Annotated in this window: 105 protein-coding genes and 7 tRNA genes (2 of these 112 running past the window's edge); 89 read left to right on the forward strand and 23 right to left on the reverse strand. The window is 72.6% G+C overall.

Annotated elements, in window-relative coordinates:
- On the reverse strand, positions 1–126 hold the 5' portion of the coding sequence (locus HZZ00_RS10205) for a 1-acyl-sn-glycerol-3-phosphate acyltransferase (protein WP_071828522.1). Its footprint begins 597 nt before the window's first position; 126 of the gene's 723 nt are visible here — the first part of the coding sequence; it begins with the start codon at positions 124–126; the stop codon falls past the left edge of the window.
- Positions 127–442: 316 nt separating this feature from the next.
- Here HZZ00_RS10205 and HZZ00_RS10210 point away from each other — a divergent pair, with 316 nt between their 5' ends.
- Both HZZ00_RS10210 and HZZ00_RS10215 read left to right on the forward strand, forming a co-directional pair.
- Complete coding sequence (locus HZZ00_RS10210) at positions 443–1,621, forward strand: glycerophosphodiester phosphodiesterase (protein ID WP_180331894.1); 1,179 nt, start codon at positions 443–445, stop codon at positions 1,619–1,621.
- Between the two features lie 145 nt (positions 1,622–1,766).
- A complete protein-coding gene (locus HZZ00_RS10215) occupies positions 1,767–2,264 on the forward strand; it encodes a GNAT family N-acetyltransferase (protein ID WP_180331895.1) in 498 nt (165 codons plus the stop codon).
- A 28-nt stretch (positions 2,265–2,292) separates the two neighbouring features.
- Here the strand turns inward: HZZ00_RS10215 and HZZ00_RS10220 are convergent, their stop codons facing one another.
- Together HZZ00_RS10220 and HZZ00_RS10225 are read right to left on the reverse strand one after the other, a co-directional pair.
- On the reverse strand, positions 2,293–2,712 hold the full coding sequence (locus HZZ00_RS10220; protein ID WP_180331896.1) for a hypothetical protein: 420 nt from the start codon (positions 2,710–2,712) through the stop codon (positions 2,293–2,295).
- 1 nt (position 2,713) lies between these two features.
- Positions 2,714–3,073, reverse strand: a complete 360-nt coding sequence (locus HZZ00_RS10225) for a hypothetical protein (protein ID WP_070030117.1) — start codon at positions 3,071–3,073, stop codon at positions 2,714–2,716.
- 70 nt (positions 3,074–3,143) lie between these two features.
- Here HZZ00_RS10225 and HZZ00_RS10230 point away from each other — a divergent pair, with 70 nt between their 5' ends.
- The 9 genes from HZZ00_RS10230 (at position 3,144) to HZZ00_RS10270 (ending at position 15,696) form a co-directional block, all read left to right on the forward strand.
- Entirely contained in the window at positions 3,144–3,788 is a 645-nt protein-coding gene (locus tag HZZ00_RS10230) for an HAD-IA family hydrolase (protein ID WP_180331897.1), read from the forward strand.
- 394 nt (positions 3,789–4,182) lie between these two features.
- Positions 4,183–5,217 carry a methionine ABC transporter ATP-binding protein gene (locus HZZ00_RS10235; RefSeq protein WP_180331898.1) on the forward strand — a complete coding sequence of 345 codons (1,035 nt, stop codon included), beginning with the start codon at positions 4,183–4,185 and terminating at the stop codon, positions 5,215–5,217.
- Positions 5,214–5,951, forward strand: coding sequence for a methionine ABC transporter permease (locus HZZ00_RS10240; RefSeq protein WP_180331899.1), 738 nt, complete (start codon positions 5,214–5,216; stop codon positions 5,949–5,951). The genes HZZ00_RS10235 and HZZ00_RS10240 overlap by 4 nt, the downstream gene beginning before the upstream one ends.
- Positions 5,952–6,027: 76 nt before the next feature.
- Complete coding sequence (locus tag HZZ00_RS10245) at positions 6,028–6,855, forward strand: MetQ/NlpA family ABC transporter substrate-binding protein (protein WP_180331900.1); 828 nt, start codon at positions 6,028–6,030, stop codon at positions 6,853–6,855.
- A gap of 172 nt (positions 6,856–7,027) precedes the next feature.
- The gene (locus tag HZZ00_RS10250; protein WP_180331901.1) at positions 7,028–7,666 is read left to right on the forward strand and encodes a GNAT family N-acetyltransferase; all 639 of its coding nucleotides are present in this window, start codon (positions 7,028–7,030) and stop codon (positions 7,664–7,666) included.
- 103 nt (positions 7,667–7,769) lie between these two features.
- Positions 7,770–8,993, forward strand: a complete 1,224-nt coding sequence (gene cbiE / locus HZZ00_RS10255; RefSeq protein ID WP_180331902.1) for a precorrin-6y C5,15-methyltransferase (decarboxylating) subunit CbiE — start codon at positions 7,770–7,772, stop codon at positions 8,991–8,993.
- Positions 8,994–9,374: 381 nt separating this feature from the next.
- Entirely contained in the window at positions 9,375–13,400 is a 4,026-nt protein-coding gene (gene cobT, locus HZZ00_RS10260) for a nicotinate-nucleotide--dimethylbenzimidazole phosphoribosyltransferase (RefSeq protein WP_180331903.1), read from the forward strand.
- Between the two features lie 157 nt (positions 13,401–13,557).
- Positions 13,558–14,790 (forward strand): uroporphyrinogen-III C-methyltransferase, encoded by a 1,233-nt coding sequence (gene cobA, locus HZZ00_RS10265; protein WP_180331904.1) that lies wholly within the window; start codon positions 13,558–13,560, stop codon positions 14,788–14,790.
- 87 nt (positions 14,791–14,877) lie between these two features.
- Complete coding sequence (locus HZZ00_RS10270) at positions 14,878–15,696, forward strand: RNA methyltransferase (RefSeq protein ID WP_180331905.1); 819 nt, start codon at positions 14,878–14,880, stop codon at positions 15,694–15,696.
- A gap of 22 nt (positions 15,697–15,718) precedes the next feature.
- Here the strand turns inward: HZZ00_RS10270 and HZZ00_RS10275 are convergent, their stop codons facing one another.
- A complete protein-coding gene (locus HZZ00_RS10275; protein WP_257585731.1) occupies positions 15,719–17,116 on the reverse strand; it encodes a serine/threonine-protein kinase in 1,398 nt (465 codons plus the stop codon).
- Positions 17,117–17,717: 601 nt separating this feature from the next.
- Here HZZ00_RS10275 and HZZ00_RS10280 point away from each other — a divergent pair.
- The 3 genes from HZZ00_RS10280 (at position 17,718) to HZZ00_RS10290 (ending at position 19,399) form a co-directional block, all read left to right on the forward strand.
- On the forward strand, positions 17,718–17,894 hold the full coding sequence (locus HZZ00_RS10280) for a hypothetical protein (protein ID WP_167381395.1): 177 nt from the start codon (positions 17,718–17,720) through the stop codon (positions 17,892–17,894).
- A gap of 215 nt (positions 17,895–18,109) precedes the next feature.
- Entirely contained in the window at positions 18,110–18,997 is an 888-nt protein-coding gene (locus HZZ00_RS10285; protein ID WP_180331906.1) for a phosphotransferase family protein, read from the forward strand.
- Between the two features lie 99 nt (positions 18,998–19,096).
- Positions 19,097–19,399: a zf-TFIIB domain-containing protein gene (locus HZZ00_RS10290; protein WP_180331907.1), complete on the forward strand. Its 303-nt coding sequence runs from the start codon at positions 19,097–19,099 to the stop codon at positions 19,397–19,399.
- A gap of 51 nt (positions 19,400–19,450) precedes the next feature.
- On the opposite strand, the gene HZZ00_RS10295 is transcribed toward HZZ00_RS10290, so the two are convergent.
- The 5 genes from HZZ00_RS10295 to HZZ00_RS10315 form a co-directional block, all read right to left on the reverse strand.
- Positions 19,451–19,522, reverse strand: a tRNA-Val gene (locus tag HZZ00_RS10295).
- Between the two features lie 29 nt (positions 19,523–19,551).
- Positions 19,552–19,623 (reverse strand) — tRNA-Val (locus HZZ00_RS10300).
- 52 nt (positions 19,624–19,675) lie between these two features.
- Positions 19,676–19,747 (reverse strand) — tRNA-Val (locus HZZ00_RS10305).
- Between the two features lies 1 nt (position 19,748).
- Positions 19,749–19,822: transfer RNA gene (locus HZZ00_RS10310), tRNA-Cys, on the reverse strand.
- A 38-nt stretch (positions 19,823–19,860) separates the two neighbouring features.
- Positions 19,861–19,933: transfer RNA gene (locus tag HZZ00_RS10315), tRNA-Gly, on the reverse strand.
- 178 nt (positions 19,934–20,111) lie between these two features.
- On the opposite strand from HZZ00_RS10315, the gene HZZ00_RS10320 reads away from it, so the two are divergent.
- The 3 genes from HZZ00_RS10320 to HZZ00_RS10330 are packed head-to-tail and all read left to right on the forward strand — an operon-like array spanning position 20,112 to position 22,865.
- A complete protein-coding gene (locus tag HZZ00_RS10320; protein WP_180331908.1) occupies positions 20,112–21,167 on the forward strand; it encodes a chorismate-binding protein in 1,056 nt (351 codons plus the stop codon).
- The gene (locus HZZ00_RS10325; protein WP_180333450.1) at positions 21,164–21,985 is read left to right on the forward strand and encodes an aminotransferase class IV; all 822 of its coding nucleotides are present in this window, start codon (positions 21,164–21,166) and stop codon (positions 21,983–21,985) included. Before HZZ00_RS10320 ends, HZZ00_RS10325 begins: the two co-directional genes overlap by 4 nt.
- A gap of 58 nt (positions 21,986–22,043) precedes the next feature.
- Positions 22,044–22,865: an N-acetyltransferase gene (locus tag HZZ00_RS10330; RefSeq protein WP_180331909.1), complete on the forward strand. Its 822-nt coding sequence runs from the start codon at positions 22,044–22,046 to the stop codon at positions 22,863–22,865.
- A gap of 64 nt (positions 22,866–22,929) precedes the next feature.
- Here the strand turns inward: HZZ00_RS10330 and HZZ00_RS10335 are convergent, their stop codons facing one another.
- On the reverse strand, positions 22,930–23,454 hold the full coding sequence (locus HZZ00_RS10335) for a DsbA family protein (RefSeq protein ID WP_180331910.1): 525 nt from the start codon (positions 23,452–23,454) through the stop codon (positions 22,930–22,932).
- A 212-nt stretch (positions 23,455–23,666) separates the two neighbouring features.
- On the opposite strand from HZZ00_RS10335, the gene HZZ00_RS10340 reads away from it, so the two are divergent.
- Positions 23,667–24,101 (forward strand): hypothetical protein, encoded by a 435-nt coding sequence (locus HZZ00_RS10340; RefSeq protein ID WP_180331911.1) that lies wholly within the window; start codon positions 23,667–23,669, stop codon positions 24,099–24,101.
- Positions 24,102–24,265: 164 nt separating this feature from the next.
- Positions 24,266–24,418, forward strand: coding sequence for a hypothetical protein (locus tag HZZ00_RS10345; RefSeq protein WP_167381394.1), 153 nt, complete (start codon positions 24,266–24,268; stop codon positions 24,416–24,418).
- 732 nt (positions 24,419–25,150) lie between these two features.
- Here HZZ00_RS10345 and HZZ00_RS10350 read toward each other — a convergent pair.
- Positions 25,151–25,720: a CGNR zinc finger domain-containing protein gene (locus HZZ00_RS10350; protein WP_070030096.1), complete on the reverse strand. Its 570-nt coding sequence runs from the start codon at positions 25,718–25,720 to the stop codon at positions 25,151–25,153.
- A gap of 287 nt (positions 25,721–26,007) precedes the next feature.
- Positions 26,008–26,421 (reverse strand): SsgA family sporulation/cell division regulator, encoded by a 414-nt coding sequence (locus HZZ00_RS10355; protein ID WP_004002642.1) that lies wholly within the window; start codon positions 26,419–26,421, stop codon positions 26,008–26,010.
- A 190-nt stretch (positions 26,422–26,611) separates the two neighbouring features.
- Between HZZ00_RS10355 and HZZ00_RS10360 the strand changes: the two genes are divergently transcribed.
- From HZZ00_RS10360 to HZZ00_RS10375, 4 genes are all read left to right on the forward strand, one after another.
- Positions 26,612–27,007, forward strand: coding sequence for a TIGR02611 family protein (locus HZZ00_RS10360; RefSeq protein ID WP_180331912.1), 396 nt, complete (start codon positions 26,612–26,614; stop codon positions 27,005–27,007).
- 83 nt (positions 27,008–27,090) lie between these two features.
- Positions 27,091–27,162: transfer RNA gene (locus tag HZZ00_RS10365), tRNA-Val, on the forward strand.
- A 214-nt stretch (positions 27,163–27,376) separates the two neighbouring features.
- Positions 27,377–27,823, forward strand: coding sequence for an SRPBCC family protein (locus tag HZZ00_RS10370; protein ID WP_180331913.1), 447 nt, complete (start codon positions 27,377–27,379; stop codon positions 27,821–27,823).
- 39 nt (positions 27,824–27,862) lie between these two features.
- Positions 27,863–27,934, forward strand: a tRNA-Val gene (locus tag HZZ00_RS10375).
- A 67-nt stretch (positions 27,935–28,001) separates the two neighbouring features.
- On the opposite strand, the gene HZZ00_RS10380 is transcribed toward HZZ00_RS10375, so the two are convergent.
- On the reverse strand, positions 28,002–28,727 hold the full coding sequence (locus tag HZZ00_RS10380) for a 3'-5' exonuclease (protein ID WP_074991827.1): 726 nt from the start codon (positions 28,725–28,727) through the stop codon (positions 28,002–28,004).
- Positions 28,728–28,896: 169 nt separating this feature from the next.
- Here HZZ00_RS10380 and HZZ00_RS10385 point away from each other — a divergent pair, with 169 nt between their 5' ends.
- The 4 genes from HZZ00_RS10385 to HZZ00_RS10400 all read left to right on the forward strand — a co-directional run bounded on the left by HZZ00_RS10385 (position 28,897) and on the right by HZZ00_RS10400 (position 33,396).
- A complete protein-coding gene (locus HZZ00_RS10385) occupies positions 28,897–29,463 on the forward strand; it encodes a DUF4365 domain-containing protein (RefSeq protein ID WP_180331914.1) in 567 nt (188 codons plus the stop codon).
- Positions 29,460–30,671 (forward strand): hypothetical protein, encoded by a 1,212-nt coding sequence (locus HZZ00_RS10390; RefSeq protein WP_180331915.1) that lies wholly within the window; start codon positions 29,460–29,462, stop codon positions 30,669–30,671. Before HZZ00_RS10385 ends, HZZ00_RS10390 begins: the two co-directional genes overlap by 4 nt.
- Before the next feature lie 113 nt (positions 30,672–30,784).
- A complete protein-coding gene (thrS, locus tag HZZ00_RS10395) occupies positions 30,785–32,761 on the forward strand; it encodes a threonine--tRNA ligase (RefSeq protein ID WP_070030091.1) in 1,977 nt (658 codons plus the stop codon).
- A gap of 74 nt (positions 32,762–32,835) precedes the next feature.
- On the forward strand, positions 32,836–33,396 hold the full coding sequence (locus HZZ00_RS10400) for an HIT domain-containing protein (RefSeq protein WP_180331916.1): 561 nt from the start codon (positions 32,836–32,838) through the stop codon (positions 33,394–33,396).
- A 75-nt stretch (positions 33,397–33,471) separates the two neighbouring features.
- Here HZZ00_RS10400 and HZZ00_RS10405 read toward each other — a convergent pair whose 3' ends face one another.
- On the reverse strand, positions 33,472–35,118 hold the full coding sequence (locus tag HZZ00_RS10405; RefSeq protein ID WP_180331917.1) for a hypothetical protein: 1,647 nt from the start codon (positions 35,116–35,118) through the stop codon (positions 33,472–33,474).
- A 187-nt stretch (positions 35,119–35,305) separates the two neighbouring features.
- Entirely contained in the window at positions 35,306–37,504 is a 2,199-nt protein-coding gene (locus HZZ00_RS10410; RefSeq protein WP_180331918.1) for an elongation factor G-like protein EF-G2, read from the reverse strand.
- A 216-nt stretch (positions 37,505–37,720) separates the two neighbouring features.
- Between HZZ00_RS10410 and pgsA the strand changes: the two genes are divergently transcribed.
- From pgsA to relA, 15 genes are all read left to right on the forward strand, one after another.
- Positions 37,721–38,440 carry a phosphatidylinositol phosphate synthase gene (gene pgsA / locus HZZ00_RS10415; protein ID WP_180333451.1) on the forward strand — a complete coding sequence of 240 codons (720 nt, stop codon included), beginning with the start codon at positions 37,721–37,723 and terminating at the stop codon, positions 38,438–38,440.
- Complete coding sequence (locus HZZ00_RS10420; RefSeq protein ID WP_180331919.1) at positions 38,437–39,345, forward strand: phosphatidylinositol mannoside acyltransferase; 909 nt, start codon at positions 38,437–38,439, stop codon at positions 39,343–39,345. Before pgsA ends, HZZ00_RS10420 begins: the two co-directional genes overlap by 4 nt.
- Positions 39,342–40,505: a glycosyltransferase family 4 protein gene (locus HZZ00_RS10425; protein WP_180331920.1), complete on the forward strand. Its 1,164-nt coding sequence runs from the start codon at positions 39,342–39,344 to the stop codon at positions 40,503–40,505. Before HZZ00_RS10420 ends, HZZ00_RS10425 begins: the two co-directional genes overlap by 4 nt.
- A 150-nt stretch (positions 40,506–40,655) precedes the next feature.
- Entirely contained in the window at positions 40,656–41,198 is a 543-nt protein-coding gene (locus HZZ00_RS10430; protein ID WP_180331921.1) for a hypothetical protein, read from the forward strand.
- Positions 41,199–41,380: 182 nt separating this feature from the next.
- Positions 41,381–42,229, forward strand: coding sequence for a pyridoxal 5'-phosphate synthase lyase subunit PdxS (pdxS, locus tag HZZ00_RS10435; RefSeq protein WP_233360374.1), 849 nt, complete (start codon positions 41,381–41,383; stop codon positions 42,227–42,229).
- A gap of 10 nt (positions 42,230–42,239) precedes the next feature.
- The gene (gene pdxT / locus HZZ00_RS10440) at positions 42,240–42,845 is read left to right on the forward strand and encodes a pyridoxal 5'-phosphate synthase glutaminase subunit PdxT (protein WP_180331922.1); all 606 of its coding nucleotides are present in this window, start codon (positions 42,240–42,242) and stop codon (positions 42,843–42,845) included.
- Positions 42,846–42,893: 48 nt separating this feature from the next.
- The gene (locus HZZ00_RS10445; RefSeq protein ID WP_070030082.1) at positions 42,894–43,646 is read left to right on the forward strand and encodes a YebC/PmpR family DNA-binding transcriptional regulator; all 753 of its coding nucleotides are present in this window, start codon (positions 42,894–42,896) and stop codon (positions 43,644–43,646) included.
- A 136-nt stretch (positions 43,647–43,782) separates the two neighbouring features.
- Positions 43,783–44,322, forward strand: coding sequence for a crossover junction endodeoxyribonuclease RuvC (gene ruvC, locus HZZ00_RS10450; protein ID WP_070030081.1), 540 nt, complete (start codon positions 43,783–43,785; stop codon positions 44,320–44,322).
- Complete coding sequence (gene ruvA, locus HZZ00_RS10455; RefSeq protein WP_180331923.1) at positions 44,319–44,927, forward strand: Holliday junction branch migration protein RuvA; 609 nt, start codon at positions 44,319–44,321, stop codon at positions 44,925–44,927. The genes ruvC and ruvA overlap by 4 nt, the downstream gene beginning before the upstream one ends.
- A 25-nt stretch (positions 44,928–44,952) precedes the next feature.
- Positions 44,953–46,020 (forward strand): Holliday junction branch migration DNA helicase RuvB, encoded by a 1,068-nt coding sequence (gene ruvB / locus HZZ00_RS10460; protein ID WP_146469050.1) that lies wholly within the window; start codon positions 44,953–44,955, stop codon positions 46,018–46,020.
- A 193-nt stretch (positions 46,021–46,213) separates the two neighbouring features.
- Positions 46,214–46,720, forward strand: a complete 507-nt coding sequence (gene yajC, locus HZZ00_RS10465) for a preprotein translocase subunit YajC (protein WP_180331924.1) — start codon at positions 46,214–46,216, stop codon at positions 46,718–46,720.
- 145 nt (positions 46,721–46,865) lie between these two features.
- Entirely contained in the window at positions 46,866–48,671 is a 1,806-nt protein-coding gene (gene secD, locus HZZ00_RS10470; protein ID WP_180331925.1) for a protein translocase subunit SecD, read from the forward strand.
- Between the two features lie 3 nt (positions 48,672–48,674).
- Positions 48,675–49,772, forward strand: coding sequence for a protein translocase subunit SecF (gene secF, locus HZZ00_RS10475; RefSeq protein ID WP_180331926.1), 1,098 nt, complete (start codon positions 48,675–48,677; stop codon positions 49,770–49,772).
- Positions 49,769–50,308: an adenine phosphoribosyltransferase gene (locus tag HZZ00_RS10480; protein ID WP_180331927.1), complete on the forward strand. Its 540-nt coding sequence runs from the start codon at positions 49,769–49,771 to the stop codon at positions 50,306–50,308. Before secF ends, HZZ00_RS10480 begins: the two co-directional genes overlap by 4 nt.
- A 253-nt stretch (positions 50,309–50,561) precedes the next feature.
- Positions 50,562–53,099: a GTP pyrophosphokinase gene (gene relA / locus HZZ00_RS10485; protein WP_180331928.1), complete on the forward strand. Its 2,538-nt coding sequence runs from the start codon at positions 50,562–50,564 to the stop codon at positions 53,097–53,099.
- 71 nt (positions 53,100–53,170) lie between these two features.
- Here relA and HZZ00_RS10490 read toward each other — a convergent pair whose 3' ends face one another.
- Positions 53,171–54,400: a DUF349 domain-containing protein gene (locus tag HZZ00_RS10490; RefSeq protein ID WP_180331929.1), complete on the reverse strand. Its 1,230-nt coding sequence runs from the start codon at positions 54,398–54,400 to the stop codon at positions 53,171–53,173.
- 144 nt (positions 54,401–54,544) lie between these two features.
- Entirely contained in the window at positions 54,545–55,369 is an 825-nt protein-coding gene (locus tag HZZ00_RS10495; RefSeq protein ID WP_180331930.1) for a peptidylprolyl isomerase, read from the reverse strand.
- Positions 55,370–55,549: 180 nt separating this feature from the next.
- On the opposite strand from HZZ00_RS10495, the gene HZZ00_RS10500 reads away from it, so the two are divergent.
- The 5 genes from HZZ00_RS10500 (at position 55,550) to rpsD (ending at position 61,064) form a co-directional block, all read left to right on the forward strand.
- The gene (locus HZZ00_RS10500; RefSeq protein ID WP_070030072.1) at positions 55,550–56,257 is read left to right on the forward strand and encodes an MBL fold metallo-hydrolase; all 708 of its coding nucleotides are present in this window, start codon (positions 55,550–55,552) and stop codon (positions 56,255–56,257) included.
- A gap of 13 nt (positions 56,258–56,270) precedes the next feature.
- Positions 56,271–57,533 carry a histidine--tRNA ligase gene (gene hisS / locus HZZ00_RS10505; protein WP_180331931.1) on the forward strand — a complete coding sequence of 421 codons (1,263 nt, stop codon included), beginning with the start codon at positions 56,271–56,273 and terminating at the stop codon, positions 57,531–57,533.
- A gap of 518 nt (positions 57,534–58,051) precedes the next feature.
- Positions 58,052–58,708, forward strand: coding sequence for a vitamin K epoxide reductase family protein (locus HZZ00_RS10510; RefSeq protein WP_180331932.1), 657 nt, complete (start codon positions 58,052–58,054; stop codon positions 58,706–58,708).
- A gap of 82 nt (positions 58,709–58,790) precedes the next feature.
- Entirely contained in the window at positions 58,791–60,146 is a 1,356-nt protein-coding gene (locus HZZ00_RS10515; protein ID WP_180331933.1) for a replication-associated recombination protein A, read from the forward strand.
- A gap of 303 nt (positions 60,147–60,449) precedes the next feature.
- Positions 60,450–61,064, forward strand: coding sequence for a 30S ribosomal protein S4 (gene rpsD / locus HZZ00_RS10520; protein WP_146469036.1), 615 nt, complete (start codon positions 60,450–60,452; stop codon positions 61,062–61,064).
- Between the two features lie 102 nt (positions 61,065–61,166).
- On the opposite strand, the gene HZZ00_RS10525 is transcribed toward rpsD, so the two are convergent.
- On the reverse strand, positions 61,167–63,332 hold the full coding sequence (locus HZZ00_RS10525; RefSeq protein WP_257585733.1) for an AAA family ATPase: 2,166 nt from the start codon (positions 63,330–63,332) through the stop codon (positions 61,167–61,169).
- Between the two features lie 161 nt (positions 63,333–63,493).
- Here HZZ00_RS10525 and HZZ00_RS10530 point away from each other — a divergent pair, with 161 nt between their 5' ends.
- The 13 genes from HZZ00_RS10530 (at position 63,494) to nusB (ending at position 76,442) form a co-directional block, all read left to right on the forward strand.
- Entirely contained in the window at positions 63,494–63,937 is a 444-nt protein-coding gene (locus HZZ00_RS10530) for a DUF948 domain-containing protein (RefSeq protein WP_070030067.1), read from the forward strand.
- A gap of 7 nt (positions 63,938–63,944) precedes the next feature.
- Positions 63,945–64,292, forward strand: a complete 348-nt coding sequence (locus tag HZZ00_RS10535) for a hypothetical protein (protein WP_180331934.1) — start codon at positions 63,945–63,947, stop codon at positions 64,290–64,292.
- On the forward strand, positions 64,292–66,964 hold the full coding sequence (gene alaS / locus HZZ00_RS10540) for an alanine--tRNA ligase (protein WP_180331935.1): 2,673 nt from the start codon (positions 64,292–64,294) through the stop codon (positions 66,962–66,964). The genes HZZ00_RS10535 and alaS overlap by 1 nt, the downstream gene beginning before the upstream one ends.
- Positions 66,965–66,989: 25 nt before the next feature.
- A complete protein-coding gene (gene ruvX / locus HZZ00_RS10545) occupies positions 66,990–67,454 on the forward strand; it encodes a Holliday junction resolvase RuvX (RefSeq protein ID WP_180331936.1) in 465 nt (154 codons plus the stop codon).
- A gap of 122 nt (positions 67,455–67,576) precedes the next feature.
- Complete coding sequence (gene mltG / locus HZZ00_RS10550; protein ID WP_257585734.1) at positions 67,577–69,250, forward strand: endolytic transglycosylase MltG; 1,674 nt, start codon at positions 67,577–67,579, stop codon at positions 69,248–69,250.
- Positions 69,231–70,070 carry a shikimate dehydrogenase gene (locus tag HZZ00_RS10555; protein ID WP_180331937.1) on the forward strand — a complete coding sequence of 280 codons (840 nt, stop codon included), beginning with the start codon at positions 69,231–69,233 and terminating at the stop codon, positions 70,068–70,070. The genes mltG and HZZ00_RS10555 overlap by 20 nt, the downstream gene beginning before the upstream one ends.
- Positions 70,071–70,234: 164 nt before the next feature.
- Positions 70,235–71,419 carry a chorismate synthase gene (gene aroC / locus HZZ00_RS10560; RefSeq protein ID WP_180331938.1) on the forward strand — a complete coding sequence of 395 codons (1,185 nt, stop codon included), beginning with the start codon at positions 70,235–70,237 and terminating at the stop codon, positions 71,417–71,419.
- On the forward strand, positions 71,416–71,931 hold the full coding sequence (locus HZZ00_RS10565; RefSeq protein WP_180331939.1) for a shikimate kinase: 516 nt from the start codon (positions 71,416–71,418) through the stop codon (positions 71,929–71,931). The genes aroC and HZZ00_RS10565 overlap by 4 nt, the downstream gene beginning before the upstream one ends.
- Positions 71,928–73,019 carry a 3-dehydroquinate synthase gene (gene aroB / locus HZZ00_RS10570; protein WP_070030059.1) on the forward strand — a complete coding sequence of 364 codons (1,092 nt, stop codon included), beginning with the start codon at positions 71,928–71,930 and terminating at the stop codon, positions 73,017–73,019. The genes HZZ00_RS10565 and aroB overlap by 4 nt, the downstream gene beginning before the upstream one ends.
- A 208-nt stretch (positions 73,020–73,227) precedes the next feature.
- Positions 73,228–74,193 (forward strand): Pro-rich N-terminal domain-containing protein, encoded by a 966-nt coding sequence (locus tag HZZ00_RS10575; protein WP_074991813.1) that lies wholly within the window; start codon positions 73,228–73,230, stop codon positions 74,191–74,193.
- A 97-nt stretch (positions 74,194–74,290) separates the two neighbouring features.
- Positions 74,291–75,400, forward strand: coding sequence for an aminopeptidase P family protein (locus HZZ00_RS10580; protein ID WP_074991812.1), 1,110 nt, complete (start codon positions 74,291–74,293; stop codon positions 75,398–75,400).
- A gap of 44 nt (positions 75,401–75,444) precedes the next feature.
- Positions 75,445–76,011: an elongation factor P gene (gene efp / locus HZZ00_RS10585; RefSeq protein ID WP_070030057.1), complete on the forward strand. Its 567-nt coding sequence runs from the start codon at positions 75,445–75,447 to the stop codon at positions 76,009–76,011.
- A 2-nt stretch (positions 76,012–76,013) separates the two neighbouring features.
- Positions 76,014–76,442 (forward strand): transcription antitermination factor NusB, encoded by a 429-nt coding sequence (gene nusB, locus HZZ00_RS10590; protein WP_046423695.1) that lies wholly within the window; start codon positions 76,014–76,016, stop codon positions 76,440–76,442.
- Between the two features lie 234 nt (positions 76,443–76,676).
- On the opposite strand, the gene bldD is transcribed toward nusB, so the two are convergent.
- Positions 76,677–77,180 (reverse strand): transcriptional regulator BldD, encoded by a 504-nt coding sequence (bldD, locus tag HZZ00_RS10595; protein WP_014671524.1) that lies wholly within the window; start codon positions 77,178–77,180, stop codon positions 76,677–76,679.
- Positions 77,181–77,432: 252 nt separating this feature from the next.
- Here bldD and pyrR point away from each other — a divergent pair, with 252 nt between their 5' ends.
- The 13 genes from pyrR (at position 77,433) to metK (ending at position 91,728) form a co-directional block, all read left to right on the forward strand.
- A complete protein-coding gene (gene pyrR / locus HZZ00_RS10600; RefSeq protein WP_180331940.1) occupies positions 77,433–78,005 on the forward strand; it encodes a bifunctional pyr operon transcriptional regulator/uracil phosphoribosyltransferase PyrR in 573 nt (190 codons plus the stop codon).
- A gap of 89 nt (positions 78,006–78,094) precedes the next feature.
- A complete protein-coding gene (locus tag HZZ00_RS10605) occupies positions 78,095–79,072 on the forward strand; it encodes an aspartate carbamoyltransferase catalytic subunit (RefSeq protein WP_180331941.1) in 978 nt (325 codons plus the stop codon).
- Positions 79,073–79,076: 4 nt separating this feature from the next.
- Entirely contained in the window at positions 79,077–80,363 is a 1,287-nt protein-coding gene (locus HZZ00_RS10610; RefSeq protein ID WP_180331942.1) for a dihydroorotase, read from the forward strand.
- Positions 80,360–80,920, forward strand: a complete 561-nt coding sequence (locus HZZ00_RS10615) for a hypothetical protein (protein ID WP_180331943.1) — start codon at positions 80,360–80,362, stop codon at positions 80,918–80,920. Before HZZ00_RS10610 ends, HZZ00_RS10615 begins: the two co-directional genes overlap by 4 nt.
- A complete protein-coding gene (gene carA / locus HZZ00_RS10620) occupies positions 80,917–82,059 on the forward strand; it encodes a glutamine-hydrolyzing carbamoyl-phosphate synthase small subunit (RefSeq protein ID WP_180331944.1) in 1,143 nt (380 codons plus the stop codon). Before HZZ00_RS10615 ends, carA begins: the two co-directional genes overlap by 4 nt.
- Positions 82,052–85,360, forward strand: a complete 3,309-nt coding sequence (gene carB, locus HZZ00_RS10625; protein ID WP_180331945.1) for a carbamoyl-phosphate synthase large subunit — start codon at positions 82,052–82,054, stop codon at positions 85,358–85,360. Before carA ends, carB begins: the two co-directional genes overlap by 8 nt.
- Before the next feature lie 84 nt (positions 85,361–85,444).
- Positions 85,445–86,551 carry a quinone-dependent dihydroorotate dehydrogenase gene (locus HZZ00_RS10630; protein WP_180331946.1) on the forward strand — a complete coding sequence of 369 codons (1,107 nt, stop codon included), beginning with the start codon at positions 85,445–85,447 and terminating at the stop codon, positions 86,549–86,551.
- Positions 86,548–87,393, forward strand: coding sequence for an orotidine-5'-phosphate decarboxylase (gene pyrF / locus HZZ00_RS10635; RefSeq protein ID WP_180331947.1), 846 nt, complete (start codon positions 86,548–86,550; stop codon positions 87,391–87,393). The genes HZZ00_RS10630 and pyrF overlap by 4 nt, the downstream gene beginning before the upstream one ends.
- Before the next feature lie 302 nt (positions 87,394–87,695).
- The gene (locus HZZ00_RS10640; protein ID WP_037651003.1) at positions 87,696–88,019 is read left to right on the forward strand and encodes an integration host factor; all 324 of its coding nucleotides are present in this window, start codon (positions 87,696–87,698) and stop codon (positions 88,017–88,019) included.
- Positions 88,020–88,080: 61 nt separating this feature from the next.
- Positions 88,081–88,638, forward strand: a complete 558-nt coding sequence (gene gmk, locus HZZ00_RS10645; protein ID WP_180331948.1) for a guanylate kinase — start codon at positions 88,081–88,083, stop codon at positions 88,636–88,638.
- A 53-nt stretch (positions 88,639–88,691) separates the two neighbouring features.
- On the forward strand, positions 88,692–88,964 hold the full coding sequence (rpoZ, locus tag HZZ00_RS10650; RefSeq protein ID WP_005319902.1) for a DNA-directed RNA polymerase subunit omega: 273 nt from the start codon (positions 88,692–88,694) through the stop codon (positions 88,962–88,964).
- Positions 88,965–89,066: 102 nt separating this feature from the next.
- The gene (gene coaBC, locus HZZ00_RS10655; RefSeq protein ID WP_180333453.1) at positions 89,067–90,269 is read left to right on the forward strand and encodes a bifunctional phosphopantothenoylcysteine decarboxylase/phosphopantothenate--cysteine ligase CoaBC; all 1,203 of its coding nucleotides are present in this window, start codon (positions 89,067–89,069) and stop codon (positions 90,267–90,269) included.
- Positions 90,270–90,519: 250 nt separating this feature from the next.
- Positions 90,520–91,728: a methionine adenosyltransferase gene (gene metK / locus HZZ00_RS10660; RefSeq protein WP_070030047.1), complete on the forward strand. Its 1,209-nt coding sequence runs from the start codon at positions 90,520–90,522 to the stop codon at positions 91,726–91,728.
- Positions 91,729–91,788: 60 nt separating this feature from the next.
- On the opposite strand, the gene HZZ00_RS10665 is transcribed toward metK, so the two are convergent.
- Positions 91,789–92,580 carry a S1 RNA-binding domain-containing protein gene (locus HZZ00_RS10665; protein ID WP_257585736.1) on the reverse strand — a complete coding sequence of 264 codons (792 nt, stop codon included), beginning with the start codon at positions 92,578–92,580 and terminating at the stop codon, positions 91,789–91,791.
- 92 nt (positions 92,581–92,672) lie between these two features.
- Here HZZ00_RS10665 and HZZ00_RS10670 point away from each other — a divergent pair, with 92 nt between their 5' ends.
- A complete protein-coding gene (locus tag HZZ00_RS10670) occupies positions 92,673–94,838 on the forward strand; it encodes a primosomal protein N' (RefSeq protein WP_180331949.1) in 2,166 nt (721 codons plus the stop codon).
- A gap of 111 nt (positions 94,839–94,949) precedes the next feature.
- Here the strand turns inward: HZZ00_RS10670 and HZZ00_RS10675 are convergent, their stop codons facing one another.
- The gene (locus HZZ00_RS10675; protein WP_180331950.1) at positions 94,950–95,573 is read right to left on the reverse strand and encodes a hypothetical protein; all 624 of its coding nucleotides are present in this window, start codon (positions 95,571–95,573) and stop codon (positions 94,950–94,952) included.
- 282 nt (positions 95,574–95,855) lie between these two features.
- Between HZZ00_RS10675 and fmt the strand changes: the two genes are divergently transcribed.
- The 6 genes from fmt to HZZ00_RS10705 all read left to right on the forward strand — a co-directional run bounded on the left by fmt (position 95,856) and on the right by HZZ00_RS10705 (position 101,317).
- Positions 95,856–96,788, forward strand: coding sequence for a methionyl-tRNA formyltransferase (gene fmt / locus HZZ00_RS10680; RefSeq protein ID WP_180331951.1), 933 nt, complete (start codon positions 95,856–95,858; stop codon positions 96,786–96,788).
- Between the two features lie 199 nt (positions 96,789–96,987).
- Positions 96,988–98,409 carry an RsmB/NOP family class I SAM-dependent RNA methyltransferase gene (locus tag HZZ00_RS10685; RefSeq protein WP_180331952.1) on the forward strand — a complete coding sequence of 474 codons (1,422 nt, stop codon included), beginning with the start codon at positions 96,988–96,990 and terminating at the stop codon, positions 98,407–98,409.
- Between the two features lie 173 nt (positions 98,410–98,582).
- Positions 98,583–99,269 (forward strand): ribulose-phosphate 3-epimerase, encoded by a 687-nt coding sequence (gene rpe / locus HZZ00_RS10690; protein WP_180331953.1) that lies wholly within the window; start codon positions 98,583–98,585, stop codon positions 99,267–99,269.
- 90 nt (positions 99,270–99,359) lie between these two features.
- Positions 99,360–100,403: a sugar-binding transcriptional regulator gene (locus HZZ00_RS10695; protein ID WP_070030040.1), complete on the forward strand. Its 1,044-nt coding sequence runs from the start codon at positions 99,360–99,362 to the stop codon at positions 100,401–100,403.
- A gap of 114 nt (positions 100,404–100,517) precedes the next feature.
- Entirely contained in the window at positions 100,518–101,000 is a 483-nt protein-coding gene (locus tag HZZ00_RS10700) for a ribonuclease domain-containing protein (protein ID WP_180331954.1), read from the forward strand.
- Positions 100,997–101,317 carry a barstar family protein gene (locus tag HZZ00_RS10705; RefSeq protein WP_070030039.1) on the forward strand — a complete coding sequence of 107 codons (321 nt, stop codon included), beginning with the start codon at positions 100,997–100,999 and terminating at the stop codon, positions 101,315–101,317. The genes HZZ00_RS10700 and HZZ00_RS10705 overlap by 4 nt, the downstream gene beginning before the upstream one ends.
- A gap of 59 nt (positions 101,318–101,376) precedes the next feature.
- Here HZZ00_RS10705 and HZZ00_RS10710 read toward each other — a convergent pair whose 3' ends face one another.
- Entirely contained in the window at positions 101,377–103,047 is a 1,671-nt protein-coding gene (locus tag HZZ00_RS10710; protein WP_180331955.1) for a translation initiation factor 2, read from the reverse strand.
- A gap of 263 nt (positions 103,048–103,310) precedes the next feature.
- Between HZZ00_RS10710 and HZZ00_RS10715 the strand changes: the two genes are divergently transcribed.
- The 3 genes from HZZ00_RS10715 (at position 103,311) to HZZ00_RS10725 (ending at position 107,047) form a co-directional block, all read left to right on the forward strand.
- Complete coding sequence (locus HZZ00_RS10715; RefSeq protein ID WP_180331956.1) at positions 103,311–104,753, forward strand: GuaB1 family IMP dehydrogenase-related protein; 1,443 nt, start codon at positions 103,311–103,313, stop codon at positions 104,751–104,753.
- Between the two features lie 322 nt (positions 104,754–105,075).
- On the forward strand, positions 105,076–106,563 hold the full coding sequence (locus HZZ00_RS10720) for an amino acid permease (protein ID WP_180331957.1): 1,488 nt from the start codon (positions 105,076–105,078) through the stop codon (positions 106,561–106,563).
- 31 nt (positions 106,564–106,594) lie between these two features.
- Positions 106,595–107,047, forward strand: a complete 453-nt coding sequence (locus HZZ00_RS10725) for an Lrp/AsnC family transcriptional regulator (protein WP_023552128.1) — start codon at positions 106,595–106,597, stop codon at positions 107,045–107,047.
- A gap of 13 nt (positions 107,048–107,060) precedes the next feature.
- On the opposite strand, the gene HZZ00_RS10730 is transcribed toward HZZ00_RS10725, so the two are convergent.
- On the reverse strand, positions 107,061–107,801 hold the full coding sequence (locus tag HZZ00_RS10730) for a GntR family transcriptional regulator (RefSeq protein WP_180331958.1): 741 nt from the start codon (positions 107,799–107,801) through the stop codon (positions 107,061–107,063).
- Positions 107,802–108,325: 524 nt separating this feature from the next.
- Here HZZ00_RS10730 and HZZ00_RS10735 point away from each other — a divergent pair.
- From HZZ00_RS10735 to HZZ00_RS10760, 6 genes are all read left to right on the forward strand, one after another.
- Positions 108,326–110,671: a nitrate- and nitrite sensing domain-containing protein gene (locus tag HZZ00_RS10735; RefSeq protein ID WP_180331959.1), complete on the forward strand. Its 2,346-nt coding sequence runs from the start codon at positions 108,326–108,328 to the stop codon at positions 110,669–110,671.
- Complete coding sequence (locus HZZ00_RS10740) at positions 110,661–111,098, forward strand: roadblock/LC7 domain-containing protein (RefSeq protein WP_180331960.1); 438 nt, start codon at positions 110,661–110,663, stop codon at positions 111,096–111,098. Before HZZ00_RS10735 ends, HZZ00_RS10740 begins: the two co-directional genes overlap by 11 nt.
- A 7-nt stretch (positions 111,099–111,105) precedes the next feature.
- A complete protein-coding gene (locus HZZ00_RS10745; protein ID WP_257585737.1) occupies positions 111,106–111,486 on the forward strand; it encodes a DUF742 domain-containing protein in 381 nt (126 codons plus the stop codon).
- A gap of 102 nt (positions 111,487–111,588) precedes the next feature.
- A complete protein-coding gene (locus tag HZZ00_RS10750) occupies positions 111,589–112,275 on the forward strand; it encodes a DUF4232 domain-containing protein (RefSeq protein WP_180331961.1) in 687 nt (228 codons plus the stop codon).
- A 245-nt stretch (positions 112,276–112,520) separates the two neighbouring features.
- On the forward strand, positions 112,521–113,309 hold the full coding sequence (locus HZZ00_RS10755; RefSeq protein ID WP_180331962.1) for a carbon-nitrogen hydrolase family protein: 789 nt from the start codon (positions 112,521–112,523) through the stop codon (positions 113,307–113,309).
- 57 nt (positions 113,310–113,366) lie between these two features.
- A protein-coding gene (locus tag HZZ00_RS10760) for an NAD(P)/FAD-dependent oxidoreductase (RefSeq protein WP_180331963.1) crosses the window boundary here: on the forward strand, positions 113,367–114,514 show its 5' portion. It continues 550 nt past the right edge of the window; 1,148 of the gene's 1,698 nt are visible here — the first part of the coding sequence; it begins with the start codon at positions 113,367–113,369; its stop codon lies off the right edge, out of view.

Genomic DNA, 114,514 nt, shown 5'->3' on the forward strand with positions numbered 1-114,514 from the left:
GCCCTCCACCTGGGGGCGGAACATCAGGCGCATGATCGGTCCGAGCACTGCCTTGATGAGGCGGAAGCGGGACAACGGGTCCTCCGATGCCGAGGGAGCGATATGAGTCTGTGCAGGTGAGGACATTACTCGCGGGTCCGGCGCGAACGCACATCGGGTACCGCCGGTTCACCGAGGTCTTACGAAGAGTTGACGCGGGTTTACCTGCGGTGACGCGCGGCAGACGGCGGGTAACGCCCTTGTGCCGATGTGACGGACATCGCTCGGCCGGACGCGCCGCGCGACGGACCGTCACCCCGGGCCGCCCACGGTCCACCCGCCGGCACCCCCGTGTTCGACCCGAAGCCGCCCTCCTGTCATGTTCCCGCCCCTACGATCGCTCGGACCGACGAGCGACACGACAGCGGGCGCAGCAGGCGCAGCAGACGGCAGGAGGCCGCCGATGGGGATCGACCGGACGAACGAGCAGCCGCGGCACGAGGGCACGGGGCGGCGGGCGCTGCTCGGCGCCGCGGTGCTGGGCGCGAGCGGGGCGGTCCTCGGACTGCCCGGGGCCGCGCGGGCGGCCGAGGTGCGGGCGGCGAAGCCCGCCGGGCGCGGACTGAAGGGCCTGCCGGTGCCGACGATCATCGGGCACCGGGGCGCCAGCGGCTACCGCCCCGAGCACACCTTCGGCTCCTACGAACTCGCCCTCGATTTCGGCGCCGACATCGTGGAGGCCGGCGACCTCTGTCCCACCAAGGACGGCCACCTCGTCTGCCGGCACGAGCCGGAGATCGGCGGCACCACCGATGTCGCGGACCACCCCGAGTTCGCCGGCCGCAAGACCACCAAGGTGCTCGACGGCGTGCCCACCACCGGCTGGTTCACCGAGGACTTCACCCTCGCCGAGCTGAAGACGCTCCGCGCGGTCGAGCGCATCCCGGCCAACCGGCCGCACAACACCCTCTACAACGGGCGCTGGGAGATCCCCACCTTCGAGGAGGTCCTCGCCTGGCAGGACGAGCAGACCCGCAAGCGCGGCAAGCAGGTGTGGATCTACCCCGAGACCAAGCACCCCACCTACTTCCGCAAGCTGGGCCTCGGCCTGGAGGAGCGGGTGGCCAAGCTGCTGCGCAAGCACGGCAAGGACGGCCGCAACTCCCCGGTGATCCTCCAGTCGTTCGAGCCCACCAGCATCGAGCGGCTCAACCGGCTGGTCGACAACCCGCTCGTGGTGCTGCTGTCCACGGCCGACAGCCGCCCCTGGGACTTCGTGGAGACGGGCGACCCGCGCACCGTCGCCGACCTGATCACCCCCAAGGGCCTGCGGGAGATAGCCGGTTACGCCCAGGGCATCGGCCCCACCCTCGACCTGGTGATCCCCAGGAAGGCGGACGGCACCCTCGCCGAGCCCTCCAGCCTGGTCGCCGACGCCCACCGCGTCGGGCTGATCCTGCACCCCTACACCATGCGCAACGAGAACCCCTTCCTGCCGGCCGAGTTCCGCAAGGGCGGCGCGGCCGACGGCTACGGCGACGCCTTCGGCGCCTTCAAGGCGTACTTCGAGACCGGCATCGACGGTGTCTTCACCGACAACGCCGACACCGGGATCCTCGCCCGCGCCGACTTCCTGAGCTGACCGGACGCCGGCCCCCCGCCGCCGACGGCGGGGGAGTTGGCTATCTCACAGGGCGACCGCGCACGACGGAGATTGCCTCGCGCCGAGGGCGGGGATAGGAGTGTGGGGGACGACCGGTGATCAGGTGAGCGGGAGGCATGCGCACATGGGCATGAGCGTGACCATCTCGGTGGCGACCGAACAGGACGCGGAGCAGATCTTCCGCCTCCAGTACCTCTGCTTCCAGAGCGAAGCGGCGCTCTACGGCAACTACCGCATCGACCCGCTCGTCGAGACCCTCGACGCCGTCCGCGAGGAGATCGCCTCGGACTGCGTCTTCGTCGCCCGGCTCGGCGACGAGGTGGTCGGCGCCGTACGCGGCAAGGTGACCGAGGACGGCGCCGCCGCCATCGCCCGGCTCTGCGTCCACCCGCGCCTCCAGGGGCACGGCATCGGCGCCCGGCTGCTGCGCGCCGCCGAGTCCGCCCTCGCCGGGGAGCGCGGCGCCACCCTCTTCCGGCTCCAGACCGGCCACCGCAGCGAGGGCAACCTCCGCCTCTACCGCCGGGTCGGCTACGAGGCGGTGGGCCGCGCCAAGGGCACGGACGGAGTGGACCTGATCATCCTGGAGAAGCCCGCGGCCACCTACGCGACCACGGCGTGAGCCGGCGTGAGCCGCGCTCCGGCGCGGCTCAGGCGGTGGCCCCGGGCCGCGCCTTGCGCAGCCAGTACATCGCGGACAGCGGAAGCAGCACGGGGATGAAGACGTACCCCATCCCGTAGTCGGACCAGACCGTGGCGTCGGGGAACGCCGAGCCGTCGACCACGGTCCACGTGCCCACCAGGAGCACGCCCGCCAGTTCCACGCCGCAGCACACCAGCGCCGCCCGCCGGGCGACCTCCCCGCCGCGCACGAGCGTGTACGTGATGAACGCGTACACCAGCCCGGCCACCGCGGACAACGAGTACGCCAGCGGCGCCCGTTGGAAGTCCGTCGAGATCTGGTAGACGGAACGCGACAGCGCGCCGACCACCATCACGCCGTAGAACCACACGAGCAGCATCCCCGGCCCGCTGATCAGCCGGGCCGGCTTCTCCTCGACGGTCGTCATCTCAGCTTCCCCAGATGTCATAGAGGCGGACCTGCAGTACGGCGAGCACCACACCGCCCGCCGCGGCCGTCACCGAACCCCAGCGGGTCCGCTCGGCCAGCGACATGAACCCCGCGGCCGGGACGCACGCGAACGCACCCAGCAGATACGCCACGAAGATCGCGGTGCCCTGCTCCGGCTTCTCGCCCCGCGCCAGCTGCACGATCCCGATCACCAGCTGCACCGCGGCCAGCACCGACACCGCGGCCATGCCGATGAGGTGCCAGTCCTTGGTGGGCTGGTCACGGTAGGCGGCCCAGCCGCACCAGGCGGCGAGCAGCAGCGCGGCGACCCCGGTCACCAGCGTCAGGACAGTGAGCATGCGGTTGACCTTATTACGGCGGAAACGGGCGATCGCCGCCGACCCCGCCGTACGCCGTAGGGTCGAGCGCATGACGATCCACGCACACGCCCTCCTGTTCGACAACGACGGCACCCTCGTCTCCTCGTACGACTCCGTCGTGCGCTGCTGGACCAGGTGGGCCGGCGAGTACGGGGTCACCGCCGAGCGGTTGCGGGGCGTGGAGCTGCACGGCCGTACCGCCGCGGAGATCATCGCCGACCTGCTCCCGGCCGACCTGGTGCCCGAGGCCGTCGCCCGGGTCGAGCAGCTGGAGGTGGAGGACGTGGCCGGGGTGCGGCCGCTGCCCGGCACCCTGGAGTTCCTGGACTCCCTGCCCGCCGACCGCTGGGCCGTGGTCACCTCCGCCACCCGCCGGCTCGCCGAGGCCCGGCTCCAGGCCGCGGGCATCACCCCGAAGTCGCTGGTCAGCGCCGAGGACGTCACCCGCGGCAAGCCCGATCCCGAGCCCTATCTGCTGGCCGCGCGCCAGCTCGGCGTGGACCCCGCCCACTGTGTCGTCTTCGAGGACGCCCCCGCCGGGCTGCGGGCGGCCCGCGCGGCCGGCATGGCCACCGTGGCGTTGGCCACAACCCACCGGGCCGGGGAACTCGACGCCGACCTGGTGGTGGACGACCTCGCGGCCTTGTCCGCACTGGTCCGCGACGCCCGGGTGGAGATATCCGTACGCGGCTGAGCCCGCCCCGCGCTGTCCGCCGCTGTCCAGCATCCGGACAGCGGCGGCCGGCCGACGGCCCACGTCTGCTTTACTGGGCCGCATGACCACGACGAACAGCCGCATCCCTGCGACCGAGGCGACCATGACGCCCGGTGCTGTTTGTACGTGCCCGTGTCGAATGTGCGCCTTCTAGAGGGCCCCCGCACCATCCGAGCCTCGCGCCCCGAAGCGAGAGCCGCGGCCCGTCCCGCGCCCGCACCCGGGCGCGTGTGACCCGAGGCCGCCCGCGCACACGGCGTTCTCCCCGGTCCACCGCCACCCGAGAACCGTGCCGCGTCCCCGACCGAACGCACGCAACGCACCCGTGCCCGGGCACACCCGCGCCCGCGCACTCGACAGTGACGGAAATCCAGTGATCACCACATCGGGCCTGACCAAGGTCTACCGCTCCCGCGGCCGCGAGGTCACCGCCCTCGACGGCGTCGATCTCCACGTCCGCGAAGGCGAGGTCTACGGCGTCATCGGGCAGTCCGGCGCCGGCAAGTCCTCCCTCATCCGCTGCGTCAACCTGCTGGAGCGCCCCACCTCCGGCACCGTGACCGTCGCCGGGCAGGACCTCACCGCCCTGGCCGGCCGCGGACCGCGCGCCGGCAAGGAGCTGCGTCAGGCGCGCAGCCGGATCGGCATGGTCTTCCAGCACTTCAACCTGCTGTCCTCGCGGACCGTGCAGGACAACGTCGAGCTGCCGCTGGAGATCCTGGGCAAGTCCGGGAAGGAACGTTCCACCAAGGCGCTCGAACTGCTCGACCTGGTGGGCCTCGCCGACAAGGCCAAGGCCTACCCCGCCCAGCTCTCCGGCGGCCAGAAGCAGCGCGTCGGCATCGCCCGCGCCCTGGCCGGCGACCCCAAGGTGCTGCTGTCCGACGAGGCCACCAGCGCCCTCGACCCGGAGACCACCCGCTCCATCCTCCAGCTGCTGCGCGACCTCAACCGGCAGCTCGGCCTCACCGTCCTGCTCATCACCCACGAGATGGACGTGGTCAAGGCCGTCTGCGACTCCGCCGCCCTGATGCAGAAGGGCCGGATCGTGGAGTCCGGCACGGTCAGCGAGCTGCTGGCCACCCCCGGCTCCGAACTGGCCGCCGCGCTGTTCCCGGTCAGCGGCGAGCGCACCGGCGCCGACCGCACGGTCCTCGACGTCACCTTCCACGGCGAGGCCGCCACCCAGCCGGTCATCTCCCAGCTGTCGCGCACCTACAACATCGACATCTCGATCCTCGGCGCCGCCATCGACACCGTCGGCGGCCTCCAGATCGGCCGGATGCGCCTCGAACTGCCCGGTCGCTACGAGGACAACGTGGTGCCCATCGGGTTCCTGCGCGAACAGGGACTCCAGATCGACGTCGTGGGCCAGGAGGCCGTACTGGTGAAGGAAGGTGCCAAGTGACCTGGTCCGAGATGCAGCCCCTGCTGTCGCAGGCCTGTTCCGAGACGTTCGACATGGTGCTCTGGTCCACCCTGATCGCCGTCGTCGCCGGCCTCCCGCTCGGCCTGCTGCTCGTCCTCACGGACCGCGGGGGCCTGCTCCAGAACATCGTCGCCAACAAGGTGATCGGCCAGATCGTGAACATCGGCCGCTCGCTGCCGTTCATCATCCTGATGGTCGCCCTGATGAGCTTCACCCGCTGGGTCACCGGCACCACGATCGGCACGGCCGCCGCGGTCGTACCGCTCGCCATCGGCGGCATCCCGTTCTTCGCCCGCCTGGTCGAGACGGCCGTCCGCGAGGTCGACCAGGGGCTCGTGGAGGCCGTTCAGTCCATGGGCGGCAACACCTGGACCATCGTCCGCAAGGTGCTCGTCCCCGAGTCCCTGCCCTCCCTGATCGCCAGCACCACCACCACGGTCATCGCCCTCATCGGCTACTCCGCGATGGCCGGCACGGTCGGCGGCGGCGGCCTCGGCGACCTCGCCGTCCGCTACGGCTACCAGCGGTTCGAGACCCAGCTGATGTGGATCACCGTCGCGATCCTCGCCGTCGCCATCTCCGTCATCCAGTTCGCCGGCGACTTCGCCGCCCGCGCCCTGCACAGCCGCGGCGGCCGCTCGGGACCCGCGCCCAAGCTGCGGCTGCTGAAGGCCAAGGAGCCGGACGCGGCCGGGGTCGGCAAGGCCGCGTAGGACCGCCCCGCCGCGCCGCACACAGACTCCCCGTCACCCTCACGGGGTCGCACCACCATAAGGAAAGGCACTTTTCGTGCGTAACACCGCCAAGTTCACCACCGCCGTCCTCGCCGCCGGAGCCCTCACCCTGGGGCTGACCGCCTGCGGCTCCGGCAAGTCCTCCGCCTCCCACGACTACAGCGGCCCGCTGGTCGTCGCCGCCACCCCGGTCCCGCACGCCGAAGTCCTCGACTTCGTCGAGAAGAACCTGGCGAAGAAGGCCGGACTCGACCTCCAGGTCAAGGAGTTCACCGACTACATCACGCCGAACACGGCGACCGAGGACGGCTCGGTGGGTGCCAACTACTTCCAGACCAAGCCGTACCTGGACGACTTCAACAAGAAGCGCGGCACCGACCTCGTCTCCGTCGTCGGCGTGCACCTGGAACCGCTCGGCCTCTACTCCCACAAGGCCAAGAAGGCGGCCGACCTCAAGAACGGCGCGACCGTCGCCGTCCCCAACGACGCCGACAACGAGTCCCGCGCCCTGAAGCTGCTCGCCACCGGCGGGCTCATCACCCTCAAGTCCGGCGTCTCCCAGGCCACCCCCCAGGACATCGCCGACAACCCCAAGCACCTCCAGTTCAAGGAGGTCGAGGCGGCCCAGACCCCGCGCTCCCTGGACGACGTGGACGCGGCGGTCGTCAACGGCAACTACGCCATCTCCGCGGGCCTCAAGCCCGCCAAGGACGCCATCATCCTGGAGTCCGCGAAGAACAACCCGTACGTCAACCTCCTCGTCGTGAAGAAGGGCAACGAGAACGACCCGCGGGTCAAGAAGCTCGCCAAGCTCCTCACCTCGCCCGAGGTCAAGAAGTTCATCGAGGACAAGTACCAGGGCTCGGTCATCCCGTCCTTCTGATCCGGCCCGGCAGGACGCACACCGCTTCGCGACCCACGGGGTCCACTCCCTCACCGGGTGTGGACCCCGTCGTGCGGTTCAGTGGTTTCATGCTGCATGCTGGGCAGTTCAGCAGGCCCGTGTGTGACGGCCCTGACGGTCTTACGAGTTTCCGAAGGTTACGGAGCGGCGCATGACGAGCACCTTCCCCAACATCTCCATCAGCACGGAGCGGTTGGTGCTGCGCCCCTTCGAGGAGACCGACGCCGAGGCCTTCGCCGAGATGATGAACGACGAACTGGTCACCGCCTGGACCTCCGTGCCCCAGCCCTACACCGCGGCCGACGCCCACGCCTGGATCACCCGGCGCGCCCCGGCCGAACGCGCCGAGGGCCGTGGCATCGTCTTCGCCGTCGACGAGTTCCTCACCCAGCGTCTGGTCGGCACCGTCCGGCTCAGCCACACCGACTGGCGGGTGCGCTCCGCCGAGATGTCGTACATCGTCGCCCCCTGGGCCCGCGGCGAGGGCTACGCCTCGGAGGCCGCCCTCGCCACCGCCCAGTGGTTCTTCCGCGACCAGGACTTCGAACGCCTGGAACTGCGCACCGCCGCCGACAACACCGCCTCCCAGCAGGTCGCCCAGAAGATCGGCTGCATCAGCGAGGGAGTGCTGCGCGGCGCCTGGATAGCCCGCGCCCGCGACGACCGGGGCGAGTGGCGGGACGTGCGCACCGACCTCATCGTCTGGAGCCTGCTGCCCGAGGACCTCGACGGCGTGGCCGAGCAACTCGCCGACACCGGCGGCTTCACCGCCTTCCCCGACTGGAACTGATCCGCACGCGCCCTCGCGCCACGGTTTCACCGGGTACCCTCACGGAGCCCGCCCATGGGCCCTGTACCCCTGACGACCTGCGAAAACCTGGAGATGGACGACGATGGCCGACCGGGTCACGGTGATCGGCTGGGACGGCTCGCCGCTGACCGAGGCGGCACGTTCCGCCCTCGGCGCCGCCACCCTCGTGGCGGGCGCGGCCCACCACCTGGCACTGCCCGAGACCCCGCCCGCCGCCGAACGCATCCGCCTCGGCAGCGTCGCGCTCGCCGCCCGCCGCATCGCCGCCCACCGCGGCACCGCCGTCGTGCTCGCCGACGGCGACCCCGGCTTCTTCGGCGTGGTACGCACCCTGCGCGCCCCCGAGTTCGGCCTGGAGGTGGAGGTCGTCCCCGCCGTCTCCTCCGTCGCCGCCGCCTTCGCCCGGGCCGGCATGCCCTGGGACGACGCCCAGGTGGTCGTCGCCCACCCGCGCACCCTGCGCCGGGCCGTGAACGTCTGCCGCGCGCACACCAAGGTGGCCGTCCTCACCTCGCCGGGCGCCGGCCCCGCCGAACTCGGCCTCCTCCTGGAGGGCGTCCACCGCACCTTCGTCATCTGCGAGGAACTGGGCACCGAACGCGAACAGGTCTCCGTCGTCACCTCCGACAAGGCCGCCGACCACACCTGGCGCGACCCCAACGTGGTCATCGTCATCGGCGGTCCGGCGGGCGCCGCGGAGGGCGGCGGCTGGATCGCCGGCCGCGACCCGGGCACCGGCCCGCGCGGCTGGGTCCAGCCCGACGAGGCGTACGGCGACGGCACACCGCTCGGCGAGGGCGAGACCGAACTGCTGCGCGCCGCCCAACTCGCCCGCCTCGGGCCCCGCGTCGGCGACCTCGTCTGGGACATCGGCTGCGGCTCCGGCGCGTTCGCCACCGAGGCCGCGCGGGCCGGCGCCGCCGTCATCGCCGTCGACCACGACCCGGCCGCCTGCGCCCGCACGGCCGGCGCCGCGCGCCGCTACGGCGTCCAGCTCCAGGTGGTGCCGGGCAGCGCGCCCCACATCCTGGAGAACCTGCCGGAACCGGACGTCGTCCGGGTCGGCGGCGGGGGAGCGGCCGTGGTCTCCGCGGTCGCCGACCGGCGCCCGCAGCGCATCGTCACCCACGCGGCCACCCGCGACGCCGCCGAACTCGTCGGCCGCGACCTCACCGAGCACGGCTACCGCGTCGAGTGCGCCCTGCTCCAGTCCGTCGAACTCGACACGCGGGCCTGGCGGGAGACCGAGCGGAACGTGGTCTTCCTGCTCACCGGCACATTGCCGGCGCGCGAAGCGCCTCGCTGAGGGACGGCGGCCGGGCCTGCCCGACCGCAACCCGTGATCGGGTTGTCGTACCGCGCGCGGTAGGCTGGCCGATCGTTGTACCGCACCGGCGTACCGGAACTTCGTTCCCCAATGTCCGGAACGCACGCCCGTTTTGGGGTGGGTGTGGTATGGCGAACCCGTGGACGCGCAACGTGGCGCAGTCCACAGCGGCCTGTCGCGGATCATGCTGTCGCGACGGCGTCACGACCGGGACAATGCCACTGAATGGCTTTGTCGCCTTTTCCGGCGGGTCGTTCGTGCCGCTGGGCACGGACGCTCGTTCTTCACTACGGGGCGGTCGGTGTGCCGTTCCGGGTGAGCTGGTCGTAGGAGCACTAACCGATTGGGCGAGGGGTACGCATGACCGACACCGGCCAGGTCCCGGGCGAGGGACAGCCGGAGAGCGCAGGCATGGTGGAGCAGCCGGGCGTCACCGCGCACGGCGCGTACACCTATCTCTCCGAGGCACCCGCCGAGGACGAAGACCTGCTGCTGCCGGGAGCCCAGGGCGCGTGGGGCAACGAAGTGCCGCCGCCCGCCCCGGAGCCGGTGGTCGAGGCCCTCCACGAGCCGGACCCGCACGAGGCCGCCGGCCGCGACACCGGCTCCGTCGACCTGAGCGGCGTCCGCCTGCCGTCGGCCCAGGACGCCTCGGGGCCGCGCCGCCCGCTGCACCTCGGCCCGCCCATCCCCAACAACTCCGCCGGACCGGTCCGCTCCCTGGCCGACCGGGGCCCGGAGTACCTCGACGCCCAGCCCCTGCGCGAGATGGGCCCGCAGAGCGCGGCGCCCTGGGGCGCCGGGACCGGCCAGATGCCGGGCGCCCAGACGCCCGGCCAGGCACCGGCCGCGGCGGCTCCCGGCCCGGTGGCGGCCGCTGCGGAGGCGGTCGGCGCGGCGCCGGGCGAGGACGCCCCGGTGGCCGCGCCGGGTACGGCCGAGGCCGCGCCGGTCGCCGAGGCGCCTGGTGCGCCGGCCGCCGGTGCCGAAACGGTTGACCCGGCGGCCGTGCCGGCGCAGGTCGAGCCCGCCGCCCAGGTGGTGCAGGGCCACGACGGTCCGCAGCCGGCCGACGGCCACGACGGTGTGTACGCGACCCCGGCTCCCCAGGCCGGAGAGGCCCCGCTCCCGGAGGCGACCGCGCAGGACCCGTCCGTGCCCCCCGAGGCCGCGCACGAGCCGGAGGCCCAGGCCGTCGCGGCTCCCGTCGGCGGCATCCCCGGCCCGGCCGACGCGCAGGCCCCCGGTGCCGTGGCGGCCCAGCCCGTCGCCGCGCCGTCGGACACCGCGCCCCCCACCGGGGCCGCGCAGCCTGCCGCCGGTGAGCCCGTCGCCGCGGAGACCGCGCAGCCCGTCGCCGTCGAGGCCGCCGCCCAGCCCGTCGCCGTGGAGCCCGTTGCCGCCGAGGCCGTGGAGCCTGCCGAGCCCGTCGCCCCCGTGGCCGAGCAGGCCGCCCCGCAGGCCCCCGAGGCGGTGGCCGCCCAGCCCGGCGCCGGCCCGGCCGCCGCCGTGCCCGCCGCCGAGCCCGCGGAGGCCGTCGTCGAGCCTGTTCCGGCCCCCGTCGAGGCCGCCCAGGCGGCGGAGGCCGTCGCCGAGCCCGCTCCCGCCGAGCCCGCGCAGGCCCCCGCCGAGGCGGGCCGGCCGGCGGAAGCCCTCGCCGAGCCGGTCCCCGCCGAGGCCCTGGCCGCGGAGCCCGTTCAGGCCCCGGCGGAGGCCGCCGCCCAGCCGACCGAGCCCCCCGCACCGCAGGTCCCCGCCGCCGCGACCCCCGAGTCGGTCGCCGTCACCGAGGCCGTGGAGTCTGTCGAGCCCTCCGCCCCCGTGGCCGAGCAGGCCGCCCCGCAGGCCCCCGCCGCCGCGACCCCCGAGTCGGTCGCCGTCACCGAGGCCGCCCAGGCCGTTCAGGCCCCCGAGCCCGTCGCGGAGCCCGCCGAGGCCGTGGCCGCCGAGCCCGCGGCCGTCCAGGCCGTCCAAGTCCCCGAGCCCGCGGCTGTCCAAGCTCCCCAGCCCGTCGCCGAGGTGCCGGGAGAAGCCCAGCCGGCCGAGCAGCCCGCCGCGGCGATCGCGCCGGACCCGCACCAGGTGCAGGGCCCGCAGACGGTCGCACCCGTGGCCGGGCCCGCCGAGGTCGAGGCACAGCCCCAGCCGGTACCGCCGCAGCCCCAGTCGGCCGCCCAGGACCCCGCCGGCCAGGCCGCTCACGCCGCCGACCCCGCCCGGGCGGGCGACCCGGCCGCCGCCGCGATCCCGGCCGAGGCCCCGGCACCGGTCGCCGCCGGGGACCCGCAGACCCCCGTGGCCGCCGCGGTCCCGGCCGCCCCCGCGCCCGCGGACCCGCGGACCGTCCAAGCCGCCGAGCTCCAGACCGCCGAACCGCAGGCCGCCGTACCCGAGGACGTCCCGGCGCCCGCCCCGCAGCCGGACGCCGTTCCCGAGCACCCCGAGCCGCCGCTCGGGCAGTTCGTGCCCGTGGACGGGCAGGTGCCCAGCGCCCCGCACCTCGCGCCGACCCCGCCGGCCCCCCTCGTCGTGCCCGCCCAGGGCGCCCCCGCGCCGCAGGCCACCGTGCCCGCGCCCCGCGAGGCCGAGGCCGTGCCGCAGGAAGGACCGGAGACCGGCGCCGCCGACCCGGCACCGGCACCCCGGTCCACCGGCCCGGCCGCCCCCGGCTACGACGACGCCGAGCGCGAGGCCGTCCTGAAGGTGATGCGCGAACGCCGCGACATCCGCAACGGCTTCCGCGACGACCCCATCCCGCACGAGGTGCTGCTGCGCGTCCTGGAGGCCGCCCACACGGCGCCCTCCGTGGGCCACTCCCAGCCCTGGGACTTCGTCGTCATCCGGTCCGCCGAGACCCGCCGCACCATGCACGAACTGGCGATGCGCCAGCGCGAGGCGTACGCCAAGTCGCTGCCCAAGGGCCGGGCCAAGCAGTTCAAGGAACTGAAGATCGAGGCCATCCTTGACACCCCGGTGAACATCGTCGTCACCGCCGACCCGACCCGCGGCGGCCGGCACACGCTCGGCCGTCACACCCAGCCCCAGATGGCGCCGTACTCCGCCGCCCTCGCCGTCGAGAACCTCTGGCTCGCCGCCCGCGCCGAAGGTCTCGGCGTCGGCTGGGTCAGCTTCTTCGACGAGCGCGAGATGGTGCGCGCCCTCGGCCTGCCCGAGCACCTGGAGGTCATCGCCTACCTGTGCGTCGGGTACGTCGACGAATTCCCGGACGAGCCCGAGCTGATGCAGGCCGGCTGGTCCAAGCGACGCCCCCTGTCCTGGGTGGTGCACGAAGAGACATACGGCCGCCGCGCCCTCCCCGGAGAGGAACCCCACGACCTGCTTGCCGAGACCGTCGCACAGATCCGCCCGCTCGACGCCAAGGCGCTGGGCGAGGCATGGGAGCGCCAGAAGCGCATGACCAAGCCGGCCGGCGCGCTCGGCATGCTGGAGATCATCTCCGCGCAGCTGTCGGGGCTGTCCCGGCAGTGCCCGCCGCCGATCCCGGAGCCCGCCGCCGTCGCCATCTTCGCGGGCGACCACGGTGTGCACGCCCAGGGCGTCACCCCCTGGCCCCAGGAGGTCACCGGCCAGATGGTGGCCAACTTCCTGGGCGGGGGAGCCGTCTGCAACGCCTTCGCCGCCCAGGTCGGCGCCGAGGTGTGTGTCGTGGACGTCGGCGTCGCCGCCGACCTGCCCGCCACCCCCGGCCTGCTGCCCCGCAAGATCCGCGGCGGCACCTCCGACATGACCGCCGGGCCCGCCATGACCCGCGAGGAGGCCAAGGCCGCCATCGAGGTCGGCATCGAGACCGCCCGCGACCTGGTCGCGGCCGGCAACAAGGGCCTCCTCACCGGCGAGATGGGCATCGCCAACACCACCGCCTCCGCCGCGCTGATCTCCGTCTTCACCGGCGCCGACCCGGCCGAGGTCACCGGCCGCGGCACCGGCATCAACGACGAGACGCTGGTCCGCAAGACCGAGGTGGTCCGCCGCGCCCTGGAACTCCACCAGCCCGACCCGGCCGACCCGATCGGCGTCCTCGCGGCCGTCGGCGGCTTCGAGCACGCGGCGATGGTGGGCCTGCTGCTCGGCGGCGCGTCCCTGCGGACGCCGGTCATCCTGGACGGCGTCAGCGCGGGCGCCGCGGCCCTGGTGGCCCGCGCCATCGCCCCGGAGGTCCTCGCGGCCTGCATCGCCGGCCACCGCAGCGCCGAACCCGGCCACGTGGCCGCCCTCAACAAGCTCGGCCTGCGCCCCCTGGTGGACCTCGACCTTCGCCTCGGCGAGGGCACGGGCGCCCTGCTCGCCCTCCCGCTGGTGCAGAGCGCGGCCAGGGCGATGCACGAGGTGGCCACGTTCGACTCGGCGGGCGTCACGGAGAAGTAGCCGACGAGGGGGCCCGGCTCCCCGGCCATGGGCGCGGTGCCGGCACCGCGCCCGTGGCCGCCCCGTCCCAATACCCGGGCACCCGCTCCGTCCCCCGCCGACGCCACCGTAAAATCCGCACGTCAGGGCCACTACAACGCCCCCGGAGGAGCCCGCCATGGCCGAACACCCCGCCTACCCCGTAGGCCTTCGCCTCTCCGGCCGCCGCGTGGTCGTCCTCGGCGGCGGCCAGGTCGCCCAGCGCCGCCTGCCCGCCCTGATCGCGGCCGGCGCGGACATCGTCCTCGTGTCCCCCGAGGCCACCCCCTCGGTCGAGGCGATGGCGGACGCGGGCGAGATCACCTGGCGCCGGCGCCGGTACCAGGACGGCGACCTCGCCGACGCCTGGTACGCCCTCATCGCCACCGGCGACCACGAGGCCAACGCCGCCGCCTCCGCCGAGGCGGAACGCCGGCGCGTGTGGTGCGTCCGCTCCGACGACGCCGACCAGGCCACCGCCTGGACCCCCGCCACCGGCACCAGCGCCGGCGTCACGGTCGCCGTCCTCACCACGGACGCCCGCGGCCGCGACCCCCGGCACACCGCCGCCATCCGGGACGCGGTCGTCGAGGGCCTGCGCGACGGCACTCTCGTCGCCCCCCACCACCGCACCCGCACCGCCGGTGTCGCCCTGGTCGGCGGCGGCCCCGGCGACCCCGACCTGATCACGGTCCGCGGCCGCCGGCTGCTCGCCGAGGCCGACGTCGTCATCGCCGACCGGCTCGGCCCGCGCGATCTGCTCGCCGAACTCCCGCCGCACGTCGAGGTGATCGACGCGGCGAAGATCCCGTACGGCCGCTACATGGCCCAGGAGGCCATCAACAACGCGCTGATAGAGCACGCCAAGCAGGGCAAGTCGGTGGTACGGCTCAAGGGCGGCGACCCGTTCGTCTTCGGCCGGGGCATGGAGGAGGTCCAGGCGCTCGCCGAGGCGGGCATCCCCTGCACCGTCGTGCCCGGCATCTCCAGCTCCATCTCCGTGCCGGGCGCGGCCGGCATCCCGGTCACCCACCGGGGCGTCGCCCACGAGTTCACGGTCGTCAGCGGCCATGTCGCCCCCGACGACGAGCGTTCCCTGGTCGACTGGCCCTCGCTCGCCCGGCTCACCGGCACCCTGGTGGTCCTCATGGGCGTCGACAAGATCGGGAAGATCGCCGAGACGCTGATCGCGCACGGCAGGCCGCCGAAGACCCCGGTGGCCCTGGTCCAGGAGGGCACGACCGCCGCGCAGCGCCGCGTCGACGCCACCCTCGCCACGGTCGCCGAGACCGTGCGCACCGAGGACGTGAAGCCCCCGGCGGTCATCGTCATCGGCGAGGTCGTCACGGTCGGCCCGGAGCCCACCCCCTGACCGAAACCCGCCCGCTCACGTGTTACCTCGGGTAACGCGCCCGTATCCAGCCGTTGGCACCACTCCAGGACAAGGCAGTATCACCCTGTGGCCGATCTCATCACCATCGAGGATCCCGACGACCCACGCCTGTCCGACTACACGGGCCTGACCGACGTCGAGCTGCGCCGCAGGCGCGAGCCCGCCGAGGGCCTGTTCATCGCCGAGGGCGAGAAGGTCATCCGCAGGGCCAAGGAGGCCGGCTACGAGATGCGCTCCATGCTGCTCTCGGCCAAGTGGATCGACGTCATGCGCGACGTCATCGACGAACTCCCGGCCCCCGTCTACGCGGTGAGCCCCGAACTCGCCGAGCGGGTCACCGGCTACCACGTGCACCGCGGCGCCCTCGCCTCCATGCAGCGCAAGCCGCTTCCGACGGCCGCCGGACTGCTGCGCACCGCCCGCCGCGTGGCGGTCATGGAGTCGGTCAACGACCACACCAACATCGGCGCCATCTTCCGCTCGGCCGCCGCCCTCGGCATGGACGCGGTCCTGCTCTCGCCCGACTGCGCCGACCCGCTGTACCGGCGCAGCGTCAAGGTCTCGATGGGCGCCGTGTTCTCGGTGCCGTACGCCCGTCTCGAACACTGGCCGAAGGGCCTGGAGCAGGTCCGCGAGTCCGGCTTCACCCTGCTCGCCCTCACCCCGGACGAGAAGGCCCGCAGCCTGGACGAGGCCGCTCCGCACCGGATGGACAGGGTGGCGCTGATGCTGGGCGCCGAGGGCGACGGACTGTCCGCCCGGGCGCTGGCCGCCGCCGACGAACGGGTCCGCATCCCGATGTCCCACGGCGTCGACTCGCTCAACGTGGGCGCGGCGGCCGCGGTCGCCTTCTACGCCGTGGCGACGGGCCGTCCGCAGTCCTGAAGCCCCCTCGGCCGCGGGCCGGTCACCCGGCGGCGCCGGGTCCCGCCACGTAGCCGCGCCCGGAGGCCGGCGCCTCCCCGGCCGCCCGCGGCGGCTCGACGCGTGCGTGCCGTACGGGCTTGCCGCCCAGCGTGCCCCCGAACCCGCCGCCCAGGCCGCGGGCCGGTCCCTGGCAGCCCTGCGCCAGCGCGATGCCCAGCGCCACCAGCAGGGTCACCACCACGAACACGAACAGTCGCTGACGCAGCAGCCGCGGGTTGGCGGGCCGCAGCCTGGTCTTCGTGGTGCGCGGGGCCGGCCGGCGCGCGCCGTTGCGGGTGCCGGGGCGGCTCCCCCCGCCGGAGCGCGGGCCGCCGCGCTGTTCCGGGGCGGGTCGCGCCCCACCCGGGCGCGAGGGCGCGGCCCCGCCGCGCGGGCCGCTCCCGCCCCGCGAGGGCACGTTGCCCCGGGGTGCGGCACCGCGCGGCGGCGGAGTGCCGGGAGCGGCACGGCGCTGGGCGCGCTGCGGGTCGGGATAGGTGTCGACGAGCCGCCCGGTGGGCCGGTCCGCCTCCGCCGCGCGCGGGGAGGGCGGCCGCACCTCGCCCAGCCCCTGCGCCTCGCGGGCCGCGATCTCCTTGAGCCGCAGCGACAGTTGCAGGGTGCTGGGCCGGTCCTCCGGATCCTTCGCGAGGCAGGCGCGGATCAGCGGGGCGAGCGCGTCCGGCACGCCGTGCAGCTGCGGTTCCTCGTGCACCACCCGGTACAGCATCACCTCGGAACTGCCGTGCCCGAAGGGCGAGTCGCCGGTCGAGGAGTAGGCGAGGGTGGCGCCCAGCGAGAAGACGTCCGTGGCCGGGGTGACCGCGGCGCCGCGCACCTGCTCGGGCGCGAGGAAGCCGGGGGAGCCCACGGCGGTGCCCACATGGGTGAGCGTGGAGGCGCCGGTGGACCAGGCGATGCCGAAGTCGATGATCCGCGGCCCCTTGGGGGACAGCAGGATGTTGGAGGGCTTCAGGTCCCGGTGGACGACCCCCGCCTCGTGCACCGCCACCAGCCCCTCGGACAGGGCCGCGCCGATCGCCGCCGCGTCCGCAGCGCTGAGCGGGCCCTCGTCGGCGACCTTGTCGTGCAGTGAGGGGCCGGGCACGTACTGGGTGGCGAACCAGGGCCGCTCGGCCTCCAGGTCGGCGGCCACCAGACGGGCCGTGCAACCGCCCCGGATGCGACGGGCCGCCGAGACCTCGCGCGCGAAACGCGAGCGGAACTCCTGGTCCTCGGCGAGATCGGGCCGGATCACCTTCAGGGCGACCCGCTGCCCCTTCTTGTCGGAGCCGAGGTAGACCACGCCCATCCCGCCCGCGCCGAGCCGTCGGTGAAGCCTGAACGAGCCGACGACGCGCGGGTCCTCGCGCCTCAGGCGCATCATCGCCATGTTCATCCCCGCTGCCCGGTCCCTCTGACGTGGCACAGCTTACGTTTCCCGGGCCGCCCGCGCGCAGAGGCCGCGCCCTCTCGCCCCGACGGATTGTGCGTGACGCCCGGACCAGGTGAGACACGGTCAGGAAGCCCCGCACGACGGGCACTTTGGGCCGACGGCACCGTCAACCCGATTGCCCCGCAGGGTGGTTGACCCCGCCCCGACCAGGCGTCCCCGCGCTCGGGCCCCGCCGCCGGACCCGCCGCGCACCCCCCGCCGCACCCGTCGCGGACGGGTTCCCCAAGCGCGCCCGACGCCCGCGCCGACACCGGTCCGAGTGATCGAACTCACTCATTCCGGGCCGCCGGACGCGTCCGACATGCCCGACACGGTGGACGACCCCTCAGGGAAGACCCCGAGACCCGGGACCCGCTCTCCACCCACGGGAGTACGCCCCGGCCGGGGCCTCATCCTCCCGGAGGCCCGGCAATCGGTACGAGGGCATGACGCCCGCCGCGTCCCCCGCGCCTAGATTTGAGGTCAAGCGGCGGGTGCAGCGCTCGTCCCCCGAGGTCGGACACCCGCCGCTGTTCGGACAACCGAGACGGTCAGGAGAGGGACCATGGCCCACACGGCACCGCGGCGCGCCACGTACGCGGCCCGCCGCACAGGCCGTCGCCACCCGCTGGTGGCGACGCTCATGGCCCTTCCCCTGGCGGCCCTGCTCCTGCTGGTCTTCGACGGCTGGGAGACGGTGGCCACACAGGCGTCGTCCGTGGGTGCGATGCTGGGGCGCTGAGCGGCGACCCCAGGCCCGGAAGAGCGGTCCGGGCGGGGACATCCATCCATGAAACCCCGTGGGGACGGGGGTGCGGCGGACGGCACACATGCCGGCGCAGCTGGGGAGCTGCGCCGGCATCGCCGTTTCCGGGCCCGGCGGCCCGGCACCGGGGAGCGCCGTGGCCCGCCCGGCCCCGCCGTCGTACCGTCACCCCACCCGAGCAGCGAGGTTCCGTGAACATCCTGTCCGCGCTCACGGCGCACGTCGGCGCCGACGGCACCCCCGTCACCCTCGCCGACCGCGCCGACGCCACCGTCGTCCGCGTGGCCGGCACCGTCGCCAAGGCCCACGCCCCGGGCACCGACCCCGGCCACCTCGCCCGGCGCCTGGAAACGGCGGCACGGCTCCCCGGCATCCTGCTGCCCCCGCTCGCCCCCGCACCAGCCCGTCTGCACGACCGCCTCGTCACCCGCTGGCCCTACGGCACCCCCGTGGACCCGGACGATCCCGGCGCCGCCCCCTGGGAGGCCACCGCCACCCTCCTCGCCCGCCTGCACGGCACCGCCCCGCCCCCGCTCCCGCCGATGCGCGGCCCCGCCAAGGCCGCCCGGGCCGTCGCCCGGCTGCGCGCCGCCCTGCGCACCGGGTCCCACGACGCCGCCCGCCCGGTCCTCGCCGCCTGGGGCACCCTCCCCGCGTGGGCCCGCGACGAGGCCCCGATGCCCGGCCCGCCCGCCCTGTGCCACGGCGATCTCCACCTCGGCCAGCTGGTCCGGCATCCCGGCCCCGACGGACCGTGGCGGCTGATCGACGTGGACGATCTGGGGCTCGGCGTCCCCGCCTGGGACCTGGCCCGCCCCGCCGCCTGGTACGCCTGCGGGCTCCTGCCGCCCGGCGCCTGGACCCGCTTCCTGGCCGCCTACCGGGCGGCCCGCGGCCCGGCCGTGCCCGCCGACGGCGACCCCTGGCCCGCCCTGGAGGTCCCGGCCCGCGCCCTCACCGTGCAGACGGCCGCCCTGGCGATCACCAAGGCGCTGGCGGCACACCGCCCGCTGGACGAGGCCGAGCGGGCCCTCGTCGACGCCTGCGCGCGCATGACGGCCGTGCCGTACACCACGTGACCCGCGGACTTCGGCGCCAGGTGCAACCACGCGCCGGGAAACGGAGTCTGTCCTGGGGAAACACCAAGCAGGACCGACCGGCGAGGAGTTGAGCCGACGATGCATTGTCCGAAGTGCCACGCACCCATGCAGACGTACAACCGCAGCGGCGTCCAGATCGAGCAGTGCAGCGGGTGCCGCGGCATCTTCCTCGACTACGGCGAGCTGGAGGCCCTGACCCAGCTGGAGTCCCAGTGGTCCAAGCCGATGCCGCCGGCCCCGCCCGCCGCCCAGCCGTACCCGGCCCCGTCCGCCCCCGCCTGGGGCGCCCCGTACGGCGGCCACCACCACGAGCACCACGAGCACCACGGGCACCACGAACACCACCGCCGGAGCTTCACCCACATGCTGTTCTCCAGCTAGGCGGAACGCGGAAGCCCCCGGCCACGAGGTGGCCGGGGGCTTCTGGGCGTGTGGACGATACTGGGATTGAACCAGTGACCTCTTCCGTGTCAGGGAAGCGCTCTCCCGCTGAGCTAATCGTCCGCGGACCGTGATCCTCGGATCACCGTCGGTGCGCGATACTGGGATTGAACCAGTGACCTCTTCCGTGTCAGGGAAGCGCTCTCCCGCTGAGCTAATCGCGCGGGGTCCGGACCCATCGGATCCGCGGATCTTACGAACGAGTCGAAGATCCAGTGGACGATACTGGGATTGAACCAGTGACCTCTTCCGTGTCAGGGAAGCGCTCTCCCGCTGAGCTAATCGTCCTTGGAGGTGGAGACGGGATTTGAACCCGTGTAGACGGCTTTGCAGGCCGTTGCCTCGCCTCTCGGCCACTCCACCAGGAGTGTAGGGGGTCGGGAAGACCCCTACTTCCTTCGAGCGGACGACGAGGCTCGAACTCGCGACCTCAACCTTGGCAAGGTTGCGCTCTACCAACTGAGCTACGTCCGCCTGTCGTTTCGGTCCGCTTCCGCGTCCCGGCGACGTGTTGAACTCTAGCGGATTCCCGGGCCAGTACAAAAACGCGTTTGCGCAGCGTGCTGCGGTGCACCCGGCGGAGGCGGCGGTCGGGGCCCCCTCCGGGACATCCCCGGGCCACCCGTCGGACACCCGACCTAGACTCGGCCACGTGCTCCACCACCCTTCCGGACTGCCACCGCTGGCCCGCTTCGGCGACCGACTCGCCACCGGCCTCCTCGACGTCACCAGCGATCCCGCCGCCTTGGACTCCAGCGGTTTCTGGGCCGTGTGCGCGGACTTCGAGGGCCGCCTGACCTGCGCACGCTTCGCGGACGTGCGCCGGGCGCCGGTGCCCGCCCCCGTGCCCGGCGGCTGGCGGGGTCCCGCGGTGGGGGACTGGGTCTCCTCCCTGGACCGCGCCGCGTACACCGCGGGCGTGCGCACCATCCGCGCGTACATAGCGGCCGGCGAGGTCTACCAGGCCAACCTCTGCCGGGTGCTCAGCGCGCCCGTCCCCCCGGACGCCGACGTGGACGCCCTGACCGCCCTGCTGGCCCGGGGCAACCCGGCGCCGTACGCCGGCACCATCCGGCTGCCCGGGCACGGCGTGGAGATCGCCACCGCGTCCCCCGAGCTGTTCCTGCGCCGGGAGGGGCGGACCGTGGAGTCCGGCCCCATCAAGGGCACCGGCCGCACCGAGGCGGACCTCCTGGAGAAGGACTACGCCGAGAACGTGATGATCGTGGACCTGGTCCGCAACGACATCGGGCGCGTCTGCGCCACCGGCAGCGTCACCGTCCCCGACCTGTGCGCGGTGGAGAAGCACCCCGGACTCGTCCACCTCGTCTCCACCGTCCGCGGCGAGCTGCGCCCCGGTGCCGGCTGGCCCGAGCTGTTCGCCGCCGCCTTCCCGCCCGGCTCCGTGACCGGTGCGCCCAAGTCCAGCGCGCTGCGGATCATCGAGGAGCTGGAACCGGTCCCGCGCGGCCCCTACTGCGGCGGCATCGGCTGGGTGGACGCCGACCGGGGCACCGGCGAGCTGGCCGTCGGCATCCGCACCTTCTGGCTCGACCGGGCCGAGGGCGTGCTGCGCTTCGGCGCCGGCGCCGGCATCACCTGGGGGTCGGACCCCGAGGGGGAGTGGCGGGAGACCGAGCTGAAGGCGTCCCGGCTGCTCACGGTAGCGTCGGGGGCGTACGAGGAGAGTGGAGAGGCGTGCGCATGAAGATCTGGCTGGACGGCGGGCTGCGGGACACGGAATCCGCCCGGGTCTCCGTCTTCGACCACGGGCTGACGGTCGGCGACGGCATCTTCGAGACCGTGAAGGCGGCCCACGGCCGGACGTTCGCCCTCACCCGGCACCTCGACCGGCTGACCCGCTCGGCCCGGGGCCTCGGCCTGCCCGACCCCGACCACGACGAGATCCGCGAGGCCTGCGCCGCCGTCCTGGCCGCCAACCCGATGCCGCTCGGCCGGCTGCGGATCACCTACACCGGCGGCCACGGCCCGCTCGGCTCCGACCGCGGCGCACACGGCCCGACCCTCGTGGTGGCCCTCGGCGAGACCAGCCGCCGCCCCGACACCACCGCCGTGATCACCGTCCCCTGGACCCGCAACGAGCGCGGCGCGCTCACCGGTCTGAAGACCACCTCCTACGCCGAGAACGTCGTCGCCCTCGCCCGCGCCCACGAACACGGCGCCTCCGAGGCACTGTTCGGCAACACCGTGGGCAGGCTCTGCGAGGGCACCGGGTCCAACGTCTTCGTCGTCCTCGACGGCGAGATCCACACCCCGCCGATCGCCTCCGGTTGCCTGCCCGGCATCACCCGCGCCCTGGCCGTCGAGTGGACCGGCGCCAAGGAGACCGACCTCCCGCTGGACGTCCTGACCCGCGCCGACGAGATCTTCCTGACCTCGACCCTGCGCGACATCCAGGCCGTGCACCGCGTCGACGACCGCGAACTCCCGGGCGCCCCGGGCCCGGTGACCGCCAAGGCGATGCGCGTCTTCGACGAGCGGTCCGGGGACGACCTCGACCCGTGAGCCCCGCGATCCGGCGGTACGGCCGACTCGGCCGTCCGCCGTGGGTAGAACACCTGTGATGACCACGACCCTGCGGCCGGCCGAGCCGCTCCAGCAGCACCCCGACGGCACCCGCTCACGCCGCTACCAGGTGTGCGTGAACAGCCGTCCCGTCGGCGAGATCCGTCTCGGCACCTCGCCCTCCCTCGGGGCCTCGACGGCCCGCATCGAGGACCTGACGATCGCCGAGCCCGACCGGCGCCGCGGCCGGGGCACGGTCGCCGCGCTCGCCGCGGAGGAGGTGGCGCGCGGTTGGGGCTGCCGGCAGATCGAGACCGTCGTCCCGGCCCCGGGGGACGTCGCCCTGCGCCTGTTCGCCGCCCTCGGCTACACGCTGCGCAACCGCGGCATGGAGAAACGCCTGGGTGCCCCGCCCGCGCTGCCGCCGGGCAGTCGCCCGCGGCCCATGACCGAGGCCGAGTTCGCGTCCTGGCGGGCCCGCGAGAGCGAGCGCTACACCCGTATGTGGACCGAGCGGGGCGTCCCCGAGGAGACCGCCCGCGCCAAGGCCCGCGACGACCACGCCCGGCTGCTGCCGCACGGCCTCGCGACCGAGGGCATGCTCTTCAGCGTCCTGGAGCACGAGGGCACCAGGGCCGGCACCCTGTGGCTCGCCCTGGGGGAGGCCAGGGCGTACGTGTACGACGTCGAGGCCGACGCCGCCCTGCGGGGCCGGGGGCACGGCCGCACCCTCATGCTCCTCGCGGAGCGCCAGGCCCTGGAGTCCGGGCACCGGCTGCTCGGCCTCAACGTCTTCGCGGGCAACACCCCGGCCGAGCGGCTGTACGAGTCCCTCGGCTACGAGACGACCAGCCGCTCCCTGTCGAAGCCGCTGGTGTAGCCCGGCCGTACCCGGCGGGGCCCGGTACCCGGCCGGGCCCAGGCGTTCCGGGCCCCGCCGGGACTCAGGCGTCCTCTCCGGCGAGGAGCCCGTCCGCGATCTCCTCGATCCGTTCGCGCAGCCCCTCCTGGCTCTTGCCGCCGTCCAGCCGGTGACCGCCGATGACGTAGGTGGGGGTGCCGGTCACGCCGATCGCCTTGCCCTCCGCCTGGTCGGCGTCCACGATCAGGATGTGCCGGCCGTCGATCAGCGCGGTGTCCAACTCCTCGGCGTCCAGACCGAGTTCACGGGCCACCTGGACCAGGAAGGGCTCTCCCTCGCGGTCCAGCCTCTCGACCCGCTCCAGTACGGCCTCCACATACGGCCAGCCCTTGCCCTGCGCCTGCGCCTCCTCGGCGGCCTGGGCGGCGGCGAAGGCGTGCTTGTGCCGCTCCAGCGGGAAGTGCCGCAGCCGTACGTCGAGCCGGTCGCCGTAGCGGGCGCGCAGGGCGCGCACGTCGTCCAGGGCGGTGCGGCAGTCCGGGCACTGGAGTTCGCACCAGACGTCGAGGACGACGGGACCGGTGCGCACGGGGGAGGAGTCGCTCATGCGCCCAGTCTCCCAGGCCGCCCGCGACCGCCCCAATCCGACCATGGGACCGCAGGAGGAGACGACCCGGAGATCTCCCTGATCTCCGGCCGGAGCATGGCCCCGCGCGGGCCGGGCGGTGCAGGATGGAAGGGACGAAGCGCCGCACCTCGGTCGGGCCGGGGCGCCCCGCGCGTGCCCTTTCCCTCGACCGAGCCCGCCAGGAGGACCGGATGATTGCCGAGACCGTCTGTTCCGCCGTGTCCGCGGCCGGCCTGGGCATAGCGGTGGTCACCGCGTACCGCAGGCGCTTCCTGTCGGCGGCCCGCATCGCGGCCTACTCGCTGGTGCCGGTCGGCCTGGTGATGACGGGCGTCGTCGGCTGGCTCGCCGACACCGCCTTCAGCCCCACCGCGTGGGCGGGCTTCGGGGTGCTGGGCGCGGCCTGGCTGCTGTTCACCGGCACCCGCGCGGTGGAGCGCCGCAGGGCCGGCGCCACCGGCGGGGAGCGCCGGGCGGCACCCGAGGCCCGGCCGGGCGCGGTGGCGCCCACGTCCTCCGCACCGGCCCTGCGCGGCGACCGGCGCCCGGCCGCCGCCCCCCGCTCCTCGTCCGCCGGTGACGACTTCAGCGACATCGAGGCCATCCTCAAGAAGCACGGCATATGACAGTCACATGACTGACCGGTGCGACACAGTGGGTCCCCGGACGTGCGGAAACGTTCACCAGCCGAAGCGAGCCGGACGAGAGATCACGGTATTCGGCGAACTCCCGCAAGATCGCGAGTGTTGATCGCCGAGGGGCTCCCCGGTGCGCCATCATCGGCCGCGAGATGGTGGATACGACACAGAGCGAGGCCGCGCCGCCGAAGGACGAGCCGCGCGGGTGCCTCTTCGCCCTTTCCCAGCCACCGCTGATGATCTTCCTAGCGGTGATCGGGTGTCTGATCCTCATGGCTGCGCTGCACGATCTGCTGTTGCTGTGAGCCGTACACGTCCGTCCCGGCGCCACCCGCCGGGACCGACGTCGCCCGCCCGGCCTCCCGGCAGGCAGACCGCCACTCTCCGGGACGCGTCACGACCCACCCGCGAACCGCTCCAGACCTGGCCGCCCCGGCGGCAGAGCGAGCCGCGACGTATCCGGCGAGGGCCCGGAGCGACACGTCGACGGGCCGACGGGCGGCGTCGGCGGCCCTGGCCGCCGAAAGTCGGGGACGGCCTCCTGATCGGTGCCTGCTCGCCCGCGGAAGGTGGCCGGGGCGGACGACAGCCGGCACCGCACTCCTGCGTGCCGGGTGCGGCGCCCGGCCGTGCCCCGGTCCCGCGCGTGGCTCGGCCAGCGACGGCTGCCACCGCCCTGTCCGAACACACGGCTGCACGTCTCCGGCCCCACCGGACCGCTTCGGCCGCCCCGCCGCTCCTTCCCGCCGGAGCGGACCGGCCCCCGGCCCCCGGAGGCCCGAGCCGCCCGTGGACGCCTCGTCCCGGCCTCCGCACGACCATCGCGGCTCACTCGCCGCCCGGCCTTCCGCCGCCACGCTCTGCGCCGCACAGCGGCGGCCCGGCGGCCCCTCCGCGCTCGCGGGAGGCGGCATGTGTCCGTACACGCCAGTACCCTCCGCACCGACGGCTGCCCTCCGGCCGGTGCCCCGGCCGGCACTCCCGCCGTGATCGCTGACGGGCGGACGACTCGCGCGGCGCCCCGGCGCCGTCGCGGTTCAGCCCGTCGCTTCCGTCGCCTCCTTCCGGCGGGCCCGGTACGCCGCCACGTGGAGGCGGTTGCCGCAGGTGCGGCTGTCGCAGTAGCGGCGGGAGCGGTTGCGGGAGAGGTCCACGAAGGCACGCCGGCAGTCCGGGGCCTCACAGCGCCGCAGCCGCTCCTCCTCCCCGGCGACCACGAAGAAGGCCAGCGCCATCCCGCAGTCGGCGGCGAGGTGGTCGGCCACGGAGGCACCCGGGGCGAAGTAGTGCACATGCCAGTCGTAGCCGTCGTGGTCGGTCAGCCGCGGGGTGGTGCCCGCCGCCGCCACCAGCTCGTTGATCAGCCCGGCGGCGGACCGCGCGTCCGCCGCCTCGAAGATCGCCGCGAACCGCGCCCGGATCTCCCGCACGCCCGACAGATCGGCCTGCGACAGCACCCCGACGTCGCTGATCTCGTGCTTCCGGATGAAGTCCGCGAGGGCCGGCACATCCGGCAGCGCGTCCGCCGCCGTCTCGTCCTCCGGCGCGGTGTTCACCAGATCCACCACGGTGTCGAGCGCGCACCGGGTGTCATGGGTGATCAGCACGTTTCGCTCCCTGGCCTGGGGGTCGGGCGGGCGCCCGCCGATGCTGGCCGATGGTAGCGACAGCGCGCCCGGCGCACCGGCGCTCTCCGGCCCCGACGCCCCGTAAGAACGGCTTCGGGGGCCGACGGGTTCCCGGACCGGGGCGAGCGCCTGCGACACGCGCCGGCGGACCGACGCCGCTTCCGTGAGCGCTCACGGTGACGGCGCCGGCCCGTGCCGTATGCGGTTGTGTGGCCCGAGCCGTCTCCCCGAGTGGACGGCGCCGGGCTGCTCGGAAGGGCCGCGGGCTAGCTTTCCGCCAGGATGTGCGAGAGCTCCTGATCCAGATCGAAGTGCCGGTGCTCCGTGCCGGGCGGCACGGCGGCGTCGGTCCGCTTCAGGAAGGACTCCAGGGCCCGCGCCGGGGCCTCCAGCAGCGCCTCCCCCTCCGGGGAGCTCAGGGCGATGCAGACAACGCCCTGACCATGGCTGCGGGACGGCCAGACGCGGACGTCGCCGGTACCGGTGGGCCGGTGCAGCCCTTCGGCGAGGAGGTCGCGGGCGAACACCCACTCGACGGTCTCCTCGGCTCCGGTGTGGAAGGTGGCGTGCACGGCGTAGGGGTCGGCCGTGTCGTACCGCAGGCCTGCGGGGACAGGCAGGGAGGACTCGCTCGACACAACGAGGCGCAGGTGCAGCTCGCAGCTGACCGTGGTGTTCATAAGCGCCAGGGCCTTTCGCTCAGTGTGCGCTCGGGGATTCGCACGTCGGCGAAATCGACATGCCACCTACGGTGCCGTTGTAAACCCCTCTGAGGGTTTTGCGTGTGTTTACGACACTCTTCCGGCCGAGAACTCGTACCGGATCTACGCCCATTCCGGTGATCTGAATCACTCGGGTAGCTTTGTCCGTATGAATACGGGGAGTGACGAGTCGGGGCTGGGTTCCCGTGCGCCGGAATTCGTGCGGTCCCGCCGGATCCTGCACCGCGGCTGGCAGGTGGGCGTCTTCGTCGTCGGCCTCGCCGTGGTGGCCGCCGGTGTGCTCATGCTGGCCCTGCCCGGGCCCGGCTGGGTGGTGATCTTCGCGGGCATGGCGATCTGGGCCACCGAGTTCGTCTGGGCCCAGCTCGTGCTGCGCTGGACCAAACGCAAGGTCACCGAGGCGGCCCAGCGTGCCCTGCAGCCCGAGGTGCGCCGCCGCAACATCACGCTGACCGTGATCGCCGTGGTGATCGCCGGGGTGCTGGGCGCGATCTACCTGTGGCGCTACGGCCCCGTCCTGCCCTGGAAGATCGAGCGCCGGTGAGCCGCGCCCCCGCCCGTCCGCGCACCGCCGCGGACCGTGGTCGGGGGCACCCCCTGACATGGGGTAATGTTCTTCCTGCGCCCGGGCGATTAGCTCAGTGGGAGAGCGCTTCGTTCACACCGAAGAGGTCACTGGTTCGAACCCAGTATCGCCCACCCGGACCGACGGCCCATCCGCGAACAGCGGATGGGCCGTCGGCGTATCGAAGAGCAACCGGCGGAAAACGCGCGGCTTTTCCGGAAAAACCGCCCGGCTTTCCCGTCCGGCGCGGCGAGCCCGGAGAATTTCCCGGCCCCGCAACCGCCCGCATTCGAACAGAAACTGAGCCTGAATCAGCACCCCCGGCGTCGGGACGGGCAGACTCCGCGCATGGACTGGAACCACTACCGCTTTCACAGCCTGTGGCCCCTGCCCGCGCCGCCGGCCGCCGTCTACGCCGCGCTGGAGCGGCCCGAGGACTACCCCCGCTGGTGGCCCCAGGTGCGCTCGGTGACCCGGCTGGACGACTCCACCGGCATCCTCACCATCCGCTCGGCACTGCCGTACGCCATGACCTTCACCGCCCGCGCGACCCGGCGCGACCCGGCCGCCGGGATCCTGGAGATCGCCATGAGCGGCGACATCGAGGGCTGGGCGCGCTGGACCGTCACCGCCGCGGGCCCCGGCACGCTCGCCCGCTACGACCAGGAGGTCGAGGTGCGCAAGCCCCTGCTGCGGCGGCTCGCCGTGCCCGGCCGCGCCGTCTTCCGCGTCAACCACCGCCTGATGATGCGGGCCGGACACCGCGGACTGCTGCGCCGTCTGCGGGCGGTTTGAAGGATCGCCGTCCGGACCTGTATTGTTCAGTGCGTTCCCGGGCGATTAGCTCAGTGGGAGAGCGCTTCGTTCACACCGAAGAGGTCACTGGTTCGAACCCAGTATCGCCCACCGGGAGAGAGCCGGTCCGCAGCAGCGGACCGGCTCTTCCGCTGTCCGGACACCCGGGGCGACCGGCCTAGGCGGCCGCGGGCAGCCCCGGCCGTACCGGCCACTCCGTGCTGACCGTCTCCTCCGAGCCGCTGCGGGCGAACCAGGCCTGAAGGCCCCGGGCCTGCGCCGCGTGCCAGTCGGCCTGGAGGGCGTGCAGCTCGGCGGGGGAGAGTCGTTCGAGCCGGGTCGCGAAACGGCGGCCCAGTGCCCGGACGACCTCCAGCGCCGCCAGCGCGTCCGCCGCCGCGTCGTGCGCGCCCTCCAATGTCACGCCGTAGTGCTCGCACAGATCGGTCAGCGTGCGCCGCCCCTTGCGGTAGCGGTCCAGGTGCTTGTCGAGCACGCGCGGGTCCAGCACCCGCAGCGGTACCGACGGGAACCACTGCTCCAGCGAGGACGCCCGGTGCCGGCGCAACTCCCGGTCCAGCAGCGTCAGGTCGAACGGCGCGTTCATCACCACCAGCGGGCGGCCCCGCGCCGCGTGCTCCGCCAGCAGCTCGGCTATCTCCAGCATCACCGGGGCCGGCCAGCGGCCGTTGCGCTGGAGGTGCTCCTGCGTCAGCCCGTGCACCGCCGTCGCCTCGGCCGGCACCGGCACCCCCGGATCGACCAGCCAGCGCGACACCCGCGGCACGGTCCCCGGGGCGTCCTGGACCAGGACGGCGGCCGACACGATCCGGTCGGTCTCGACGTCCACACCCGTTGTCTCCGTGTCGAAGGCGGCCAGCGGCCCCTCGTACCAGTACGTCATCCCAGCCCAACTCCTCGTCCAGCCGCGGCAGCTGACCTCCCGTCTTCTGCCCATTTGGTGATACCCGGGCCGTTTGCGCCGTACGCCGCGAGGAGACAACAGCAGTACGGGTCTTTGCAGTTCAGCGGCCCGCACCGGGAAAAGCCTTGGCTTGGAAGGCTGTTGGTACATGGCCACTCTGCAGCCCGAGCGGGGCGGGCTGCTGCCCGAACGCACGCACCCCCACCGCGGCACGCTCGCCACCACCGCCTGCATGGAGACACTGCAGGTCGGCTATCTGCACGCGGTCGCCGCCGCGGCCGGCTGCTCGCTGTCCCAGCCCTTCCCGGACAACGGCATCGACTGGCACGTCAGCCACAGCGCGCCCGGCCACACCGTCGACGACGAGGTCACCATCAAGGTGCAGCTGAAGGCGACGTACCAGATCGCCCCCCACCCGCCGGGCCGCACCTTCTCCTTCACCCTCGACAACGACCACCTGCGCAAGCTCGCCCGCACCCCCGTCTCGGTGCACAAGATCCTCGTCGTGATGCTGGTCCCGCGCTCCCAGGACGACTGGCTGCGCGCCGGCCACGACCGGCTCGACCTCAGGCACTGCTGCTACTGGGTCAACCTGGCCGGCCACCCCATCACCGGCCGGCACCGGACCACCGTGCGCATACCGACCACACGCATCTTCGACGACCGGGCGCTGTGCGAGATCATGACCCGTGTCGGGACGGGAGGCAGACCATGAGGAACCGTCCCCCCGAGGAACCGGTGCCGCCGCGACCGCACCCCGACGTCTGCCCCGGCGACGGCCCGCCGCGCCCCGCCGACGTCGACCCCGCGGTGCTCGGCGCCCTCCTGCGGCGGCACGGCTGGCAGCGGCGCGGCGGGGCCGCCGGACGCTACGGCCGCTGGACCCCGCCCGGCCCGGGCGCCGCCACCAGCCTGCTGGTCCCCGAGAGCCGCGCCTTCCCCGACAGCGACGACCTGCTCGGCGAGGCCCTGGACGCCCTCGCCCGCAGCGACACCCCCGCCGCCCGCGAGGTGCTGATCTCCCTCGCCCGGCCCAGCGACGAGATCCGCTGGTGGCGCGACGTACCGAACGGACCGGCCGGCGCCGCGCCGTGGGGCCGCGACGAGCAACTGCGCGGCGCCGCACGGCAGATGCTGCTCGCCGCCGCGCTCGCCACCCGCGCCCGGGCCGGGTACCACGGCGCCCGGCACCGCCGCGCGGCCGCGGAACTCCTCCAGGACGTCCTCGTCGGCCCCGCCGCCGAGGGCCGCCCGCTGACCGCCTTCGTGCCGGTGCCCGCGGGCCGTCCCCTCGCCGTCCGCCTCCACCAGGCCCTGTACGCCGCCCGCGAGGCCATCGACTACCGCCGCGCCACCGGCGGCATGGACGCCTTCGACGGCGCCGTCGAGGCCGGCGTCAGCCGCGAGCTGACCGAGGCGCTCACCGCGCTGGTGCGCGGCACCGAGGGGGCCAGGATCGCCGTCGCCTGGGCACCCGCCGCCGGCGTCCCCGAGGGCTGCGCCCCGGCCGCCGAACCCGTCGAGTTCTCCCCCGGCGACCTGCCCGTACTGCGCGAGGCCGCCGCCCGCTACCTGCGCGAGGAGACCTCCGTACCCGCGCGGATCACCGGAGCCGTCGTGCGCATGCGCCGCTCGGGCCCCGGCGGCGAGGGCACCGTACGGCTACGCGTCCTCGCCGGCGCCGAGGTGACGCACGTGCGGGTCACCCTCGACGAGGAGGACTACCGCATCGCCGGCCACGCCCATCTCGTCGGCCTCCCGGTGCGGGTGCACGGCCGGCTGGAGCGGCGCGGCGGCTTCCGCAGGCTCACCGGCGTCTCCGGCGTCGTCCCCGTCCAGGTCGACGAGGCCGAACGCGACCGGCTGCTGAAATCCCTCCAGGGGAACCTGGACTTCTTCGAGGAGGCCTGCGGGGAGGCGTGAGCGGACGGCGACCGAAGGTGACCGTTTCGCGGTCGGTGCCCTCGGGTCGGTACGATCGCCTGTGCGCGCGCTCCTGGTATGGCGCCGCACCCACCTTCAGTCAGGAGAGACCGGTGTCAGACGTCCGTGTGATCATCCAACGCGATTCCGAGCGGGAAGAACGCGTGGTGACGACGGGCACTACGGCCGCCGACCTCTTCGCGGGCGAGCGCTCGATCATCGCCGCGCGCGTGGGCGGCGAGCTGAAGGACCTCGCGTACGCGCTCGTCGACGGCGACGAGGTCGAGGGCGTGGAGATCACGTCCGAGGACGGCCTCAACATCCTGCGCCACTCCACCGCGCACGTCATGGCGCAGGCCGTGCAGGAGCTGTTCCCGGAGGCCAAGCTGGGCATCGGCCCGCCGGTCAAGGACGGCTTCTACTACGACTTCGACGTCGAGAAGCCGTTCACGCCCGAGGATCTCAAGGCCATCGAGAAGAAGATGCAGGAGATCCAGAAGCGCGGGCAGAAGTTCGCCCGCCGCGTGGTCACCGACGAGGCCGCCCGCGAGGAACTGGCCGACGAGCCGTACAAGCTGGAGCTGATCGGCCTCAAGGGCTCCGCGTCGCACGACGACGGCGCGGACGTCGAGGTCGGCGCCGGCGAGCTGACGATCTACGACAACCTGGACGCCAAGACCGGCGAGCTGTGCTGGAAGGACCTCTGCCGCGGCCCCCACCTGCCCTCCACCCGGCTCATCCCGGCGTTCAAGCTGATGCGCAACGCGGCTGCCTACTGGCGCGGCAGCGAGAAGAACCCGATGCTCCAGCGCATCTACGGCACCGCCTGGCCGTCCAAGGACGAGCTGAAGGCGTACCTGGAGTTCCTCGCCGAGGCCGAGAAGCGCGACCACCGCAAGCTCGGTGCCGAGCTGGACCTCTTCTCCATCCCCGAGCAGATCGGCTCCGGCCTCGCCGTCTTCCACCCCAAGGGCGGCATCATCCGCCGGGTCATGGAGGACTACTCGCGCCGCCGCCACGAGGAGGAGGGCTACGAGTTCGTCTACACCCCGCACGCGACGAAGGGGAAGCTCTTCGAGACCTCGGGCCACCTGGACTGGTACGCCGACGGCATGTACCCGCCCATGCAGCTCGACGAGGGCGTGGACTACTACCTCAAGCCCATGAACTGCCCGATGCACAACCTGATCTTCGACGCGCGCGGCCGCTCGTACCGCGAACTGCCGCTGCGTCTGTTCGAGTTCGGGACCGTGTACCGGTACGAGAAGTCGGGCGTCGTGCACGGCCTGACCCGCGCCCGCGGCTTCACGCAGGACGACGCGCACATCTACTGCACCCGCGAGCAGATGTCCGAGGAACTGGACAAGACGCTCACCTTCGTCCTGGGCCTGCTGCGGGACTACGGCCTGACCGACTTCTACCTGGAGCTGTCCACCAAGGACCCGGAGAAGTTCGTCGGCTCCGACGAGGTCTGGGAGGAGGCGACCGAGACCCTGCGCCAGGTCGCCGAGAAGCAGGGGCTGCCCCTCGTCCCCGACCCGGGCGGCGCGGCCTTCTACGGACCGAAGATCTCGGTGCAGGCCAAGGACGCCATCGGCCGTACCTGGCAGATGTCGACCATCCAGCTCGACTTCAACCTGCCCGAGCGGTTCAACCTGGAGTTCACCGGCCCCGACGGCTCCAAGCAGCGTCCGGTCATGATCCACCGCGCGCTGTTCGGTTCCATCGAGCGCTTCTTCGCGGTCCTCCTGGAGCACTACGCGGGCGCCTTCCCGGCGTGGCTGGCGCCGGTGCAGGCGCTCGGCATCCCGATCGGCGACGCCCACGTCGAGTACCTGGAGAAGTTCGCCGCGGCCGCCCGCAAGCAGGGGCTGCGCGTCGAGGTGGACGCCTCCTCGGACCGCATGCAGAAGAAGATCAGGAACGCGCAGAAGCAGAAGGTGCCGTTCATGGTCATCGCGGGCGACGAGGACATGTCGAACGGCTCGGTCTCCTTCCGCTACCGCGACGGCTCGCAGGAGAACGGCATCCCGGTCGACGAGGCCATCGCCAAGATCGCCAAGGTCGTGGCGGAGCGCGCCCAGGTCTGACCCCCGGCCGGCACGGGCCCCCGGGCGGACTTCGGTCGCCGGGGGTCCTGGCCTGTACCGGGGCAGCACGCCATATGCTGCCTAGCATGACGAGTGAGCCGGAGCAGCAGATCGGGGTCGGCACGCAGGACGCGTTCCAGCGGCTGTGGACGCCCCATCGGATGGCGTACATCCAGGGTGAGAACAAGCCGAGCGGCCCGGGAGCCGACGACGGCTGTCCCTTCTGCTCGATACCGGCGAAGTCCGACGAGGACGGGCTGATCGTCCGCCGTGGCGAACACGTCTACGCGGTCCTCAACCTCTACCCGTACAACGGCGGCCATCTGATGACCGTGCCCTACCGGCACGTGGCCGACTACACGGAGCTGACCGGGCCGGAGACCGCCGAGCTGGCCGAGCTGACCAAGCAGGCGATGACCGCGCTGCGCACCGCCTCCGGCGCGCACGGCTTCAACATCGGCATGAACCAGGGCACGGTGGCGGGCGCCGGCATCGCCGCCCACCTGCACCAGCACATCGTGCCCCGCTGGGGCGGCGACACCAACTTCATGCCGGTGGTGGGGCACACCAAGGTGCTCCCGCAGCTGCTGGCCGACACCCGCGCGATGCTGGCGCGGGCCTGGCCGTCGGCGTAGACCGGGCCGCGCGCCGACGCGCCGAGGGCGCCCCCTCGCCGAAGGGGGCGCCCTCGCCGTGTCCGGGGGTGCGCGTCACGCGTCGTACAGGTCCGCCTTCTTCGGCGTGGGGTCCTGGATCGCGCCGCTGAGCGCCGACGACCGGCTGCCGAACTTCTCCGTGTTCACGCCGTGCTCCGCGAGGACCTTGATCGCGGCCGAGTGCACCACCCGCAGCACCGGGGTGGCCGCGCGCAGCGCGTCGTCGGCCATGAAGCGGTGCCGCCACGGCTGGTCGGCCCACGCGTGCCGCAGACCGAACGGCTCCGGCAGGCCCAGGGAGCCGCCCAGCCAGTTGAGCAGCGGCGGGTACCAGGTCAGCGGGGCGCGCACGGCGAGACGTACGACCTCGTCGGTGGTCATCAGGGGCAGGCTGACCTTGCGGGTCTCCCACGGCTTGAAGGTCTTGCTGACCTCCTTGGTGGGCGCCTCCGGCTTGCTCCAGAACAGTCCGTTGACCGGGCCGAGCGCGTGTCCGGTGACCTCGATGCGCAGCGTCTCGTGCAGCACGGTGACCGTGATCATCATGGTGATCACCAGCTGGCCGTCCCAGAGCGTCCACTGCACGCCCAGGTAGTGCCGGTCGCCCTTGCCGAACTGCTGCTTGTTGCAGATCTCCTGTATCGCGTGCGGCTTGACCTGGAAGGCCTCCACATCGGTGCCCTCGGGCCGGGACACCGCCCCGGCCTTCTCGGCGATCGGGGTGACGATCCAGTGCTTGACCGAGGGCTTGGGGAAGCCTCCGGTGTTCAGCGGGCCGCGCTCCAGCAGGGTCAGCTGGTCGTGGATCGCGCGGATGACGTCCCAGCTGCGGAAGGGGTGGATCTCGCGGCCGGGGTCGGCGGGCACCAGGTCCTCGGCGAGCTGCCAGGAGCCCCAGCGGGTGCCCATGCCGAGTATGCCCTTGGGGCCGGCGTAGAAGACCGAGTTGGACTGCTGCTCGGCGGTGAGCCGGGCCAGGGACTCGCGCAGGGTGTCGGCCGCGGTCTGGTTGGGGCCGCGCGGCACGGCCTCGGGGACCTTGATGCCGACGCTGCTGCCCGACAGCAGGCCGTCCCAGCGGGCCCGCAGGTCCTTGGCGGTGCGCTCGCAGATCTGCTTGGCCACGTACCAGCCGATCACCGGGAGCACCACGGCCGCCCGCGCGTACCACGCCCAGAAGCCGCTGAACGGCGTCCGGATCAGGAACAGCACGGCCAGCACGGCCACGCCGAGCAGCAGCACGGTGGCCAGGGTGCCGGCCCGCTTGTCGTCCCGCTTGGCGACGAACGCCCGCAGCTGGAAGACGAGCAGCCAGGCGATCAGCCCCGGCAGGAAGAGCAGGCCGCACAGCACCGTCACGGCGGTCAGCCGGTTGTCGCGCTCGCGGCGGATGTTGTTGGCCGCGAGACAGTGCTCCACCACGAACTGGGGCTCGGACCCGAAGGACTGGATGAGCGGTTTACGGCCCGGACCGAGCATGCGGTCCACGACGGCCCGCGAGAACGCCTCGCCCAGGTTCGGTTCGAACAGCCGTATCCTGCCCGGCTTCACGGTGGACTGGTGCCACTCGTTGTCCGCTTCCTTGATCTTCACGACCTTGTCGTCCCGGTAGGCCGCGGAGGCCAGGGCGGCCGTCGCCGCCTGCTGGCCGTCGCCCGAGACGGGCACCTGGGGCCCGTCCCACTCCGTTCCAAACGACATTCCCGCCCCCATCGCCGCCGGTGTCGCTCTGCGGCCTTCCCGACTTCCCTGCCCCGCACACCTGTTGGGCCCGCACACGTGCCGAAAACCGGTCGGCCCGCGCACGAGGTGCCCAGGTGGCCAGGGTATCCGCCACCACCGGCGAGCGAGGGGCGGACGACCGAAGCCGTCCGCCCGGAGAAGGGACCTAACCGTCGTCCCCGCCCTGCTCGCGAATGCGTTCGGCGATCTGCGGCGGCATCGGCTCGTGCCGTGCGTACGCCCGGTCGAAGCGGGCCGTGCCGTGCGAGAGCGAGCGCAGGTCGACGGCGTACCGGCCGATCTCGAACTCGGGGACCTCGGCGCGGATCAGGGTGCGTCCGGAACCCACCTGCTCGGTGCCGAGGAGCCGGCCGCGCCGGCCCGACAGATCGCTCATCACGGCGCCCACGTAGTCGTCGCCGACCAGCACGCTCACCTCGGCGACCGGCTCCAGCAGATGGATCCTCGCGTCGGCGGCGGCCTCGCGCAGGGCGAGCGCGCCCGCCGTCTGGAACGCGGCGTCGGAGGAGTCCACCGAGTGCGCCTTGCCGTCGAGCAGCGTGACCCGCACGTCCACGAGCGGATGCCCGGCGACGACGCCCTTGGCGGCCTGGGCCCGCACGCCCTTCTCCACGGACGGGATGAACTGGCGCGGCACCGCGCCGCCGACCACCTTGTCCACGAACTCGATGCCCGAGCCACCCGGCAGCGGCTCCACCTCGATCTCGCAGATGGCGTACTGGCCGTGCCCACCGGACTGCTTGACGTGCCGGCCGCGCCCGGCCGCCTTGGTCGCGAACGTCTCCCGCAGCGAGACCTTGTGCGGGACGACGTCGACCTGGACGCCGTAGCGGCTGCGCAGCCGTTCCAGCGCGACGTCCGCGTGCGCCTCGCCCAGGCACCACAGCACCACCTGGTGGGTGTCCTGGTTCTGCTCCAGACGCATCGTGGGGTCCTCGGCGACCAGCCGGGACAGGCCCTGCGACAGCTTGTCCTCGTCGGCCTTGCTGTGCGCCCGGATGGCGACCGGGAGCAGCGGGTCGGGCATCTGCCAGGGCTCCATCAGGAGCGGGTCGTCCTTCGCGGAGAGCGTGTCGCCGGTCTCGGCGCGGGTGAGCTTGGCCACGCACACCAGGTCGCCGGCGACCGCGTGGGTGACCGGCCGCTGCTGTTTGCCGAAGGGCATGGACAGGGCGCCGATCTTCTCGTCCACGTCGTGGTCCTCGTGGCCCCGGTCGGTCAGACCGTGCCCCGAGACGTGCACCGTCTGGTCGGGTCGCAGCGTGCCGGAGAACACGCGGACCAGGGAGATACGGCCGACGTAGGGGTCGGAGGCGGTCTTGACGACCTCGGCGGCCAGCGGCCCCTCGGTGTCGCAGGGCACGAGTTCGCGCGGGGCGCCGTCGGGGGTGGTCACGCCGGGCACCGCGTGCTCGAAGGGGGTGGGGAAGCCGCCGGTGATCAGGTCCAGCAGTTCCACCGTGCCCAGGCCCTGGCGGGCGCCCTCTGCGGCGGGGGCGGCGGCCAGCACCGGGAAGAAGCTGCCGCGCGCCACGGCCCGTTCCAGGTCCTGGACCAGGGTCTTGACCTCGACCTGCTCGCCGCCGAGGTAGCGGTCCATCAGGGTCTCGTCCTCGCTCTCGGCGATGATCCCCTCGATGAGCCGGTTGCGGGCCTCGTCCAGGTCCGGCAGCTGGTCCGGGCCGGGTTCGGACTCCTTGCGCTCGCCGGACGAGTAGTCGAACAGCTTGCGGGAGAGCAGCCCCACCAGCCCGGTCACAGGGGCGTGCCCGTCGGGGCCCTCGGGGCCGCGCAGCGGCAGGTACAGCGGCAGCACGGCGTCGGGATCGTCGCCGCCGAAGGCCTCCGCGCAGATCCGGGTCATCTCCTCGAAGTCGGCGCGGGCCGCCTCCAGGTGCGTGACCACGATGGCGCGGGGCATGCCGACGGCCGCGCACTCCTCCCACACCATGCGGGTCGAGCCGTCCACCCCGTCCGAGGCCGAGACGACGAAGAGGGCCGCGTCCGCGGCGCGCAGACCGGCCCGCAGCTCCCCGACGAAGTCCGCGTAGCCGGGGGTGTCGAGGAGGTTGATCTTGATGCCGTCCCATTCGACCGGCACCAGGGACAGCTGCACCGAGCGCTGCTGCCGGTGCTCTATCTCGTCGTAGTCGGAGACGGTGCCGCCGTCCTCCACGCGGCCCGCCCGGTTCACCGCCCCCGCGGTCAGCGCGAGGGCCTCCACCAGCGTGGTCTTGCCCGCTCCGGAGTGGCCGACCAGCACCACATTCCGTACGGACGCGGGTTGGTCGGCCGCCAGAGCCCTGCCGGCGGCCCCGGGGTGTGTCTGAGTCTTGTCGCCCATGATCCTGCCTCCCGTACACGGTGAGGTCATCGGGGCGCGGACACGCGAACCGCGTGCTGTGGCGGCTTCGGCGACGCCCGCGGTTATTCGAGCTTTCCACTCCCGTCACCTCGCGTCCATACGACGGACCCGATCCCGCCGCGGGCGGCCGCGCGCACCGCTCGCGCGCACGGGCTGCGGGTGCCCGCCCGCCACCCGCACGCGCGCGTGGCTACGATGGGCCAGCCGGCGGCCATCACGGGCCGCGGCGCGACACCGACCGTCGGGAAGGCCATGCTGAACAAGTACGCGCGTGCATTCTTCACGCGTGTCCTCACACCGTTCGCCGCGTTTCTCATCCGGCGGGGGGTGAGCCCCGACACGGTCACGCTGATCGGCACCGCGGGTGTGGTGGCGGGCGCGCTGGTCTTCTACCCCCGGGGCGAGTTCTTCTGGGGCACGGTCGTGATCACCCTGTTCGTCTTCTCCGACCTGGTCGACGGCAACATGGCCCGGCAGCTGGGACGCTCCAGCCGCTGGGGGGCCTTCCTCGACTCCACCCTGGACCGGGTCGCCGACGGCGCGATCTTCGGTGGCTTCGCGCTCTGGTACGCGGGCCACGGCGACAACGACGCGCTGTGCGCCGTGGCGATCTTCTGCCTGGCCAGCGGCCAGGTGGTGTCGTACACCAAGGCGCGCGGCGAGTCGATCGGGCTCCCCGTCGCCGTCAACGGTCTGGTCGAGCGGGCCGAGCGCCTGGTGATCTCCCTGGTGGCGGCCGGTTTCGCGGGTCTGCACAAGTTCGGTGTGCCGGGCATCCAGTGGCTGCTGCCGATCGCCCTGTGGATCGTCGCCGCGGGCAGCCTGGTCACCCTGGTCCAGCGCGTCGTCACCGTGCGCCGCGAGTCCGCCGAGGCGGAGGCGGCGGCCCGGCAGGACAGCGGGGCGGCCCGGTGAGCACCGCGGACCGGCTGACGGACGCGCTGTACGGCGCCGGCTGGAGCACGGTCAAGAAGCTCCCCGAGCCGGTCGCGGCCCGCCTCGGGCGGACCATCGCCGACATCGCCTGGAAGCGGCGCGGCAAGGGCGTGCAGCGACTGGAGGCGAACTACGCGCGGGTGGTGCCCGGCGCCGGTCCCGAGCGGCTGGCCGAGCTGTCCCGCGCGGGCATGCGCTCCTACCTGCGCTACTGGATGGAGTCCTTCCGGCTGCCCGCCTGGAGCGCCGAGCGGATCCGCACGGGCTTCGACCCCAAGGACGTCCACCACCTGACCGAGGGCCTCGACGCCGGCAAGGGCGTGATCCTCGCCCTGCCGCACCTGGCCAACTGGGACCTGGCCGGCGCCTGGGTCACCACGGCGCTGCGCACCCCGTTCACCACGGTCGCCGAGCGCCTCAAGCCCGAGACGCTCTACGACCGCTTCGTCGCCTACCGCGAGGGCCTCGGCATGGAGGTGCTGCCGCACAGCGGCGGCTCCGCCTTCGGCACCCTGGCCCGGCGGCTGCGCGACGGCGGCCTGGTCTGCCTGGTCGCCGACCGCGACCTGTCCGCCTCCGGCGTGGAGGTGGGCTTCTTCGGCGAGCGGGCCCGGATGCCCGCGGGCCCCGCCCTGCTCGCCCAGCACACCGGCGCCCTGCTGCTGCCGGTGACCCTCTGGTACGACGACTCGCCCGTCATGCGCGGCCGGGTCCATCCGGCGATCGAGGTGCCGCGGTCAGGCACCCGGGCCGAGAAGACGTCTGTCATGACACAGGCCCTGGCCGACGCCTTCGCCACCGGGATCGCCGAGCACCCGGAGGACTGGCACATGCTCCAACGGCTGTGGCTCGCCGACCTCGACCCCGCGAAGGGACCCTCGTGAGAATCGGGATCGTCTGCCCGTACTCCTGGGACGTGCCCGGAGGCGTCCAGTTCCACGTCCGCGACCTCGCCGAGTACTTCCTCCGCCTCGGCCACGAGGTCTCCGTGCTCGCCCCGGCCGACGACGACACCCCGCTGCCGCCGTACGTCGTCTCCGCCGGGCGTGCGGTCCCGGTGCCGTACAACGGCTCGGTGGCCCGGCTGAACTTCGGCTTCCTGTCGGCCGCGCGGGTGCGGCGCTGGCTGCACGAGGGCGCCTTCGACGTGGTCCACATCCACGAGCCGACCTCGCCCTCGCTGGGCCTGCTCACCTGCTGGGCCGCGCAGGGCCCGATCGTGGCCACGTTCCACACCTCCAACCCGCGCTCCCGGGCGATGATCGCCGCCTACTCGATCCTCCAGGCCGCGCTGGAGAAGATCAGCGCGCGGATCGCGGTCAGCGAGTACGCCCGCCGCACCCTGGTCGAGCACCTGGGCGGCGACGCGGTGGTCATCCCCAACGGCGTCGACGTCGACTTCTTCGCCAAGGCCGAGCCCAGGCCGCAGTGGCAGGGGGAGACGATCGGCTTCATCGGCCGCATCGACGAGCCCCGCAAGGGCCTGCCCGTCCTGATGAAGGCCCTGCCGAAGATCCTCGCCGCCCGGCCCGGCGCACGGCTGCTGGTCGCCGGCCGGGGCGACGAGGAGGCCGCCGTCGAGGGCCTGCCGCGGGAACTCCGCTCCCACGTGGAGTTCCTCGGCATGATCAGCGACGAGGACAAGGCCCGTCTGCTGCGCAGCGTCGACCTGTACCTCGCGCCCAACACCGGTGGCGAGAGCTTCGGCATCATCCTGGTCGAGGCCATGTCCGCGGGCGCCCCCGTGCTCGCCTCGGACCTCGACGCCTTCGTGCAGGTCCTCGACCAGGGCCGGGCGGGCGAGGTGTTCGCCAACGAGGACGCGGACGCGCTCGCGGACGCCGCCGTCCGGCTGCTGGCCGACCCGGACCGCCGGGCCGCGCTGCGCGCCCGCGGCAGCGCGCACGTCCGCCGCTTCGACTGGTCCACGGTCGGCGCGGACATCCTGTCCGTCTACGAGACGGTCACCGACGGCACGACCGCGGTCGCCGCGGACGAACGCACGACGGGCCTGCGAGCCCGCTTCGGCCTCGCCCGCGACTGACCCGGCGCCCGCGGGGGCGGCTCCCGGCGGGGGCCGTGACCGTCCGCGGGGGCCGGCGCGGCACATGCCGACGGAGCCCGGTCGGCGGGCGGGGCGGCCGGGGGCACGACGGCCTCCGGGTCCCGGCGCGGGGACCGATAGCCTTCCGGCGTGACCGCAACCCTCATCTGGATCCTCGTCGCCCTGCTCGCGATCGGCGTCTACCTGAGCTGGACCGCCGGACGGCTGGACCGGCTGCACGTACGGATGGACGCCGCCCGGGCCGCGCTCGACGCCCAGTTGCTGCGCCGGGCCTCGGTGGCCCAGGAACTCGCCACCTCGGGCGTGCTGGACCCGGCCGCCTCGATCGTGCTGTACGAAGCCGCGCACGCCGCCCGGCAGGCCGAGGAGGAACAGCGGGAGGTCGCCGAGAGCGAGCTGAGCCAGGCCCTGCGCGCGGTCTTCGCGGAGCCGGCCCAGGTGGAGGCGCTGCGCGAGGCCCCCGGCGGCGAGGAGGCCGCCCGTGAGCTGGCCGAGGCCGTGCGCCGGGTGCCGATGGCCCGCCGCTTCCACAACGACGCGGTGGGCGCCGCCCGCCGGCTGCGCGAACACCGCAAGGTCCGCTGGTTCCGGCTGGCCGGCCACGCGCCCTTCCCGTTGGCCTTCGAAATGGACGACGAACCCCCCGCGGCCCTGGTGGAAAGGGTCGCCTGACGGCCGTCCGCCTGTCATTCACAGCGAAAAGGAGCCACCGGCTTTTCATTGGCCCTTGCTGTGGCCTGGTCCCCTCGCGTTTCCTCGGGTCAGCAGAAACCCTCTTCACATCAGCGAGGTCATCCGTGTCCACCACCGAGAACCAGGCTCCCGAGACCGGCACCGCCCGCGTGAAGCGCGGCATGGCCGAGCAGCTCAAGGGGGGCGTCATCATGGACGTCGTCACCCCGGAGCAGGCGAAGATCGCCGAGGACGCGGGCGCCGTCGCCGTCATGGCCCTGGAGCGGGTCCCCGCCGACATCCGCAAGGACGGCGGCGTGGCGCGCATGTCCGACCCGGACATGATCGAGGGCATCATCGACGCCGTCTCGATCCCGGTCATGGCCAAGTCCCGCATCGGCCACTTCGTAGAGGCCCAGGTGCTCCAGTCCCTCGGCGTGGACTACATCGACGAGTCCGAGGTGCTCACCCCGGCCGACGAGGTCAACCACTCCGACAAGTGGGCCTTCACCACCCCGTTCGTGTGCGGCGCCACCAACCTGGGCGAGGCCCTGCGCCGCATCGCCGAGGGCGCCGCGATGATCCGCTCCAAGGGCGAGGCCGGCACCGGCAACGTCGTGGAGGCCGTGCGCCACCTGCGCCAGATCAAGGGCGAGATCGCCAAGCTGCGCGGCTGCGACAACAACGAGCTGTACGCCGCCGCCAAGGAGCTGCGCGCCCCCTACGAGCTGGTCAAGGAGGTCGCCGAGCTGGGCAAGCTCCCCGTGGTGCTGTTCTCCGCCGGCGGTGTGGCCACCCCGGCCGACGCCGCGCTGATGCGCCAGCTCGGTGCCGAGGGCGTGTTCGTCGGCTCCGGCATCTTCAAGTCCGGCGACCCGGCCAAGCGCGCCGCCGCCATCGTCAAGGCGACCACCTTCTACGACGACCCGAAGATCATCGCGGACGCGTCCCGCAACCTCGGCGAGGCCATGGTCGGCATCAACTGCGACACCCTCCCCGAGACCGAGCGCTACGCGAACCGCGGTTGGTGAGCGACACCCCATGAACACTCCTGTCATCGGCGTCCTGGCCCTCCAGGGCGACGTACGGGAGCACCTCATCGCCCTGGCCGCGGCGGACGCCGTGGCCAGGCCGGTGCGGCGCCCCGAGGAACTCGCCGAGGTCGACGGCCTCGTGCTGCCCGGCGGCGAGTCCACCACCATCTCCAAGCTGGCCGTCCTCTTCGGTGTGATGGAGCCGCTGCGCGCCCGGGTGCGCGACGGCATGCCCGTCTACGGCACCTGCGCCGGCATGATCATGCTGGCCGACAAGATCCTCGACCCGCGCTCGGGCCAGGAGACCGTCGGCGGCATCGACATGATCGTGCGCCGCAACGCCTTCGGGCGGCAGAACGAGTCCTTCGAGGCCGCGGTCGACGTGCGGGGCGTCGCGGGCGATCCTGTGGAGGGCGTCTTCATCCGCGCCCCCTGGGTGGAGTCCGTGGGTGCCGGCGCCGAGGTGCTCGCCGAGCACGACGGCCACATCGTCGCCGTCCGCCAGGGCAACGCGCTCGCCACGTCGTTCCACCCGGAACTGACCGGTGACCACCGGGTGCACGCCCTGTTCGTGGACATGGTGCGCGCCAATGCCGCCCCGGAGTCCTTGTAGGATCTCTGGCGTTCGTTCATAGATGGGTAACGCGAAGGAGACAGGCAGATGTCCGGCCACTCTAAATGGGCTACGACGAAGCACAAGAAGGCCGTGATCGACGCCAAGCGCGGCAAGCTCTTCGCGAAGCTGATCAAGAACATCGAGGTGGCGGCGCGGATGGGCGGCGTCGACCTCGACGGCAACCCGACGCTCTACGACGCCGTCCAGAAGGCCAAGAAGCAGTCGGTCCCGAACAAGAACATCGACTCCGCGATCAAGCGCGGCGGCGGTCTCGAGGCCGGCGGTGCCGACTACGAGACGATCATGTACGAGGGCTACGGCCCCAACGGTGTCGCGGTGCTCATCGAGTGCCTCACCGACAACCGCAACCGCGCCGCCTCCGACGTGCGTGTCGCCATGACCCGCAACGGCGGCTCCATGGCCGACCCCGGCTCGGTGTCGTACCTGTTCAACCGCAAGGGCGTCGTGATCGTCCCCAAGGGCGAGCTGACCGAGGACGACGTGCTCGGTGCCGTCCTGGACGCCGGTGCCGAGGAGGTCAACGACCTCGGCGAGTCCTTCGAGGTGCTCAGCGAGGCCACCGACCTGGTCGCGGTCCGCACCGCCCTCCAGGAGGCCGGCATCGACTACGACTCCGCCGAGGCCAACTTCGTCCCGACCATGCAGGTCGAGCTGGACGAGGAGGGCGCGAAGAAGATCTTCAAGCTGATCGACGCGCTGGAGGACAGCGACGACGTGCAGAACGTCTTCGCCAACTTCGACGTGAGCGACGAGATCATGGAGAAGGTCGACGCGTAACGCGCGCGGCTGTCCGACCGGGCCGACGGGACACCCCGTCGGCCCGTCGCGTTGCCGGGCGTCGGTGCGCGGCGTTGTCAGTGCCACCCGATAGCCTGCACAAACAGGTGATCGAGCGGTCGGAGGGAGGCGCCCCGTGCGGGTGCTGGGGGTGGACCCGGGGCTGACCCGGTGCGGTGTCGGCGTGGTCGAGGGGGTCGCGGGCCGCCCGCTGACCATGGTCGGCGTCGGCGTCGTACGCACTCCGGCGGACGCCGAGCTGAGCCACCGGCTGCTCGCCGTCGAGCAGGGCATCGAGCAGTGGCTGGACGAACACCGGCCCGAGTTCGTCGCCGTGGAGCGCGTCTTCAGCCAGCACAACGTGCGCACCGTGATGGGCACCGCCCAGGCCAGCGCCGTCGCCATGCTGTGCGCCGCCCGCCGCGGCATCCCCGTCGCGCTGCACACCCCCAGCGAGGTCAAGGCCGCCGTCACCGGCTCGGGACGCGCCGACAAGGCGCAGGTCGGCGCCATGGTCACCCGGCTGCTGCGGCTCGCCGCGCCCCCCAAGCCGGCCGACGCCGCCGACGCCCTCGCCCTCGCCATCTGCCACATCTGGCGCGCCCCCGCCCAGAACCGGCTCCAGCGGGCCGTCGCCCTGCACACCGCCCACCCGACGAAAGGCCGTACGGCATGATCGCCTTCCTCAGCGGCACGGTCGCCGCGCTCGCCCCCGACTCCGCGGTGGTGGAGGTCGGCGGCGTCGGCATGGCCGTCCAGTGCACCCCGGACACACTGGCCGCGCTCCGCGTGGGACAGCCCGCCAAGCTGCACACCTCCCTGGTGGTGCGCGAGGACTCGCTGACCCTGTACGGCTTCGCCGACGACGACGCGCGCCAGGTCTTCGAACTGCTCCAGACCGCCAGCGGCGTCGGCCCCCGCCTCGCCCAGGCCATGCTCGCCGTGCACACCCCCGACGCGCTGCGCCGCGCCGTCGCCACCGGCGACGAGAAGGCCCTCACCGCGGTCCCCGGCATCGGCAAGAAGGGCGCCCAGAAGCTGCTCCTGGAACTCAAGGACCGCCTCGGCGCGCCCGTCGGCACCGCACCGGCCGTCGGCGCCCCCGTCACCGAGGGCTGGCGCGACCAGCTGCACGCGGCCCTCATCGGCCTCGGCTACGCCACCCGCGAGGCCGACGAGGCCGTGGCCGCCGTGGCGCCCCAGGCCGAGGCGGCGGGCGGCACCCCGCAGGTCGGCCGGCTGCTGAAGGCCGCCCTGCAGACCCTGAACCGCGCCCGCTGACCCCCATCCCTTTGAGGCACACCACATGAACTGGGACGACACGGCCGACACCCCCGCCGAGCGGCTGGTGGACTCCGCCGCCGACCGCGAGGACCAGGCCGTCGAGGCCGCCCTGCGCCCCAAGGACCTCGGCGAGTTCATCGGCCAGGAGAAGGTCCGCGAACAGCTCGACCTGGTGCTGCGGGCGGCCCGCGCGCGCGGCGCCACCGCCGACCACGTACTGCTCTCCGGCGCCCCCGGCCTCGGCAAGACCACCCTGTCGATGATCATCGCCGCCGAGATGGGCGCCCCCATCCGCATCACCTCGGGCCCCGCCATCCAGCACGCCGGCGACCTCGCCGCGATCCTCTCCTCCCTCCAGGAGGGCGAGGTGCTCTTCCTGGACGAGATCCACCGCATGTCCCGGCCCGCCGAGGAGATGCTGTACATGGCGATGGAGGACTTCCGCGTCGACGTCATCGTCGGCAAGGGCCCCGGCGCCACCGCCATCCCGCTGGAGCTGCCCCCGTTCACCCTGGTCGGCGCCACCACCCGGGCCGGTCTGCTGCCGCCCCCGCTGCGCGACCGCTTCGGCTTCACCGCGCACATGGAGTTCTACGAGCCCCGCGAACTGGAGCGGGTCGTGCACCGCTCGGCGCAACTGCTGGACGTCGGGATAGAGCCCGACGGCGCCGCCGAGATCGCCGGCCGCTCCCGCGGCACGCCCCGCATCGCCAACCGCCTGCTGCGCCGCGTCCGCGACTACGCGCAGGTCAAGGCGGACGGCGTGATCACCCGTGAGATCGCCGCGGCCGCCCTCGCCGTCTACGAGGTCGACGGACGCGGCCTGGACCGGCTGGACCGCGCCGTCCTGGAGGCCCTGCTGAAGCTGTTCGGCGGCGGCCCGGTGGGCCTGTCCACTCTCGCCGTCGCGGTGGGGGAGGAACGTGAGACCGTGGAAGAGGTGGCCGAACCGTTCCTGGTCCGCGAGGGCCTGCTGGCCCGCACTCCGCGCGGCCGGGTGGCCACCCCCGCCGCCTGGGCGCACCTCGGGCTCACCCCGCCCCGTTCGGCCACGCCGGGAAACGGACAAGGGGACCTGTTCGGGGCGTGACGCCTCCGGCAGCGGGCCCCCGGCGGGCCGGGCATTGGCACGGGCAGGAACCCAGGTGCCATGCTGAGCGTTGTTCCATGTGCGCGGACTCGCTTAGACTCCGCCGATGCCGCCTGTACGGGTGGCGCCGACCACACCCCCATCCCGATAAAAGGCCGCTCTCCGTCGCGGTCGCGCGAAGGAAATCCGTCCCGTGAATCCGTATACCCTTCTCCCGTTCATCGTGCTCATCGCGGCCATGTTCCTGATGACGCGCTCTGCCAAGAAGAAGCAGCAGCAGGCCGCGCAGATGCGCAACGAAATGCAGCCCGGCTCCGGTGTCCGCACGATCGGGGGAATGTACGCGACGGTCAAGGAGATCAACGAGGACACCGTCCTCCTCGACGCCGGCCCCGGTGTCGACCTCCTCTTCGCGAAGAACGCGATCGGCGCCGTCCTCAGCGACGACGAGTACAACCGCATCGTGCACGGCATCGAGCACGACCTGAAGTCCGACGCCGACATCGTCCCGGACGACGCCTCCTCCCTCACCGAGACCGACGAGACCGACGGATCTGCCGCCGCTGCCGCCGCCTCCGACGACAAGATCGACCTCGGTAAGAAGGACGCCGACGAGGGCGCCGCCGACGCGTCCGAGGCCGCCGAGGCCCGGACGGATGACCAGCCGAAGAAGACCGACGGCGACTCCGACGTGAAGTAGTCACGCCCCGGTGGTGCGCGAGGGTGCATAATCACGCCCCGCGCACCACCGGGCGCGTCTGTTTCCCGTACGGGGAGCCCGACACCATGTCATGGCCGCCGAGCGCCGACCCGACGCCGAGCGGCTCGAGAGGGAGTACGAGAAGGTGGCAGCACCTAAGAAGGGCCGGAGCGCGAGCGCCCAGAGCAAACCAGGGCGCTCGCTGGCCCTCATCCTGATCGCCATCGTGGCGCTCACCGGAGGGATGTTCGCCTCCGGGCACACCACTCCGCGTCTCGGCATCGACCTCGCCGGCGGTACGAGCATCACGCTCAAGGCGAAGGCCGACCAGGGGTCCGCGATCAACAAGGCCAACATGGACACCGCGGTCGACATCATGAACCGCCGTGTCAACGGTCTCGGCGTCTCCGAGGCGGAGGTGCAGACCCAGGGAAACGACAACATCATCGTCAACATCCCGCGGGGCACCAACTCCAAGGAGGCCCAGCAGCAGGTCGGCACCACCGCCAAGCTCTACTTCCGCCCCGTCCTGGCGAGTGAGCCCAGCGGTGCCGCGGCCAGCCCCTCGCCGAGCGGCTCCCCGAGCGGCTCCCCGACCACGGGCTCCTCGCCCAAGCCGGGCTCCAGCCCCTCCGCGAGCGCTTCCACCGGGCAGAAGGCCTCCTCGTCCTCCTCCTCGTCCCCGACGGCCTCCGCGACCACCCAGGGCCGTGCCGTCACCGACGCGCTGAAGGCCGGCTCCACCCCGTCGCCGAGCGCCACCCCCACCGGCGGCTCCTCGTCCAAGGCCAAGGCCACCCCGTCGCCCTCGGCCTCGGCCGGTGGCGGGGACACCGCCAAGCTCCAGGCCCAGTACGCCGCCCTGGACTGCACCAAGCCGGACGACCGCGCCAAGGCCGGCAACAACGCCAAGCCCGGCGAACCCACCATCGCCTGCGGCAAGGTCGGCAAGAACTACTACAAGTACGTGCTCGGCCCCGCCGCCGTGGACGGCACCGAGGTCAAGAAGGCCCAGGCGGTCTTCGACACCCAGGGCGCCTCCGGCTGGCAGGTCCAGATGACCTTCAACTCCACGGGCGCCAAGAAGTTCGCCGACATCACCGGCGAGCTGGCCAAGAACCAGGCCCCGCAGAACGAGTTCGGCATCGTCCTCGACGGTGAGGTCGTCTCCAGCCCGTACGTCAGCCAGGCCATCACCGGCGGCCAGGCCGAGATCTCCGGCAGCTTCACGCAGCAGGACGCGCAGAGCCTCGCCAACATGCTGTCCTACGGCGCCCTGCCCCTGTCCTTCCAGGAGCAGTCCGTCACCACCGTGACCGCCGCGCTCGGCGGCCAGCAGCTGCACGCCGGTCTGCTCGCCGGCGCCATCGGCCTCGCGCTGGTCGTGCTCTACCTGGTGATCTACTACCGCGGTCTGTCGCTGGTCGCCATGGCGTCCCTGGTGGTCTCCGCGATCCTCACCTACGTGATCATGTCGCTGCTCGGCCCGACCATCGGCTTCGCGCTGAACCTGCCGGCCGTCTGCGGTGCCATCGTCGCCATCGGCATCACCGCCGACTCGTTCATCGTGTACTTCGAACGCATCCGGGACGAGATCCGCGAGGGCCGCTCGCTGCGCCCCGCCGTCGAGCGGGCCTGGCCGCGCGCCCGGCGCACCGTCCTGGTCTCCGACTTCGTGTCGTTCCTCGCCGCCGCCGTCCTGTTCATCGTGACCGTCGGCAAGGTCCAGGGCTTCGCGTTCACGCTGGGTCTGACCACCCTGCTCGACGTGGTCGTGGTCTTCCTGTTCACCAAGCCGCTGATGACGCTGCTCGCGCGCCGCCCGTTCTTCGCGAACGGCCACAAGTGGTCCGGCCTCGACCCGAAGAGCCTCGGCGTCAAGCCGCCGCTGCGCCGCACCCGCCGTACCGCCGGTCCCGCAGCCGGCCCTGTCGACCCGAAGGAGGCGTGAGCGATGTCGAAACTCGGCAACATCGGCGCCAAGCTGCACCGCGGCGAGATCAGCTACGACTTCATCGGCAAGCGCAAGATCTGGTACGGCGTCTCCATCCTGATCACCATCACGGCCATCCTCGGCCTGGCGGTGCGCGGGCTGAACATGAGCATCGACTTCCAGGGCGGCGCGGTCTTCACCACGCCGACCAGCATGAGCACGACGGTGGCCCAGGCGGAGGAGTACGCCAAGGACGCCTCCGGCCACGAGGCCGTCGTGCAGAAGCTCGGCAACGGCAGCCTGCGCATCCAGGTCGCCGGCCTCGACACGGCCAAGTCGGACGAGGTCAAGCAGACCCTGGCCAAGGACCTGAAGATCAACCCCGAGAAGCTCGCCGCCGACCTGGTCGGCCCGAGCTGGGGCCAGCAGATCGCCAACAAGGCCTGGGAGGGCCTGGCGATCTTCATGGTCCTCGTGGTGATCTACCTGGCCATCGCCTTCGAGTGGCGCATGGCCGTCGCGGCCCTGATCGCGCTGATCCACGACATCACGATCACGACCGGTATCTACGCCCTGGTCGGCTTCGAGGTCTCACCCGGCACGATCATCGGTCTGCTGACCATCCTCGGTTACTCGCTCTACGACACGGTCGTCGTCTTCGACAGCCTCAAGGAGCAGACCAAGGACATCACCAAGCAGACCCGCTTCACCTACAGCGAGATCGCCAACCGGTCGATCAACGGCACCCTGGTCCGTTCCATCAACACCACGGTCGTCGCCCTGCTGCCGGTCGCCGGTCTGCTCTTCATCGGCGGCGGCTTCCTCGGCGCCGGCGACCTCAACGACATCTCGCTGTCGCTGTTCGTCGGCCTGGCGGCCGGTGCGTACTCCTCGATCTTCATCGCGACCCCGCTGGTCGCCGACCTCAAGGAGCGCGAGCCCGCGCTGCGGACGCTCACCAAGCGGGTCATGGCCAAGCGGGCCCAGGCCGCCGCGGAGGAAGGATTCCCGGGCACGGCGGACGCCGACCCCGAGGACGCCGCGCCCGCCGTGGTCGGCCCGCGCAACCAGCCCACCCGCGGCCGCGGCCGTGGCCGACAGGCGGGGAAGCGCCGATGACCGACATCCAGGAGCTGCTGCTCAGCCGCATCCGTGACGTGGCCGACTACCCGGAGCCGGGCGTGATGTTCAAGGACATCACCCCGCTCCTGGCGGACCCGGCCGCCTTCACCGCCCTCACCGACGCGCTCGCGGGCATCGCCGAGAGCACCGGCGCCACCAAGGTCGTCGGACTGGAGGCCCGGGGCTTCATCCTCGGCGCCCCCGTCTCGGTGCGCGCGGGCCTGGGCTTCATCCCGGTCCGCAAGGCCGGCAAGCTGCCCGGCGCCACCCTGCGCCAGGCGTACGACCTGGAGTACGGCTCGGCCGAGATCGAGGTGCACGCCGAGGACCTGACCTCCGGCGACCGCGTCCTGATCGTGGACGACGTGCTGGCCACCGGCGGCACCGCCGAGGCGGCGATCCACCTCATCCAGCGCGCCGGGGCCGAGGTCTGCGGCCTCGCCGTCCTGATGGAGCTGGGCTTCCTCGGTGCCCGCGCCCGCCTGGAACCGACCCTCGCCGGAGCGCCCCTGGAGGCACTCCTCCAGGTCTGACCGGGCCCCGCCCACCCGTCGTACGGCCGCCCCGGCACCCCGCCGGGGCGGCCGTCGCGCGTTCGCCCCGGCATCCCGCTGAAGACCGCGCGGACACCTCCTGTCCACCTGCCGGAATGGCACGTGCACCCCAGGCGTTGCAAGGGTAGACGGTCCTCCACCGGTCGCCGCAGGCGATGTGCGGGCGCGGGATCGCTACCATGGGGTCTCCGGAGCCTGACCGGGGGACCCGGAACGTGCACGAGGAGCCCTCTTGCCAGACGAGGCCCAGCCACTGACCGCCGCCAAGCCCGAGCCCGCCTCGGCGGCCGCGGCGAAACCCGCGCCCAACGTGTCGACCGCCAAGAACGACACCCGCGGGGCGGTCGAGCACGCCCCGTCCGCCCCCGTCGAGAAGTCCGCCGAGGCCGCGCGCCCCAAACCGGCCCCCACCGAGCGTCCGGCCCAGCCCCCCGTGGTGCGCCCGCCCTCCGTGCAGCCCGGCCGCACCGGCTCGTCCAACCGCGTCCGCGCCCGGCTGGCCCGCCTCGGCGTCCAGCGCGCCAACCCGTACAATCCGGTCCTGGAGCCCCTGCTGCGGATAGTGCGCAGCAACGATCCCAAGATCGAGAACTCCACCCTGCGCCAGATCGAGCGCGCCTACCAGGTCGCCGAGCGCTGGCACCGCGGCCAGAAGCGCAAGAGCGGCGACCCGTACATCACCCACCCGCTCGCGGTCACCACCATCCTCGCCGAGCTGGGCATGGACCCGGCCACGCTGATGGCCGGACTGCTGCACGACACCGTCGAGGACACCGAGTACGGCCTGGAGGACCTGCGCCGTGACTTCGGCGACGTGGTCGCCCTGCTCGTCGACGGCGTCACCAAGCTGGACAAGGTCAAGTTCGGCGAGGCCGCGCAGGCCGAGACGGTGCGCAAGATGGTCGTCGCCATGGCCAAGGACCCCCGCGTCCTGGTCATCAAGCTCGCCGACCGCCTGCACAACATGCGCACCATGCGCTACCTCAAGCGGGAGAAGCAGGAGAAGAAGGCGCGCGAGACCCTGGAGATCTACGCGCCGCTCGCCCACCGCCTGGGCATGAACACCATCAAGTGGGAGCTGGAGGACCTCGCCTTCGCGATCCTCTACCCCAAGATGTACGACGAGATCGTCCGGCTGGTGGCCGAACGGGCGCCCAAGCGCGACGAGTACCTGGCCATAGTGACCGACGAGGTCCAGTCCGACCTGCGCGCCGCCCGTATCAAGGCGACCGTCACAGGCCGCCCGAAGCACTACTACAGCGTCTACCAGAAGATGATCGTCCGCGGCCGTGACTTCGCGGAGATCTACGACCTGGTGGGCATCCGCGTCCTGGTCGACACCGTCCGCGACTGCTACGCCGCCCTCGGCACGGTGCACGCGCGCTGGAACCCGGTCCCCGGCCGGTTCAAGGACTACATCGCGATGCCCAAGTTCAACATGTACCAGTCGCTGCACACCACGGTGATCGGTCCCAACGGCAAGCCCGTCGAACTCCAGATCCGGACCTTCGACATGCACCGCCGCGCCGAGTACGGCATCGCCGCGCACTGGAAGTACAAGCAGGAGGCCGTCGCCGGTGCCTCCAAGGTCCGCACCGACGCGCCCAAGACGTCCGCGAAGGACAAGGACGCCATCAACGACATGGCGTGGCTGCGGCAGTTGCTCGACTGGCAGAAGGAGACCGAGGACCCGGGCGAGTTCCTGGAGTCCCTGCGCTTCGACCTGTCCCGCAACGAGGTCTTCGTCTTCACGCCCAAGGGCGACGTCATAGCGCTCCCGGCCGGCGCCACCCCCGTCGACTTCGCCTACGCCGTGCACACCGAGGTCGGCCACCGCACCATAGGGGCGCGGGTCAACGGCAGGCTCGTACCGCTCGAATCCACCCTGGACAACGGCGACTTGGTGGAAGTGTTCACCTCCAAGGCGGCCGGCGCCGGGCCGTCGCGCGACTGGCTCGGCTTCGTCAAGTCGCCGCGCGCCCGCAACAAGATCCGCGCCTGGTTCTCCAAGGAGCGCCGGGACGAGGCGATCGAGCAGGGCAAGGACGCCATCGTGCGGGCCATGCGCAAGCAGAACCTGCCGATCCAGCGCATCCTCAACGGCGACTCCCTGATCACCCTCGCCCACGAGATGCGTTACTCGGACATCTCCGCGCTCTACGCGGCGATAGGCGAGGGCCATGTCTCCGCGCAGAACATCGTGCAGAAGCTGGTGCAGGCCCTCGGCGGCGAGGAGGCGGCCACCGAGGAGATCGACGAGTCGGTCCCGCCGTCCCGCGGCCGCGGCCGCAAGCGCCGCTCCAGCGCCGACCCCGGCGTCGTGGTCAAGGGCGTCGAGGACGTGTGGGTGAAGCTGGCCCGCTGCTGCACCCCCGTGCCCGGCGACCCGGTCATCGGCTTCGTCACCCGCGGCAGCGGCGTCTCCGTGCACCGCAACGACTGCGTCAACGTGGACTCGCTGTCCCGGGAGCCGGAGCGCATCCTCGACGTCGAGTGGGCGCCCACCCAGTCCTCGGTCTTCCTGGTCGCCATCCAGGTCGAGGCGCTGGACCGCTCCCGGCTGCTGTCGGACGTCACCCGTGTCCTGTCCGACCAGCACGTCAACATCCTGTCGGCCGCCGTGCAGACCTCCCGCGACCGGGTGGCCACCTCGCGCTTCACCTTCGAGATGGGCGACCCCAAGCACCTCGGCCACGTCCTGAAGGCCGTCCGGGGCGTGGAGGGCGTGTACGACGTCTACCGCGTGACCTCGGGCCGCAGCCGCTCGTAACCACCGCCCCCGGACAGGGAGAAGGGCCCCGTACGCGCGTACGGGGCCCTTTCACACCGGCAACGAGGGAACTAGCCGCCGAACTCCTGGAGGCCCTTCAGGGCCTGGTCCAGGAGTGCCTGGCGGCCCTCCAGCTCCCTCTCCAGCTTGTCGGCCTTGGCGTTGTTGCCCTGGGCGCGGGCCTGCTCGATCTGCGCCCGCAGCTTGTCCACGGCGGCCTGGAGCTGACCGGTCAGACCCTCGGCGCGCGCCCGCGCCTCCGGGTTGGTCCGGCGCCACTCGGCCTCCTCGGCCTCCTGGAGCGCCCGCTCGACCGCGTGCATCCGGCCCTCGACCTTCGGCCGCGCGTCACGCGGGACGTGGCCGATGGCCTCCCAGCGCTCGTTGATCGAACGGAAGGCGGCCCGGGCAGCCTTGAGGTCGCCGATCGGCAGGAGCTTCTCGGCCTCCTCGGCCAGCTCCTCCTTCAGCTTGAGGTTCTCCGCCTGCTCCGCGTCCCGCTCGGCGAACACCGAGCTGCGCGCGGCGAAGAAGACGTCCTGCGCGCCACGGAAGCGGTTCCACAGGTCGTCCTCGTGCTCGCGCTGGGCGCGGCCGGCGGCCTTCCACTCCGCCATCAGCTCGCGGTAACGGGCCGCCGTCGGACCCCAGTCCGTGGAACCGGACAGCGCCTCGGCCTCGGCGACCAGCCGCTCCTTGACCCGGCGGGCCTCCTCACGCTGCGCGTCCAGCTGCGCGAAGTGCGCCTTGCGCCGCTTGGAGAACGCCGACCGGGCGTGCGAGAAGCGGTGCCACAGCTCGTCGTCGGACTTGCGGTCCAGCCGCGGCAGCCCCTTCCAGGTGTCCACCAGCGCCCGCAGCCGCTCGCCCGCGGCCCGCCACTGGTCGGACTGCGCCAGCTGCTCGGCCTCGGCGACCAAGTCCTCCTTGGCCTTGCGGGCCTCGTCGGACTGCTTGGCCCGCTGGGCCTTGCGCTCCTCACGGCGGGCCTCGACCGTCTCCACGAGCTTGTCCAGCCGGCCCCGCAGCGCGTCCAGGTCGCCCACCGCGTGGTGCGCGTCCACCTGCTCGCGCAGATGACCGATGGCGGCCTGGGCGTCCTTCGCCGACAGGTCGGTGGTGCGCACTCGCTTCTCGAGGAGGCCGATCTCGACAACCAGGCCCTCGTACTTGCGCTCGAAGTAGGCCAGCGCCTCCTCAGGGGAGCCGGCCGCCCAGGATCCGACGACCTGCTCGCCGTCGGCCGTACGCACGTACACGGTCCCCGTCTCGTCGACGCGGCCCCACGGGTCGCTGCTCACAGCGCCTCCTCCACATGATGCCTGCGGGGTGCCTCAGCGCCCCCGGGCATCGACCACAGTTTCGTCACCGCCAACATAGGCGACCAGCGGGTTCCCTGTCCGCATCCAGCGCGACCGAAATTCCGCCGGTAGCCCCCGCCGGCCTCAGGACTTGGTGACGGTCGCCTTGTCGATCACCACGGTCGCGTTCGGGGCACCGTCGCCCTGGCCGGTGCTCTCGCCCGCGCCGGCGATCTTGTTCAGCACCTTCATGCCGGCCGCGTCGATCGTGCCGAACGGCGTGTACTGGGGCGGCAGCGGGCTGTCCTTGTACACCAGGAAGAACTGGCTGCCGCCGGTGTGCTTCTGACCGGTGTTGGCCATCGCCACCGTGCCCGCCGGGTAGGTGTTCTTCTTCAGGCTGGCGTCCTTCAGGTTCTCGTCCGGCAGCGTGTACCCGGGACCGCCCATGCCGGTGCCCTGCGGGTCGCCGCACTGGAGCACGTAGATGCCCTGCGTGGTCAGCCGGTGGCACTTGGTGTGGTCGAAGTAGCCCTTGCCCGCGAGGAAGTCGAAGGAGTTGACCGTGTGCGGGGCCGCCGACGCCTTCAGCGCGATCGGGATGTCACCGCACGTCGTCGCCAGGTCCAGCGTGTACTTCGCCGACGTGTCGATCGACATCGCCGGCTCCTTCTTCCAGCTGAGCTTCTTCACCGAGCCGGCCGCCGGCTTCCGGCACGGGTCCGGCGCCTTGCTGGGCGAGGCGGACGCGCTCGGCGTGGTCTTGGCGCTCGCGTCGGTCTTCTTGTCACCGTCCCCCAGAACATGGGTCGTGTACAGCGCCACCGCGCCGATCACGATCACGCCCAGTACCGACGCGATCGCGGAGTTGCGCACGCGGGCCTTGCGCCGCGCCTCGGTGCGCCGCTGCTGCTGCCGCAAGAACTTCTCCCGGGCGAGCTGACGCCGCCGCTGCTCCTGGCTGACCACCGGGTTCTCTCCTCATGCGTGTCGTGTGTCGAGCGGTACGCGTGCGTCCTCGTGGGCCGACCACTGCGTGTAGCCCCGTACCGTATATGGGTTCGCTGAGGAAACGGCAGCGCCGGTAGGCTCTGAGTGCGGCCGAAGCCGCCCAGTCGCCGACTGTCACCGACACAACGAAGGACGATCGTGCTCATTGCCGGGTTCCCCGCCGGGGCCTGGGGGACGAACTGCTACCTCGTCGCCCCCGCCGCCGGTGAGGAGTGCGTGATCATCGACCCGGGCCACCAGGCCACCGAAGGAGTCGAGGACGCACTGAAGAAGCATCGGCTCAAGCCCGTCGCCGTCGTCCTCACTCATGGCCACATCGACCACGTGGCCTCGGTCGTCCCGGTGTGCGGCGCCCATGACGTGCCCGCCTGGATCCACCCCTCGGACCGGTACATGATGAGCGACCCCGAGAAGGCGCTCGGCCGCTCCATCGGGATGCCGCTGATGGGGGAGCTGACCGTGGGCGAGCCGGACGACGTCAGGGAGCTGGCCGACGGCGCGAAACTGGAGCTGGCCGGGCTGGAGTTCTCCGTCGCGCACGCGCCGGGCCATACCAAGGGGTCGGTGACCTTCCGGATGCCCGAGAGCGCCGACGTGCCGTCGGTGTTCTTCTCCGGGGATCTGCTGTTCGCCGGCTCCATCGGACGCACCGACCTGCCGGGCGGGTCCATGACGGACATGCTGGAGTCGCTGGGGCGTGTGTGCCTGCCGCTCGACGACTCCACCGTGGTCCTGTCCGGCCACGGCCCCCAGACGACCATCGGCCGCGAGCGCGCCACCAACCCCTATCTGCGGGAAGTGGCCGCCGGCCAGGGAGCCTCCCCGGCTCCCCGACGAGGAATGTGACGAGAGAGCTTCCGTGAGCACGTTCAAGGCCCCCAAGGGCACCTACGACCTGATCCCCCCGGACTCGGCCACGTACCTGGCGGTCCGGGAGGCGATCGCCGCCCCGCTGCGCAACTCCGGCTACGGCTACATCGAGACCCCCGGTTTCGAGAGCGTCGAACTGTTCGCGCGCGGCGTCGGCGAGTCCACCGACATCGTGACCAAGGAGATGTACGCCTTCGAGACCAAGGGCGGCGACAAGCTCGCCCTGCGCCCCGAGGGCACGGCCTCCGTGCTGCGCGCGGCCCTGGAGGCCAACCTGCACAAGTCGGGCAACCTGCCCGTGAAGCTCTGGTATTCGGGCTCGTACTACCGCTACGAGCGCCCCCAGAAGGGCCGTTACCGCCACTTCTCCCAGGTCGGCGCCGAGGCGATCGGCGCGGAGGACCCGGCGCTCGACGCCGAGCTGATCATCCTGGCCGACCAGGCGTACCGCTCGCTGGGGCTGCGCGACTTCCGCATCCTGCTCAACAGCCTGGGCGACAAGGAGTGCCGGCCGGTGTACCGGGCCGCGCTCCAGGACTTCCTGCGCGGCCTGGACCTGGACGAGGACACGCGCCGGCGTGCCGAGATCAACCCGCTGCGCGTGCTGGACGACAAGCGCGAGTCGGTCCAGGCCCAGCTGACCGGCGCTCCGCTGCTGCGCGACTACCTGTGCGACGCCTGCAAGGCGTACCACGAGGAGGTGCGCGACCTGATCACGGCGGCGGGCGTCGCCTTCGAGGACGACCCGAAGCTGGTGCGCGGCCTGGACTACTACACCCGCACCACCTTCGAGTTCGTGCACGACGGCCTCGGCTCGCAGTCCGCGGTGGGCGGCGGCGGCCGGTACGACGGCCTGTCCGAGATGATCGGCGGCCCCGCGCTGCCCTCGGTCGGCTGGGCCCTCGGCGTGGACCGCACGGTCCTCGCGCTGGAGGCGGAGGGCATCCGGCTGGACCTGCCCGCCACCACCTCCGTCTACGCCGTCCCGCTCGGCGAGGAGGCCCGCCGGGTCCTGTTCGCCAAGGTCACCGAGCTGCGCAAGGTCGGCATCGCGGCGGACTTCTCGTACGGCGGCAAGGGCCTCAAGGGCGCGATGAAGAACGCGAACCGTTCCGGCGCGCGGTACGCGCTGGTCGCCGGTGAGCGCGACCTCGCCGAGGGGGTCGTCCAGCTCAAGGACATGGAGTCCGGCGAGCAGAGTGCGATCGGCGTCAACGAGATCGTGGCCGAACTGGAGTCCCGGCTCGGCTAGCCGGCGAAGCGGAGAAGGGCGCCGGGGATTCCCCGGCGCCCTTCTCGCCGCTTCGGGCCCGCCGTCCGGCCCGCTCGCCGGTGAACGGAACCGGCCAGATGCGTCAACCCGGCGGGTGCCGATTCGTCCTGTCAGGCGTTTCCGGTACGGGGTCTTCGTGTGTGGTTGCCCGTCGCCGGGCCCGCGCCGGGGACCGTGGCCCCACCGCCGCCGGCAGGCGCGGCCCGCGGAAGCCGTGCCGCGGTCCGCTCGCCCGCGCCATCGGGTCCGAGCAGGCCGGACGCGCGCCGCGCCGGATGCCGGTACCGGGGCCGCCGGCCCGGGTCGCGTCCCCGCGCGTCCGGTGCGGACCTCCCCGGCGTGTGCCGTGCCGGCCCCGGACCCGCGGCCAGAACCGTACGGTCCGTGATCTCCGGGCTGGGTCGCATGTCCCCGTCGGCCGGTGGACACACAGCGGGGTGCGGCACAATGGCCGGTGCCCGAAGATGGTCCAACTCTCAAGTGACGGAATCGGCGTGATGAGCAAGACGACAGTCAACGACGTCTCCGCGGTGTCCGGTCCCGACCGCCCCGCCGACGCGCCCCGCACGGTGGGCGGCAGCCGGGCCTTCGCCCTGCTGCTGGTGATCACCGGCGCGGCCGGGCTGCTGGCCGCCTGGGTGATCACGCTCGACAAGTTCAAGATCCTCGAAGCCAAGGTCGCGGGCAAGACGTTCACCCCCGGGTGCAGCGTCAACCCGGTGGTCTCCTGCGGCAGCGTGATGGAGAGCAAGCAGGCCGCCGTCTTCGGCTTCCCGAACCCGATGCTGGGCCTCGTCTGCTACGGCATCGTGATCTGCGTCGGCATGAGCCTGCTGACCCGGGTCCGCTTCCCGCGCTGGTACTGGCTGACGTTCAACTTCGGCACCCTCTTCGGCGTCTGCTTCGTCACCTGGCTCCAGTTCGAGTCCCTGTACCGGATCAACGCCCTGTGCCTGTGGTGCTCCCTGGCCTGGGTCGCCACGATCACCATGTTCTGGTACGTCACCTCGTCCAACGTCCGCAACGGTTTCCTGCCCGCCCCGCGCTGGCTGCGCTCCTTCCTCGGCGAGTTCACCTGGGTGCTGCCGGTCACCCACTGCGGCATCATCGCCATGCTGATCCTCACCCGCTGGGGCAGCCAGCTCTGGGCCTGAGCCCCCGCACACCGCCTGCCCGCCGCCCGCCCCCGGACCGGGGCCGGGCGGCGTTGTCGGTGGTGTGTCTTAGGGTTTCAGGGTGGAACCCGACCTCTTCACCGCCGCAGCAGAAGAACGCCAGGAGAAGGATCCGTCGGCCAGTCCCCTGGCGGTGCGCATGCGCCCGCGCACGCTCGACGAGGTCGTGGGCCAGCAGCACCTGCTCAAGCCCGGCTCGCCCCTGCGCCGCCTGGTCGGCGAGGGCTCCGGCGGCCCCGCCGGCGTCTCCTCGGTGATCCTGTGGGGCCCGCCCGGCACCGGCAAGACCACCCTCGCCTACGTCGTCTCCAAGGCCACCAACAAGCGCTTCGTGGAACTGTCCGCGATCACCGCGGGCGTCAAGGAGGTGCGCGCGGTCATCGATGGTGCCCGCCGCGCCGCCGGCGGCTTCGGCACCGAGACCGTCCTCTTCCTGGACGAGATCCACCGCTTCAGCAAGGCCCAACAGGACTCCCTGCTGCCCGCGGTCGAGAACCGCTGGGTGACCCTGATCGCGGCCACCACCGAGAACCCCTACTTCTCGGTGATCTCCCCGCTGCTGTCCCGCTCCCTGCTGCTCACCCTCGAACCCCTCACCGACGACGACATCCGCGGCCTGCTGCGCCGCGCCCTCGACGACGAACGCGGCCTCAAGGGCGCGGTCGCCCTTCCCGAGGACACCGAGGAACACCTGCTGCGCATCGCCGGGGGCGACGCCCGCCGCGCCCTGACCGCCCTGGAGGCCGCCGCCGGCGCCGCCCTCGACCAGGGCGAGGGCGAGATCTCGCTCGCGACCCTGGAGCAGACCGTCGACCGGGCGGCGGTGAAGTACGACCGCGACGGCGACCAGCACTACGACGTCGCCAGCGCCCTGATCAAGTCCATCCGCGGCTCCGACGTGGACGCCGCCCTGCACTACCTGGCCCGCATGATCGAGGCCGGCGAGGACCCCCGCTTCATCGCCCGCCGGCTGATGATCTCCGCCAGCGAGGACATCGGCCTGGCCGATCCCAACGCGCTGCCCATCGCGGTCGCCGCCGCCCAGGCCGTCGCCATGATCGGCTTCCCCGAGGCGGCCCTGACCCTCAGCCACGCCACCATCGCCCTCGCCCTCGCCCCCAAGTCCAACTCCGCGACGACCGCGATAGGCGCCGCCCTGGAGGACGTGCGCAAGGGCCTGGCCGGAGCGGTGCCGCCGCATCTGCGCGACGGCCACTACAAGGGCGCCGCCAAGCTGGGCCACGCCCAGGGGTACGTGTACCCGCACGACCTGCCCGAGGGCATCGCCCGGCAGCAGTACGCGCCGGACGCCCTGAAGGACCGCGAGTACTACACACCGGGCAGGCACGGCGCCGAGGCGCGGTACGCGGACGCGGTCGAGTGGACCCGCAAGCACCTCGGTCGCAGGCGGAGCTGAGCAGCCTGTAGAATGCTGCGAAGCGCCTAGTCCTGTGCCGTCAGAGCGGGACAGCAGGCCGGAGATCCCGTCCCTCGCGGACGGACTCCAGGAGCGTCGCGCACCGTCGATCGGTGTCGCGGGCAGCCCACCACCACCCGGAGCCCGGGACGGTCGGTGGGCCACTCGCGTGCTGCACGTATGTGCCCAGACCAGGGAAGCGGCTGCCCGGCAGGTCCCTCGTGGACCGGCGGGTTTTCCCGGCTGCGGATGCGACCTCCCGAAACCCTGGCAAGCCGAACACTACGAAACGAGATAGAGACAGTGGCGAACCAGTCCCGCCCCAAGGTCAAGAAGTCGCGTGCCCTCGGCATCGCGCTGACCCCGAAGGCCGTCAAGTACTTCGAGGCCCGCCCCTACCCGCCGGGTGAGCACGGCCGCGGCCGCAAGCAGAACTCGGACTACAAGGTCCGTCTGCTGGAGAAGCAGCGCCTGCGCGCTCAGTACGACGTCTCCGAGCGCCAGCTGGTGCGCGCCTACGAGCGTGCCTCCAAGGTCCAGGGCAAGACCGGTGAGGCCCTGATCGTGGAGCTGGAGCGCCGCCTCGACGCGCTGGTCCTGCGCTCGGGTCTCGCCCGCACGATCTACCAGGCCCGCCAGATGGTCGTCCACGGCCACATCCAGGTCAACGGCCAGAAGGTCGACAAGCCGTCCTTCCGTGTCCGTCCGGACGACGTCGTGCAGGTCCGCGACCGCTCCAAGGACAAGACGCTCTTCCAGATCGCCCGCGAGGGTGGCTTCGCCGCGGACGGCGAGACCCCGCGCTACCTCCAGGTGAACCTCAAGGCCCTGGCGTTCCGCCTGGACCGCGAGCCGAACCGCAAGGAGATCCCGGTGATCTGCGACGAGCAGCTCGTCGTCGAGTACTACGCCCGCTGATCCCGGCGCGCGCGTAGCACCACACCCGGACCCGCCGTCTCCCCGCCCCTCCGGGCGGGCGAGCCGGCGGGTCTCGCGTTTTCCGGACCGGTCGCCCGCGCCCTACCGGCCGCCCTCCCGGCGCCTCGCGCCGACCGCGCTCCGCTCCGGCGCGCGCCCCCCGTCGGCGCCCGCACCGTCCCGTCCGCCCGTGCCGCGCGGCGGCGGCAGCGCGGCCGACGGCGCCGCGCTGCGGTGGCCGAGGGCCCGGGCCACGGCCGTCGCGCGGTCCAGGCGGGCCCCGCGGCGCACGCACTCCTCGTAACGAGTGTCGCCCAGCGCCCGGCGGGCGCTCTTCTCGCACTGGGCGTGCGGGGCGTTGTAGTGGTCCGAGCCGAAGAGCGGCAGGCCCACCGAGGGCCAGAGCCCGTTGGCCGCGCCCTGGAGGAGAGCGGCCTCGGCGGCGTCGCCCTCGGTCGCCGTCACCAGCGCGAGGAGCTCGATCGCGAGGACCGTGCCGAGCAGGTCGTCGAAGGCGTGGGCGTGGCGCAGGCACTCGGTCAGCAGCTCGCGGGCACGCTGCGGGGCGCCGTCCCGGCAGGCCGCGTACGCCAGCACGTACAGCGCGTACGACCGCGCCCAGCGCTCCCCGTGCTCCTCGCAGACCCGGCGCACCTCCTCGCACAACCGCACCGCGTCCGGCAGATCGCCCTGGAAGGCGCGTGCCATCGCCAGCTCGACTTGTCCCATGAGCACGTTGCTGTTGAGTTCGCCGATCTCGCGGTAGCGGGAGAGCGCCGACCGCAGCAGCGTTTCTGCACGCGGCAGATCGTCCGTGACCAGCGCCAGACAGCCGGTGCGGTGCTCCGCGTACGCCACCGCCGCGGGATCGCCCGCCCGCTCGGCCCGCTCCCGGCAGGCACCGAGCGCCTCCAGCGCCGCCGCGGCGTCGCCCTGGAGCACCGCCACGTAGCCGAGCACCCACAGCGCCTTCAGCCGCGACCGCTCGTAGCCCGACTCCAGCGCCACGCTCCGCTCCAGCCAGCGCCGCCCCTCCGCCAGCCGCCCGCAGCCCACCCAGCAGAACCAGAGGGACCCCGCCAGGCACTGGCCCAGATGCGCCTCCGACGGCTCGGTCAGGCAGAACTCCAGCGCGGTGCGCAGATTGGGCAGCTCCACCGCGACCCGCGCGGCCACCTCACCCTGCCGGGGCGAGAACCACTCCAGCTCGCACCAGGCGGCCAGACCCAGGTACCAGTCCCGGTGCCGCCGCCGCAGCCGGGCCGCGTCCCCGGCCGCCTCCAGCCAGCCCGCGCCATAGGCCCGAACGGTGTCCAGCATCCGGTAGCGCGGGCCCGCCGGACCGTCCTCGCGGGCGATCACCGACTGGGCCAGCAGCTCCGACAGCACGTCCAGGACGTCGTCGGCGGCCAGCCCGTCCCCGCTGCACACGTATTCGACCGCCTCCAGGTCGAAGGTCCCCGCGAACACCGAGAGCCGCGCCCACAGCAGCCGCTCGGCGGGCGTGCACAGCTCGTGGCTCCAGCCGATCGCCGTGCGCAGCGCCTGGTGCCGGGGCAGCGCGTCCCGGCCGCCGCCGGTCAGCAGTCCGAACCGGTCGCCGAGGCGCTCCAGCAGCTGTGCCGGGGACAGCGCCCGCAGCCGGCCGGCCGCCAGCTCCAGTGCCAGCGGGATGCCGTCCAGCCGCCGGCACAGCTCCCGCACCTCGGGGCCGTCGGCCACCGTGAGCCCCTGCTCCCGGGCCCGCCGCGTGAACAGCTCCACCGCCTCGTCCGGACCGAGCGGCGCCAGCGGGAACAGCCGCTCGCCCGCCAGCCCCAGCGGACGCCGGCCCACCGCGAGCACCCGCAGCCCGGGCAGCCTGCGCAACAGCTCCGCCACCAGCTCGGCCGTGGCCCCGGCCAGGTGCTCGAACCCGTCGACGACCAGCAGCGGCGGCAGCGCGGCCGAGTGCTCCAGCAGCGCCTCGCGGGGCGACCTGGTGGTGTGGTCGGTCAGTCCCAGCGCCTCCGCCACCGCGTACTCCACGAACTGCGCGTCGCGCACCGGCGCCAGCTCCACCCAGCCGTGCGCGCCCTCGTGGTCCGCCACGAGCCGGGCGGCCAGCCGGGACTTGCCCACCCCGCCGGTTCCGGTCACCGTCACCAGGCGGGCCGAGCGCAGCGCCGCGGCCAGGGAGTCCAGCTCCGCCGCCCGTCCGACGAATCCGGTCAGTTCGAGGGGTGGCTCGCCATCGGCGAAAGGTTCTGGGCACTGAGGACCTCGCATGGGACACGGAGCGTACTGAACCGTGTTCGTTCCGTACAATCGCTTCCCGTAACTCCACCGTTCCCGCCGGTAATCCGGTACGGAGCCGCCGCCCCGGCGCGATAGGCTCGGTGCACGACTTTTCCGATGCTCAGGCACGTTTCAGGGAGCGGGTGCGCACAGTGTCCGGTGGCGAGGTGGCCGGGATCCTGGTGGCCGTCTTCTGGGCGATCCTGGTCTCCTTCCTCGCGGTGGCCCTCGCGAGGCTGGCCCAGACGCTCAAGGCGACCACCAAGCTCGTGGCGGACGTGACCGACCAGGCCGTCCCGCTGCTCGCGGACGCCTCCCAGGCGGTGCGCTCCGCGCAGACCCAGATCGACCGGGTCGACGCGATCGCCTCGGACGTCCAGGAGGTCACCTCGAACGCGTCCGCGCTGTCCACCACCGTCGCCTCCACCTTCGGCGGCCCGCTGGTCAAGGTCGCGGCCTTCGGCTACGGCGTCCGCAGGGCGCTCGGCGGCCGCAAGGGGGACGTGCCCGAGAAGTCGCCCCGGCGTACCGTGATCGTGGGCCGCACGGTCCCTGCCGCACGACGCAAGCGCAACCCCCGCGGGAAGAGGGACTGACCGAGCGATGTTCCGTCGTACGTTCTGGTTCACGACCGGCGTCGCCGCCGGCGTCTGGGCCACCACCAAGGTCAACCGCAAGATCCGGCAGCTGACCCCGGAGAGCCTGGCCGCCACCGCGGCCAACAAGGCCCTGGAGACCGGGCAGCGCCTGAAGGACCGCGCGGTCGGCTTCGCCTCCGACGTCCGCGACAACATGGCCCAGCGGGAGGCGGAGCTCCAGGAGGCCCTCGGCATCGAGGAGGCCCCCGAGCTCCCCGCGCCCCGGCGGTTCGCCGCCATCGAGAACAACCGCAGCAACCCGAAGTACATCGAAGCCCCGATGCACTCGTACAACCGGAATGAGGACCACTGATGGAGTCGGCCGAGATTCGCCGCCGCTGGCTGAGCTTCTTCGAGGAGCGCGGGCACACCGTCGTCCCTTCGGCGTCGCTCATCGCGGACGACCCGACTCTGCTCCTCGTCCCCGCCGGCATGGTGCCCTTCAAGCCCTACTTCCTGGGTGAGGTCAAGCCGCCGTTCGACCGTGCCACCAGCGTGCAGAAGTGCGTGCGCACGCCCGACATCGAAGAGGTCGGCAAGACCACGCGCCACGGCACGTTCTTCCAGATGTGCGGCAACTTCTCCTTCGGCGACTACTTCAAGGAAGGCGCCATCAAGTACGCCTGGGAGCTGCTCACCAGCTCCCTGGACAAGGGCGGTTACGGCCTCGACCCCGAGCGCCTGTGGATCACCGTCTACCAGGACGACGACGAGGCCGAGCAGATCTGGCACGAGGTCGTCGGCGTACCCAAGGAGCGCATCCAGCGCCTGGGCAAGAAGGACAACTTCTGGTCCATGGGCGTCCCCGGCCCCTGCGGCCCTTGCTCCGAGATCAACTACGACCGCGGCCCCGAGTTCGGCGTCGAGGGCGGCCCGGCCGTCAACGACGAGCGGTACGTGGAGATCTGGAACCTCGTCTTCATGCAGTACGAGCGGGGCGAGGGCACCGGCAAGGACGACTTCGAGATCCTCGGCGACCTGCCCAGCAAGAACATCGACACCGGCCTCGGCCTGGAGCGCCTCGCCATGATTCTGCAGGGCGTGCAGAACATGTACGAGATCGACACCTCCATGGCCGTCATCAACAAGGCCACCGAGCTGACCGGCGTCCGCTACGGCGACTCCCACGACTCGGACGTCTCCCTGCGCGTGGTCACCGACCACATGCGCACCTCCGTCATGCTCATCGGCGACGGCGTCACCCCGGGCAACGAGGGCCGCGGCTACGTGCTGCGCCGCATCATGCGCCGCGCCATCCGCAACATGCGGCTGCTGGGTGCCACCGGTCCGGTCGTCAAGGACCTGATCGACACCGTGATCGGCATGATGGGCCAGCAGTACCCGGAGCTGATCACCGACCGCGAGCGCATCGAGAAGGTCGCCCTCGCCGAGGAGAACGCCTTCCTGAAGACGCTGAAGGCCGGCACCAACATCCTGGACACCGCCGTCACCGAGACCAAGCAGTCCGGCGGCACCGTCCTCTCCGGCGAGAAGGCCTTCCTGCTCCACGACACCTGGGGCTTCCCGATCGACCTCACCCTGGAGATGGCCGCCGAGCAGGGGCTGTCCGTGGACGAGGACGGCTTCCGGCGGCTGATGAAGGAGCAGCGCGAGCGCGCCAAGGCCGACGCCCAGGCCAAGAAGACCGGCCACGCCGACCTCGGTGCCTACCGCGAGATCGCCGACAGCGCCGGCGCCACCGACTTCATCGGCTACTCCGACACCGAGGGCGAGTCCACCGTCGTCGGCCTCCTGGTCGACGGCGTCTCCTCGCCGGCCGCCACCGAGGGCGACGAGGTCGAGGTCGTCCTCGACCGCACCCCCTTCTACGCCGAGGGCGGCGGTCAGATCGGTGACACCGGCCGGATCAAGGTCGACTCCGGTGCGGTGATCGAGATCCGCGACTGCCAGAAGCCGGTGCCGGGCGTCTACGTCCACAAGGGCGTGGTCCAGGTCGGCGAGGTCACCGTCGGCGCCAAGGCCCACGCCTCCATCGACGTGCGCCGCCGCAAGGCCATCGCCCGCGCCCACTCGGCCACCCACCTCACCCACCAGGCCCTGCGCGACGCCCTCGGCCCGACGGCCGCCCAGGCCGGTTCCGAGAACCAGCCCGGCCGCTTCCGCTTCGACTTCGGCTCGCCGTCCGCCGTGCCGACGGCCGTGATGACCGACGTCGAGCAGAAGATCAACGAGGTGCTGGCCCGCGACCTCGACGTGCACGCCGAGGTCATGGGCATCGACGAGGCCAAGAAGCAGGGCGCCATCGCCGAGTTCGGCGAGAAGTACGGCGAGCGGGTCCGCGTGGTGACCATCGGCGACTTCTCCAAGGAGCTGTGCGGCGGCACCCATGTGCACAACACCGCCCAGCTGGGCCTGGTCAAGCTGCTCGGCGAGTCCTCCATCGGCTCGGGTGTACGCCGTATCGAGGCCCTGGTCGGCGTGGACGCCTACAACTTCCTCGCCCGCGAGCACACGGTCGTCAACCAGCTGACCGAGCTGCTCAAGGGCCGCTCCGAGGAGCTGCCGGAGAAGGTCGCCGCCATGCTCGGCAAGCTGAAGGACGCCGAGAAGGAGATCGAGAAGTTCCGCGCCGAGAAGGTGCTCCAGGCCGCCGGCGGGCTCGCCGACTCGGCCAAGGACGTGCGGGGCGTCGCCCTGGTCACGGGGCAGGTGCCGGACGGCACCACGCCGGACGACCTGCGCAAGCTGGTGCTCGACGTACGCGGCCGCATCCAGGGCGGCCGGGCCGCCGTGGTCGCCCTGTTCACGGTCAACAACGGCAAGCCGCTGACCGTGATCGCCACCAACGAGGCCGCCCGCGAGCGCGGTCTGAAGGCCGGCGACCTGGTGCGCACCGCCGCCAAGACCCTCGGCGGCGGCGGTGGCGGCAAGCCGGACGTCGCCCAGGGCGGCGGCCAGAACCCGGCCGCCGTCGGCGAGGCCGCCGAGGCCGTCGAGCGCCTCGTCGCCGAGACCGCCAAGTGATAGCTCAGTAAGGAAACGGTCGGAAATGCGCAAAGGACGTCGGCTTTCGATCGACGTCGGGGACGCCCGGATCGGGGTCGCCTCGTGCGACCCCGACGGGATCCTCGCCACCCCGGTGGAGACGGTCCCCGGCCGTGACATCCCCGCCGCCCACCGCCGGTTGCGTCAACTGGTGGCGGAGTATGAGCCGATCGAGGTCGTCGTCGGTCTCCCTCGTTCCCTCAAGGGGGGCGAGGGCCCGGCCGCGGTCAAGGTCCGCGCCTTCGCCCAGGAACTGGCCAAGGGCATCAACCCGGTGCCGGTGCGCCTGGTGGACGAGCGGATGACGACGGTGACGGCCAACCAGGGGCTGCGGGCGTCGGGCGTGAAGTCCAAGAAGGGCCGCGCCTTCATCGACCAGGCCGCCGCCGTGGTCATCCTCCAGCAGGCCCTGGAATCCGAACGGGTGTCAGGTAAAGCACCCGGTGAGGGCGTCGAAGTGGTCATCTGATCGCGATACGGTAACGTTCCGCGCGATGCGGCGGTGTTCGAACAGCCGCCGCACAGCAAGAGGCGGAGCGGAAGCCGGTCCACTGGCCGCGTGACCGTCGGCCTCGCGGCTCTAGGGGATCGATGACTGAGTATGGCCGGGGCCCAGGCTCCGAACCGTGGCATCCGCAGGACCCGTTGTACGGGGACGGCGGATGGGAAGGGCAGCAGGCTTACGCCGGCCATCAGGCTGCCCACGGCGGCCGGTCGCAGCAGCAGTACCCTCAGCAGCCGCAGCACGGCGACTGGCAGCAGATGCCCCAGCCCGGCTACGACGGCCAGCAGTACCCGTACTACGCCGACCAGGGCCAGACCCCGTACGACCCCCAGTACCCCGGCCAGCACCAGCAGCCCGGCCACCAGGGCGGCTGGGACGCGACCGGCACCCACGGCCAGGTGCCCTACGCGGCCGACCCCGGCGACCCCTACGGGCAGCAGCCGGTGGCCTACGGCGCCGAGCAGCCCGACTTCTACGCCGCCGAGGACGCGTACCCGCCGCCGGAGCCGCCCGGCCGCAGGCGCCCCGAGGCCGAACCCGAGCCGGACCCCGCCGTGGACGAAGAGGAGGAGCACGCCTTCTTCGCGGGCGGCGGCGACGACGAGGACGACGAGCCGCACGAGCGGGCCGGCCGCGCCGAGCGGCGCGCAGGCAAGGGCAGAAAGCCCGTCAAGAGCAAGAAGCGCCGCACCGGCTGCGCCTGCATGGTCGTCGTCCTGGTCTTCGGCGGCGGCCTCGGCGGGGTCGGCTACTACGGCTACAAGTTCTACCAGAACCGTTTCGCTCCGGCCCCGGACTACGCGGGCGACGGCACCGGCGAGACGGTGACCGTGGAGATCCCCAAGGGCGCAGGCGGCTGGGACATCGGGCGGCGCCTCAAGGAGGCCGGGGTCGTCAAGAGCGCCGAGGCCTTCGTACACGCGCAGGGGACCACACCGGGCGGCGACTCGATCCAGGCCGGCGCCTATCTCCTGAAAAAGGAGATGTCCGCCGCCAGTGCCGTGCGGATGATGCTCGACCCGAAGAGCCAGAACAATGTGATGGTGCGGCCGGGCGAGCGAAATGCCGGTGTGTACCAGGACATCGACAAGAAACTCCAATTGGCCGCCGGAACGACCCGGAAGATCGCCGCGAAGGAGTACCGGACCTTCGGTCTGCCGTCCTGGGTCTCCAGCGACAGCAATATCAAGGACCCGCTGGAGGGCTTCCTCTTCCCGGGCAGCTACGCGGCCGCCAAGGGCATGAAACCCGACGCGATCCTCAAGCAGATGGTGGCCCAGGCCAAGGAGAGGTACGCCGCCTACGGCCTGGACGCCAAGGCGAGGTCGCTGGGCCTGCACAACGCGTTCGAGCTGGTCACGGTCGCGAGCCTGGTCCAGGCGGAGGGCAAGACCCACGACGACTTCCGCAAGATGGCGGAAGTGGTCTACAACCGCCTGAAGCCCACCAACACCGAGACGAACCAGCTGCTCCAGTTCGACTCGACGTACAACTACCTCAAGGGCACCAGCAACATCCACATCTCCGAGAAGGACATCAACAGCAACCAGAGCCCGTACAACACGTACACCCACAAGGGCCTGCCGCCCGGTCCCATCGGAAACCCCGGCGAGGACGCGCTCAAGGCGACGCTGAACCCGACTCACGACGGCTGGATCTATTTCGTGGCGACCGACGGTACGACCAATACCGAATTCGCCAAGACCTACGACGAATTCAAGCAGCTCAAGGACAAGTTCAATGCCACCTCGGGCAACTGACGCCCGCCGGGCCGCCGTGCTCGGACAGCCCATCGCCCACTCGCTCTCCCCGGTGCTGCACCGGGCGGCCTACGCCGAGCTGGGGCTCACCGGCTGGTCGTACGACCGCTTCGAGGTCGACGAGGCCGCGCTGCCCGGCTTCCTCGAGAAGCTCGGGCCCGAGTGGGCCGGGCTGTCGCTGACCATGCCGCTGAAGCGGGCGGTCATCCCGCTGCTCGACGAGATCAGCGAGACGGCCGCCTCGGTGGACGCCGTCAACACGGTCGTGTTCACCGAGGACGGCCGCGCCCGCGGCGACAACACCGACATCCCGGGGATGGTGGCCGCGCTGCGCGAGCACGGCGTCGAGGAGGTGGACTCCGCCGCGATCCTCGGCGCGGGCGCCACCGCCTCCTCCGCGCTCGCCGCCCTGTCCCGGATCTGCACCGGCGAGGTCGTCGCCTATGTGCGCAGCGAGGCCCGGGCCGCCGAGATGCGCGAGTGGGGCCGCCGCCTCGACGTGGACGTGCGCACGGCGCACTGGTCGGAGGCGGCGCGGGCGCTGCGCGCCCCGCTGGTGATCGCCACCACCCCGGCCGGCACCACCGACGCCCTCGCCGCCGCCGTGCCCGAACGCCCCGCCACCCTGTTCGACGTGCTCTACGAGCCCTGGCCCACCGAGCTGGCGGCTCGCTGGTCCATGTACGGCGGCGCCGTGGTCGGCGGCCTCGACCTGCTGGTCCACCAGGCCGTCCTCCAGGTCGAGCGGATGACCGGCCGCGCCCCGGCCCCGCTGGAGGCCATGCGCCGGGCCGGGGAACAGGCGCTCGCCGCCCGCTGACCGGGCAGGACCCGTCCGCCTGCTGGACCGGAAGCCGGACAGCCGCCCCGGACGTGGGAGGATCGGTGGTGGCGGACCGGCGTCGCGCATCCGGTCACGCCGTCACCGCACGCGAGGACACGCGTACGCAGGGCAGTACCGGGCGCGAACACTGAGGAGCACCGTTGAGCAGGCTGCGTTGGCTGACCGCGGGGGAGTCCCACGGTCCCGCACTTGTCGCGACGCTGGAGGGCCTTCCCGCCGGCGTGCCGATCACCACGGAGATGGTGGCGGACCACTTGGCGCGGCGGCGGCTCGGCTATGGCCGCGGTGCGCGGATGAAGTTCGAGCGGGACGAGGTCACCTTCCTGGGGGGCGTCCGGCACGGGCTGACCCTCGGCTCACCGGTCGCGATCATGGTGGGCAACACCGAGTGGCCGAAGTGGGAGCAGGTCATGTCGGCCGACCCGGTGGACGCCGAGGTCCTCGACGGACTCGCCCGCAACGCGCCGCTGACCCGGCCCCGGCCCGGTCACGCCGACCTGGCGGGCATGCAGAAGTACGGCTTCGACGAGGCCCGGCCGATCCTGGAGCGCGCCTCGGCCCGGGAGACCGCGGCCCGGGTGGCGCTCGGCGCGGTCGCCCGCTCCTACGTGAAGGAGACGGCCGGCATCGAGATCGTCTCCCACGTGGTCGAGCTGTGCTCCGTGAAGGCCCCGCAGGGGGTGTACCCGACGCCGGCCGACGTGGCGAAGCTGGACGAGGACCCGCTGCGCTGCCTGGACGCGGACGCGTCCAAGGCGATGGTCGCGGAGGTCGACCAGGCCCACAAGGACGGCGACACCCTCGGTGGCGTGGTCGAGGTGCTGGCCTACGGCGTTCCGGTGGGCCTGGGCTCGCACGTGCACTGGGACCGCAAGCTGGACGCGCGCCTGGCCGGTGCCCTGATGGGCATCCAGGCGATCAAGGGCGTGGAGATCGGCGACGGCTTCGAGCTGGCCCGGGTGCCCGGTTCGAAGGCGCACGACGAGATCGTCGCCACCCCCGAGGGCATCCGGCGCGTCTCCGGCCGCGCGGGTGGCACCGAGGGCGGCCTGTCCACCGGTGAGCTGCTGCGGGTGCGGGCGGCGATGAAGCCGATCGCGACGGTGCCGCGCGCCCTGCGGACCGTGGACGTGGCCACCGGCGAGGCCGCCCAGGCCCACCACCAGCGCTCCGACGTCTCGGCGGTGCCGGCCGCGGGCATCGTCGCCGAGGCCATGGTGGCCCTCGTGCTCGCGGACGCGGTCGCCGAGAAGTTCGGCGGTGACTCGGTGGCCGAGACCCGGCGCAACGTCCGCTCGTACCTCGACAACCTCGCGATCCGATGACCGCCCCGCAGGTCGTCCTGGTCGGCCCGATGGGCGTGGGCAAGTCCACCGTCGGCCGGTTGCTCGCCGAGCGGCTGGGCACCGGTTACCGGGACACCGACGACGACATCGTGGCCGCCGAGGGCCGGACCATCTCCGAGATCTTCGTGGACGAGGGCGAGGAGTTCTTCCGGGCGCTGGAGAAGGCGGCCGTGGCCGCCGCGCTCGCCGGGCACGAGGGCGTCCTCGCGCTCGGCGGCGGCGCGATCCTGGACGCCGACACGCGCGCGCTGCTGGCCGGGCAGCGGGTGGTCTACCTCTCCATGGGGGTGGAGGAGGCGGTGCGGCGCACCGGTCTGAACGTGGCCCGTCCGCTGCTCGCGGTCAATCCGCGCAAGCAGTGGCGAGAGCTGATGGAGGCCCGGCGCCATCTGTACGAGGAGGTCGCCACCGCCGTCGTGGAGACGGACGGGCGCACCCCCGAAGAGGTCGCGCAAGCGGCGCTGGACGCACTGGAGTTGAAGAAGGCATGAGCGAGGCAGTCACCCGGATCCAGATCGCGGGCACCGCGGGCACCGACCCCTACGAGGTGCTGGTCGGCCGCCGGCTCCTGGGCGAACTGGCCGGGTTGATCGGTCCCAAGGCCAAGCGGGTCGCCGTGATCCACCCCGAGGCGCTGGCCGAGACCGGCGACGCGCTCCGCGCCGACCTGGCCGAGCAGGGTTACGAGGCCATCGCCATCCAGGTGCCCAACGCCGAGGAGGCCAAGACCGCCGAGGTGTCCGCCTACTGCTGGAAGGCGCTCGGCCAGTCCAACTTCACCCGCACCGACGTCATCGTCGGCGTGGGCGGCGGCGCGACCACGGACCTCGCCGGTTTCGTGGCCGCGACCTGGCTGCGCGGGGTGCGCTGGATCGCCGTACCGACCACCGTGCTCGCCATGGTGGACGCGGCGGTCGGCGGGAAGACCGGCATCAACACCGCCGAGGGCAAGAACCTGGTGGGCGCCTTCCACCCGCCGGCCGGTGTGCTGTGCGACCTGGCGGCGCTGGACTCCCTCCCGGTCAACGACTACGTCTCCGGGCTCGCCGAGATCATCAAGGCCGGCTTCATCGCCGACCCGGTGATCCTCGACCTGATCGAGGCCGACCCCGAGGCCGCCCGCACCCCGGCCGGCCCGCACACGGCCGAGCTGATCGAGCGTTCGATCCGGGTGAAGGCCGAGGTCGTCTCCTCGGACCTGAAGGAGTCCGGGCGCCGGGAGATCCTCAACTACGGCCACACCCTCGGCCACGCCATCGAGAAGAACGAGCGCTACAAGTGGCGGCACGGCGCCGCGGTCGCGGTCGGCATGCACTTCGCCGCCGAACTCGGCCGTCTCGCGGGCCGGTTGGACGACGCGACCGCCGACCGCCACCGCGCGATCCTGGAGTCCGTCGGTCTCCCGCTGCACTACCGCTACGACCAGTGGCCCAAGCTGGTGGAGAACATGAAGGTCGACAAGAAGTCCCGCGGCGACCTGTTGCGCTTCATCGTCCTGGACGGCCTGGCCAAGCCGACCGTCCTGGAGGGCCCCGACCCGGCCGTGCTGCTGGCCGCCTACGGAGAAGTCGGCGAGTAGCCCCCCCCCGACGCGGCCGGTCCCGGGTGTGGCCGGCCCCCTCCGCGCGGCCCGTTCCCGGCGGGCCGCGCCGTTTTCCGTGCCCCGTCGGGCACTTCGGGCCCTTCCCGGCCGTTTCACCGAACGACGGCCGGGGACGGTACCGTTCGGGAAGGAGCGGGGCCTCGCCCCCGCAGCCAACTGCCTGTACGAGACGGAGTGGCAACGGATGCAGCACGCAGTGGGTTCTCCGCTGCCGCCGCCCCACCAGCCGGGGCACCGGCCGCACACCAGCTGGCCGCCGGCCGCACACCATCCCGGCCCGCCCCAGGGACCGTCGTCCCCGCCCCCGCCGCCCCCGGGCTTCCCCGGCCCGTCCGTGCCGCCCCCGCCGGGGCAGCCGCGCCCGCAGGCCCCCTCCGGCCCGTTCCCGCCCCCGGGACAGCCGCGGCCGCCCGCGCCCGCCGGTCCGCCGCCCGCCCCGGCACGCTCGGGCCCGATGCCGCCCGCGCCCCCGCGCCAAGTGCCCGCGCCCCCGGCCCCCTCCGACGTCACCGGCCATGTGCATCTGCCGCCCGGCGGACCGGTCGGCGTGCCCACGGCGGCCCCGACCGCGACCGCGGTGCCCGATCCGACGACCACCACCCTGGCCGTGCTGCTGATCGGCCCGGCCGGCGCGGGCAAGACCAGCGTGGCCCGCTACTGGGCGGACCGCCGTCGCGTCCCCACGGCCCACATCAGCCTGGACGACGTCCGCGAATGGGTGCGCTCCGGCTTCGCCGACCCCCAGTCCGGCTGGAACGACCATTCCGAGGCCCAGTACCGGCTGGCCCGCCGCACCTGCGGTTTCGCCGCGCGCAACTTCCTGGCCAACGGCATCTCCTGCATCCTGGACGACGCCGTCTTCCCGGACCGCCCGGTCGTCGGCCTCGGCGGCTGGAAGCGCCATGTGGGTCCCGGCCTGCTGCCGGTCGTCCTGCTGCCCGGCCTGGACGTGGTCCTGGAGCGCAACGCCGAACGCACCGGCAACCGCCGCCTCACCGACGAGGAGGTGGCCCGCATCCACGGCCGCATGGCCGGCTGGTACGGCTCGGGCCTGCCGATCATCGACAACTCGCAGCTGGACGTCCCGGGAACCGCACGCGTGCTGGACGAGGTCCTGGCGAGGGCGATAGCCAGCCCCCCGAGCTGGTGACCGCCGGGCCGGTGCCTCCGCCCGTGGGGCACCGTCCCCGAGCCCCACTCGGCCCCCAAAAACGGCACAAACCGCATAAAACTCCTACGCTCATCTCATGTCAGAGGTGTACGCGAACCGCCGATCCCGACTGCGGGACCACTTCAACGCGGCCGGCACCGCGGCAGCGCTCGTCACCCGCCCCGCCAACGTGCGCTACCTCGCGGCCGCCGCCCCGCACGGCGCCGTCCTGCTCCTCGGCAGCCAAGAGGACCTCCTGGTCTGCTCGGGACCGCCCGAGGACCGCCCCTTCGAGGGCCGCCCCGACGACGCCCTGCGGGTGCACGTGCTGCCCGCCCACGGCGGCGCCGACCCCGCCGTGACCGCCGCGGGCCTCGCCCAGGGCCAGGGCGCCGACTCGCTCGCCGTCGAGGAGCACCATCTGACGGTCAGCAGGCACAGGGAAATCGCCGCCGTCGCCCCCGCCCTGCGCCTCGGCGACGTGGGCGGCGCCGTGGAACAGCTGCGGATCGTCAAGGACGAGGAGGAGATCTCCTGCCTGCGGATCGGCGCCGAGATCGCCGACCAGGCCCTCGGCGAGCTGCTGGAGTCCATCCTGGTGGGCCGCACCGAACGGCATCTCGCCCTGGAGCTGGAGCGCCGCCTGGTCGACCACGGCGCCGACGGGCCGGCCTTCCCCACCTCCGTGGCCACCGGCCCGCACTCCGGCCGACGCGGCCACCGGCCCACCGACCGGCGGGTGGAGGAGGGAGACTTCCTCTCCGTCTGCCTGGGTGCGACCTACCGGGGCTACCGCTGTGAGATCGGCCGTACCTTCGTCATCGGCACCTCCCCGGCGGACTGGCAGATCCAGCTGTACGACCTGGTCTTCTCCGCCCAGCGGGCCGGCCGCGAGGCCCTCGCGCCCGGCGCCGCCTACCGTGATGTGGACCGCGCGGCACGCCATGTGCTGGACTCCGCGGGCTATGCGGAGGCCCTGCCACCGCTGACCGGTCACGGTGTCGGACTCGAAATCGACGAGGACCCGCAGTTGGCGCCCGCGGCCATGGGTAAACTGGACGCTTGCGTGCCGGTCACCGTCGAACCGGGGGTCCACCTCCCGGGCCGGGGCGGTGTCCGGATCGATGACACGCTCGTCGTGCGCCCCGAGGCGGACGGCGGACCCGAGCTACTCACCATCACGACCAAGGAGCTGCTCGCGCTGTAGCGCGTGACCCGGGGTCGTACGTCAGTCCAGGAGATTCCGCAACCGTGGCTTCCACGAACGACCTCAAGAACGGCATGGTGCTCAAGCTCGAAGGCGGCCAGCTCTGGTCCGTCGTCGAGTTCCAGCACGTCAAGCCCGGCAAGGGCCCGGCCTTCGTGCGCACCAAGCTCAAGAACGTGCTGTCCGGCAAGGTCGTCGACAAGACCTTCAACGCCGGCGTCAAGGTCGAGACGGCCACTGTCGACAAGCGCGACATGCAGTTCTCGTACATGGACGGCGACTACTTCGTCTTCATGGACATGGAGACCTACGACCAGCTGATGGTCGACCGCAAGGCCGTCGGCGACGCCGCCAACTTCCTGATCGAGGGCTTCACCGCCACCGTGGCGCAGCACGAGGGCGAGGTGCTCTTCGTGGAGCTGCCGGCCGCCGTCGAGCTGACCGTCCAGGAGACCGAGCCGGGTGTCCAGGGCGACCGCTCCACCGGTGGCACCAAGCCCGCCACCCTGGAGACCGGCCACCAGATCCAGGTCCCGCTCTTCATCACCACCGGTGAGAAGATCAAGGTCGACACCCGTACGAGCGACTACCTCGGCCGGGTGAACAGCTAACCGTGGCTGCCCGCAACACGGCCCGCAAGCGCGCCTTCCAGATCCTCTTCGAGGGCGACCAGCGCGGCGCCGACGTCCTGACGGTCCTCGCCGACTGGGTCCGGCTGTCCCGGTCCGACACCCGGCAGCCGCCGGTCAGCGAGTACACGATGCAGCTGGTCGAGGGCTACGCCGAGCACGCGCGGCGCATCGACGAGCTGATCGCCCAGTACGCGGTCGGGTGGACGCTCGACCGGATGCCGGTCGTGGACCGCAACATCCTGCGGCTGGGCGCGTACGAGCTGATCTGGGTCGACGAGACCCCGGACGCCGTCGTCCTGGACGAGATGGTGCAGCTGGCGAAGGAGTTCTCGACCGACGAGTCGCCCTCGTTCGTCAACGGTCTGCTGGGCCGGCTCAAGGAGCTGAAGCCTTCGCTGCGCCGGGCCTAGCCACCGGCTGCGCCCGCTCGGCCGAAGAGGCCACGACAGGGGCGTGGGCGACCGTGAGACGGCGCCGCGGGTTCTCCGCGGCCTGCCGCGCGGTCGTCCGCGCCCCTGAGTCGTTCACGCGCCCGAGGGGCCGGGAGACGGCCGGAACCGTCGTGAGAAAAAGCCGCCGGGGTGGCCGGAACCATAGAGTTCCGGCCACCCCGGCGACACGTTTCTGCTGGCAGGTCTACGCCGTCACGCCTCTTCGTGCGTGGCGACCGCGCGGCGGGCGTCCGCGTCCAGCACGCCCCAGCTGATCAGCTGCTCGGTGAGGACCGAGGGGGACTGGTCGTAGATGACGGCGAGTGTGCGCAAGTCGTCCTGGCGGATGGAGAGGACCTTGCCGTTGTAGTCTCCGCGCTGGGACTGGATCGTCGCCGCGTAGCGCTGGAGGGGCCCCGCCTTCTCGGCCGGCACCGTGGCCAGCCGCTCCAGGTCGAGGACCAGCTTCGGCGGCGGCTCGGCGGCGCCGCCCGGCGTGGTGCCCGGCAGGAGCTCCTGCACCGGAACGCCATAGAAATCGGCCAGCTCGGCGAGGCGCTGCACGGTCACGGCACGGTCGCCGCGCTCGTACGAGCCCACCACCACGGCCTTCCAGCGACCCTGGGACTTCTCCTCGACACCGTGGAGGGAAAGGCCCTGCTGGGTGCGGATGGCCCGGAGCTTGGCCCCGAGCTGTTTGGCGTATTCGCTGGACATATAGCTCCCCGGACACTGTGTCGACGCGGCCGGCTGTCTTCCCGCCGCGCGTTTGGTAACTCACTGTGAGGTTACGCAGCGTGACTCTTCTGCGTCAAGCCGAATGGGCCACCCCGACGCTTCCGTGGTAGTGATGTCCGATTAGGCCAAGAGGGTGACAAGACCCCGGCCGATGACCTGGTACCGTGGATGGCGCAATTCCGACGTCCTTTAAGGTCCGTCCCGTGAGGCGGAGAAGGAGGTCCGTTTTTTATGGACACGCACGCCCATGAGCATGCGACCGATGCCCGGCCCGTTCTCGAGGGTCCGGACATCGCGCGGGTCATCACCCGCATCGCCCACGAGATCGTGGAGCGCGCCAAGGGCGCCGACGACGTGGTGCTCCTCGGCATTCCCACCCGCGGCGTCTTCCTCGCCCAGCGGCTGGCCGCCAAGCTCGCGCAGATCACCGACCGCACGATCCCGGTCGGCTCCCTCGACATCACCATGTACCGCGACGACCTGCGCATGCACCCGCCGCGTGCGCTGGCCCGCACCGAGATCCCCGGTGACGGCATCGACGGCAAGCTGGTCGTCCTCGTCGACGACGTGCTCTTCTCCGGCCGCACCATCCGCGCCGCCCTCGACGCCCTGAACGACATCGGGCGCCCGCGCGCGGTGCAGCTCGCGGTCCTGGTCGACCGCGGCCACCGGGAACTGCCGATCCGTGCCGACTACGTCGGCAAGAACCTCCCCACGTCGCTGCGGGAGACGGTCAAGGTCCAGCTCGCCGAGGAGGACGGTCGCGACACCGTGCTGCTCGGTGTGAAGCCGGCCGACCAGTAGCAAATCAGGCGCACAAGGGTCGCTTCGGCGTACCCGCGGACGCCCCGGTTTGCCCCAATCCTCCTGAACTGCCTTACGGAGCCTGACAGATGCAGCGTCATCTCATCTCGGCCGCCGACCTCACCCGCGACGACGCCGTCCTGATCCTCGACACCGCCGAGGAGATGGCCCGGGTCGCCGACCGGCCGATCAAGAAGCTGCCGACCCTGCGCGGCCGCACCGTCGTCAACCTCTTCTTCGAGGACTCCACGCGCACCCGGATCTCCTTCGAGGCCGCCGAGAAGCGCCTGTCCGCGGACGTCATCAACTTCTCCGCCAAGGGGTCGAGCGTGTCCAAGGGCGAGTCCCTGAAGGACACCGCCCAGACCCTGGAGGCGATGGGCGTCGACGCCGTCGTCATCCGGCACGGCGCCTCCGGCGCGCCCTACCGCCTCGCCACCTCCGGCTGGATCGACGCCGCCGTGATCAACGCGGGCGACGGCACCCACCAGCACCCCACCCAGGCCCTGCTGGACGCCTTCACCATGCGCCGCCGCCTGGTCGGCCGGGACACCGGGCTCGGCCAGGACCTGGCCGGCAAGCGCGTCACCCTCGTCGGCGACGTCCTGCACAGCCGGGTCGCCCGCTCCAACGTCGACTTGCTGCACACCCTCGGCGCCGAGGTCACCCTGGTCGCCCCGCCCACCCTGCTCCCGGTCGGCGTCGAGTCCTGGCCCTGCGCGGTCTCCTACGACCTCGACAGCACGCTGCCCAAGTGCGACGCGGTGATGATGCTCCGGGTCCAGCGCGAGCGGATGAACGCCGCGTTCTTCCCCACCGAGCGCGAGTACTCGCGGCGCTACGGCCTCGACGGCGACCGCATGGCCAAGCTGCCCGAGCACGCCATCGTGATGCACCCCGGCCCGATGGTGCGCGGCATGGAGATCACCGCCGAGGTCGCCGACTCCGACCGCTGCACCGCCGTGGAGCAGGTCGCCAACGGCGTGTCCATCCGGATGGCCGTCCTGTACCTGCTGCTCGGCGGCAACGAGCCCGCCGCCGCCAACCACCGCACTGAGGAGAAGTAAGAACATGAGCAAGACCCTGATCCGCGGTGCGAAGGTGCTCGGCGGCGAGCCGCAGGACGTGCTGATCGACGGCGAGACCATCGCGGAGACCGGCACCGGCCTCGACGCCGAGGGCGCCGAGGTGATCGAGGCCGGCGGCAAGGTACTGCTGCCGGGCCTGGTCGACCTGCACACCCATCTGCGCGAGCCCGGCCGCGAGGACTCCGAGACCGTGCTCACCGGCACCCGCGCGGCCGCGAGCGGCGGTTACACCGCCGTGTTCGCCATGGCCAACACCTTCCCCGTCGCCGACACCGCCGGCGTGGTCGAGCAGGTGTGGCGGCTCGGCAAGGAGCACGGCTACTGCGACGTCCGGCCCATCGGCGCCGTCACCGTCGGCCTGGAGGGCAAGAAGCTCGCCGAGCTGGGCGCCATGCACGAGTCGGCCGCCGGGGTGACCGTCTTCTCCGACGACGGCAAGTGCGTGGACGACGCGGTGATCATGCGCCGTGCCCTGGAGTACGTGAAGGCGTTCGACGGCGTCGTCGCCCAGCACGCCCAGGAGCCGCGGCTGACCGAGGGCGCCCAGATGAACGAGGGCGTCGTCTCCGCCGAACTGGGCCTCGGCGGGTGGCCGGCCGTCGCCGAGGAGTCGATCATCGCCCGCGACGTCCTGCTCGCCGAGCACGTCGGCTCCCGCGTCCACATCTGCCACCTGTCGACCGCCGGCTCCGTCGAGATCGTCCGCTGGGCCAAGTCCCGCGGCATCCAGGTCACCGCCGAGGTCACCCCGCACCACCTGCTGCTCACCGACGAACTGGTGCGCACCTACAACCCCGTCTACAAGGTCAACCCGCCGCTGCGCACCGAGCGCGACGTGCTGGCCCTGCGCGAGGCGCTCGCCGACGGCACGATCGACATCGTCGCCACCGACCACGCCCCGCACCCGCACGAGGACAAGGACTGCGAGTGGGCCGCCGCCGCCATGGGCATGGTCGGCCTGGAGACCGCGCTGTCGGTGGTCCAGGAGACCATGATCGACACGGGCCTGCTGGACTGGGCCGGCGTCGCCGACCGGATGTCCTTCCAGCCCGCGCGGATCGGACGGGCCCTCGGGCACGGCCGTCCCGTCTCGGCCGGTGAGCCTGCCAACCTCACCCTGGTCGACACCGCATACCGTGGCCAGGTGGACCCCGCGGGCTTCGCCTCGCGCAGCCGCAACACCCCCTACCAGGGACGCGAGCTGCCGGGCCGTGTGACGCACACGTGGCTGCGGGGCAAGGCCACGCTCGTCGACGGGAAGCTCACGTGACACCTGTAAACCTCCTGGCCGAGGCCCAGAGATCCGCCTCGGTCACCGACTGGCCGGCCCGCATCGGCTGGCTCGTCGGGCTCCTGCTCTTCATCGCGCTCGTCTACTGGCTGATGCGCGAGGGCTGGAAATGGCGCGGCACCCTCCAGAGCGACATCCCGGAGCTGCCCGCCGTGCCCGAGGAGTCCGGCCCGGTGAAACTGAGCATGAGCGGCCGCTACCACGGCTCCACCACCGCCGGGCAGTGGCTGGACCGCATCGTGGCCCACGGCCTGGGCACCCGCAGCCTGGCCCGGCTCACCCTCACCGACGCGGGCCTGGAGGTCGAGCGCCCCGGCGCGAACGACTTCTTCATCCCCGCCGCCGCCCTGCGCGAGGCCCGGCTCGACAAGGGCATCGCCGGCAAGGTCCTCACCGAGGGCGGACTGCTGGTGGTGACCTGGTCGCACGGCGGCAAACTGATCGACTCCGGCTTCCGCTCCGACCACGCGGCCGAGCACCCCGAATGGGTCGACACCTTGAACCACATGATCAACGACACGGAAGGCGCACGATGACGACCTCCACCAGGGGAGCCGCGAAGACTCCCGCCGTACTCGTCCTGGAGGACGGCCGCACGTTCCGCGGCCGCGCCTACGGGGCCGTGGGGGAGACCTTCGGCGAGGCCGTGTTCTCCACCGGCATGACCGGCTACCAGGAGACGCTGACCGATCCGTCGTACGACCGCCAGATCGTCGTCGCCACCGCCCCGCAGATCGGCAACACCGGCTGGAACGACGAGGACGACGAGTCGGCCCGCATCTGGGTCTCCGGCTACGTGGTCCGCGACCCCGCGCGCGTCCCGTCCAACTGGCGCTCCCGGCGTTCCCTGGACGACGAGCTGGAGCGCCAGGGCGTGGTCGGCATCTCCGGCATCGACACCCGCGCCCTCACCCGCCACCTGCGCGAACGCGGTTCCATGCGGGCCGGCATCTTCTCCGGCGAGTCGATCGCCACCGACGCCGAGCTGCTGGCGCGGGTGCAGGCCCAGCCCCAGATGAAGGGCGCGAGCCTCTACGAGGAGGTCGCCACCAAGGAGGCGTACGTCGTCCCCGCGGTCGGCGACAAGAAGTTCACCGTCGCCGCGATCGACCTCGGCATCAAGGGCATGACCCCGCAGCGCATGGCCGAGCGCGGCATCGAGGTGCACGTGCTGCCCGCCACCGCCACCGCCGACGAGGTCTACGCCGTCAACCCGGACGGCGTGTTCTTCTCCAACGGCCCCGGCGACCCCGCCACCGCCGACGGCCCGGTCGCCCTGATGACCGCCGTCCTGGAGCGCGGGACGCCGCTGTTCGGCATCTGCTTCGGCAACCAGATCCTCGGCCGCGCCCTCGGCTTCGGCACCTACAAGCTGAAGTACGGCCACCGGGGCATCAACCAGCCGGTCCAGGACCGCACCACCGGCAAGGTCGAGGTCACCGCGCACAACCACGGCTTCGCCGTCGACGCGCCCCTCGACAAGGTCAGCGAGACCAAGTTCGGCCGCGCCGAGGTCTCGCACGTCTGCCTGAACGACAACGTCGTGGAGGGGCTCCAGCTGCTCGACCAGCCCGCCTTCTCCGTCCAGTACCACCCCGAAGCGGCGGCCGGTCCGCACGACGCCGCCTACCTGTTCGACCGCTTCGTTTCCCTGATGGAGGGCCAGCGTGCCTAAGCGCACCGATATCCAGTCCGTCCTGGTCATCGGCTCCGGCCCGATCGTCATCGGCCAGGCCGCCGAGTTCGACTACTCCGGCACCCAGGCGTGCCGCGTGCTCAAGGCCGAAGGCCTGCGCGTCATCCTCGTCAACTCCAACCCGGCGACGATCATGACCGACCCGGAGATCGCCGACGCCACCTACGTCGAGCCGATCACCCCGGAGTTCGTCGAGAAGATCATCGCCAAGGAGCGCCCCGACGCCCTGCTGCCCACCCTGGGCGGCCAGACGGCCCTGAACACCGCCATCTCGCTGCACGAGAACGGCGTTCTGACCAAGTACGGCGTCGAGCTGATCGGCGCCAAGCCCGAGGCCATCCACAAGGGCGAGGACCGCGACCTGTTCAAGGAGGTCGTGGAGGAGGTCCGGCGCAAGATCGGGTACGGCGAGTCCGCCCGCTCGGTGATCTGCCACTCCATGGACGACGTCATGAAGGGCGTGGAGACGCTCGGCGGCTACCCGGTCGTCGTGCGCCCCTCCTTCACCATGGGCGGCGCGGGCTCCGGCTTCGCCCACAACGAGGAGGAACTGCGCCGCATCGCCGGGCAGGGCCTCACCCTCTCGCCGACCACCGAGGTGCTCCTGGAGGAGTCCATCCTCGGCTGGAAGGAGTACGAGCTGGAGCTGATGCGCGACAAGAACGACAACGTCGTGGTCGTCTGCTCCATCGAGAACTTCGACCCCATGGGCGTGCACACCGGTGACTCCATCACCGTGGCGCCCGCGATGACGCTCACCGACCGCGAGTACCAGATCCTGCGCGACATCGGCATCGCCGTGATCCGCGAGGTCGGCGTCGACACGGGCGGCTGCAACATCCAGTTCGCGGTCGACCCCGCGGACGGCCGGGTGATCGTCATCGAGATGAACCCGCGCGTGTCGCGTTCCTCGGCCCTCGCCTCCAAGGCGACCGGCTTCCCGATCGCGAAGATCGCCGCCAAGCTGGCCGTCGGTTACACCCTGGACGAGATCCCGAACGACATCACCCAGGAGACCCCGGCCTCCTTCGAGCCCACGCTCGACTACGTGGTCGTCAAGGCGCCGCGCTTCGCCTTCGAGAAGTTCCCGCAGGCCGACTCCACGCTGACCACCACCATGAAGTCGGTCGGCGAGGCCATGGCCATCGGCCGCAACTTCCCCGAGGCATTCCAGAAGGCGCTGCGCTCGCTGGAGAAGAAGGGCAGCCAGTTCACCTTCGTCGGCGACCCCGGCGACAAGGAGACCCTGCTGCGCGAGGCCGTACGGCCCACCGACGGCCGGATCAACACCGTCATGCAGGCCATCCGGGCCGGCGCCACCCCGGAGGAGGTCTTCGAGTACACGAAGATCGACCCCTGGTTCGTGGACCAGCTCTTCCTCATCAAGGAGATCGCGGACGAGCTGGCCGAGGCCGCCGAACTGACCGGCGACCTGCTCGGCGAGGCCAAGCGGCACGGCTTCTCCGACCAGCAGATCGCCGAGATCCGCGGTCTGCGCGAGGACGTCGTCCGCGAGGTCCGGCACGCCTTCGGCATCCGCCCGGTCTACAAGACGGTCGACACCTGCGCCGCCGAGTTCGCCGCGAAGACGCCGTACTTCTACTCCGCCTACGACGAGGAGTCGGAGGTCGCCCCGCGCGAGAAGCCGGCCGTCATCATCCTGGGCTCCGGCCCCAACCGCATCGGCCAGGGCATCGAGTTCGACTACTCCTGCGTCCACGCCTCCTTCGCGCTGTCCGACGCCGGGTACGAGACCGTGATGGTCAACTGCAACCCGGAGACCGTCTCCACCGACTACGACACCTCCGACCGGCTCTACTTCGAGCCGCTCACCCTGGAGGACGTGCTGGAGGTCGTCCACGCCGAGCAGCAGGCCGGCCCGGTGGCGGGCGTGGTCGTCCAGCTCGGCGGCCAGACCCCGCTGGGCCTCGCGCAGGCCCTGAAGGACAACGGCGTGCCGATCGTCGGCACCTCCCCGGAGGCCATCCACGCCGCCGAGGACCGCGGCGCCTTCGGCCGGGTCCTCGCCGAGGCGGGGCTGCCGGCCCCGAAGCACGGCACCGCCACCACCTTCGAGGGCGCCAAGGCCATCGCCGACGAGATCGGCTACCCGGTCCTGGTCCGTCCGTCGTACGTGCTCGGCGGGCGCGGCATGGAGATCGTCTACGACGAGACCCGCCTCGCCTCCTACATCGCCGAGTCCACCGAGATCAGCCCGTCCCGGCCGGTCCTGGTCGACCGCTTCCTCGACGACGCCATCGAGATCGACGTCGACGCGCTCTACGACGGCGAGGAGCTGTACCTCGGCGGCGTCATGGAGCACATCGAGGAGGCCGGCATCCACTCCGGCGACTCGGCGTGCGCGCTGCCCCCGATCACCCTCGGCGGCTTCGACATCAAGCGGCTGCGCGCCTCCACCGAGGCCATCGCCAAGGGCGTCGGCGTGCGCGGCCTGATCAACATCCAGTTCGCGATGGCCGGCGACATCCTCTACGTCCTGGAGGCCAACCCGCGCGCCTCCCGTACGGTCCCCTTCACCTCGAAGGCGACCGCGGTGCCGCTCGCCAAGGCCGCCGCCCGGATCTCGCTGGGCGCGACCATCGCCGAGCTGCGCGCCGAGGGGCTGCTGCCGAAGCGGGGCGACGGCGGCGAGATGCCGCTGGACGCGCCGATCTCCGTCAAGGAGGCCGTGATGCCGTGGTCGCGCTTCCGCGACATCCAGGGCCGCGGCGTGGACACCGTCCTCGGCCCGGAGATGCGCTCCACGGGCGAGGTCATGGGCATCGACTCCGTCTTCGGCACGGCGTACGCCAAGTCGCAGGCGGGCGCCTACGGCCCGCTGCCCACCAAGGGCCGCGCGTTCATCTCGGTCGCCAACCGCGACAAGCGCTCGATGATCTTCCCGGCCCGGGAGCTGGTCGCCCACGGCTTCGAGCTGCTGGCCACCTCCGGCACCGCCGAGGTCCTCAAGCGCAACGGCATCAACGCCACCGTGGTGCGCAAGCAGTCCGAGGGCACCGGCCCGAACGGCGAGAAGACCATCGTCCAGCTCATCCACGACGGCGAGGTCGACCTCATCGTCAACACCCCGTACGGCACCGGCGGCCGCCTCGACGGCTACGACATCCGCACGGCCGCCGTCGCCCGCTCCGTGCCGTGCCTGACGACCGTCCAGGCGCTCGCCGCGGCCGTCCAGGGCATCGACGCCCTCAACCACGGCGACGTGGGCGTCCGCTCGCTCCAGGAACACGCGGAACACCTGACCGCGGCCCGCGACTAGCAGCCCCGAGGGGGACACCGGAAACGGTGTCCCCCTCTTCATGAGGACCCCCGGTCCCCATGAGAACCCAGAGGACTCTCCCAGATGTACAACCTGTTCTTCCGTCTGGTCTTCACACGGATGGACCCCGAGAAGGCCCACCACCTCGCCTTCCGCTGGATCCGGCTCGCCGCGCGCGTCCCGGTGCTGCGCACGTTCGTCGCGGCGGCCCTCGCGCCGCGCCACAAGGAGCTGCGCACCGAGGCCCTCGGCCTGCGGATGCACGGCCCCTTCGGGCTCGCGGCCGGCTTCGACAAGAACGCCGTGGCGATCGACGGGATGGCGATGCTGGGCTTCGACCACGTCGAGATCGGCACGGTCACCGGCGAGCCGCAGCCCGGCAACCCCAGGAAGCGGCTGTTCCGGCTCGTGCCGGACCGCGCGCTGATCAACCGCATGGGCTTCAACAACGACGGCTCGCTGGCCGTGGCGGCCCGCCTGGCCACCCGCGAGCCGGTCTTCCGGACGGTCGTCGGCGTCAACATCGGCAAGACCAAAGTCGTCCCGGAGGCGGAGGCCGTCGCCGACTACGTGAAGTCCGCCGAGCGCCTGGCGCCGTACGCCGACTACCTGGTCGTCAACGTGTCCTCGCCGAACACCCCCGGCCTGCGCGACCTCCAGGCCGTCGACCACCTGCGCCCGCTGCTCACCGCGGTGCGCGAGGCCGCCGACCGCGCGGTCCCCGGCCGCCGCGTCCCGCTCCTGGTGAAGATCGCCCCGGACCTCGCCGACGAGGACGTCGACGCGGTCGCCGACCTGGCCGTGGAGCTGGGCCTGGACGGCATCATCGCCACCAACACCACCATCGCCCGCGAGGGCCTCGGCCTGACCTCCCCGGCCGCCCTGGTCAAGGAGACGGGCGGGCTGTCCGGCGCGCCGCTCAAGGCCCGCTCCCTGGAGGTCCTGCGCCGCCTGTACGCCCGTGTGGGCGACCGGATCACCCTGGTGGGCGTCGGCGGCGTCGAGACCGCCGAGGACGCCTGGGAGCGCATCCTGGCCGGCGCCACGCTGGTCCAGGGCTACAGCGCCTTCATCTACCAGGGCCCCTTCTGGTGCCGCGCGATCCACAAGGGCCTCGCCGCCCGCCTGCGCACCAGCCCGTACGCCACCCTCGCCGACGCGGTCGGCGCCGACGTGAGGAAGTCCGCATGACCGCTCCGGAGCCCTTCGGCACCCGTCTGCGCCGCGCCATGGACGAGCGCGGCCCGCTGTGCGTCGGCATCGACCCGCACGCCTCCCTGCTCGCCGAGTGGGGCCTCGCCGACGACGTGGCCGGACTGGAGCGGTTCAGCCGCACGGTCGTGGAGGCCATGGCCGACCGGGTGGCCGTGCTGAAGCCGCAGAGCGCGTTCTTCGAGCGGTTCGGCTCGCGGGGGCTGGCCGTCCTGGAGAAGTCGGTCCAGGAGGCGCGCGCGGCCGGCGCCCTGGTGGTGATGGACGCCAAGCGCGGCGACATCGGCTCGACCATGGCCGCCTACGCCGAGGCCTTCCTCCACCCGGACGCCCCGCTGTTCTCCGACGCGCTGACCGTCTCGCCGTACCTGGGCTACGGCTCGCTGGACCCGGCCGTGGCGCTGGCCCGCGAGAGCGGCGCCGGGCTGTTCGTGCTGGCGCTGACCTCGAACCCGGAGGGCGGCGAGGTGCAGCACGCGCTGCGCGCGGACGGCCGCAGCGTCGCGGCGACCGTGCTGGCCCACCTGGCGGCCGAGAACGCCGGCCAGGAGCCGCTGGGCTCCTTCGGCGCGGTGGTCGGTGCCACGCTCGGCGACCTCTCCGGGTACGACCTGGACATCAACGGCCCGCTGCTCGCGCCCGGCATCGGCGCCCAGGGCGCGACCCCGGCCGACCTCCCGGCGGTCTTCGGGACGGCGGTGCGCAACGTCGTGCCGAACGTCAGCCGGGGTGTGCTGCGTCACGGTCCCGACGTCGGGGCCCTGCGCGCGGCGGCCGGACGCTTCGCGGAGGAGATCCGGGCGGCCGTCGCCGGCGGCTGACACCCTCGGACAGGTGCTCGGGTGAGCGGACCAGCGGCGACTTGAGTGTGAAGACATCCTCAAAACCAGGGCAATATGTCTGAAATGTCCGGCCTGACGGAGGCTGACCAGGACTTTTCCGCTGTTCTCGCTGACTCTGGCGGACTTGCCCGCTAGTCTCCGAGCAGTGGGGGCGCCTCCCACGCCCCTCATGGCAGTGGGGGAGAGCGGGCAAGCGTGTTGCTCGTGGCTCCCCAGGTGTGGGGCGACTAGGTTCCTCACCGGTCCGTATCCGACAGTTCGACATCCGAGGTGACGTAGGCGTGGCTCTTCCGCCCCTTACCCCTGAACAGCGCGCAGCCGCGCTCGAAAAGGCCGCCGCGGCTCGCCGGGAGCGGGCCGAGGTCAAGAATCGACTCAAGCACTCCGGCGCCTCCCTGCACGAGGTCATCAAGCAGGGCCAGGAGAACGACGTCATCGGCAAGATGAAGGTCTCCGCGCTGCTCGAGTCCATGCCGGGCGTGGGCAAGGTCCGCGCCAAGCAGATCATGGAGCGTCTGGGCATCTCCGAGAGCCGCCGTGTGCGGGGTCTCGGTTCCAACCAGATCGCCTCCCTGGAGCGTGAGTTCGGCAGCACCGGCGCCTGAGTCCGGGCCCGCGCCGGACCGGGAGTCCCGGGCACCCCGGGATTGCTGGAATAATCGCTGCATGAGTGAACGTCCGCGGCTGACCGTGCTCTCCGGCCCCTCGGGGGTCGGCAAGAGCACGGTCGTCGCCCATATGCGCAAGGAACACCCCGAGGTCTGGCTCTCGGTGTCGGCGACCACCCGCAAGCCGCGCCCCGGTGAGCAGCACGGAGTCCACTACTTCTTCGTCACCGACGACGAGATGGACAAGCTGATCGCCAACGGCGAGCTGCTGGAGTGGGCCGAGTTCGCCGGCAACCGCTACGGCACGCCCCGCGCGGCGGTGCTGGAGCGGCTGGAGAAGGGCGAGCCCGTGCTGCTGGAGATCGACCTCCAGGGCGCCCGCCAGGTCCGTGCCTCCATGACGGAGGCCCGGCTGGTGTTCCTGGCTCCGCCCTCCTGGGAGGAGCTGGTGCGCAGGCTCACCGGCCGGGGCACCGAGCCGCCCGAGGTCATCGAGCGCCGTCTCGAAGCGGCCAGGACCGAGCTGGCGGCCGAACCGGAGTTCGACGAGACCCTGGTCAACACCTCCGTCGAGGACGTGGCGCGTGAGCTGCTAGCCTTGATGGACGTTGTGTAATCGTGACGCTGATCACGATCTTTGATTCTTACCCATCCATCGGAAGGTAGAGCGTGTCCTCTTCCATCACCGCGCCCGAGGGCATCATCAACCCGCCGATCGACGAGCTTCTTGAGGCCACCGACTCGAAGTACAGCCTCGTGATCTACGCGGCCAAGCGTGCCCGCCAGATCAACGCGTACTACTCGCAGCTCGGCGAGGGTCTCCTTGAGTACGTCGGTCCGCTCGTCGACACCCATGTCCACGAGAAGCCGCTCTCGATCGCCCTGCGCGAGATCAACGCCGGTCTGCTGACCTCCGAGGCCATCGAGGGCCCCGCGCAGTAGTACGTTCAGACCGCAAATGCTTTGTCCACAGGCCCGGCAGTCATGCTGCCGGGCCTGTGGTGTGTCATGGGTGTTGCAGGTTTTCCGGACCGAGGAGACATGGTGGACAAGCCGAGGGTGGTACTGGGCGTCAGCGGTGGCATCGCCGCCTACAAGGCCTGTGAGCTGCTGAGGAGGTTCACGGAGTCGGGCCACGACGTGCGCGTCGTACCCACCGCCTCCGCGCTGCGCTTCGTCGGCGCCGCCACCTTCTCCGCCCTGTCCGGCAACCCGGTCGCCACCGAGGTCTGGGACGACGTGCACCAGGTCCCGCACGTGCGCATCGGCCAGCACGCCGACCTGGTCGTGGTCGCCCCCGCCACCGCCGACATGCTCGCCAAGGCCGCCCACGGCCTGGCCGACGACCTGCTGACCAACACCCTGCTGACGGCCCGCTGCCCCGTCGTCTTCGCGCCCGCGATGCACACCGAGATGTGGGAGCACCCCGCCACCCAGGAGAACGTGGCCACGCTGCGCCGCCGCGGCGCCGTCGTCATCGAGCCCGCCGTCGGCCGCCTCACCGGCGTCGACACCGGCAAGGGCCGGCTGCCCGACCCGGGGGAGATCTTCGAGGTCTGCCGCCGGGTGCTCGCCCGCGGCGTCCAGGAGCCCGACCTGCGCGGCCGCCATGTGGTGGTCTCCGCGGGCGGCACCCGCGAGCCCCTGGACCCGGTGCGCTTCCTCGGCAACCGATCCTCCGGCAAGCAGGGCTACGCCCTCGCCCGCACCGCCGCCGCCCGCGGCGCCCGGGTGACGCTGGTCTCGGCCAACACCGGTCTGGCCGACCCGGCGGGGGTGGACGTCGTCCGGGTCGGCACCGCCGTCCAGCTGCGCGAGGCCGTGCTCAAGGCGGCGGCCGACGCGGACGCCGTCGTCATGGCCGCGGCCGTCGCCGACTTCCGCCCCGCGGCCTACGCCACCGGCAAGATCAAGAAAAAGGACGACAAGGAGCCGGACCCCGTCGTCCTGGTCCGCAACCCCGACGTCCTCGCCGAGGTCTCCGCCGAACGGGCCAGGGCCGGACAGGTGATCGTGGGCTTCGCCGCCGAGACCGACGACGTGCTCGCCAACGGCCGCGCCAAGCTCGCCCGCAAGGGCTGTGACCTGCTGGTCGTCAACGAGGTGGGGGAGCGCAAGACCTTCGGCTCCGAGGAGAACGAGGCCGTCGTCCTGGGCGCCGACGGCAGCGAGACGCCCGTGCCGTACGGCCCCAAGGAGGCCCTCGCCGACACCGTCTGGGACCTGGTCGTGGCCCGCCTGGGCTGACGGCGGCGCGGCCGGCCGGGCGAATCCACCGGCGAATTCAGGTCATGCTCAAGTCGGGGGCGGTTACCCTGGCCAAGGTCGCCGGGCATTGTGCAGAATGCCCGTGCCGCAGGTCACAGCGCTCCCGAGAGGCGAGACGGTGGCCCACAGGCCGAGCGCGACCGATAAACTGTTCAAGGTCGGAGCCGGGCGCAGCCCCGCGTCGACTGCAAATGATCAGCCAGCAGCCGCTGCAACCACAGGGAGCGTTGTGTCCCGTCGCCTGTTCACCTCGGAGTCCGTGACCGAGGGTCACCCCGACAAGATCGCTGACCAGATCAGCGACACCATTCTCGACGCGCTTCTGCGCGAGGACCCGTCGTCTCGGGTCGCCGTCGAGACGCTCATCACCACCGGTCTGGTGCACGTGGCCGGCGAGGTGACCACCAAGGCCTACGCGGACATCGCGACCCTGGTGCGCGGCAAGATCCTGGAGATCGGCTACGACTCCTCGAAGAAGGGCTTCGACGGCGCCTCCTGCGGCGTGTCGGTGTCCATCGGCGCGCAGTCCCCGGACATCGCGCAGGGCGTCGACACCGCGTACGAGTCCCGGGTCGAGGGCGACGAGGACGAGCTGGACAAGCAGGGCGCGGGCGACCAGGGCCTGATGTTCGGCTACGCCTCCGACGAGACGCCGACCCTGATGCCGCTGCCCGTCTTCCTGGCGCACCGCCTGTCCAAGCGCCTGTCGGACGTGCGCAAGAACGGCACCATCCCCTACCTGCGCCCCGACGGCAAGACGCAGGTCACCATCGAGTACGACGGCGACAAGGCCGTCCGCCTCGACACCGTGGTCGTCTCCTCGCAGCACGCCTCCGACATCGACCTGGAGTCGCTGCTGGCCCCCGACATCCGCGAGTTCGTCGTGGAGCCGGAGCTGAAGGCGCTCCTGGAGGACGGCATCAAGCTGGACACCGAGAACTACCGCCTCCTGGTCAACCCCACCGGCCGCTTCGAGATCGGTGGCCCGATGGGCGACGCCGGCCTGACCGGCCGCAAGATCATCATCGACACCTACGGCGGCATGGCCCGCCACGGTGGCGGCGCCTTCTCGGGCAAGGACCCGTCCAAGGTGGACCGCTCGGCCGCCTACGCCATGCGCTGGGTCGCCAAGAACGTCGTGGCGGCGGGCCTGGCCTCCCGCTGCGAGGTCCAGGTCGCCTACGCGATCGGCAAGGCCGAGCCCGTCGGTCTGTTCGTGGAGACCTTCGGCACCAACAAGGTCGAGACCGAGAAGATCGAGAAGGCCATCGACGAGGTCTTCGACCTCCGCCCGGCCGCGATCATCCGCGACCTCGACCTGCTCCGCCCGATCTACGCCCAGACCGCCGCCTACGGCCACTTCGGCCGGGAGCTGCCCGACTTCACCTGGGAGCGCACCGACCGCGTGGACGCCCTGCGCAAGGCCGCGGGCATCTGATCCGTTCCGTGCCACGAGGCCCGGCTTCCCCACGGGGGCCGGGCCTCGGCACGTTCCGGCTCAGCCCGCGAGCCCCAGCCGGACCCGGCGCCGCGCACGGTCGACCTCCAGCACCCGGACCCGCAGCTCCTGCCCCTCCTCCACGGCCCGGCCGGCGAGGAGATCGGCGTGCACGAGACCTTCCGCGAACTCGTCGACGCGGACGAAGACCCCGATGGGAACGATCTTGGTCACCGGGCCGGCCAGGACGTCCCCGACGCCCACGCCCAGCGTGTCCCAGGGGTCGTCCTGGAGGGCCTTGAGGGACAGCGCGACCTGGCCCCGGCGGGTGTCCGAGGCCAGCACCTGCGCGCGGATGCGCTGCCCGGGCGTCACCACGTCCGCCGGGTCGTCGAACCGGGCCCAGGTCAGCTGCGCGGCGTTGACGAAGCCGGTTCCCGCGTGGACGGGATGCGCGGGCTCCCCGTCGATCCGCGCGAAGACCCCGAAGCGGTGCACCGAGGACACCGACCCCGTGACGACGTCCCCGCGCGCCAGGCCCAGCAGGAAGCGGTGCAGCGCCTCGTCCTCGCAGGCCCGCGCGGACAGCAGGACCTCGCCGCCGCGCCTGCCGCGCATCGTCACCTCCGCCCGGATCGGCTGTCCCACCGCGAACAGCTCCGCCGGGTGCCCGATCCGGCGCCAGGTCAGCTCGCCGCCGGGGACGCGCCCCGACGGGCGCCCCGGATCGCCGTCCAGCAGCACGAGCACATCGTCCCCGTCGAACCCGGCCACGGTGCCGGTCACCACCTCCCCGGGGGCGACGAGACGTTCTCTCAGGCAGTCCAACGGGTCCGGCGTCGAATCGGTCATGGTGGCGAGCCTAGGCGCGACAACCCCGGGACGGCCCCGCCGGACGGTGATCGGCCGGGGCCTTGTCGGTCGGGTTTGGTAAGAATGCAAGCGTGAGCAGCGAGAACGGGGAGCCCCGCAAGAGCGGGGGAGGCGGGCCCGAGGGGGCGCCGCCGGAGCAGCTCGCGCTCATCCGGGAGAGCGTGCGCAAGGCCAAGGCGCCCCGGGCCAAGCCGCGGACCTGGCGGGGCGCCGCGCTCGCCGAGCGGCTGCCGGTGGCGCGGGTGCTGGTCGACAAGGGCGTGCTGCACCTCGACCGGTACTTCGACTACGCGGTCCCCGCCGAGCTGGACGACGAGGCGCAGCCCGGCGTCCGGGTCCGGGTGCGGTTCGGGGCCGGACGGCACCGGGTGCGCGAGGGCCGCCGGGAGGGCGGCGGCCTCATCGACGGCTTCCTCGTCGAACGGCGGGCCGAGTCCGACTACTCCGGTCCCCTTGCCGCGCTCGCCCAGGTGGTGTCCCCCGAGCCCGTCCTCGGCGAGGAGCTGCTCGGCCTCGCCCGCGCCGTCGCCGACCGGTACGCGGGCAGCCTCGCCGACGTGCTCCAGCTGGCCGTACCGCCGCGCAACGCCCGCGCCGAGCAGCGCCCCTCACCCGACCCCCTGCCGCCCCCCGAGGCCCCGGACACCGGCTCCTGGGCGCGGTACGAGCACGGGAGCGCCTTCCTCCAGGCCCTGGCCGCCGGCGGCGCCCCCCGCGCGGTGTGGCACGCGCTGCCCGGGCCCCTGTGGAGCGAGGAGCTGGCCCGGGCCGTCGCCGCCACGCTCGCCTCGGGCCGCGGCGCCCTCGTCGTCGTACCCGACGGCCGCGCCGCCGCCCGCGTCGACGCCGCGCTGACCGCACTGCTCGGGCCGGGAAGGCACGCCCTGCTCACCGCCGACGCCGGGCCCGAGAAGCGGTACGCGCAGTGGCTCGCGGTACGGCGCGGGTCGGTACGGGCCGTCGTCGGAACCCGGGCGGCCATGTTCGCGCCCGTGCGCGACCTCGGGCTCGTCGCGATCTGGGACGACGGCGATGACAGCCACAGCGAGCAGCACGCCCCGCAGCCGCACGCCCGCGACGTCCTGCTGCTGCGCGCCACCCTCGACAAGTGCGCCTTTCTGCTCGGCGGCTTCTCCACCACGGTGGAGGCGGCCCAGCTGGTCGAGAGCGGCTGGGCGCGGCCCCTGGTCGCCGGGCGGGAGCAGGTACGGCGGTCCGCGCCGCTGGTGCGCACCGTCGGGGACGAGGACCTCGCCCGCGACGAGGCCGCCCGCGCCGCCCGGCTGCCGACCCTCGCCTGGCAGGCCGCCCGGGAGGGGCTGCGGCACGGGCCCGTCCTGGTCCAGGTGCCCCGCCGCGGGTACGCGCCGCGGATGGCCTGTGCCCAGTGCCGGGCCCCGGCCCGCTGCCGGCACTGCTCCGGACCGCTCCAGGGCCAGGACGCGGGCGTGCTGCGCTGCGGCTGGTGCGGCCGGGAGGAAGGGGCCTGGCACTGTCCCGAGTGCGGCGGCTTCCGGCTGCGCGCCCAGGTGGTCGGCGCCCGGCGCACCGCCGAGGAACTGGGCCGGGCCTTTCCCGCCGTGCCGGTGCGCACCTCGGGGCGGGAACATGTACTGGACACCGTGCCGGGCACGCCCGCGCTGGTGGTGAGCACCCCGGGCGCCGAGCCGGTGGCCGAGGGCGGCTACGCGGCGGCGCTGCTGCTCGACGGCTGGGCCATGCTCGTACGACCCGATCTGCGGGCCGGCGAGGACGCGCTGCGCCGGTGGATCGCGGCGGGGGCGCTGGTCCGGCCGCAGGGCGAGGGCGGCACCGTGGTCGTGGTGGCCGAGCCGACCCTGCGGCCCGTGCAGGCGCTGGTGCGCTGGGACCCCGTGGGGCACGCGCTGCGGGAGCTGGCCGAGCGGGCCGAACTCGGTTTTCCGCCGGTGTCCCGGATGGCGGCCGTGTCCGGCCCGCCCGAGGCGGTCGCGGAGTTCCTGGCGGCGGTCGAACTGCCGCCCGACGCCGAGGTGTTGGGGCCGGTGCCGTTGCCGCCCGCGCCGCCCGGCGGTGCGCGCAGGCCCGGCGCGGTGCCTCCCGGCGAACACTGGGAGCGGGCTCTGGTGCGTGTGCCCCCGGGCAGCGGCGCGGCGCTGGCCTCCGCCCTGAAGACCGCGCAGGCGGCGCGGATGGCCCGGGGGAGCGGGGAGACGGCGCGGGTGCGGGTGCGGATCGATCCGCCGGACATCGGGTGAGGGGCGCGGGTGCGCGGGCCGCCGCCCGTCGTGGGCTCTCCGCCCTCCGGGGCGTCCTTCCGGCCCTCCCAAAGGACCCGTGGGTCTCCTGGGAGGGCGACGCCGGGCGGGTCAGCCGTTGCGCGGTCCGGGGAAGGCCGTCGGGCGGGCGTCCTCGCGCAAGGCCGTCGGGCGGGCGTCCTCACGCAAGGCCGTCGGGCGGGCGTCCTCACGCAAGGCCGTCGGGCGGGCGTCCTCACGCAGGGTCGGGCTGCCCGCGGTCGGCTGGGTGGGCATGGAACGGGCGGCCGGCACCGTCGGCACCGTGGGCAGGCCGGCGTTCACGTTGAGCGTGCGGGTGCCGGACGGCTCCGGCGTCCGCTCGGCCTCGGCGGCCGTCTGCGCGGCGGCGCGGCGGGCGCCGTAACGGCGGTGCACCGCCTGCTTGGTGACGCCGAGCGCCGAGCCCACCGCGTCCCAGGAGAAGCCGAGCGAGCGGTCGAAGTCCACGGCGGCCGTGACCAGTGTCTCGACGCTGTCCCGCAGTTCCTGGGCGAGACGGACCGTGGGGGCGGGGGCGCGTCCGTAGACGACGAAGCCCGTGGACGGGCCGGTGCGGCGCGGGCGGTAGACGTTGCCCAACTGGGCGGTGAGCGTGCGCAGCGCGTCCACCTGCCGGCGGACCCGCTCGATGTCCCGCACCAGCAGGTGCAGGCTGGCCCGGGCCTGGGCGTCGTGGGTTGCGTGGTCGGCCATGAACAAGCCTCTCGAACCGGCGTTGAAAGGAATCGGGCGGCGAAGCGGCCCTATGTGGTCAACTCTTTCTTGACCAACGCCTGTGCGCTCCGCTGGTCACGGGGTGGGGGCGTGCAGGCATATGCGTACGCCGTTCGTCCGCCCGCGCGCCGCCCGGCGCTCAGCTGGCCCGGCGGCCGGGCCAGTTGCGCGCCGTCGTGCTCCGCGGAGTGCCGGTTCCCGGGCGGTCATAGACTGGTGCGCTGCCCGTACGATCCCCGCCCGAGAGGCCCGATCCCGCCCATGAAGCTCGTCTTCGCCGGTACCCCCGAGGTCGCCGTTCCCGCCCTGGACGCCCTGCTCGCCTCCGGGCGGCACGAGGTGGCCGCCGTCGTCACCAGGCCCGACGCACCCGCGGGGCGGGGCCGCAGGCTGGTCGCGTCGCCCGTGGCCGAGCGGGCGGAGGAGGCCGGCATCGAGGTGCTGAAGCCGGCCAGGCCGCGGGACCCCGAGTTCCTCGCCCGGCTGACGGAGATCGCCCCGGACTGCTGCCCGGTCGTCGCCTACGGCGCGCTGCTGCCCCGCGTCGCCCTGGACATCCCCGCGCACGGCTGGGTCAACCTGCACTTCTCGCTGCTGCCCGCCTGGCGCGGGGCCGCGCCCGTGCAGCACTCGATCATGGCGGGCGACGAGATCACCGGTGCGTCCACCTTCCTCATCGAGGAGGGCCTGGACTCCGGGCCGGTGTACGGCACGGTGACGGAGGAGATCCGGCCCACCGACACCAGCGGCGACCTGCTCACCCGGCTGGCCTTCGCCGGGGCCGGGCTGCTCGCGGCCACCATGGACGGCATCGAGGACGGCACTCTGAAGGCCGTGCCTCAGCCGGCCGATGGCATCACCCTCGCGCCGAAGATCACCGTCGAGGACGCCCAGGTGGACTGGGCGACGCCGGCGCTGCGCGTGGACCGGGTGGTGCGCGGCTGCACCCCGGCGCCCGGCGCCTGGACCACCTTCCGCGGCGAGCGGCTCAAGCTCATCCAGGTCACCCCGGTGCCCGCCCGGACGGACCTCGCGCCCGGACGGCTCGCGGCCGGCAAGAACAGCGTGCACGTGGGCACCGGCTCCCACGCCGTCGAGCTCCTGTGGGTCCAGGCCCAGGGCAAGAAGCCGATGCGCGCGGCCGACTGGGCCCGGGGGGCGCGGATCACGGAGGGCGAGTCCCTGGGCGGCTGACCGGGGCGCTGCGGCGGCGGGCAGCGCCCGCCGCCTTCCACGGCGGCACCCGGACCCCTGGCACACGGGCCCTCGACCTGGCGCCCGGGCCCTCGACGCGGCCCCGGGCCCGAGCGCCCCGGCACCCGCGCACCCCCGCTCACCTCCGCCGACGTAGGCTGGGCGGCACACCCCCTTTCACCTCCGGAGCACCTTTTTCGTGAGCGAGCAGCCGCGGCGGGGCCGTAAGCCCGCCAAGCCCTATCGGCGTCCCAAGAAGGACCCCGTCCGCATCCTGGCCTTCGACGCGCTGCGGGCGGTGGACGAGCGGGACGCCTATGCCAATCTCGTGCTGCCGCCGTTGCTGCGGAAGGCGCGGGAGAAGGGCGACTTCGACGCGCGGGACGCCGCGCTCGCCACCGAGCTGGTGTACGGGACGCTGCGCCGGCAGGGCACGTACGACGCGGTGATCGCCGCGTGCGTGGACCGGCCGCTGCGCGAGGTGGACCCGCCGGTGCTCGACGTGCTCAGCCTGGGCGCGCACCAGCTGCTGGGGACGCGGATCCCGAGTCACGCCGCCGTGTCCGCCACCGTGGAACTCGCCCGGGTCGTGCTCGGCGACGGGCGGGCCAAGTTCGTCAACGCGGTGCTGCGCAAGGTGGCGCAGGACGACCTCGACGGATGGATCGAGAAGGTCGCGCCGCCGTACGACGAGGACCCCGAGGACCACCTCGCCGTCGTGCACTCGCACCCCCGCTGGGTCGTCTCCGCGCTGTGGGACTCGCTGGGCGGCGGGCGCGCCGGCATCGAGGAGCTGCTCGCGGCCGACAACGAGCGGCCGCGGGTGACTCTCGTGGCGCGGCCGGGCCGGGCCACCACCGAGGAGCTGCTGCGCGAGGAGGCCGCCGAGCCCGGGCGCTGGTCGCCGTACGCCGTGCGGCTGGCCGAGGGCGGCGAGCCGGGCGCGGTCGAGGCGGTGCGCGAGGGGCGCGCCGGGGTGCAGGACGAGGGCAGCCAGCTGGTGGCGCTCGCGCTGGCCAACGCGCCCCTGGAGGGGCCGGACGCCAGGTGGCTCGACGGCTGTGCCGGACCCGGCGGGAAGGCCGCGCTGCTGGGGGCGCTCGCCGCCGAACGCGGTGCCGCGCTGCTCGCCTCGGAGAAGCAGCCGCACCGGGCCGGGCTGGTCGCCAAGGCGCTGGCCGGCAACCCGGGGCCGTACCAGGTGATCGCCGCGGACGGCACCCGGCCGCCGTGGCGGCCGGGCAGCTTCGACCGGGTGCTGGTGGACGTGCCGTGCACCGGGCTGGGCGCGCTGCGGCGGCGGCCCGAGGCCCGCTGGCGCAGGCGCCCCGAGGACCTGGACAATTTCGCTCCCCTCCAGCGGGCGCTGCTGCGCACCGCGCTCGACTCGGTGCGCGTCGGCGGCGTGGTCGGCTATGCCACCTGCTCCCCGCACCTCGCCGAGACCCGGGCGGTCGTCGCCGACGTGCTCAAGCAGTACCCGGACGCCGAGCTGATCGACGCCCGGCCGCTGCTGCCGGGCGTCGATCAGCTCGGCGAGGGCCCCGACATCCAGTTGTGGCCGCATCTGCACGGCACCGACGCGATGTATCTGGCGCTGATCCGCAAGACCGCCGACTGACGGTCGGGAGGCGGTCGCGCGGGGCACCATTTCACCGCGTGCGCCGGGTTCGTCGCCCTCGGTTATCCACAGGGGCGTCCGGAACATCAGACAAACGGCAGATCAGTGTGATGAACGGTCTCACCTGTGGACCGGCGCGAACATCAGTGCCCCGGACATGGCAGTCTTGGGGCATGGCCGTGCAGATCAACCCCAGCATCCTGTCCGCCGACTTCGCCCGCCTGGCGGAGGAGGCCAAGGCTGTCCAGGGCGCCGACTGGCTTCACGTCGACGTCATGGACAACCACTTCGTCCCCAACCTCACGCTCGGCGTGCCGGTGGTGGAGTCCCTGGCCCGTGCGACGGACACCCCGCTGGACTGCCACCTGATGATCGAGGACCCCGACCGCTGGGCCCCGCAGTACGTGGAGGCGGGCGCCTCGTCCGTCACCTTCCACGTGGAGGCGGCCGCCGCCCCGGTGCGTCTCGCCCGCGAGATCCGCGCCAAGGGCGCGCGCGCCTCCATGGCACTCAAGCCCGCGACGCCCATCGAGCCGTACGAGGACCTGCTGCCGGAACTCGACATGCTGCTCATCATGACCGTCGAGCCGGGCTTCGGCGGCCAGGCCTTCCTCGACATCATGCTGCCGAAGATCCGTCGCACCCGTGAGCTGATCGGCAAGCACGGCCTCCAGCTCTGGTTGCAGGTCGACGGCGGTGTCTCGGCCACCACGATCGAGCGGTGCGCGGAGGCGGGCGCGGACGTGTTCGTCGCCGGCTCGGCGGTCTACGGGGCGAAGGACCCGGCGGACGCGGTGCGTGCCCTGCGCACCCAGGCGGAGACGGCCACCGCCGGGGCGTCCTGGGCATGCGACCACTGAGCCACGGCTGCGTGAACGGTTGAGAGAACGCCGCCCATCAGGGCGGATCAGTTGCGCCGAATCTGCAAGGATGAACGGCGAATCCAGAGTGTGAACAGCAGTGAGGAGATCGCCGTGTCGGGTATGTCGGCGGGCCGGTCAGCCATGCGGATGGGACCCGCTGAGCTGGTCCAGGCGGCGGCCATGGCCCGCCGCTTCTACCTTGAGGGCAAGTCCAAGATCCAGATCGCGGAGGAGTTCGGCGTCAGCCGCTTCAAGGTGGCCCGGGTCCTGGAGACCGCTCTCGAACGGGATCTCGTACGCATCGAGATCCGTGTGCCGGCCGAGCTGGACGCCGAGCGCTCCGACGCGCTCCGCGCCCGCTACGGCCTCAGGCACGCCGTCGTGGTCGAGTCCCCGGCGGAGGCCGAGGAGACCCCCGACCCGGAGAACCTCGGCGAGGTCGCGGCCGACCTGCTCGGCGAGCTGGTCGACGAGGGGGACGTACTGGGGCTGGCCTGGGGCCGGTCCACCATCCACATGGCGGCCGCGCTCGACCGGCTGCCGCCGTGCACGGTGGTGCAGCTGACGGGTGTGTACGACGCGGGCACCTCGGAGCGCGGCTCGGTCGAGGCCGTGCGCCGTGCCGCCCAGGTCTCGGGCGGCGACGCCCACCCGATCTACGCGCCGATGCTGCTGCCGGACGCGGCCACCGCGGCGGCCCTGCGCAACCAGACCGGGATCGCCCGCGCCTACGAGTACTTCGACAAGGTCACGGTCGCCTGCGTCTCCATCGGTTCCTGGGAACCGGGCATCTCGACGGTGCACGACATGCTCAGCGACGAGGAGCGGGCGCACTACGCCTCGCTCGGCGTCGCCGCCGAGATGGCCGCGCACCTCTTCGACGCCGAGGGGCGCCGGATCGGGCGGGACCTGGGGGAGCGGTGCATCACCGTCAAGGCCGACCAGCTGCGCCGCATCCCGGAGGTCGTGGCGATCGCCGGCGGTCAGCGAAAGGCGGCGGCGATCGACGCGGTGCTGCGCTCCGGGCTGGTCACCAGCCTGGTCACGGACACCTCGGCCGCGGACTACCTGATGACCGCGGGCCCGACGCCGAAGGCGGCGCTCAGCCGGCAGGACCCCGACGGGCAGTGAGCGGCGGTGAGCGGGGACGGAGGCGGACGAGACGGCCGCCGGCCGCCCTCGCCTCCGCCGCCTTCCGCGGGGCACGGGTCGTCCGGACCGGCCCGCCGTGAAAGCATCGTCCGCATGTCGTCGCGGTACGTTCCCCTGAAGTTCCGATGGTCCCGGGCGCCCGGCCGGGCCCCGTCCCGTGTGCTCGCGGGGCTGCTGGTCGTCCTCGCCGTGCTGCTCGCCGGCTGTGCCGGAGGCACGGGCACGAGCACGGGCAGCGGTGCGGGGGCGGGCGGGGGCCCGTCGTCCGCCGCCGTGGCCACTCCCGGGTGGGCCAGGGGCATGGCCACCGTGCCCGAGTCCCGGCTGCCCGCCGAGGCCCGGCGGACCCTGGCCCTGATCGACCGGGGCGGCCCCTACCCGTACTCCCGCGACGGGATCGTCTTCGGCAACTACGAGAGACACCTGCCGAAGCACCAGCGCGGCTACTACCACGAGTACACGGTGCCGACGCCCGGCTCGCACGACCGCGGGGCGCGCCGCATCATCACCGGACAGGGCGGGGAGTTCTACTACACCGGTGATCACTACAACTCGTTCCGGGCGGTGCTGAGATGACCCGGCAACTCACCGACCGCGCGGTCGTCGCCCTCGACCTCTCCCGGGTCACGGACAAGGCCGCCCTGATGGACGCGGTGGCGGCGGCCCTGGCCCTGCCCGACTGGTTCGGCCGCAACTGGGACGCGCTCCTGGACAGCCTCTGCGACCCCTCCGTCTGGCCGACCGCGGCGGCCGACCGCGGACTGCTCCTCGTCGTCACGGGCTGGACACCGTACGCGGACGCCCGCCCCGACGAGTGGCGGGTGGCCCACGAGATCTTCACCGAGGCGAGCGAGGGCCCGGAGCCGGTGACGGTGGCGCTGGCGTTGGGGTGAGGGTGTGTCGGGCCTCGTCCAACGGAACGTCAACGCTTAGTCGGCGGAGCCTGGTTGCGTCACACCGCTGTCGCCGCCTCCGCCGCCGTGGCCCGGGCCGTCCGGACCTCCACCGTGCGGCGGCCCACCGCACACACCAGCCGCAGGTCCGTGCGCTCCTCGCCGTCGAGGAGCGCGGCGTGCACCGCCGACAGAACGGGTACCGGGTCGACCGCCGATGACCGTCGCTCCGCTCCCTGCGGCGCGATGCGCAGGGACAGCAGGGGGCCCGATCGCGGGCGCAGCAGGCAGCGGGTGGCGGAGACGACGACCGCGGCGCTGCGGCGGCCGCCGGGGTGGTCCGCCAGGATCCGCAGCGTCCACTCGTCCGCCGGTTCCGTCGGCGCGCCGGGGTGGTCGCCCGCGCGGCGGTGCAGCAGCCCGGCGCTGTCGGTGAACCGCCGGTGCGCGGCGCCCACTTCGGCGGCCAGATGGTGAGCCGGCGCGGGCGGCACGAGAGGGGCGGGATGGCGCAGCACCCGGAGCGTGCCGCCGCCGTCGTCCTCGACGCGGACGGCGAAGGCGGCGGGCGCGAGCGGTGCGGGGGCCGGGTCGGGCAGCAGCCGGGGCAGCACGGGATGGGCGGGCGGGGCGAGGCCGAGCAGGCCGTACACGGTCTCCCGCAGCCGGTCGAGCGCCCGACCCTGCTCGGCGAACGCCGGTTCCGCGAGGGCGCGGCTGCTGCCGGGGCGGTGGTCGCGCAGTGCCGCCGCCACCAGGCTCGCCGCCTCCGCGCCGGGAAGGTGCGGGGCGAGGCGGGGGACGCCCGCGAGGAGGCCGGCCATCGGGCTGCCGGGCAGCAGTTCCCTGCCGCCGTCGTAGGCGCCGAGCAGAGGACGGTCCAGCGCCGCCGGGTACAGGGCCGCCGAGCCGTGGTCGGTGATCAGCACGTCCGCCGCGACGGCGACCGACGCCCACTCCTCGTGCGCCGCGGGCAGGATCAGCCCGGCCCGGCGGGCGGGTTCCAGGTACTCGGCCAGGTCGAGCGTGCCGCGGCGGGCGCGTTCGTTGGGGTGGAGCACCAGGGCGAGCTGGTACTCGTCGTGGGGGAGCGCGGCGGCCAGTTCGGCGGGCAGCCCGGGGCGGCGGTTGATCAGGGCCTCCGGGCCCCAGGTCGAGAACAGGACGACGAGGGTGCGGTCGCCCGTGCCGAGCGCGGCGCGGTAACGGTCGCGGCGCTCCCGCGACTCCAGGAACCTTTCCAGGAGCGGATCGCCGACGACCGTCGCCCGGGCGGTCACCGCGGGGCCGGCCGGTGCCAGCCGTGCGATCTGCCCGGGGTGGGCGAACAGATAGCGGGCGGCGAGCGGGGTGCCGTCGGGCAGCAGCAGATGGGCGGGGTCGAGTCCGGATGCGGTGTCCTCGGTGCCCTCGCCGGGCACCGACTTGTTGAAGCCGGCGCCGTGCGGGAGCAGGACGCGCGGGCCGTGCAGGGTCTGGAGATCGCCTTTGGGGCCGGCGGCGAGGATCAGCGCGAAGGTCCGGCCGACCGCCTCGGCCCAGGGCAGGACGCGCCCGCCCGCCCGCTCCAGGGCGCGCAGGGCGTCCGCGGAGAACTCGGAGCCGGGGACCAGGGTGAAACAGCGGCGGACACGGTCGTCACCCGCGAAGACGGGGAGCGTGTCGAGCAGTCGGTGCAACGCGTTCTGCGATCGCGCGGCGAACAGCACGGCGCGCCTGTCGTCGCCCATCGGCCCGCCCCCCGACTCTCCCCTTTGCCTGCCACGCCCTCGCCGCGCGCACGGACGGTGGAGCAGGTCCGCCGAGACTCACCGGAGCAGTCGGATGATCGTACCGGCCCGGTTTCGGTGGATCCTCCTAAGGGCGGTGGGGGAGCCTGGAGGTTTTGACCGGGGGTGGTCGGGGGGACGGCATGGGAGAATGAAGTACGTGCTCTTTTCCCCTCGGCGCACCCGTCGGGGGGTCGCCTCTGAACGACTGGGATGTGCAGCACGTGCGTTTCCTCAATGACATCCGGCCCACGTACGACCTGACGTACGACGACGTGTTCATGGTGCCGAGCCGCTCCGCGGTGGGCTCGCGGCAGGGTGTGGACCTCAGCTCGCCGGACGGCACGGGAACCACCATCCCGCTCGTCGTCGCCAACATGACCGCCATCGCCGGGCGGCGCATGGCCGAGACGGTGGCCCGCCGCGGTGGTCTGGTGGTCATCCCGCAGGACATCCCGATCGACGTGGTCACCGAGGTCGTCTCCTGGGTCAAGGGCCGTCATCTGGTGCTGGACACCCCGATCGTGCTGGCCCCGCACCAGACCGTGGCGGACGCCCTCGCGCTGCTGCCCAAGCGGGCGCACAACGCCGGTGTGGTCGTGGACGAGAACCAGCGCCCCATCGGCGTCGTCACCGACGAGGACCTCTCCGGTGTGGACCGCTTCACCCAGCTCGAAGTGGTCATGTCCAAGGACCTGCTCCTGCTGGACGCGGACATCGACCCGCGCGAGGCCTTCACCACCCTCGACACGCACAACCGGCGCTACGCCCCGGCCGTCGACAAGGACGGCAGGCTGGCCGGCATCCTCACCCGCAAGGGCGCCCTGCGCGCCACGCTGTACACCCCGGCCGTGGACGCGAACGGCAGGCTGCGCATCGCCGCCGCCGTCGGCATCAACGGCGACGTGGCGGGCAAGGCCAAGCAGCTGCTCGACGCGGGCGTGGACACCCTCGTCATCGACACCGCGCACGGCCACCAGGAGTCGATGATCAGCGCGATCAAGGTGGTGCGGGCGCTCGACCCGCAGGTGCCCATCGCCGCGGGCAACATCGTCTCCGCCGAGGGCGTCAGGGACCTGATCGAGGCGGGCGCGGACATCATCAAGGTCGGTGTGGGCCCCGGCGCCATGTGCACCACCCGCATGATGACCGGCGTGGGCCGCCCGCAGTTCTCCGCGGTGCTGGAGTGCGCCGCCGAGGCGCGCAAGTACGGCAAGCACGTGTGGGCCGACGGCGGCGTCCGGCACCCGCGCGACGTGGCCATGGCCCTGGCCGCCGGTGCCTCCAACGTGATGGTGGGCTCCTGGTTCGCCGGTACCTACGAGTCCCCGGGCGACCTCCAGCACGACGCGAACGGCCGCCCCTACAAGGAGTCGTTCGGCATGGCCTCGGCGCGCGCGGTGCGCAACCGCACGTCGGAGGAGTCGTCGTACGACCGCGCCCGCAAGGCGCTGTTCGAGGAGGGCATCTCCACCTCGCGGATGTTCCTCGACCCGGCCCGCCCGGGCGTCGAGGACCTGATCGACTCGATCATCGCGGGCGTCCGCTCCTCCTGCACCTACGCGGGCGCGGGCACCCTGGAGGAGTTCGCCGAGCGGGCCGTCGTCGGCATCCAGAGCGCGGCCGGCTACGCCGAGGGCAAGCCGCTGCACGCCAGCTGGAGCTGATCCCCTCCGTACCCGACGGCCCCCGTCGTTCCCCCTGGTGGGAGCGGCGGGGGCCGTCGGCGTATCCCCTCTCGCCGCTCCTGTCCGGCCCGGCCCGATGTGCGGCGGTTGAGCAACGTTTGGCATCCGGAGCGCAACGTTCCGCTGTGACGTACGGTGGAACGCAACGATCGTGCGGGTGTACGCAAGGTTGCTGCATTACCTCCGCGAAGGCCCGCCTCGTAGTGTGCTGCGCTGTACCCGGCGTCAGCAGCTGTCTTCGGCGCCACCACGGCATCGGCGGCGGCAAGCGCGTCGACCGCATCGAACGAGGAGCCAGCGCGTGCTCGATCACGGCGCCCCGCCGCAGAACCAGACATCGGCAGCCCCCGCCGCCCCGGGCCTCGGCGCCCGCCTGATGCGCCGCAAGCCCGTGGAACTCCTGGTCGCCGAGGGTGGCAAGGGCGAGGGCGGGTCGCTGCGGCGCTCCCTCGGGCTGTGGCAGCTGACCATGATCAGCATCGGGGCCACGCTCGGCACCGGCATCTTCGTGGTGCTCGGCGAGGCCGTCCCGAAGGCCGGGCCGGCCGTCACCCTGTCCTTCGTGATCGCCGGCCTCACCGCGCTGTTCTCGGCCCTGTCCTACGCCGAGCTGGCCGGCACCATTCCGGTCTCCGGCTCCTCCTACTCGTACGCATACGCAACGATGGGCGAGCTGATCGCCTGGGTCTGCGGCTGGTGCCTGCTCCTGGAGTACGGCGTCTCGGTCGCCGCCGTGGCCGTCGGCTGGGGCCAGTATCTGAACGAGCTGCTGCACGGCACCATCGGCGTCACCGTCCCGGCCGCCCTGTCCGCCCCGCCCGGCCACGGCGGCGTCTTCAACCTGCCCGCGCTGATCGTCGTCCTGCTCGCCATGGTCTTCCTGCTCGGCGGCGCCAAGGAGTCCGCGCGGGCCAACACCGTCATGGTGTGCGTGAAGATCGCCGCGCTGGTCCTCTTCTGCGCCATCGGCTTCATGGGCTTCAAGGCGCACAACTACACGCCCTTCATGCCGCTCGGGATGACGGGCGTCAGCATGGCCGGGGCCACGCTGTTCTTCTCGTACATCGGCTTCGACGCCGCCTCCACCGCCGGCGAGGAGGCGAAGAACGCCCAGCGCGACCTGCCCCGCGCGATCATGTTGTCGCTGGTCATCGTGACCGGCCTGTACGTCCTGGTCGCCGCCGTCGCGGTCGGCGCGCGGCCCTGGCGGTCGTTCAACGACTCGGAGGCCGCGCTCGCGCAGATCATGAAGGACGTCACCGGGCAGAGCTTCTGGGCCACCCTGCTGGCCTTCTGCGCCGTCATCGCCATCGCCAGCGTGGTGCTGACCGTGCTCTACGGGCAGACCCGCATCCTGTTCGCCATGTCCCGCGACGGTCTGATGCCCAAGGTCTTCGCCCGGGTCCACCCGAAGAGCGGCGCTCCCCGGGCGAACACGGTCATCGTCTCCCTGTTCTGCGGCATCCTGGCGGCCGCGATCCCGCTGGGACAGCTGGCCGACGCCACCAGCATCGGCACGCTGTTCGCCTTCGCCCTCGTCAACGTGGCGGTCGTGGTGCTGCGCTTCAGCCGGCCGGACATGCGGCGCGGCTTCCGGGTGCCGCTGTCGCCGCTGCTGCCCGCGCTGGGCTTCGTCTTCTGCGTGTGGATGATGGGCAGCCTGTCCGTCGTGACCTGGACGGTGTTCGGTGTCTGGCTGGTGGTCGGGCTCGTGTTCTACTTCGTATACGGCTTCCGCCGTTCCCGCCTCGCGACCGGTGCGGACCTCGCGGTGGCGGCAGAGAAGTGAACCCACCGAAGAAGTAAGTGAACCACCCCCTGTGCTGAACGATCTCGACGAACGCATCGTGCACGCCCTCGCCGAGGACGCCCGCCGCTCCTACGCGGACATCGGGCAACTGGTCGGACTGTCCGCGCCCGCGGTCAAACGCCGAGTGGACCGGCTGCGGGCCACCGGAGCCATCACCGGATTCACCGTACGGGTGGATCCGGCGGCGCTCGGCTGGGAGACCGAGGGGTACATCGAGATCTACTGCCGGCGGAACACCTCGCCGGAGACGATCCAGCGGGGGCTTGAGCGGTACCAGGAGGTGGTGGCCGCGTCGACGGTCACCGGGGACGCCGACGCCATCGCCCAGGTGTTCGCGTCGGACATGCGGCACTTCGAGCGGGTGCTGGAGCGGATCGCCGGGGAGCCGTTCGTGGAGCGGACCAAGTCCGTGCTGGTGCTGTCGCCGCTGCTGCGCCGGTTCTCCTCGGGGGCGCCCGGATAGGGCCTGACGCGGGTTACCCGGCCGCCTTCCGGGACAGCGCGTTGTTCCCGATGGAGTTGTGCACGCTGAACGCCACCGCGTCCGGCCGGTACCGGTCGTCCGACCACTCCACCGGGCGCCCCTCGCGGGTCGTCGTCACACGGCGGACCCGCAGGAGGGGGCTGGTGCGGCGGACGCCCAGCAGCTCGGCGTCGCGCGCGCCGCAGGCGACCGCGTCGATGAGGTGCTCGCCGTAGGCCAGGACGAGGCCCGTGTCGTCGTGGAGGCGCTGGGTGACCGATGGGCAGTCGGGCTCGATGGCCTCGACCGCGGGGGCGATCCAGTCGGCGTACACCGTGCGTTCGAGCAGCACCGGTTCGCCGTCCAGACCGCGCACCCGCAGGACGTGCAACACAGAAGTACCCAGAGGGAGTCGGAGGCGGGCGGCGTCCTCGCGGGCGGCCGGGCGGTAGCCCTGGGAGACCACCCGGCCGGTGGCCTCGCGGCCCATCGCGCGGGCCCACCGGGCGAAGCTGCGCAGCTCCTCGAAGCTCTGGCCGCGCCGGCTGGCGAGGACCACGCGCCGGGCGCCCTGGCGGGAGCCGATCAGGCCCTCGGCGGTGAGGGCGGCGACGGCCTGGCGGACGGTGCCGCGCGAGACGCCGTAGTGCGCGGCCAGCTCCGACTCCGAGGGCAGACGGCTGCCGACCCTGTACTCCTCGCGACCGATCGCGCGCCGCAGCTCGCCGGCGATCTCCTCGTGTCGCGCCGTCATGCTTCCCCTCCGCGTAGGCGGCTGTGCGCAGCGTGACCAGCCTAAGCGACGGTCAACCATGGTCGGGGCGAACCGCAACCGTGCGGGGAACCGGCGGCCGATGTTCCTCGCGCGTTCACCACCGGGACATGGAAGGCGGGCGTGTCGAGGCCGACTTGTTCGGACGAGTTCGGGTCCGACCGAGTACTCGGAAGTCTTCGCGGCACCTCGCCCCCGTGCCTGCGCGGAGAGACCGTGGAGCCGCCCCATCGGCTGCGACGCCAAGCGTGCCAAGGGGTGCCCGGGACGACATTCCGCACCGGGGACCGACCGTCCGGGACTCCCGGACCATGGTCACCGGGGAGCCGCGCCCCTGGCCGGACGTGGCCGGAAAGCGACGGGCACTCCGGCCGTGGGCGGTGCTCGCAACCTTTACGTTTCCTCTGAGCTGACCTGGGACGACGGGGGTTCGCCATTGCGGTTCGGGGTGACCGTCCCGTAGGTTGTGCGGGCTCTCTACTGACTGGTAATACCGGTAGGTCTCCATGCGCTGGCCCCTCGGCCGTCCCACCACCGTCCGCACCCGGATCGTGGCGCTCGCGCTCGCCCCGGCCGTCGCCCTGATGGCCCTGTGGGGCTTCGCCATGGTGTCCGTCACCGCCGAACTGCGCGCCCTGATCCGGGTCCAGGGGGTCTACGACGACTTCGGCACCCCCGTCGACACCGCGGTCGGACAGATCCAGATCGAACGCCGGATGTCCGCCGCCTACCTGGGCGGCGGCACCGACGCCGCCAGTGCGGGCGAGTTGCTCGGCCAGCAGCGCCGCACCGACCGCGTGGTGGACGCCATGCGGCTGGCCATCCGCGACGGCGACCGGGATCGGCTCACCGCGCGCCAGCGGCAGGCGCTGGACGCCATGGTCACCGCCACCGGCAGGCTGGACGGGCTGCGCCGGCGCGTGCTCACCAGGCGGATCGGCTGGGACCAGGCCGTCCAGCAGTACAGCGCGCTCGTGACACCCGCCTTCGACGTGCAGTCCACGCTCACCGCGCTCCAGGCCGGACAGCTCGCCCGCGAGACCCAGACCGTCTTCGAGCTGGTCCGGGTGCGCGAGTTCGTCTCCCGGGAGGACGCGCTGGTCACCGGTGCACGGGCGGCGGGCACCACCCTGACCGCCCGGCAGTACGGCGCGCTCACCCAGGCCGTGGAGGACCGGCGCGTCTTCCAGGAGACCTATGTGCCCGACCTGCCGTCCGACTCCCGGGCCCTGTTCGAGGACTTCCAGCGCGGCGACCTGTACCGCTCGCTGACCCGGGGCGAGGACGCGCTGCTGCGGGCCGGGGCGGGCGGGGCGTCCCGGGCGGTCGCGGCCGGTGACTGGCGATCCACCATCGACCGGATCGTCAAGCGGTACCGGGACCTGTGCACCGAGGCGGGCGACAACTCCGCGGCGCGCGGGAGGGCGTTCGCCTACCACGAGCTGACCAAGGCGGCCGTCGCCGGCGGTGCCGGACTGATCGCCGTGGCGCTGTCCCTGGGGCTCGCGGTGCGCGGCGCCCGGCGGATCTCGCGCCGCCTGGAGGCCCTGCGCGACGCCGCCGACGTCCTGACCACCCGCCAACTGCCGGACGTCATGCGCAGACTGGGGGCCGGCGAAGAGGTCGACGCGGCCGCCGAGGCGCCGCCGCTCCCCGCCGGCGCCGTCCGCGACGACGAGATCGGGCAGGTCGCCCGGTCCTTCAACACCGCGCGGCTGGCCGCCGTCGAGGCCGCGGTCAAGCAGGCCACCCTGCGCCGGGGGCTGTTCGCGGTGCTGCTCAACATCGCGCGCCGCAACCAGGCCCTGGTACACCGGCAGTTGAAGCTCGTGGACACGCTGGAGCGGCGCACCGAGGACCCCGACATCCTGCGCGAGCTGTTCCGCATCGACCACCTGACCACCCGCATGCGGCGGCACGCGGAGAGCCTGATCATCCTCTCCGGCGCCGCGCCCGGCCGCCGCTGGCGCCGGCCCGTGCCCGTCGCGCAGGTCGTCGCCTCCGCCGTCGGCGAGATCGAGGACTACACGCGGGTGGTCGTGCCGCCGATGCCCAAGGCCGCGATCGCGGCCGACGCGGTCGCCGACGTCGTCCACCTGATCGCCGAACTCCTGGAGAACGCCACGGTGTTCTCGCCGCCGCACACCCAGGTCACGCTGCGCACCGGGCATGCCGAGGGCGGCTTCGTGCTGGAGATCGACGACCGCGGGCTCGGCCTCGACGCCGACGCGCGCGCCGAGGCCAGGCGCACCCTCACCGACCCCGACGCCTTCGACCCCACCCGCCACGACCGCCTCGGCCTCTACGTCGTCGGCCGTCTCGCCGCCCGCCACGGCATCGACGTCAGCCTCCGCGACTCGCCGTACGGCGGGACGACCGCGGTGGTGCTGCTGCCGGAGCCGGTCCTGGCGGACGCCGAGCCGCCGGCGCGGGCGGAGCGGCACGGGCGACGGCGCGACACCGTACCGGCCCCGCCCGAGGAGAGGGCAGAGGCACGGCCGCTGCCGGCCAGGAAACGGACCGCGCCCGCACCGGACGACACCCCGCCCGCGCTCCCGGCACGGACGCGCGGCACCCGCCCGGCCGCTCCCGCCGCCCCCGCCCCCGCCCCCGCGCTGCCCACCCGCACCCGCCAGGCCTCGATCGCGCCGCGGTTGCGCGACGAGCCGCGTCCCCCGGGGGACACGCCGCGACGGGAGATCGACGCCGACGAGATGCGGGCGATCTTCGGGGCCTTCCAGCGCGGGCTCGACCAGGGCCGCAAGGGGCTGCCCACGCGGCCCGACGCGCCGGACGAAACCGTGACGACCACCCACGCCGACGAAGGGACGGACACCGACGATGCACGGTGACGACCAGACCCCCCGACAGTCCGCCGTGTCCGCCGGGGCGCCCGGCACGGACCTCGGCTGGCTGCTGGACGACCTCGTGGCCCGCACCGACCACGTCCGGCAGGCCGTGCTGCTCACCGCCGACGGCCTCCCGCTGAGCAGCTCGGAGGGCATGCCCCCGCAGGACATCGAGCACCTGGCCGCCGTCTGCTCCGGCTTCCACGGCCTGGCGCGGTCGGCGGGGGAGCGGGTCTCGGCCGGCCGGGTACGGCAGACCATGGTCATGCTTGACGACGCCTATCTGTTCATCACCCCGGCCGGCAGCGGCAGCCGGCTCGCCGTGCTCAGCGAGGCCGGCACCGACGTCGGCCAGCTCGCCCACGAGATGGCCCTGCTGGTCCGCCGTCTCGGCAGTCACCTGGACGCGGCCGCCCGTGCCACCCCATGATCCCGACGTGAGCGACGAGCACTGGTACGAGGACGAGACCGGGTCGATGGTGCGCCCCTACACGGTGACCCGGGGCCGCACCCGTCCCTCGGACCGGCACGCCATCGACCTGATGTCCCGGGTCACCGCCCTGGACACGGACGCCGCCGAGGCCGGCGTCGACCACGCGGGCGCCGCCCTGCTGGAACTGGTCCGGCGCGGCCCGCGCCCGGTCGCGGAGCTGGCCGCGGACGCCGATCTGCCCCTGACCGTGGTCAGGGTGCTGCTCGGCGACCTCGCCGAGGCGGGCCTCGTCCGCATCGAAGCGCCCCACCGCACCCCGGCCGGCGGTGCGGCGGCCGACCCCGGGCTGCTGCGGGAGATCGTGGACCGGCTGCGCGAGCTCTAGTGTTTGTAACAGCCGTGTAGGGGACCGGTGAGGGCCGGAACCCGGCACCGGTCGCGCGTGTCTCAAGGAGCAGCACGTCGCCCGTACCGCTTAAGGGGAATCATGCGCGTCCACAAGTTCTCGTTGCTCGCCGTCGCCGTCGCCGCCGGCCTGTCCCTCACCGCGTGCGGCGGCAGCGACAGCGGCTCCTCGGGCGGCAGCGACTCCTCCGCGTCGAGCGCCGCCTCGGGCGCCTCCGACACCCAGGGCTCCGGGACCCAGGGCTCCGGGACGCAGGGCTCCCCCTCCCAGGGCTCGGACGGCAACGGCGGTTCCACCGGCACCGGCGGGAACGGCGGCCGCGCGAGCGGCGGCCAGACGGGCGGCGGCCACCCCGCCACGGGCACCGGCCGCGCGTCCGGCGCCGGCTGCACCACCGCCCACCTGGCGTTCAGCACCTCCGGCGCGATGGCCGAGGGAGAACTGATCGTCAACATGAAGAACACCGGCTCGGCCAACTGCACCCTGCACGGCTTCCCGGGCGTCGACCTGAAGGGCAAGGACGGCACCGTCAGCGCCTCCCGCAGCAAGCTCACCGCCCCGGTGGTCACCCTTCAGCCGGGCGCGGAGACCCGCTTCACCCTGCACTACCCGCCGAACAACTCCGGCGGCTCCGGCGTGACCTTCACCCAGCTCGTCGTCACCCCGCCGAACGAGACCCACTCCACCGTCCTCAAGGCCGGCGTCAACGTGCCCGTCACCGAGGGCGGCCCCGGCATCACCGTCGACCCGGTCGGCACCGGCAAGTAACCCCGGTCCGCCCGCGCGGGGCGCCCGCCGGTGCCCCGCGCGGCCCGCCGGCGGGCCGAAGATGTCCGATCCGTCCCCGGACCGGCCACCGGTCCGCCGGGGCGCGCAACGAATCGCCGCCCCACCCTCCCCGCACGCAACGAACCGCGCACCCGCGCGCAACGGCTGCTCCTTGTCCGGCCGAGCGCGCCGACCGTACCGTCTACCTGACCCCGAACCCCCTCCGTGACCGGTGAGGTAGACGCATGCGCACCGCCCTGCTCCAGAGCTCCGGCCGCCCCGGCTCCGTCGCCGGGAACCTCGCGGTCCTGGACGAGGCCGCGGGCCGGGCCGCCGCCTCGGGCGCCGCGCTGCTGACCACCCCCGAGATGTTCCTCACCGGCTACGCGATCGGCGACGCCATCGGGCGTCTCGCCGAGGTCGCCGACGGCGAGTCCGCCGACGCCGTCGCGGAGATCGCCGCGCGGCACGGTGTCGCGATCGCCTACGGCTACCCGGAGCGCGCCGGCGACGCCGTCCACAACTCCGTCCAGCTGATCTCCGCCGACGGCTCCCGGCTCGCCAACTACCGCAAGACGCACCTGTTCGGCTGCTTCGAGCGCGAGCACTTCACCCCGGGCGAGCGGCAGCTCGTCCAGGCCGAGCTGAACGGCCTCACCGTCGGCCTGCTGATCTGCTACGACGTCGAGTTCCCGGAGAACGTCCGCGCTCACGCGCTGGCCGGCACCGACCTGCTGCTGGTGCCGACCGCGCAGATGCACCCCTACCAGTTCGTCGCCGAGTCGATGATCCCGGTGCGCGCCTTCGAGAACCAGATGTACGTCGCCTACGTCAACCGGGTCGGCCTGGAAGGGGAGTTCGAGTTCGTCGGGTTGTCCGTCCTCGCCGGGCCCGACGGCGTCGCCCGCACCCGCGCGGGGCGTGCCGAGCAGCTGGTGTGCGCCGACGCCGACCCCGCCTTCCTGGCCGCCTCCCGCGCGGCCAACCCCTATCTGACGGACCGCCGCCCCGGCCTGTACGGGTCCCTCGTCTGACGTCCGCCAACCCCCCTCGGCTTTCCCAGAGTTCTTCGTGCAAGGAGTCCGTACCCCATGACGTCCACGGTGCCCAACGCGGTCGAGCACACCGACGCGCAGCAGCCGCCGATCACCATGTTCGGCCCGGACTTCCCCTACGCCTACGACGACTTCCTCGCCCACCCGGCGGGCCTCGGGCAGGTCCCCGCGACCGAGCACGGCACCGAGGTGGCAATCATCGGCGGCGGCCTGTCCGGCATCGTCGCCGCCTACGAGCTGATGAAGATGGGCCTGCGGCCCGTCGTCTACGAGGCCGACCAGCTCGGCGGCCGGCTGCGCACGGTGGGCTTCGACGGCTGCGACGCGGACCTCAACTGCGAGCTGGGCGCGATGCGCTTCCCGCCGTCCTCCACGGCCCTTCAGCACTACATCGACCTGGTCGGCCTGACGACCCGGCCGTTCCCCAACCCGCTGGCCGAGGCGACCCCGTCGACCGTCGTGGACCTCAAGGGCGAGACGCACTACGCCAGGACCATCGACGACCTGCCCCAGGTGTACCGGGACGTCGCCGACGCCTGGAACAAGTGCCTGGACGAGGGCGCCGACTTCTCCGACATGAACCGCGCCATGCGCGAGCGGGACGTCCCGCGCATCCGCGAGATCTGGGCGAAGCTGGTCGAGAAGCTGGACAACCAGACCTTCTACGGCTTCCTCTGCGACTCGGAGGCGTTCAAGTCCTTCCGGCACCGGGAGATCTTCGGCCAGGTCGGCTTCGGCACCGGCGGCTGGGACACCGACTTCCCCAACTCCATCCTGGAGATCCTGCGCGTCGTCTACACCGAGGCCGACGACCACCACCGGGGCATCGTCGGCGGCTCCCAGCAACTGCCGCTGCGGCTGTGGGAGCGCGAGCCGGAGAAGATCGTCCACTGGCCGTACGGCACCTCGCTGAAGTCCCTGCACCCGGGCGGCGAGCCGCGTCCGGCCGTGACCCGGCTGCACCGCACCGCGGGCAACCGGATCACCGTGACCGACGCGGGCGGTGACATCCGCACCTACCGGGCGGCGATCTTCACCGCGCAGTCCTGGATGCTGCTGTCCAAGATCGACTGCGACGACTCGCTGTTCCCGATCGACCACTGGACCGCGATCGAGCGCACCCACTACATGGAGTCCAGCAAGCTCTTCGTCCCGGTCGACCGGCCGTTCTGGCTGGACAAGGA

The sequence above is a fragment of the Streptomyces sp. NEAU-sy36 genome (genome assembly GCF_013423905.1).
Taxonomy (GTDB): domain Bacteria; phylum Actinomycetota; class Actinomycetes; order Streptomycetales; family Streptomycetaceae; genus Streptomyces; species Streptomyces misionensis.

Coding starts and splice junctions, on each gene's coding strand:
- HZZ00_RS10210 (WP_180331894.1), top strand. CDS start 443: ATGGGGATCGACCGGACGAACGAGCAGCCGCGGCACGAGGGCACGGGG.
- HZZ00_RS10215 (WP_180331895.1), top strand. CDS start 1,767: ATGGGCATGAGCGTGACCATCTCGGTGGCGACCGAACAGGACGCGGAG.
- HZZ00_RS10220 (WP_180331896.1), bottom strand. CDS start 2,712: ATGACGACCGTCGAGGAGAAGCCGGCCCGGCTGATCAGCGGGCCGGGG.
- HZZ00_RS10225 (WP_070030117.1), bottom strand. CDS start 3,073: ATGCTCACTGTCCTGACGCTGGTGACCGGGGTCGCCGCGCTGCTGCTC.
- HZZ00_RS10230 (WP_180331897.1), top strand. CDS start 3,144: ATGACGATCCACGCACACGCCCTCCTGTTCGACAACGACGGCACCCTC.
- HZZ00_RS10250 (WP_180331901.1), top strand. CDS start 7,028: ATGACGAGCACCTTCCCCAACATCTCCATCAGCACGGAGCGGTTGGTG.
- cbiE (WP_180331902.1), top strand. CDS start 7,770: ATGGCCGACCGGGTCACGGTGATCGGCTGGGACGGCTCGCCGCTGACC.
- cobT (WP_180331903.1), top strand. CDS start 9,375: ATGACCGACACCGGCCAGGTCCCGGGCGAGGGACAGCCGGAGAGCGCA.
- cobA (WP_180331904.1), top strand. CDS start 13,558: ATGGCCGAACACCCCGCCTACCCCGTAGGCCTTCGCCTCTCCGGCCGC.
- HZZ00_RS10275 (WP_257585731.1), bottom strand. CDS start 17,116: ATGAACATGGCGATGATGCGCCTGAGGCGCGAGGACCCGCGCGTCGTC.
- HZZ00_RS10280 (WP_167381395.1), top strand. CDS start 17,718: ATGGCCCACACGGCACCGCGGCGCGCCACGTACGCGGCCCGCCGCACA.
- HZZ00_RS10290 (WP_180331907.1), top strand. CDS start 19,097: ATGCATTGTCCGAAGTGCCACGCACCCATGCAGACGTACAACCGCAGC.
- HZZ00_RS10325 (WP_180333450.1), top strand. CDS start 21,164: ATGAAGATCTGGCTGGACGGCGGGCTGCGGGACACGGAATCCGCCCGG.
- HZZ00_RS10330 (WP_180331909.1), top strand. CDS start 22,044: ATGACCACGACCCTGCGGCCGGCCGAGCCGCTCCAGCAGCACCCCGAC.
- HZZ00_RS10335 (WP_180331910.1), bottom strand. CDS start 23,454: ATGAGCGACTCCTCCCCCGTGCGCACCGGTCCCGTCGTCCTCGACGTC.
- HZZ00_RS10340 (WP_180331911.1), top strand. CDS start 23,667: ATGATTGCCGAGACCGTCTGTTCCGCCGTGTCCGCGGCCGGCCTGGGC.
- HZZ00_RS10345 (WP_167381394.1), top strand. CDS start 24,266: ATGGTGGATACGACACAGAGCGAGGCCGCGCCGCCGAAGGACGAGCCG.
- HZZ00_RS10355 (WP_004002642.1), bottom strand. CDS start 26,421: ATGAACACCACGGTCAGCTGCGAGCTGCACCTGCGCCTCGTTGTGTCG.
- HZZ00_RS10360 (WP_180331912.1), top strand. CDS start 26,612: ATGAATACGGGGAGTGACGAGTCGGGGCTGGGTTCCCGTGCGCCGGAA.
- HZZ00_RS10370 (WP_180331913.1), top strand. CDS start 27,377: ATGGACTGGAACCACTACCGCTTTCACAGCCTGTGGCCCCTGCCCGCG.
- HZZ00_RS10380 (WP_074991827.1), bottom strand. CDS start 28,727: ATGACGTACTGGTACGAGGGGCCGCTGGCCGCCTTCGACACGGAGACA.
- HZZ00_RS10385 (WP_180331914.1), top strand. CDS start 28,897: ATGGCCACTCTGCAGCCCGAGCGGGGCGGGCTGCTGCCCGAACGCACG.
- HZZ00_RS10390 (WP_180331915.1), top strand. CDS start 29,460: ATGAGGAACCGTCCCCCCGAGGAACCGGTGCCGCCGCGACCGCACCCC.
- HZZ00_RS10400 (WP_180331916.1), top strand. CDS start 32,836: ATGCTGCCTAGCATGACGAGTGAGCCGGAGCAGCAGATCGGGGTCGGC.
- HZZ00_RS10405 (WP_180331917.1), bottom strand. CDS start 35,118: ATGTCGTTTGGAACGGAGTGGGACGGGCCCCAGGTGCCCGTCTCGGGC.
- HZZ00_RS10410 (WP_180331918.1), bottom strand. CDS start 37,504: ATGGGCGACAAGACTCAGACACACCCCGGGGCCGCCGGCAGGGCTCTG.
- pgsA (WP_180333451.1), top strand. CDS start 37,721: ATGGGCCAGCCGGCGGCCATCACGGGCCGCGGCGCGACACCGACCGTC.
- pdxS (WP_233360374.1), top strand. CDS start 41,381: ATGGCCGAGCAGCTCAAGGGGGGCGTCATCATGGACGTCGTCACCCCG.
- pdxT (WP_180331922.1), top strand. CDS start 42,240: ATGAACACTCCTGTCATCGGCGTCCTGGCCCTCCAGGGCGACGTACGG.
- HZZ00_RS10445 (WP_070030082.1), top strand. CDS start 42,894: ATGTCCGGCCACTCTAAATGGGCTACGACGAAGCACAAGAAGGCCGTG.
- ruvA (WP_180331923.1), top strand. CDS start 44,319: ATGATCGCCTTCCTCAGCGGCACGGTCGCCGCGCTCGCCCCCGACTCC.
- ruvB (WP_146469050.1), top strand. CDS start 44,953: ATGAACTGGGACGACACGGCCGACACCCCCGCCGAGCGGCTGGTGGAC.
- secF (WP_180331926.1), top strand. CDS start 48,675: ATGTCGAAACTCGGCAACATCGGCGCCAAGCTGCACCGCGGCGAGATC.
- HZZ00_RS10480 (WP_180331927.1), top strand. CDS start 49,769: ATGACCGACATCCAGGAGCTGCTGCTCAGCCGCATCCGTGACGTGGCC.
- HZZ00_RS10510 (WP_180331932.1), top strand. CDS start 58,052: ATGAGCAAGACGACAGTCAACGACGTCTCCGCGGTGTCCGGTCCCGAC.
- HZZ00_RS10525 (WP_257585733.1), bottom strand. CDS start 63,332: ATGCGAGGTCCTCAGTGCCCAGAACCTTTCGCCGATGGCGAGCCACCC.
- HZZ00_RS10535 (WP_180331934.1), top strand. CDS start 63,945: ATGTTCCGTCGTACGTTCTGGTTCACGACCGGCGTCGCCGCCGGCGTC.
- alaS (WP_180331935.1), top strand. CDS start 64,292: ATGGAGTCGGCCGAGATTCGCCGCCGCTGGCTGAGCTTCTTCGAGGAG.
- ruvX (WP_180331936.1), top strand. CDS start 66,990: ATGCGCAAAGGACGTCGGCTTTCGATCGACGTCGGGGACGCCCGGATC.
- mltG (WP_257585734.1), top strand. CDS start 67,577: ATGACTGAGTATGGCCGGGGCCCAGGCTCCGAACCGTGGCATCCGCAG.
- HZZ00_RS10555 (WP_180331937.1), top strand. CDS start 69,231: ATGCCACCTCGGGCAACTGACGCCCGCCGGGCCGCCGTGCTCGGACAG.
- HZZ00_RS10565 (WP_180331939.1), top strand. CDS start 71,416: ATGACCGCCCCGCAGGTCGTCCTGGTCGGCCCGATGGGCGTGGGCAAG.
- aroB (WP_070030059.1), top strand. CDS start 71,928: ATGAGCGAGGCAGTCACCCGGATCCAGATCGCGGGCACCGCGGGCACC.
- HZZ00_RS10575 (WP_074991813.1), top strand. CDS start 73,228: ATGCAGCACGCAGTGGGTTCTCCGCTGCCGCCGCCCCACCAGCCGGGG.
- HZZ00_RS10580 (WP_074991812.1), top strand. CDS start 74,291: ATGTCAGAGGTGTACGCGAACCGCCGATCCCGACTGCGGGACCACTTC.
- bldD (WP_014671524.1), bottom strand. CDS start 77,180: ATGTCCAGCGAATACGCCAAACAGCTCGGGGCCAAGCTCCGGGCCATC.
- pyrR (WP_180331940.1), top strand. CDS start 77,433: ATGGACACGCACGCCCATGAGCATGCGACCGATGCCCGGCCCGTTCTC.
- HZZ00_RS10605 (WP_180331941.1), top strand. CDS start 78,095: ATGCAGCGTCATCTCATCTCGGCCGCCGACCTCACCCGCGACGACGCC.
- HZZ00_RS10610 (WP_180331942.1), top strand. CDS start 79,077: ATGAGCAAGACCCTGATCCGCGGTGCGAAGGTGCTCGGCGGCGAGCCG.
- carA (WP_180331944.1), top strand. CDS start 80,917: ATGACGACCTCCACCAGGGGAGCCGCGAAGACTCCCGCCGTACTCGTC.
- HZZ00_RS10630 (WP_180331946.1), top strand. CDS start 85,445: ATGTACAACCTGTTCTTCCGTCTGGTCTTCACACGGATGGACCCCGAG.
- pyrF (WP_180331947.1), top strand. CDS start 86,548: ATGACCGCTCCGGAGCCCTTCGGCACCCGTCTGCGCCGCGCCATGGAC.
- gmk (WP_180331948.1), top strand. CDS start 88,081: ATGAGTGAACGTCCGCGGCTGACCGTGCTCTCCGGCCCCTCGGGGGTC.
- HZZ00_RS10665 (WP_257585736.1), bottom strand. CDS start 92,580: ATGACCGATTCGACGCCGGACCCGTTGGACTGCCTGAGAGAACGTCTC.
- HZZ00_RS10675 (WP_180331950.1), bottom strand. CDS start 95,573: ATGGCCGACCACGCAACCCACGACGCCCAGGCCCGGGCCAGCCTGCAC.
- fmt (WP_180331951.1), top strand. CDS start 95,856: ATGAAGCTCGTCTTCGCCGGTACCCCCGAGGTCGCCGTTCCCGCCCTG.
- rpe (WP_180331953.1), top strand. CDS start 98,583: ATGGCCGTGCAGATCAACCCCAGCATCCTGTCCGCCGACTTCGCCCGC.
- HZZ00_RS10700 (WP_180331954.1), top strand. CDS start 100,518: ATGTCGTCGCGGTACGTTCCCCTGAAGTTCCGATGGTCCCGGGCGCCC.
- HZZ00_RS10705 (WP_070030039.1), top strand. CDS start 100,997: ATGACCCGGCAACTCACCGACCGCGCGGTCGTCGCCCTCGACCTCTCC.
- HZZ00_RS10710 (WP_180331955.1), bottom strand. CDS start 103,047: ATGGGCGACGACAGGCGCGCCGTGCTGTTCGCCGCGCGATCGCAGAAC.
- HZZ00_RS10730 (WP_180331958.1), bottom strand. CDS start 107,801: ATGACGGCGCGACACGAGGAGATCGCCGGCGAGCTGCGGCGCGCGATC.
- HZZ00_RS10735 (WP_180331959.1), top strand. CDS start 108,326: ATGCGCTGGCCCCTCGGCCGTCCCACCACCGTCCGCACCCGGATCGTG.
- HZZ00_RS10740 (WP_180331960.1), top strand. CDS start 110,661: ATGCACGGTGACGACCAGACCCCCCGACAGTCCGCCGTGTCCGCCGGG.
- HZZ00_RS10750 (WP_180331961.1), top strand. CDS start 111,589: ATGCGCGTCCACAAGTTCTCGTTGCTCGCCGTCGCCGTCGCCGCCGGC.
- HZZ00_RS10755 (WP_180331962.1), top strand. CDS start 112,521: ATGCGCACCGCCCTGCTCCAGAGCTCCGGCCGCCCCGGCTCCGTCGCC.